Here is a 106,842-nt window from a genome sequence, read left to right as displayed (position 1 = left end):
TGGTGGAGGCGAACTTCACGCCCTCGTTCGCCGCGACCACCTTCTTGCCGGCCTCGATGAAGTCGTCCCAGGTCTCGATCGTCACCGGGTCGACGCCGGCCTTCTCGTACATGTCGCGCCGGTAGAACACCGCGGCCGGGCCGGAGTCCCACGGCACGGCGTAGACCTTGTCGCCGACGGTGAGGTCGGTCAACTTGAAGGCTGGATACTTCGACAGAAGCGCCGGCTCGCCCGCGCTCATCGTCTTCACGTCGCGGAAGCAGTCCGGGAAGCGCGCCCAGAACACCTCCGACTCGTGGTTCTCCACGGTGTAGACGTCCGGCATACCGGAGCCGCCGGCCGCGCAGGCCGCGAGCCCGCGGTCGTAGACCGGCTGGTTGCCGAGGTCCTCGACCGTCACCTTGACGTTCGGATACTTCTTGTTGAAGTCCGGCACCACGGCCTTCAGCGCGTTCGCCGCGACGTTCCAGCTCCAGACCGTGATCTCGCCGGAGACGTCCTGCGCGGCGGCCGGGCCGGTGGCGGCAAGCGCCAGACCTGCCAGCGCCGCGCCGGCGAGGGCCGATCGCCGGAGGCGGTGCAGTCTCGATCGCTCCATATCGTTCTCCTCCCGTTGCTTCGTCACGCCCCGGCGCGTTCCTCCCGCCGGGGTCGTCGATGCATCCGATAGTAGCCTGCGCGCCTTGCCTGTCGTCGCGAGCCGCGCGATAGATATCGCAGATCCTAAGGTCGAAGCCGGCCATCGTAGGCCGGCAAAGGAAGAGGTCGATCCGTGTCGACGGCGAGCGAACCGGCTGCTGACACCATGAACGCGCCGCTGCTGCCGCTCGAAAGCTTCTTCGTGCCCGGCAACGACTTCATCGTCTCGACCTCGCAGACGGTCTGCGCCATGCCGGCCTCGCACACCCACAGCCAAGTCGAGCTGAACTACCTGCTCGAAGGCGAGATGACCTATCTCCACGGCGGGCGCGAGGCGACGCTGGCCATCGGCGACCTCGCGCTGTTCTGGGGCGCGATCGCGCACCGGACGGTCCGGGTCTCGCCCGGCGCGCGCTACGTCTGCATCTACCTGCCGCTCGAGATGTTCCTGAACGCCAAGCTGACGGAGCCCTTCCGCTCCGGGGTGCTCGCCGGCGGCATGCTCGTCGGCGCCGACCCCGCGCAGTTCGACGCGGCGCGCTTCCAGCGGCTGGTGGAGGACGCGAAGGGCCTGCCCGACGACGCGCGCGTCGCCGAGCTCCTCGTCGCGGAGGTGTTGCTGATCCTGCGGCGGCTCGACGTCACCGGCTGGCGCGACCTCCTCGCCGGCCAGCATCCGGCGGGCCGGATGGCGGAAGGCGTGATGCCGGAAACGGTGATCGAGATGGCGCGCTTCATCGCCGAGAACGGCCACCGGGCGATCTCGGTCGCCGACGTCGCGAAGGCGGCGAAGCTGCATCCGAACTACGCGATGACGCGCTTCCGGAACGCGCTCGGGCTGACGGTCGGCAGCTATATCCTGCGCCACCGCCTGATGGCGGCGCAGAGCCTCCTCGTCTCGACCAAGAAGGACCTCGCGGCGCTGGCCTTCGAGACCGGCTTCGGCTCGGTCAGCCAGTTCCACCGCTCGTTCCGGGCGCATTTCGGCACGACGCCGGCCGAATACCGCCGCCGCATGCGCCTCCCCACCGGCGCGGCGATCCCGAGCGGGACCTGAGCGCCGCGCCGGGCTTGCCCCGCCTCAGGCGGGGCGGTCCTTTTTCTTCTTCACCACCAGTTCCGGCTGCGGCGTCGCGAACTTCGAGCCGGAGGCGGCGGCGGGCGAGGCGGCGCTCGCGGCCGCGGCGGCCTTCTTGTCCTTCTTCGGTTTGCGCACTTCCTTGTTCGGGCGCATCTGACCCTTGGCCATGTCCATTCTCCCTTGAGATCGACGCCCGTCCGGCACGGGCGGACTGTGGCTCAGTGCCGGAAATGCCGCATGCCGGTCAGCACCATGGCGATGCCATGCGCGTCGGCCGCGGCGATCACTTCCGTGTCGCGCATCGAGCCGCCCGGCTGGATCACCGCCGTCGCGCCGGCCTCGACCGCCGAGAGAAGGCCGTCGGCGAAGGGGAAGAAGGCGTCGGAGGCGACCACCGAGCCGACCGTCAGCGGCCGGATCTCGCCGGCCGCGCCTTGCCCGGCCGCCATCTCGCGCCCTTGCGCTTCCGCGACGAGGGCCCGCGCCGCGTCCTCGGCCTTCCGCGCCGCGATCCGCGCCGAGTCGACGCGGCTCATCTGCCCGGCCCCGATCCCGACCGTCGCGCGGTCCTTCGCGTAGACGATGGCGTTCGATTTCACGTGCTTGGCGACGCGGAAGGCGAATTTCAGGTCGCTCATCTCCGCCGCCGTCGGCTCGCGCTTCGTCACGACCTTGAGGTCGAGGTCGTCGACGACGCCGTTGTCGCGCCCCTGCACGAGGAGGCCGCCCGCGACCGAGCGCACCGTCGCGCCCAGCGCGCGCGGGTCCGGCAGGCCGCCGGTGAGGAGGAGGCGTAGGTTCTTCTTCGCCTTGACGATCTCCATTGCCTCGTCATCCGCGCCCGGCGCGACGATGACCTCGGTGAAGACCTCGACGATCGCCCGCGCCGCGGCCGCATCGAGCACACGGTTCACCGCGACGATGCCGCCGAAGGCCGAGACCGGGTCGCAGGCGAGCGCCTTGGCGTAAGCATCGAGGAGGTCCGTCCCTTCCGCCACGCCACAGGGGTTGGCGTGCTTGATGATCGCCACCGCCGCGGTCCGGTTCGGGTCGAACTCGGCGACGCACTCGAAAGCGGCGTCGGTGTCGTTGATGTTGTTGTAGGAGAGCGCTTTGCCCTGCACCTGCCGCGCCGTCGCGACGCCGGGGCGCTTCTCGCCGGTCGCAAAGAAGGCGGCGTCCTGGTGCGGGTTCTCGCCGTACCGCAGCCGCTCCACCAGTTTGCCGGCAAAGCTTGCCTGGCGGGCGGAGGTTTCGCCGGCCTCGGTGCCCAGCCATTCGGCGACGCCCGCGTCGTAGGCGGCGGTCGCCGCGAAGGCCCGCGCGCCAAGCCGGCGACGGAGCGCGAGGCCGGTCTCGGCCGCGCCGCCGTTCGCGCGGAGGGCTTCGAGGATCTCGGCGTAGTCCGCCGGGTCGGTCGCGACCGCGAGATAGCTGTGGTTCTTCGCCGCCGCACGGATCATCGCCGGGCCGCCGATGTCGATGTTCTCGAGGACGCTGCCGAAAGGTGCGCCGGACGCCCGCACCTCGGCGAAAGGGTAGAGGCTGACGACGAGGATGTCGATCGGCCGGATGCCGTGCGCCTCCATCGCCGCCGCGTGCGCCGGATCGTCGCGCACGCCGAGAAGGCCGCCGTGGATGAGCGGATGCAGCGTCTTCACCCGTCCGTCCATGATCTCGGGAAAGCCGGTGAGATCGGAGACGTCCGCGACGCGAAGGCCGGCTTCGGCGAGCGCCCGCTTCGTGCCGCCGGTCGAGACGAGCTCGATGCCGAGGTCCGCGAGGCCCCTGGCGAAGTCGACGAGGCCGGTCTTGTCGAACACGGAGAGGAGCGCGCGGCGCGCGGTGACGCGGTCCGGTACGGGGGCCTCGTTCGCGGCGACGGCCATAGGTCACATCCTCGGATTCGGCTTGCGATCCGGGCTCCTTAGACGAGGACGGCCGCCCTCACAATCCAAGCTTCGGCGGCTCCACACGCGGGCCGCCCGGCGCCGGCTCCCGGCCGCGGCGGAAGCCTTCGGTCTTCGCGGCGAGATCGTCCATCGTGTTCGGCACGACGGTGACGGCCTCGTTCATCCCGGCGCAGCCGGCAAGGACGAGAAGGGCGGCGAGCAGAGGGGTGCGGGGGCTCATCGCCCTCCAGCATGCCGGGAAAGTGCGTCCGCAGTCGGGCAGGCGCCGCGCCGGCGCCGGAAGCTCCAGGCGACTGCGCGTGCGTGCGCCAAGTCGAACTCCACGACGATCTGGTGGCTGCGGCGCGGCCCGGCCGCGTCGGCGAGAAACAGGCTGTCCTCGATCTGCGCGGTGCGGTCGGCGCGGAACAGCCAGCATTCGCCGGTGGCGCCGAGAAGCGCGATGTCCTCGCCCTCGCGCGTCGCCGCGACGTCGGGATGGAGATGGAAACGGATCGCGGCGGTGGGCCGCACGCGCCCGAACCCCTTCGGCGAGCCCGACAGGCGGTCGACGCCCTCGATCGAAGCGCCGTCGCGGGCGAGGAACAGCGTGCGCTCGTGCCGGATGCCGAAGCGCGCTTCGTAGCCGTCGTGCGAGGCGACGATCCGCGTGCCGCCGGCCTCGCCCTCGATCGTCGCCGGCACGACCGCCGGCCCCGCGACCAGCGGGCTGCCGAGGAAGCGGCGCATCGGCCCCGGCGTCTCGAACCGCGCGGAGGAAGCATCGGCGAGCGTCAGGGTGGAATGGGCGGCGGTGGCGCGCGCCATCTGCCGCAACCGCTCGTCGCCGGAGACGCCGCAGTTCACCACGAAGCGCTGGCCGCGGCCGGAGAACTCGAAGGACAGGGTGCCGGCATGCGCCTCGCCGGCGAGAGCGGGCGCAGGCGGCGCGCCGATATCGGCGACGAGCACCGTGCCGCCGGCCGACAGCCGTCCGTAGCCGCCTTGGCGCGCGAAGCTCAAGGGTTCGCCGAGCGTTTCGTCGTGCCGCATCAGCCGCGTCACGAGGCGCGGATCGGCAGCGCCCGCGCCGTTGAACGAGGCGAGCGCTCCGTCGCCGTGCCGGAAGAAGCGCAGCATCGGCAGCATGCGGTCGAGGGCGGTAACGAGGCCCTTCGGCGCGGCGTGGTTCTCGGCGTCGAAGAGCTTCGCCAGCGGCAGGAGATCGGCGAGAACATCGACGATCGCGGCCGGGTCGCGCGACAGGTGGACGCCGTCGGCGAAGACCTGCCGGTCGAGTTCCTCGCCGAGGTTGCGGGCGGCGAGCCGGATCGCCGTCCCGCCCATGTCGAGCGCCAGCGCGCCGTAGGCGAGCGCGATGCGGGTGCGAAGGCGCGGCAGGCCGTCCGGCGCGTCGGGCGCGCCCTGCCTCAGCGTGCGAAGCTGGCCGGCGAGGCTGCGGCCGAACCGTTTCGCGAAGGCCGGCGGGGCGTCGCACAGGAGGAAATTCGCGGCGCCGATCCAGCCGATCGCGCGCCGCGCCGCGACGCCGGGCGCTTGCGCGACCGGGCTCGCGGCGTGGCCGGCATCCGCGATCCAGTCGGACACGAGCGCGCGGGCGTTCGCGCCGGCGAGCGCGTCGCCGGCCGCCTCGAGGTGGCGGAGCCAGCCGAAGCCGTGCAGCGCCGCTGCGAAGCGCGGCGAGGGCATCGGCAGCGCGAAGGGCGACAGGCCGCCGGTCTCGATCAGGCGGTTCTCGAAGCGGAAAGCGCCGGCATAGATGTCGAGAGCCGCCGCGAGATCGCCCTCGCGCAAGGGTTCGCGCGGCCCGAGGATCGCCTGCGGCGCGCCGGCCGCGAGATGCCGGCCGGCGAGCGGCGCGAGGCGCAGCGAGCGGCGAAGACGCCGCGAGGCCTCGGACAGGGCGAGCGCCAGGAGACGCTGGTTTTCGGCAAGGCCCGCCGCCACCATCTCCACAGCCGTACTCCGCTCCTTCGCCGCCCATCCCCGATCGGGACGGTTCGAGAAGGATCATGCACCGGCCATGGTAAACGAAGGTTGAAGGCGAAAGGTCTGCGTCGACGGCGTGCCTTCCGCCTGTCCGACCCCTCCCCGTTGCAGAAAAGGCGAAGGCAGGGAAGCTGCCTTCTCCCCTGCGGGGAGAAGGTCGGCAGGGGATGAGGGGTCCTGTCTCGAAGGCCGAGCCCGACAGCGACTTGCCACCGTCGCAAGGCCCTCATCTGTCCGGTGCTGCGCGCCGGCCTTCGGGGCGAGCCACTCGTCTCGCCCGTCCTTCGGACACCTCTCCCCGCCGGGAGAGGAAGGGTGCTCGCCCGCCGATGGTGGCGGGCGATGCGCTCGTGTAAGACCGACGACGTTTTCGCCGGTATCAGGCCTGAACGGGAGCCACCTTCAGGCCGGGTTCTCGAACGTGCCGGGGCTGGCGTCCGTCCCGCGCCATTCGGGTTTGCGCTCCGGCGAGGCGTCCTTCAAGGCCTTCTCCACTCCGGCCCGGTCGAAGTCCTGCGTGTAGACCGGCGTCGCCGGCTGCTGGCGCCAGGACTCGTCGATCGTGCCGGCGTCCACCGGATCGAAGCCGATCGCCTCGACGAGGTCCATCACGGTGCGCTTGGCGGCGGGGTCGTCGCCCGCGACCGGCAGGGCGATCCGCCCGGCCGTTCCGGCGGGCTGGCCGTTCTCCAGCAGGTGCTGGGCGTAGATGTTGTTGAACGCCTTCACCACCGGGCGCTTGAGCTGCGTTTCCACCCAGCGGCTTTCGGTAATGCCATCCTCGATGTCGGCGATCCGCCCGTCGCGCTGGCGCGGATAATAGTTGTTCGTGTCGACCACGACGACGCCGTCCGGCACGCCGTCGAAGAGCTTCGCCAGGCCCTCGACCTTGCGAAGCGGGATCGTCACGACCACCACGTCGCCCGCCTTCGCCGCTTCCGCCGCCGTCACCGCCTTCGCGCCGCTTTCCCGCGCCAGGTCCTGCAGCGTTTCCGGCCCACGGGAATTCGCCACAGAGACTTCATGCCCCAGCGCCGCGAAGCGCTTCGCCAGAGCGCCGCCGATATTGCCGGCGCCGATGATGCCGATCCGCATGGGAACCTCCTGTTCCTGATCGTCCTCAGAGACGGCGGCAGGTGGGACGGCGGGACGCCCGCGTCGAGTCCCGCTTCGCGAACGCGGCGTTCAGGAATGCCGGACGAAGCGGGCGGCGAAGAAGCCGTCGAGGCCGGCGAGGCGCGGGTCGGCCTCGTTCGGCAGCATCGAGGGGAGGGTGCGCAGGAAACCTTCCGCGCTCACCGCCCCGCCGAGCCCCGGTACTTCCCCATCGCCGATCGGTTGGAGCCGGAACTCCGGGTGCCGCTGCAGAAACTCCGCCGCCACCGCCTCGCCCTCTTCCGGCAGGACGGAGCAGTTCGAGAAGACGAGCCTGCCGCCCGGCGCCACCATGCGGCTCGCGGCCTTGAGGAGCCGCGCCTGCACCTCGGCGAGCTTCGCCACCTCGGCCGCGTCCTTGGTGTAGGGCACGTCCGGATGCCGGCGGATCGTGCCGGTGGAGGAGCAGGGCGCGTCGAGGAGCACCGCATCGAACGGCTCGGCCGGCGCGTAGCTCGCGGCGTCGGCGACCAGCGTTTCCACGTCGAGCCTGAGACGCGCGAGGTTCTCGCGCAGGCGCGTCATGCGGCGCTCGCTCGCGTCCAGCGCGGTCACGCGTGCGCCGGCGAGCGCCAGTTGCGCAGTCTTGCCGCCCGGCGCGGCGCAAAGGTCTAGGGCGCGCTTGTTCCGCAGATCGCCGAAGAGCAGCGCCGGCAGGGCCGCGCCCGCATCCTGCACCCACCATTCGCCGTCCGCGAAGCCGGGCAGTTCCGGCAGCGGCCCGTCGAGGGCGGCGAGACGTACGGTGCCGGTCGCGAGCTTCGTCCCGCCCAGACGCGACGCCCAGCCGTCCGGGTCGGACTTCACGGTGAGGTCGAGCGGCGGCGGAACGCCATGCGCCCGCGCGATCGCGTCCGCGGCGGCCGCGCCGTAGGCGGCGGCGAGACGCTCCCGCAGCCAGGGCGGCAGGTTCTCCGAAGGCTTCGGGGCGATCTTCGCCTTCTCGCGCGACAGCCGCCGGAGGAGCGCGTTGACGAGGCCCTTGAAGCGGCGGTTGCGCGGATCGGCCTCGGCCGCCGCGACGGCGAGATCGACCGCGGCCGAATCCGGCACGTCGAGGAACAGCACCTGCGCCGCCGCGGCATGGAGGAGGTGTCTGAGGGCCGCGGCGTTGCCGGGGAGCGGGCGCTCCAGCCGCCCGGCCAGCGCTCGTTCGATCGTGCCGCGATGGCGCAGGGATGCGAGCAGGATCGCCCGCACCAACCCCTGATCGCGGGGCTCGAGGGCCCGGTAGCCGGGATGGCCGCCGCGCAGGTCGAGCAGGCCGTCGAGCGAGGTGCGGCCGTCCACCACCGCGGCGAGGAGCTTGGCCGCGACCTGCCGGGACAGGAGCCCCGGCCGCTCGACGGCAGGCGACCGCTGCGGCGACTTCCCGGCGGCGCTCAACCCCAGGGACCGCGGCGCGGCGCTTCGTCAGCGGCGGCACGCTGCCGGTCGAGGCCGCGCGACCACGGACCGCCCGCCGCATCCGCCGGAGCGGCTTCGTACCGCTCGTAGCGTTCCGCGGGAACGGGCCGCGTATCGGCTTCGCCGCCCATCGCCACGAGCGCGTCGATGCGGTTCTGCGTGTCGGGGTGGGTCGAGAACAGGTTGTCCATGCGCTGGCCGCTGAGCGGGTTGACGATGAACATGTGCGCCGTCGCGGGATTCCTCTCGGCGTCGTAGTTCACCGTGCGCCCCGCGCTCTGCGCCAGCTTCGCCAACGCCGAGGCCAGCCAGCGCGGATTGCCGCAGATTTCCGCGCCGCGTCGGTCGGCCGAATATTCCCGGGTGCGCGAGATCGCCATCTGCACCACCGCCGCGGCGAGCGGCGCGACGATGACGCCGAGCAGCACGCCGACCACGCCGAGCGGGTTATTGTTCTCGCGGTTGCCTGAGAAGAAGAAGGCGAAGTTGCCGAGCATCGAGATCGCGCCGGCGAGCGTCGCGGTGACGGTCATCGTCAGCGTGTCGCGGTTCTGGACGTGGGCGAGCTCGTGCGCCATCACGCCGGCGACCTCCTCCGCGGTCATCCGTTCGAGGAGGCCGGTGGTCGCCGCGACCGCCGCGTTCTCGGGATTGCGCCCGGTCGCGAAGGCGTTCGGCTGATCTTCCTGGATGACGTAGACGCGCGGCATCGGCAGGCCGGCGCGTCCCGCCAGCCCTTCGACGATGCGGTAGTATTCGGGTGCGGTTCGCACGTCGACCTCCACTGCATGATGCATGCGGAGCACCATCTTGTCGGCGTTCCAGTAGCCGAAGAGGTTCATCGCGGCCGCCACGGCGAAGGCCACCAGCATGCCGCGCGGACCGCCGACCAGAAAGCCGAGCCCCATGAACAGCGCGGTCATCGCCGCGATCAGCATAGCCGTCTTGACGTTGTTCATGGGCCTCCGGTCAGCCTTTCCCTTGGGTGAAATGTTTCACGTGAAACATGGGAGGGAGGGACCGGCGCTTCAATCGCGCCGCGACGAAGCCCCGATCACGGCGGTGAGACTGCCCGTCGCCGGATAGAGCGGGATCAGCAGCGCCTGCAGCGAATGGTAGATGTCGGGGATGCCGTGGAACAGCGTCTCCTCGGGCCGGAGATCTTCGGAAAGCTGCGGGTGCCAGCCGCCGGTCGCGGGGTCGATCAGGTAGCGGTCGGCGAACTCGTAGGTCTTCCGGTACCATTCCTCGTGGAATTCGCTCGGCCGGTGCTCAGCGAGGAAATGCGCCGCGCCGATAGCCTCCGCCACCGGCCACCAGAGCTTGTAGCGGGTGCGCGGATTGTTCTCGAAATCGGTGGTGTAGAAGAAGCCGCCGCCGCCCGCCTCGTCCCAGCCCCAGCGCACGGCGTTGGCGAAGAGCCGCTCCGCACCGTCCGGCATCCAGTCGGCCTTCCTGCCGCCGAGCACCCAGAGTTGCAGGAGGAGCCGCGCCCATTCCAGCCAGTGGCCGGGCGTCATGCCGGCCGGGCGGAACATCTCGTCGCCCTGATAGTCGCGGTCGAGCTGCCAGTCGGCATCGAAATGCTCCGGCACCCGCCAGGCGAGGCTCGCGGCATGGCGCTCGATGATAAGACCGGCGATGCGCGTCGCGCGTTCCAGGAACTTCGCGTTGCCCGTCGCTTCGAAGGCGGCCATCAGCGCTTCGGTCAGGTGCATGTTGGCGTTCTGGCCGCGATAGGGACCGAGCGGCGTCCAGTCGCGTTGGAACCCGTCCACCACCGCGCCGCGGTCCTCTTCCCAGAAATGCGCGTCGATGACGCGGTCGACCTCGCCGAGCAGCGCCTCGGCCCCATCGTGGCCGGTGGCGAGCGCGCCGGACGCGGCCAGGAGCACGAAGGCATGGCCGTAGGCCTGCTTCGTATCGTCGGCCGGGCCGGTCTCGCCGACGCTCCAGAACCAGCCGCCCTGCTCGGCGTCGCGGTGCCAGTCCGCCAGGAAGGCGAGGCCGTGGTCGACCATGCGCCGCGCGGCCGGCCGGCCAAGCTTCTCGCCGATCGCGAAGCAATGGATCATGCGCGTCGCGTCGTGGATGCCGCGCGGCCAGCCGACCGCGCCCTCCACGGGGCGACCATCGCCGTCGAGCGGCCGGAAGCCGCCGGCGGGATCGAGCGCGCCGGCCTCGAAGGTCGCGAACAACTTGTCGGCCTGCGCTTCCAGCCGCCGCCGATGCTCGGCCGACTTGCGGAACGGCACCGCATCCCTCGTTTCGCTCATCCGATCCTCCTCGGGGAACTTCGCGTTTCCGCCTTGCAATCCGACGCGGGGACGCCGATGTCCAGCCTCATGAGCGACGAGACCACCGGAACCCTCGCACACACCCCCGAAACGCGCGTCCTCTCGCCCACCGCCGAACGCGCCCTTGCCGAGGCCGCGGCGCGCCGCGCCGCCGCCGCGCAAACGACCCGGCCGCCCGAGGTGAACGGCCGCGCGGGACCGGAACCGACGCGCTTCGGCGACTGGGAAAAGAACGGCATCCTGTCGGACTTCTGACGGCAGCAATATCGCATAAGTTGTAGGACTTCTGTCCCGCGGAACCGAATAGGCTCCGTGCAGATTCCTTGCGCGCGGTCGCCGGGCTTCGACCGCCCGAAGCTGAGCAACGTGTTCCTCCAGCGGGAGAACGGTCAGCTTCTATTAGGATTTCAGGCCTAGCTTGCGGAAGGAACGACAAGGAACCTCACATGGTGCGCAGAACGGTGGTTGCGCTTCTCGGTTGCATCCTCGCAGTGACCGGTTCGGCTGGCTCCGTCGCCGCAGCGGGCGAGGAGCCCGGCCGTACCGTGGCGGGACCCGTGGCCGCCTCCGTCACCAAAGTGCGCGATGGCGATACGGTCGAGGTCGAGGCCTATATCTGGCCGGGTCAGGTGGTCCGCACGGCGGTTCGCCTGCGCGGCATCGACGCGCCCGAGCTGAAGGGCCGCTGCGATGGCGAACGTGCGGCGGCGGAGGTGGCGCGCGACCGGCTTACCGCGCTGGTCGCCAGCCGCATCGTACAGCTCGGCGAAATCTCCGGCGACAAGTATTTCGGCCGCGTCCTCGCGCGGGTCGCGAGCGACGACGTGCCCGATGTCGGGGCCAAGCTCCTCGCCGAGGGCCTCGTCGCCCCCTATCGCGGCGAGAAGCGTCGCGACTGGTGCGCGAACGATCCGAAACTCTCCGGCTTCCGCCCGGCGGACTAACGCAGCGAAGCGTTGTCGAAGTTGATGCGCAGTTCGCGCCATTCCTCGTAGCGCTCCGGCGGCAGCCGGTAGGGCGCGCAACGCCGGACGGCGCGGATCGCCGACTGCGTCAGTTGCGAGACCGCCATGCCCGGCGGCTCCACCGTCACCGCCGGCGTGCCGTCGATCTCGCCGTCGCGCGTCAGGCGCACGGTGACGCCGATTCGCGTCGCCGTTTCCGTCACCGGCAGCGACCAGCACGCCGCGAGAGCTTGGCGCAGCCGCACCCCGAGATCGGCCTCGTCGACCGAGACGCGTGGCCGGCCGGTGTTGCTGAGCGCCCGAAGGATTTCGTCGCGGCGCTGAGTGTCCGCGCTCCCGTCCTCGGCGCGCACCGCGCAGGTCGACAAGAGAACCAGCGTAGCGGCGACGGCCGCCCCGCCCCTCACTGCGGCCGCGCCGGCTCGCCCGCACCGAGACCGTCGTCCGGCGCGGGCACGCTGGGCACGTAGCCGTCGGGCGAGGAGGCGACCGGCGGCGCAGCCCCGTCGAGCCCGCTGCCGTCCGGCACCGGCGCGACCGCAGGAGCCGGCGGCGGGGGCGGCGGATTGTCCGGGTCGATCGTGTCGAACTTCATCTCGATCTGCTTCCACTCGGCGTAGCGCTCCGGCGGCAGCGCATAGGGCTGGCAGCGCTCGATCGCCTTCGCGGCGCTTTCGGCGAACTTCGTGCCGATAGGCCCAAGCGGCTTGTCGATGATCATCGGCGCGCCGTCGAGCGCGCCGTTCGGCTGAAACTTCAGCCGGATGCGCGCGACGCCGCCCTGCGCCTCGGTGCCGTAGACGCGCGGGATCGCGGTCCAGCACTTCTTCACCCCGTCCATCACCCGGTCGACGTCGAGCGGCGGCCCGCCGAGCGTCGTGGTGGTCGGCGGCGTCTCGCCGCCGGGCGGCAGGCCTTGAATGGCGGAATTGGTCGAATAGCCGTTCGCGTCGCCGCTGGGGCGCGCGAGGTTCGGGTCGGAACCGGCATAGGGATCGGAGTCGCGCAACGGCTCCACCATCGGCGGCGCGCCGACGCCTTGCGCGCAGGCGCTCGTGCCGGCGGCGATGCCGAGTGCGGTGATCAGGATGCCGAGCCGCATCGGGCGAACTCCGTTCCGGATGAAACACGTTGCGCTCGCGCCGGAAACGAGCCCAATCTCACGTGGGGTGGGGAAACAGCGCTCGGGCGCGATCCGTCAAGCGACGGAAAACGCTAGCGCGCCGCGGCTGTTCCCGCACGGCCCCGCACCGGAGGAGCCCGTGACGGTTTTCGTCTGCATTGCCTGCGGCACGCTCTACCCCGACGACGACGTGCCGCCGCCGGCCTGCCCGATCTGCCGGGACGAGCGGCAGTTCGTGCCGCCGGGCGGTCAGGAATGGACGACCCGCGAGAAGCTCGCGGCCCGTCACAAGCCGACCTTCGCGGCGGAAGGCGAGCTTCTCGGCATCGGCATCGCGCCGGATTTCGCGATCGGCCAGCGGACGCTGCTCGTCCGGACGCCGGCCGGCAACGTCCTCTGGGATTGCGTGCCGCTGCTGACCCCGGCGACGGTCGACCTCATCGGCGGGATCGGCGGCCTCGCGGCGATCGCGATCTCGCACCCGCACTACTACTCGGCGATGGCCGACTGGGCCGAGGCCTTCGACTGCCCCGTCCTCCTCCACGCCGCCGACCGCGAATGGGTGATGCGGCCGAGCCGGCGGATCGAGTTCTGGGAAGGCGAGCGTCGCCCGCTGCTGCCTGGTCTGACGCTGGTGCGCTGCGGCGGTCACTTCGCCGGCGGCACCGTCCTGCATGTGGACGCCGCAGCCAGGCGGAAGCCGGCGCTGCTCGTCGGCGACATCCTGCAGGTGACGCCGGGCTGCGACCGGCTCGGCTTCATGCGGAGCTATCCGAACTACCTGCCGCTCGGACCCCGCGCCGTCGAGGCTGTCGCAGCGGCGCTGCACGGCCTCGACTTCGAGGCGATCTACGGCGCGTTCTGGGGGCGGGTCGTGCCCGAAGGTGGGCGTGCGGTGCTCGAGGCCTCCGTCGCGCGGCACGTCGCCTGGGCGAGCGACCGCGCCGCGGAGATTTGAGCCAAGATCAGCGGAGGCGGATCACCACGCCGTTGTCGCGGTAGCGGTGGTGGCGGCCGTAGAACCGGTCGCCGCGCCAGTGATGGCGACGCCCGTAGTAGCCGCGATCGCGATAGTAGCCGCCGTGGCGGTAATAGCGTGGTCCGCCGCGATAATACCGGCGGTCGCCGAGGAAACCGTGCCGGCGGTAGTAGCCGCCGCGGTCGCGGTAGCCGTGCCCGTGGTCGCGCACCACGACGATGCCGTCGCCGCCGCCGTAGAAGGCCGTCCGCGCCTCGCCGGGCGTGGCGAAGACCGTCAGGCCCATCATCACGGCGAGCGCCGCGATGAAACTCTTGAAGGGAACTCGCATACTCGATCTCCGAACGCAGTCGGCAGGAACACCGGGACCGGCGGTTCCGTTCCGGCCGCAGCCGAGCGCTCCGGAGCGCGGACAATCAAAAGGCCGCTTCCCTGTTCGGAAAGCGGCCCCGTGAAGTCCGATTGTGCCGGCGGGTCAGCGAACCCGCTGGCGGATCGGCATACCTTTACGCAACGATCGAGGGCTGCCCCTTCGTGGCGCTGAGATACATGGACCCGGCCGGCATCAGGAAATCACTCGACATCGGATCACCTCCTTTCGTTGCGTTGAACACGGGGAGGAGTATGGGATGCGAAAAGCGGCAGGACAAGGGCCCTGCCGAACGTTTCGCCAGTTTCGGGCAAGCTGTCGCAGCCGAAGGGCGTCAGCCCGTGCCTTCCGCCCGCCGGTTCTGCCGGTTAGACACGAGGTCGTCCACCACCGCGGGGTCGGCCAGCGTCGAGGTGTCGCCGAGCGCGCCCGGCTCGTCCTCGGCGATCTTCCGGAGGATGCGGCGCATGATCTTGCCGGAACGGGTCTTCGGCAGGCCCGGCGCGAACTGGATCTTGTCCGGCGCGGCGAAAGGCCCGATCTCGGCGCGGACGTGGCCGACCAGTTCCTTCCGCAACTCCTCCGAGCCTTCCTCGCCCTGCATCAGCGTGACGTAGCAGTAGATGCCCTGCCCCTTCACGTCGTGCGGATAGCCGACGACGGCGGCTTCCGAGACGGCCTTGTGCGAGACGAGGGCCGACTCCACCTCGGCCGTCCCCATGCGATGGCCGGAGACGTTGATCACGTCGTCGACGCGGCCGGTGATCCACCAGTAGCCGTCCGCGTCGCGCCGCGCCCCGTCGCCGGTGAAGTACTTGCCCTTGTAGGTCGAGAAATAGGTCTGTTCGAACCGCTCGTGGTCGCCGTAGACCGTGCGCATCTGGCCCGGCCACGAGTCCGCGATGCAGAGGTTCCCCTCCGCCGCGCGGTCCAGAACCTGCCCTTCCGCGTCGACCAGTTCCGGCCGGACGCCGAAGAAGGGCCGCGTCGCCGAACCGGGTTTCAGCGCCGTCGCGCCCGGTAGCGGCGCGATCAGGATGCCGCCGGTCTCGGTCTGCCACCAGGTGTCGACCACCGGGCAGCGCTCCTCGCCGACGACCCGCCAGTACCAGAGCCAGGCCTCCGGGTTGATCGGCTCGCCGACCGTGCCGAGGATGCGGAGCGACCGGCGCGAGGCACGCTTCACCGGTTCGTCGCCCTGCCCCATCAGGGCGCGGATCGCGGTCGGCGCGGTGTAGAAGATGTTGACCTCGTGCTTGTCGACCACCTGCCAGAGGCGGCCGGCATCGGGATATGTCGGCACGCCCTCGAACATCAGCGTCGTCGCGCCGTTCGCGAGCGGCCCGTAGACGATGTAGCTGTGGCCCGTGACCCAGCCGACGTCGGCGGTGCACCAGTAGACCTCGCCCGGCCGGTAGTCGAAGACGTGGGCATGCGTCAGCGAGGCGTAGACGAGGTAGCCGCCGGTCGTGTGGAGGACGCCCTTCGGTTTGCCGGTCGAGCCGGACGTGTAGAGGATGAACAGCGGGTCCTCCGCGCCCATCGGCTCCGGGTCGCAAGTTGCGGCGGCTTTGTCGCGCGCCTCGTGCCACCAGACGTCGCGCGCCGGATCGACCGCGACCTCGCCGCCGGTGCGCTTCACCAGGAGAACGCGGGACACGTCCTGCCCGCCCTTCGCGGCGATGGCGATCGCCTTGTCGACATTGCTCTTCAACGGCACCTTCCGTCCGCCGCGCACCCCCTCGTCGGCGGTGACGACGAAACCGGACTGCGCGTCGACGATGCGGCCCGCCAGCGAGTCCGGCGAGAAGCCGCCGAACACGACGGAATGGACGGCCCCGATCCGCGCGCAGGCGAGCATCGCATAGGCCGCCTCCGGGATCATCGGCAGGTAGATCGTGACGCGGTCGCCCTTCTTCACCCCATCCGCCCTGAGGACGTTCGCCATGCGGCAGGTCTCCTCCAGCGCCTCGGCGTAGGAGATGCGCCGCGACTCGGCCGGGTCGTCGCCCTCGAAGATGATCGCGGTGTCCTCGCCCCGTCCCGCTGCGACATGCCGGTCGAGGCAGTTGGCGCTGGCGTTGAGGACCCCGTCCTCGAACCATCTGATCGAGACGTCGCCCGGCGCGAAGGAGGTGTTCTTCACGCGGGTGAAGGGCCGGATCCAGTCGATGCGGCCCCCGTGCTCGCGCCAGAAGCCTTCCGGGTCGGCGAGGCTCCGCTCGTAGCCCGCGCGGTAGTCGGCATCCGACAGCGTGGCGCCATCCGCCCATTCGCGCTTCACCGCGATCGTGTCCGCCATCTGCCGCCTCCCGCACCGCGCCGGCCTCCCGCGCCGGCTTTCCCGAAGCGTTCTAGGCGGGAGGTCCGGAGCGGTCCAGCCGGAAAAGCGGCGCGGCGCTGTTGCGCGGGCGCGCTAGGGACGGCGCCATCGGTCGCGTAAGGGAAGCCGCATGGAAAGCCTCCTCGCGCCGCTCGTCTCCGCCGTCCTCGCCCTCATCTCCTTCGGAGGGCATGCGGGCGTCGCGCTGCTGATGGCGCTGGAATCGGCCTGCATCCCGATTCCCTCCGAGATCATCATGCCGTTCGCCGGCTACCTCGTCTCGACCGGACGGTTCGAACTCTGGAGCGTCGCGCTCGCCGGCGCGGTGGGCTGCAACATCGGCAGCCACGTCGCCTACGTCATCGGCGCGAAGGGCGGCCGGCCGCTCGCCGAGCGCTGGAGCCGCCACTCGATGTTCGGCAAGCGCGAGCTGCAGCTCGCCGACTGGTTCTTCGAGCGCTACGGCCTCTGGGCGATGTTCTTCGGCCGGCTCCTCCCGGTGGTGCGGACCTTCATCGCCCTGCCGGCCGGCATCGCGCGGATGAACCTCGTCGTGTTCCACGCCACCACCTTCGTCAGCTCGCTGATCTGGTGCTACGCGCTGGCCTATGTCGGCATGCGGCTCGGGGCCGGCTGGCACGACAGCCCGATCATGAAGACCGCGTTCCACGTCGCCGACGCGGTGATCGTCGTCGCGCTCGTCGCCGGTGCGATCTGGCTCTGGGTCGACTTCCGCAAGAAGCGCCGTGCCCGTCAGTTGTAGTCTCTGGCCCCGAAGATCGCCGAGCCGACACGGACCGAGGTCGCGCCGAAGCCGACCGCGGTCTCGTAGTCGCCGCTCATTCCCATCGACAGCTTCGCGACGCCCGCTTCCCCGGCGATCTTGCGCAGCAGCGCGAAATGCGGTCCCGGTGCCTCCTCCGCCGGCGGGATGCACATCAGGCCCTCGATCGCGAGGCCGAACTCGCTCCGGCAGCGTGCCACGAAGGCGGCGGCCTCCTGCGGCGGGATGCCGGCCTTCTGCGGCTCCTCGCCGGTGTTGACCTGCACGTAGAGGCGCGGCGCCTTCCCCTGCTTCGCGATCTCCTTGGCGAGCTCGCGCGCGAGCTTCTCGCGGTCCACCGTCTCGATCACGTCGAAGAGGGCGACGGCGTCGGCCGCCTTGTTCGACTGGAGCGGGCCGATGAGATGCAGTTCGATGTCGGGAAAGCGGGTCCGGAGCGCCGGCCACTTTCCCTTCGCCTCCTGCACCTTGTTCTCGCCGAAGACGCGCTGGCCGCGTTCGAGCACCGGCAGGATGGCGTCGGCATCGTAGGTCTTCGACACGGCGACGAGTTCCACCGAGCCGGCTGGGCGACGATGCTCGCCCTCAGCCTTGGCGATCGCGGCACGAACGGAAGCGAGGCGGTCGACAGCGCTCATCGGCGGCTCCTTGGACTCTGTGAGAAAATCGCATATCTTGGCGGAGCGGGTGCCGGCCTTTCGACCGACACCCGCTTGCTACGAAAAGAACGAGACCCGGAGAGTAGCTCGCCAGCCGCTCCGGGTCTTTTCTATTTCGAGCGTGATGCTTAGTGGCAAAAACCACATATCCATCACCTCCGTTCGAGAGCGAGGCCGTCGCCGCGGCCGGGGCGGCCGATCCTCCCCGGTGACGTCGCTGGCTCGACGTCCGCTGCTTTCGCCCTCGAAATCGCTGCCGTCCGCTTAAGCGGATATGCTTGCGCTTGCCTAGCCGCCTTCGACGTGCTGAACCGCGGGCGACCATTTGTCTTCGAAGCTTCGATCCGTCCGCCCATGTCCGCCGTCACCTCCCGCTACAATCCGCGCGAAAGCGAGCCCCGCTGGCAGAAGGCCTGGGAGGACGCGAAGCTGTTCGAGGCGAAGACCGACGCCTCGGCCCCGACCTACTACGTCCTCGAGATGTTCCCCTACCCGTCGGGGCGCATCCATATGGGGCACGTCCGGAACTACACGCTCGGCGACGTCGTCGCGCGCTACAAGCGCGCCCGCGGTTTCGACGTCATGCACCCGATGGGCTGGGACGCCTTCGGCATGCCGGCCGAGAACGCCGCGATGCAGAACAAGGTGCATCCGCGCGAATGGACCTACGCCAACATCGCTTCGATGAAGCGTCAGTTGAAGTCGATGGGCCTGTCGCTCGACTGGTCGCGCGAGTTCGCGACCTGCGACCCCGAATACTACGCGCAACAGCAGCGCCTCTTCCTCGACATGCTGGACAAGGACCTCGCCTATCGGAAGAGCGCCAAGGTCAACTGGGACCCGGTCGACATGACCGTGCTCGCCAACGAGCAGGTGATCGACGGGCGCGGCTGGCGCTCCGGCGCGCCGGTCGAGCAGCGCGACCTGACGCAATGGTTCTTCCGCATCACCGACTACGCCGAGGACCTGCTGGAAGCGCTGGACCACCGCTTGCCGGAATGGCCGGAAAAGGTGCGCCTGATGCAGCGCAACTGGATCGGCCGCTCGGAGGGGCTCCACTTCGAGTTCGGCGTGAAGGGCGCGCCGCAGGGCTTCGAGAAGCTCCCCGTCTTCACGACGCGCCCCGATACGATGTTCGGGCCGACCTTCGCGGCGATCGCCGCCGACCATCCGCTGGCGAAGGCGCTGGCCGAGACGAACCCGGCCGTCGCCGACTTCGCCGCCGAGTGCCGCCGCATGGGCACTTCGCAGGAGGAGATCGATACGGCGGAGAAGCTCGGCTTCGACACCGGGCTGAAGGTGACGCATCCAGCCGATCCCGCATGGGAGCTGCCGCTTTACATCGCGAACTTCGTCCTGATGGACTACGGCACCGGCGCGATCATCGGCTGCCCGGCGCACGACCAGCGCGACCTCGACTTCGCTCGCAAGTACGGCCTGCCGGTGATCGACGTCTTCGTGCCGGAGGACACGGGCGAGCGCGTGATGGACACCGCCTTCGTGCCGCCGAAGACGCAAGTCGTGCGCTACGTGCAATGGGCCGGGGCGCCGGACACGGTGCAGACCTGTGAGGCCGCGATGGACCGGTCGCTGCAGAAGTTCGTCGCCGACGGCTGGGGCCGGCGCGAGGTGAACTTCCGCCTGCGCGACTGGGGCCTGTCGCGCCAGCGCTACTGGGGCTGCCCGATCCCGGTCCTCCATTGCGAGGCCTGCGGCATCGTGCCGGAGCGGCGCGAAAACCTGCCGGTGACGTTGCCCGACGACGTCGATTTCGCGACGCCCGGCAACCCGCTCGACCGGCATCCGACCTGGCGCAAGGCCACCTGCTCGCAATGCGGCGGCCCGGCCCTGCGCGAGACCGACACGATGGACACGTTCGTCGACAGTTCCTGGTATTTCGCGCGCTTCACGAGCCCGCGCGCCGCGGAGCCGACGCTTCCCGCTGTCGCCGACGCCTGGCTGCCGGTCGACCAGTATATCGGCGGCATCGAGCACGCGATCCTGCACCTCCTCTATTCGCGCTTCTTCGTCCGCGCGATGCGCGACACCGGCCATCTCGGCATCGACGAGCCGTTCCGGGGCCTGTTCACGCAAGGCATGGTCGTGCACGAGACCTACCGGCAGGACGGGAAATGGATCGAGCCGGCCGAGGTGAGGATTCTCGGCGAGGGCGCGGGCCGCCGCGCCGTCCGCCTCTCCGACGACTCGCCGGTCGAGATCGGCGGCATCGAGAAGATGTCGAAGTCGAAGAAGAACGTCGTCGACCCGGACGACATCATCGCCTCCTACGGCGCCGACACCGCGCGCTGGTTCGTGCTCTCCGATTCGCCGCCCGACCGCGACGTGATCTGGACGGAGGCCGGCGCGGAAGGCGCGCACCGCTTCGTGCAGCGCCTGTGGCGGCTGGTGTCGGAGGCGGCGGCGAAGCTGGAAGGGGCCGCGGACGGGGCGGCCGGCGACGATCCGGCGGCGGCCGCCATCCGCCGCGCCGCGCACCGCACCGCGGCGGGCGTCACCGACGACATCGAGCGCCTCGCCTTCAACAAGGCCGTCGCCCGGCTCTACGAGCTGGTGAACGCGCTGTCGGCGGCCTTCGGCGATGCCGCCTTCCCGGCCTCGCCCGCGGTCGCCGCGGCGGCGCGCGAGGCGGCGACGATCCTCGTGCGGCTCGTCGCGCCGATGATGCCGCACCTCGCCGAGGAATGCTGGCGGGCGCTGGGCGAAGCCGGCCTTTGCGCCGCGGCCCGCTGGCCGGAGGCCGACCCGGCCTTCTTGCGTGACGACGAGGTCACGTTGCCGGTCCAGATCAACGGGAAGAAGCGCGGTGACTTGACCGTTCCGGCCGGCGCAAGCAAACCTGAAATCGAGGCGGCCGTCCTCCGGCTCGACTTCGTGACGGGCGCGCTGGACGGGGCCGAGCCCAAGCGCGTCGTGGTGGTGCCGGGAAGGATCGTGAATGTCGTCGTCTGACCGCCGCCGCCGCGGCCCGCATGCCGCCGCGCTCGCCGGCCTTGCGCTTCTCGCGGCGGCGAGTTCGGCCTGCACGGTGCGCCCGCTCTACGGCAGCGGCGGCGCGCTCGTCGGCGGCCAGACCGCCCCGGCGCTCGCCGACCTGAAGGGCCGCGTCGAGGTCGCGCCGGTCGGCGACCGCACCTCGCAGATCGTCCGCAACGGCCTCCTCTTCGGCTTCAACGGCGGCGAGAAGCCGGTCGCGCCCTTCTACAAGATCTCGGTCGCGGTCACGGCGCTGGAAAGCGTCGTCTCGATCCAGTCGGGCTCCGGCGTTCCGGCCGCGAGCATCCTGAAGGTGACGGCGACCTATTCGGTGGCGCGCACCACCGACGGCAAGATCGTCGCCAGCGGCACGCGCTTCTCCGATGCGCCCTTCGACCGCTCGCGCCAGCTCTTCGCCGCGAGCCGTGCCTATCGCGACGCGCAGGAGCGCGCCGGCCAGGACGTCGCCCAGCAGATCCGCCTTGGCGTTCTCGGCGCGCTGGAGCGCGACCTGCCTAACCTCCTCGCCTCGGTGCCGCCGGGCAAGACCTGATGGCGCAGCGGAAGGCCGGCGAGGTCGAGGCCTTCCTGTCGCGGCCCGACACCAGCTTTCCGGTCGTGCTCGTCTACGGCCCGGATGCCGGCCTCGTGTCGGAACGCGCCGCCAAGGTGGCGGCCCTGTCGGGCGCCGACCTCGCCGATCCCTTTTCTTCCGTGACGCTCCAGGCCGACGAGGTGGAGAAGGATGCCGGCCGGCTCCACGACGAGGCGCGCACCGTTTCGCTGTTCGGCGGGCGGCGGCTGGTGCGGGTCAAGGGTGCCGGCACCGGCTCCGGCCGCGGCCTCGCGGGGGCGATCGCCGCGCTGGGGCAGGAACCGCCGGCGGACGTGACCGTGGTGGTCGAGGCCGGCGACTGCAAGCCGACCGCCCCCGTCCGCGCCGCGGCCGAGAAGGCGCGGGCCGCGATCGCTCTCCCCTGCTACCCCGACGAGGGCCGGGCGCTGGACGCGACCATCGACGCCGAACTGAAGGCGATGAACCTCAGGATCGGCCGCGAGGCGCGGGAAGCGCTGCGCGAGCGGCTCGGCGCGAACCGCCTCGCCTCGCGCGGCGAGATCGCCAAGCTCGCGCTCTACTGCATGGGCCAGGACGAGGTGACGGAGGCCGATATCGAGGCGGTGGTCGGCGATGTCTCGCTCGATACGGTGGACGAGGCGGTGGACGCCTGCGCCACCGGCGCGGTGAAGCGCCTGCCGGAGCTGATCGAGCGGCTGACGGGCGCCGGCACCGCCACCTTCGCCATCCAGCAGGCGGTGCTGCGGCATTTCCAGGCGCTGCTGCTGATGCGGGACCGCGTGGAGCGGCACGGCGAATCGGCGACGCGCGTCGTCGAGGCGCGCCGCGCGCCCTTCCGCCGCAAGCCGGCCTTCGAGACGGCGCTCGGCACCTGGACGCTCGCCGCCCTCGCGCCGGCGCTCGGCACGATCGAACGGACGATCCTCGCCGCCCGGAAGGAAGCGGGATTGAGCGACGCGATCACCGCGAAGCTTCTGATGGACCTCGCGGTCGAAGCCGCCCGGCTGCGCGCCGGACGCGGCGCGAAGCGCTGAGCTAGCGCGCGAAGTCTTCCATCGCCTGCCAGTGCGAGACCGTAACCGTCTCGCCGAACTCCGCGACGATCACGTTGCCGCCGCCGGTTCCCGGCTGGTCGTGACGGGCGATCGGCAGACCGGCGAGGTGGCAATAGAGCAGCGTTCCGACCCCGCCGTGACCGACGAGGGCGATCGTCTCGTGTTCCGCCGATTCGGCAAGGGCTCGCTCGGTCGCCGCGACGATCCGGCCTTGCGCGTCCACCGCCCGCTCCCAGCCGCGCACCGAGACGGTCGGCTCGGCGAAGAAGCGCTCGACCACGGGCCAGAACTCCGGCGGCGCGAGGAAGCCGGTGGCGCTCCGGTCGTTCTCGTGCATCGCCTCGCGGATCGCGAGGGTGCTGGCCAGCCGAGGGAAGCTCGCCCGCGCCGCTTCGACCGCCTTCGTCTCGGCGCTGCTGAACACCTTCGTGACGCTCCGCGCCAGCGCGGTCTCGCCGAAGGCCACGTGCCGTCGCCGCCCTTCGTCGGACAGCGACCAGAGCGGCACGGGCTTGTCCGGCTCGACCACGACGTTCGCGTGACTGACGTAGACGAGCCGGCGCATGCGAATGCGAGCCCTCGTCAGAGCTGCCGGACGCGCGGGCCGGAGCGATGCTCGCCCGCGAGCTTCAGGAGGCGCACGAGTTCCGCCAGCTTTTCCGGCGTGCCGTAGCTGATGCGCAAGGTCGCGCCCTCGTTCGGGGGCTCCACCGCGACCGGCATGCCGAGCGTCTCGGAGAGGAAGCTCTCGATATACTCGACCTCGGCGCGCTTCGGCTCGGCCGGGGCGGGCCCGGCCGCCGGAGCGGGCGTCGCCGGCCTGTTCGCGCGTCGCGGCGCCGGCTTGGCGTTCTCCTTGCGCGACAGTTGCTCGGTCTCGCGCACGGTGAGGCCTTGGCGCGCGACGTCGCGGGCGAACGCCTCCGGGTCTTCCGCGGTGACGGCGGCGCGGGCGTGGCCGGGCGACAGCTCGCCGCTCGATACCATCCGCCGGACGCTTTCCGGCAGCTTCAGGAGGCGGAGCGTGTTCGCGACATGGCTGCGGCTCTTGCCGAGCGCGTCGGCGAGGTCGACCTGCCGGTAGCCGTGCTCCACCATCAGCATCTCGTAGGCCTGCGCCTCTTCGAGCGGGTCGAGGTCGGCGCGCTGGACGTTCTCGATGATCGCGATCTCGAGCGTCTCGCGGTCGGTCAGCGTGCGCACCACCACCGGCACCTGCGCCAGCTCGGCGAGCTGCGCCGCGCGCCAGCGCCGCTCGCCGGCGACGATCTCGAAGCCCGCTCCCTCACCGGCCGCCGGCCGCACGAGGATCGGCTGCACGACGCCGTGCGTGCGGATCGAGGCGGCGAGGTCGGCGAGGTCGGCCTCGTCGAAATGGCGGCGCGGATTGTTCGGGTTCGCCCGGAGCATCGCCGTCGCGACGCTCCGCTCGCCGCCGCTACCCCCGCCCGTCGCCGCCGGGCGGAGGGCCGCACCCGTCGCGCCGCCGCCGCCGATCAGGGCGGCGAGGCCGCGCCCGAGCCGCTGGCGCGACTTGTCCTCGGCCCCCGTACCCGCCGGCTTCTCCTTGGCGTTCATCGTCATGCGACCTCCAGATGCTGGCGTTCGCGCTGGATGATCTCCGAGGCGAGGCGGATATAGGCTTGGCTGCCGGAACACTTCATGTCGTAGAGGATCGCCGGCTTGCCGAAGCTCGGCGCTTCCGAGACGCGGACGTTGCGCGGGATCACCGTGTCGTAGACCTGGTCGCCCATCACCTGTCGCACGTCGCTGACCACCTGGCTCGCGAGGTTGTTGCGGCCGTCGAACATGGTCAGGACGATGCCGTGAAGGTCGAGCGTCGGGTTCAGCGTGTCGCGCACCTGCTCCACGGTCTGGAGCAACTGGCTGAGGCCTTCCAGCGCGAAGAACTCGCACTGGAGCGGCACGAGGATCGAGTCGGCCGCCGCCATCGCGTTGATCGTCAGGAGGTTCAGCGACGGCGGGCAGTCGACCAGCACGAAGTCGAAGCGCGCACCCTCCTCGTTATGGAAATGCAGCGCGTCGCGCAGGCGATAGGCCCGGCCCGTCGCGCCGGCGATCTCCATCTCGAGGCCGAGGAGGTCGAGCGTCGAGGGCACGATCGACAGGTTCGGCACGGCGGTCGGCATCGCGGCTTGCGTCACCGAGGCATTCTCGACGAGGACGTCGTAGGACGAGACCTCGCGGTCCTGCCGGTCGATGCCGAGGCCGGTGGAGGCGTTGCCCTGCGGGTCGAGGTCGATCAGGAGCACGCGCCGCCCGACCGCCGAGAGCGCCGTCGCGAGGTTGATCGCGGTGGTGGTCTTGCCGACGCCGCCCTTCTGGTTGGCGACGGTGATGACGCGCATGCGCTTCCGGACCGCGAGGCCGGTGCCGTCCGGCCCCCGCGCGGGGCGCGCGCTCGAAGCGGGCGTATCGATGGAGGCGGTTCCGGTCATGGGACGACGATGCTCATTCCTCGCTTGCCCGGGTCTCGCTCGTCCCAGGTTCGCCGGTCCGGGGCCGGATATCGGCGACTTCCAGGATCGCGGCCTCCGCCGCGACGCGCGAGGGGTGTTCCCGCAACGTGAACCGCCAACGCCGCGACGCGTCAACGATTTCTTCACCATGGCTCCGCCCCTTGGCGAAAAAGCACGGCACCTGTGGCCCGATCCGCCCGGCCACCATGCCGAGGAGCGCACCCAGCGAGGCGAGCGCCCGGGCGCTGACGGCATCCGCCCAGGCGAGCACCTCGCCCGCCGCCTCGATGCGGATCGCATGGACCGTCGCGGGGAGCCCCAGTTCGCGGATGACGGTGCGCAGGAACGCCGCTTTCTTGCCGTTGCTTTCCACGAGATCGACATGGGCGTCGCCTTCGTCCGCGACGAGGATCGCGGTGACGAGGCCGGGAAAGCCGCCGCCGGAGCCGAGATCGACCCAGCGCTTCGCCGGCTGGCAGAGCGGCCGGAACTGCAGCGAATCGGCGACGTGCCGCTCCCAGACCTCCGGCATCGTCGCATCGGCGACGAGGTTGGTCGTCCGCTGCCATTGCCCGAGCAGCCGAACGTAAGCATCGAGCCGCGCTCGTGTTTCACGTGAAACATCGAACGCCGCGAGGACGACGTCGCGCCCTTCAGGCGGCATCGGGAACGGCGGCCTTCGCCTGCCGGCGGATCGCCAGGAGCACCAGCGCCAACGCCGCCGGCGTCATGCCGTCGATCGCCTCCGCCTCGGCGAGCGTCCGCGGCCGGCGGGCGCGGAGCTTCGCCTGCAGTTCCGCCGAGAGGCCCGGCAGCGCGTCGAGGTCGAGCGTAGCGGGGATCGGCGTCGCCTCGCCCTGCTTGAGCCGTGCCTGGTCGAGGCGCTGCCGATCGAGATAGACGTCGTAGGCCGCCTCGATCGCGATGCGCTCGGCGAGCTTCGCGTCGATCGTCGCAAGCTCCGGCCAGATGCCTGCAAGGCGGGACAGCGTCACGTCCGGTTGCGAGAGCAGCGTCCAGGCGGAGCGCGGCCGGCCGTCGCGGTTGAGCTGCAAGTCGAAATCGGCGGCGCGGTTCGGGGTGATCCGCAGCGCCTCCAGCCGCGCGCGCGTCCCGTCCAGCGCCGCCTCGGAAGCTTCGAACGCGGCGCGGCGCCCGGCATCGACGAGGCCGAGCGCGATCCCGACCGGCGTCAAGCGTCGGTCGGCGTTGTCGGCGCGAAGGCTCAGGCGGAACTCGGCCCGGCTGGTGAACATGCGGTAGGGTTCGGAGACGCCGGTGCGCGTCAGGTCGTCCAGCATCACGCCGATATAGGCTTCCGCCCGCGACAGGGTGACGGGCTCCTGCCCGCCGGCCCGGCGCGCGGCGTTGAGCCCGGCCCAGAGCCCCTGCGCCGCCGCCTCCTCGTAGCCGGTGGTGCCGTTGATCTGGCCGGCGAGGAACAGGCCGGGCTGGCTGCGCACCTCCAGCGTCGCGAACAGCTCGCGCGGATCGACATGGTCGTATTCGATCGCGTAGCCGGGCTTCAGGATCGCGACCCGCTCCAGTCCGGGGATCGAGCGGAGGAACGCTTCCTGCACGTCCTCCGGCAGCGAGGTCGACAACCCGTTCGGATAGACGGTCGGATCGTCGAGGCCTTCCGGTTCGAGGAAGATCTGGTGGCCGTCGCGCTCGCCGAACTTGACGATCTTGTCCTCGATCGAGGGACAGTAGCGCGGCCCGACGCCCTCGATCGCGCCGGAATAGAGCGCCGAGCGGGCGAGGTTGTCGCGGATGATCCGGTGGGTTTCCGGAGTCGTCCGCGTGATGCCGCAGTCGATCTGCGGGACAGTGATGCGCTCGGTCAGGAACGAGAACGGATACGGCTCCTCATCCGGCCGCTGCATCTCCAGCCCGTCCCAGTCGATGGTCCGGCCGTCGAGGCGGGCGGGCGTGCCGGTCTTCAGCCGCCCGAGCTGCAGCCCGAGCCGGCGGAGCGTGCCCGAAAGGCCGAGCGAGGGGTCCTCGCCCATCCGGCCGGCTGGAATGCGCCGGTCCCCGATATGAATGACGCCACCAAGGAAAGTGCCGGTGGTCAGCACCACCGCCCGCGCCCCGATCCGCTGCCCGTCCGCCATCGCGACGCCGGCGACCCGGCCCTCGCCGTCGAACACCAGGTCGAAGGCGTCGCCCTCCAACACGGTGAGCCCGGAGTGGTCGCGGATCGCGGCCTGCATCGCGGCGCGGTAGAGCTTGCGGTCGGCCTGCGTCCGGGGGCCGCGCACCGCCGGCCCTTTCGAGCGGTTGAGCAGGCGGAATTGGATGCCGCTCGCGTCGGCGACGCGGCCCATCAGGCCGCCGAGCGCGTCGATCTCGCGGACCAGATGCCCCTTGCCGATGCCACCGATCGCCGGGTTGCAGCTCATCGCGCCGACCGTGTCGAAGCGGTGGGTGAGGAGCACGGTCCGCGCGCCCGCGCGGGCGCTGGCCGAGGCCGCCTCGCAGCCGGCATGGCCGCCGCCGATCACCGCGACGTCGAAGGACAGGTCGAAATCCATCGCCGCGATAAGCCGTTTCCGCTTCGTTCCGTCAAGGGGTTGGGCGGTTGCGGCTGCCGTTCGTGACTCTGAGCCGAAGCTCAACCGAAATCCTCTCACTTCCCGATGCAGAACTCGGAGAAGATCACGTCGAGGAGGTCCTCGACGTCGGTGCGGCCGGTGAGGCGGCCGAGTTTGTCGCCCGCAAGGCGCAGCAGCTCCGCGCCGATTTCGGCGGGCGCGGCGCTCGCGGCGAACTCGTCCAGCTGGCGCAGCGCCGCAGCCACCGCCTCGCGGTGGCGGGCCCGAGCCGGCACGAGGGCGGCCGGGTCCGGCACGGCCCGCGCGGCCTCCGTCGCGATCCGATCCGCGAGTGCCGCCATGCCTTCGCCTGTCCGCGCCGAGACCGAAATGTTTGCCGGCGTAGTTTCTTGCCCGCTTTCCACATCCGCTTTCGTTCGGATGCGAAGGCGTGGCACGTCCCTAGCCGCATCCCGAAGCTCGGCGGGCAGCAGCGCATCCGGACTTTCCAGTTCGAGGACGAGGTCGGCCGCCGCCATCGCGCCCTTCGCCCGCTCGACGCCGATCCGCTCCACCGGGTCGGCCGTTTCGCGCAGGCCCGCCGTGTCGCTGAGCCGGACCGCGAAGCCTCCCAGGTCCAGCATCACCTCGATCACGTCGCGCGTCGTGCCGGGAACGTCGGTGACGATCGCCGCTTCCCGTTGCGCCAGCGCGTTCAGCAGCGTCGACTTGCCGGCGTTCGGCGCGCCGACGATTGCGACCCGGAAACCCTCGCGCAAAATCTCCCCCCGGCGCGCGCCGGCAAGGTGCTCCCGCATCTCTTCGGCAAGACCGGCCGCGATCCGGCGGACGGGGGCGGCGACGTCCGCCGCCACGTCGCCTTCGTCGGCGAAATCGAACGAGGCTTCGAGGAGCGCGCGCGCCCGCACGAGCCGCGCCGCCCAGCCTTCGTAGAGCGCGCGCAGGTCCCCACCCGCGTTCGCCAGCGCGTGGGCCCGCTGCGCGGCGGTCTCGGCGGCGAGGAGGTCGGCGAGCCCTTCCGCCTCCGTCAGGTCGATCGTGCCGTTCTCGAAGGCGCGGCGGGTGAACTCGCCGGCCTCGGCAAGGCGGATGCCGGAAATCGCCGTCAGCGCTTCGAGCACGCCTGCCACCACGGCGCGCCCGCCGTGCAGGTGGAATTCCGCGATGTCCTCGCCGGTCGCCGTCCCTGGCGCCTCGAAGAACAGCGCGAGGCCGCGGTCGAGCGGCGTCCCCTCCCCGTCCCTGAGCAGGCGGAGCGACGCGCGGCGCGCTTCCGGCACGGAGCCGGCAATGCGTGAGAGCGCCTTGCGCGCCAGGGTGCCGCTGACCCGCACCACCGCGACCCCGGACGGCAGCGAACCGGAGGACAGTGCGGCGATCGTGTCCGGGCGGCGGATAGGGGGCAAAGCGGTTCGGCGGTCGATTAAATCCGCGCCCGCCTTAGCCTAATCGGCATGAGCGAACAAACCGCGTCCTCCCCCGCCGCCGGCAACCGCCTCGGCGCGTCCGTGAGCCCCTACCTGCAGCAGCACCGCGACAATCCGGTGCACTGGCGCGAATGGTCGGCCGAGACGCTGGCGGAAGCGCGGGCGCTCGACCGGCCGATCCTGCTCTCGATCGGCTACGCCGCCTGCCACTGGTGCCACGTCATGGCGCACGAGAGCTTCGAGGATGCGGAAACCGCGGACCTGATGAACCGCCGCTTCGTCAACGTGAAGGTCGACCGCGAGGAGCGGCCCGACATCGACACCATCTACATGACGGCGCTGCAGGCGATGGGCGAGCAGGGCGGCTGGCCGATGACGATGTTCCTCACCCCCGACGGCGCGCCGTTCTTCGGCGGCACCTACTATCCTCCCCGCCCCGCGCACGGCCGGCCGAGCTTCCGGCAATTGCTGGAGGCGGTGGGAACCGCCTGGCAGAACCGCCGGGCCGAGCTCGACCGGAGCGCCGCCGAGACGCGGGCGCGCCTGACAGCCTTCCTCTCGGCCGTCTCGCCGGAAGGAACGGGCGACGAGGCGCTCGCGCCCGACATCCCGGGCGCGAGCGCCAAGGTCGGATCGATGCTCGACATGCGGCTCGGCGGCATGCGCGGCGCGCCGAAGTTCCCGAACGCGCCGTACATGGAACTCGTCGCGCGCGGCGCTTTCCCGAACGGCCCACAGGCGCTGCGCGAGGGCTTCCTCCTCACGCTCCGGCAGATGTGCCTAGGCGGCATCTACGACCATCTCGGCGGCGGCCTCGCGCGTTATTCCACCGACGAGCGCTGGCTGGTGCCGCATTTCGAGAAGATGCTCTACGACAACGCGCAGTTCCTCCGCCATCTCGTCTGGGGCTGGCGGGCGACGGGCTCCGCCCTCTTCCGCCGGCGGATCGAGGAAACGGTGGCATGGCTCGGCCGCGAGATGCGGGTCGGCGCCGGGGCGCTCGCCGCCTCGCTCGACGCCGACAGCCTCGATGAGCACGGCCATGCCCACGAAGGCGCGTTCTACGTCTGGCGCGCGGACGAGATCGATGCGGTGCTCGGCGAGCGTGGCGCCGATTTTCGCCAAGCCTACGGCGTCTCGGCGGACGGAAACTTCGAGGGTCGGAACATCCTGCACCGTCTCGGCAGCGCCGACGCGGAGGCGGATCATTTCGCGGCCGAGCGGGCGGCGCTCTTGGCGGCGCGCGACGGCCGGCCGCGCCCGGGCCGCGACGACAAGATGCTCGCCGACTGGAACGGCCTCGCGATCCGGGCGCTGGCCGAGGTCGCGACCGTCTTCGGCGATACGGAGGCGCTGCCGATGGCCAAAGCCGCCTTCGCGGACGTCAAGGCAGCGCTCACCCTCGACGGCCGGCTGCGCCATGCGGGGCGTGACGGCCGCGCCGCGCGGGGCTTCGCGCTGTCGTCGGACTACGGCGCGCTGATCGCCGCGGCGGTGCAGCTCTTCGCGGCGACGGGCGACGGCTCCTATCTCGCCGAAGCTCGGCGGCTCGCGGCCGAGCTCGAGCGCTGGCACGGCGACGGGGCGGGCGGCCACGCCCTCACCGCCGCCGACGGCGCCGACGTGATCCTCCGGCCCCGCGGCGACGGCGACGACGCGATCCCGGGCGGCACCGCGCTGGTGCTGGAAGGGCTGGCGCTGCTCGCCGAGGCGACGGGCGACCCGGCGCTGCTGGATCGGGCGGAAACGGCGGCCCGCGCCGCCCTGGCGCGGACGAGGGAACAGGGCGGCCTGTCGCCCGCGATCCTCTCCGCCTGCGACACGCTGGAGCGGGCGAGCCAGCTCGTGATGCTCGGGGAGCGCTCGGACGAAACATTCGCCGCGATGCGGGGGGCGGCGAACGGCGTCCTCGACCTCGCGCGGCTCGACGTCGTGCCGGGACCGGGCGCCGCGCTTCCCCCCGAACTGCCGCTAGCGGCCGTCCGACCGGAGCGGCGGCCGGCCGCCTATCTCTGCGCGGAGCGGGCCTGCCGGCCGCCGGTCTTCGACGCGGCGAGCCTCGCGGAACTGCTCCGCCCGGCTGCCGAAAACGCTTAGGAAAGTTTCAATCGTTTCAGGTCGCGGCGGCGAACTTGCCGCCTATTGAAGCCGCGCGATGGCCCGCCAAAATCCCGCATCGAACCGCGACAGGCGCGGGAGCCGATCCAAGTGGAGAGTGCCGTGGAATACGATCGTTTCGAGGAACCGGTCTGGGTCTATGTCGGCCTGAACGTGCCGCGCATGCTGGAAACCGTGACGCAGGCCTACGTCTTCCTCGACGACTGCCCGTCGACGCTGCGCGGTCCCGGCTACGTCGCCGCCAAGGAGCTGTGCCGCCGCGCCATGCACCGCCGGACCGGCGCCGAGAAGGCGCGCCGCGCGCTCGCCATCTTCGCGGACCGGCGCGGCATCCTCGCCCCCGCGATCGGCGACCTCGTCGCCGCGCAGAGCGCCGGAATCCTGGCAAGCCGCGCGGCGGCCTGAGCGGACGCGAAGGTGCTCGGCTACCGGCGGTGGCCGAGCCAGTCAGGCAGCGATGAATCCTGCCGGAGAGGAACGACGTTGCTGTCGGTCTGCGCCGAATGCCGCGGTCGTCCCGCTGCCCACGCCTCCCGCACGACCATCCAGTTCATCGAGAAACTGGGCGGCAGCCACAACGCGAAGCCGGCCAATGCGGACACGACGAAGAAGAGCGTGCTGATGGTGGCGAAGACGAGACCGAGCGAGCCGACCACGAGCATCGCGAACCGCTCGCTTCGCCAGCGCTCGAGCCATTCCGCGAGGATGGTCCCGCCGTCCAACGGGAAGGCCGGCAGGAGATTGATGACGCCGAGCGCGACGTTGAATCAACCGACATAGCGACAGGCCTCGCTCAGGAGGCTCGGCGGCACGGGCGGCGGGATCGTGAAACGAGGATCCGGTTGTGGAAGCGGTTCGGGCAGCGCCGCATGGAGCAGCAGCAGTGCCGCGCCGACAGCGAGGTTGGCGAGCGGTCCGGCAAGGGCGATTCGCCAACCCACCGCGCTATTGCCGGGAAGTTCGATCAGGGCGAGGCCGCCGGCGTCGAAGATCAGGATTTCGCTGGTGGCCAAGCCCTGCCGGTGCGCGACCGCCATGTGAGCCGTCTCATGGACGAGCATCGACAGGAACAGCACCGGCGCGACGAGCAGCGCGAGCATCCGGCCGACCGACCCGCCATGCAGAAGGAAAGCGATTCCCATGATGACCACGGGCAGGGCGAAGGTCGCGTAGAGATAGACCGGAACATCGTTCGGCAGTCGAAAGCCGATCGCTCCGCGGTCGCCGTCGAACCAGATCGCCCGTTTCCGCATCCGTACCAAACCCTTCCGCGATCCGGTTCGGACCGGCAGCAGGCCCGAGCTTACGAAGCCGTCGAAGACCGGCGCAAGTCGTCAACCTGCTTCGGAGGGTTCAGCCGTCGAGATCCGTCCAGCGCGAGAAGGTGGCGGCCTGGCCGCGGCGTTGGCCGCTCGCGTCGACGAGCTGCCAGACCACGCCGTCCTCCATGCGGAAATGCCGGCCGAACTTCGTCACGCGGACGCCCCGGTAGTCGGCGATGAAGCCGTCGCGCGATACGGCATCCAGGAGTCGCTGGCGCTCGGCACGGTCCATCGGCTCGGCCGACAGGCGCGAGGGCAGCGTCGTGAACTCGTCCCAGCCGTATCCGAAGCGCGCCTCGGCGGCGCGGTTGGCGTAGACGAAGACCGGGTCGGCAGCCGTGTCGTGTGCCAGCACCACGAAGGCTGCTTCCTCGTAGAGCCAGCGCGGCCCCCTGCCCGGCTCGCAGAGCGGCCGGCCGACCAGCCGCTCGAAGCTTCCCGTCAGAAGCTCGAAGAAACTTCGGTCGGCGGCGAGCGTGGGAACCAACGGCATAGGCCTGCCCTTCGACCGGCCGGCTTACGTGTTCATCGAGTCGAAGAAGTCGCCGTTGGTCTTCGTCTGCTTCAGCTTGTCGATCAGGAACTCGATCGCATCGGTCGTGCCCATCGGCGACAGGATGCGGCGGAGCACGAAGATCTTCTGCAGGTCCGAGCGCTGGATCAGGAGGTCCTCCTTGCGCGTGCCGGATTTCAGGATGTCCATCGCCGGGTAGATGCGCTTGTCGGCGACCTTCCGATCGAGATGGATTTCCGAGTTGCCGGTGCCCTTGAACTCCTCGAAGATCACCTCGTCCATGCGCGAGCCCGTGTCGATCAGCGCCGTCGCGATGATGGTGAGCGAGCCGCCCTCCTCGATGTTGCGCGCCGCGCCGAAGAAGCGCTTCGGGCGCTGCAGGGCGTTGGCGTCGACGCCGCCGGTCAGCACCTTGCCGGACGACGGCACGACCGTGTTGTAGGCGCGCCCGAGGCGTGTGATCGAATCGAGCAGGATCACCACGTCGCGGCCGTGCTCGACGAGGCGTTTGGCCTTCTCGATCACCATCTCGGCGACGGCGACGTGGCGCGTCGCCGGCTCGTCGAAGGTGGAGGAGATCACCTCGCCCTTCACCGAGCGCTGCATGTCGGTGACCTCCTCCGGCCGCTCGTCGATGAGAAGGACGATCAGGTAGCATTCCGGATGGTTGGCGGTGATCGCGTGGGCGACGTTCTGGAGGAGCACCGTCTTGCCGGTGCGGGGCGGCGCGACGATCAGGGCGCGCTGGCCCTTGCCGAGCGGCGCGACGAGGTCGATCACGCGCGGGCTGAGGTCCTTCGAGCCCGGATTGTCGAATTCCATCTTGATCCGCTCGTTCGGATAGAGCGGCGTCAGGTTGTCGAAATGGCTCTTGTGCTTGATCCGCTCGGGATCGTCGAAGTTGATCGTGTTGACCTTGAGGAGAGCGAAATAGCGCTCGCCGTCCTTCGGGGAGCGGATCTGGCCTTCCACCGTGTCGCCGGTCTTCAGGGAGAAGCGGCGGAGCTGGGAGGGCGAGATGTAAATGTCGTCGGGGCCGGGCAGGTAGTTCGCTTCCGGCGAGCGCAGGAAGCCGAAGCCGTCCTGCAGGATCTCGACGACGCCTTCGCCGATGATCTCGGTGCCGCCGGCGGCGAGGTTTTTCAGGATCGCGAACATCAGCTCCTGCTTGCGCAGGACGGAGGCGTTCTCGACGCCGTTCTCCTCGGCGAAGGCGATGAGTTCAGGGGCTTTCTTGTTCTTCAGGTCCTGAAGCTTCATTTCGGGCATGGGCGGAAAATCTCGGGGGATGGACGGTTCCCGCGCGTTCGTCGGCAGGTCGGCCGGAAAGCGGGAACGGGTCGGGAGAGGGGTGCCGATGATCGTCGGGTGAACGAAAAGGCGGGGGAGGAATGCGTCTCGATGCGCGAAAAGCTGCGGCGGACGCGCCCGATGCCTATAGACGAGGGCGCGGCGGCGCGCAAGGTGGGTTACGTCCGGGTTCAAGGACTGGCGCGCGGAACCAGCGGGTCGGAGGATCGAGAGAGGATGGAGACGCGATACGAACCGGTCGGCAGGGAGCGGTTCACGGTCGAGACGACGGCGAGCGGCGAGCGGGTCAGGATCAGGCCGTCTCGCCCGATCCTGGTGATGCTGTTCCTCGCGGTCTGGCTGGCCATCTGGACGGTCGGCGGCGGCGCAGCGATGCTGAAGCTCGAAACCGGCTTCCAGCTCTTCCTCGCGGTCTGGCTCTGCTTCTGGGCCGCCGGATGGCTCGGCGCGGCGGCAACGCTTCTCTGGATGATCGCCGGCTCGGAAACGATCGGCATGGATGGCGCAGACGTCGAGATCGCTCAGCATGCGCTGGGCTTCACCCGACGACGGCTCTATCGCGGTTCCGAAATCTCGAACCTGCGGACAGCCCCGCCGCTCGACGAATGGTCCGGCTTCCACCGGCGGATGCCGTTCCTCGGCACGAAGAAGAACGGCACGATCCGGTTCGACTACGGCGCAAGGACGATCCATGCCGCACCGGGTCTCGACGAGGCCGAGGCCCGGTTGATCGTCGGCCGCCTGGCGAAGCGGTTGCCGCGAGCGGCACTCGGCCGCTCGGCGGCGGAAACGGTCTAGCGCCCGTAGCGCGGGCCGCCGAAACGGCCGCGGCTGATCTCGCGCTCGCGCTGTTCGAGATCGACCAGCGAGGTCGCCTCCGAGAGGTAGCGCTCGGCCGGATCGACGCGAACGGAGCGGAACGCGTTTCTGAAGGTGCGGGTGAGGTTCATGTCCCAGTCTCCTTTCCTTGGATGAGGAGAAGCTAAGACCGGGCCGCTATTGCTGCAATGCAGCATAACGCATGCCACCCATGCGAATGCGCGCGGTCGCGCTAGGATCTTCTCAAGCTTCCCGTGCCGTCGCCGGTGAGAGCCCGAGCTTGCCGAGGGCGTCGCGGACGATCTCGTCCGGCGTGCCGGCGACGTCGACGCGCACCCCCGGCTCGTCCTCCCCCAAAGCCTCGAGGTCGGCGAGCTGGCTCGCGAGCAGCGAGGGCGGCATGTAGTGGCCCTCGCGCGCGCCGATCCGCTGCGCGATGAGCGCCGGATCGCCGGTGAGGAACACGAAGCGGACGTCCGCCTTCGCCTCCCGCAGGATGTCGCGATAGGCGCGCTTCAGCGCCGAGCAGGTGAGGACGGTGCTGCGGCCGGCCTCGGCCTCCGCCGTGATCCAGTCGCGGATGCGGGCGAGCCAGGGCCAGCGGTCGGCGTCGGTCAGGGGCGTGCCGCCGCGCATCTTGGCGACGGCCTCCGCCGAGTGGAACTCGTCGGCCTCGGCGAAGCGCCGGCCGAGCGCCGCCGCGATCCCTTCCGCGACCGTGGTCTTGCCGACGCCCGACGGCCCCATGACCACGATCGCGCTCGGTTGTTCCTCGCTCGGCTTCATCCCGTCCACCCTCAAAACGGCTTCACCACCACCAGCACCACGATGATGACGAGGATCAGCGCCGGCACCTCGTTCATAATCCGCCAGTGCCGCGCCGACTTCGCGTTGCGGTCCTCGGCGAACTTGCGGCGCGCCCCGGCATAGTAGCCGTGCAGGGCCGACATCACCACGACGAGCCCGATCTTGGCGTGCAGCCAGCCGCCCTGGAAGCCGTAGACGTGCCAGGCGAGATAGAGGCCGAGGATCCAGGTCGCGATCATCGCCGGGTTCATGATGCCGCGCAGCAGGCGCCGCTCCATGATCTTGAAGGTCTCCGACTGCGGCGTGCCGGGCCCGGCTTCCGCGTGGTAGACGTAGAGGCGCGGCAGATACAGCATCGCCGCCATCCAGGCGATGACGCTGAGGATGTGCAGGGCCTTCGCCCAGAGATCGATGTCCATGCCTATGCCTTGAAGTCGCGCACGCGGCGCACCAGCGCCTCGACATGCGCGATCGGCGCGTCCGGCGTGATGCCGTGGCCGAGGTTGAAGACCAGCGGCCCGTTGCCGAGCTCGCCGAGGATCGCGTCGACCCCCTCCTCCAGCGCCCGGCCGCCGGCGACGAGCCGGAGCGGGTCGAGGTTGCCCTGCACCGGGCCCTCCTCCTGCAGGCGCTTGGCGACGTCGGTCGGCACCGTCCAGTCGAGCCCGAGCGCGTCGACGCCGGTCTCGCGCCGGTAGGCGTCGAGCATCGCGCCGGCCCCCTTGGCGAAGCCGACGACCTTCGCATCCGGGATCGCGGCGCGGAGCTTCGCCACGATCCGCGCGACCGGCCGGATCGCGAAACGGCGGAAGGCCGCCTCGTCGAGGACGCCGCCCCAGGATTCGAAGATCTGCACGCAGTCCGCCCCGGCGCGAAGCTGACGGAGGAGATAGTCGGCCGACATGTCGGCGAGGAGTTCGAGGAGCCGGTCCATCGCTTCCGGATCGCGGAAGGCGAAGAGGCGGCTCGGCGCCTGGTCGGGCGTGCCGCGCCCGGCGATCATGTAGGTCGCGACGGTCCAGGGCGCGCCGCAGAAGCCGATCAGCGCGGTTTCCGCCGGCAGTCCGGCCCGGATGCGCCGCACCGCCTCGATCACCGGCTGGAGATGCGCCTCCGCGCGCGAAGGGTCGAGCCGGGGAATGTCCTCGACGGCGAGAGGATTGAGGCGCGGTCCCTCACCCTCGACGAAGCGAAGGGAGCGGCCGAGCGCGTCCGGGATGACGAGGATGTCGGAGAACAGGATCGCGGCGTCGAAGCCGAAGCGGCGGATCGGCTGCAGCGTCACCTCGGCCGCCAGTTCCGGGTCGTAGCAGAGATCAAGAAAGGAGCCGGCTTTCGCCCGCGTTTCCCGGTACTCCGGCAGGTAGCGGCCGGCCTGGCGCATCAGCCAGAGGGGCGGGGGGCTTAGCGTCTCGCCGTCGAGAACCCGAAGGAGCTTCGCTCTGGCCATGGCGGGTCCGGCATTCCTTCCTTCAAAGAAATCCTTCTCTGGAAGGATTCTCTTTCTATGACTCGGTGGATAGCCGGAATCCACAGCCGCGCAAGGCCGGAGCGTTTTCGAGCATCGAGCGGAATGCCGCAATCGCCGAGGAAGGAGGGCATTCGGTGCCCGCAATTCACAAGCGGCGCTCCACGGCCGGCCGCGACGCGCCGATGTGGACAGATCGGCGGTTTTCCCGTGCCCGCCGCGGGGCGCAGGGTTTTCCCGTTCGCCGTCCCGCCGCTGTCAACAGGGGGCGGAGAATCGCGAGGGAATCGCGCCGCTCCGCTTGCCTTTTCGGCCCGCCGGAGTCCGTGCCGCTGTTCGCGGTTCGGAACATGCCCATTTCGCACGCTGAGTTTGAATAAAGCTTTAACGACAGGAAGCCCGTCATGCGGATCGTCCTCGCCTCCGGCAGCGTCCATCGCCGCAAGCTCCTCGCCGATGCCGGCATCCGCTTCGACGCGGTACCTTCGACGCTGGACGAGCGCGCGCTCGAAGCGCCGCTCCGCGATTCGGGCGCCACCCCCGAGGATGTCGCGCTGGTGCTGGCGGAGGCGAAGGCGAGCGAAGTGGCGGAGCGCGAGCCCGGCGCGCTGGTGATCGGCGCCGACCAGACGCTGTCGCTCGGCACGCAAGTCTTCCACAAGCCGGTCGACATGGAGGAGGCCCGCCGCGCGCTGCTGCAGCTTTCCGGCCGGACGCACCGCCTGAACAGCGCCGTGGTGCTGGCCGAGAACGGCACGGCGGTCTGGCGGCACGTTTCGGTGGCGAGCCTCACGATGCGCGAGCTCACCCCCGCCGCGGTCGGCCGCTATCTCGCCGAGGTCGGCCCGGCGGCGCTGACCAGCGTCGGCTGTTACCAGATCGAGGGCGCGGGCGTCCGCCTGATGGACCGGGTCGAGGGCGATTTCTGGACCATCGTCGGCCTGCCCCTGCTGCCGCTCCTCGCCGAACTCCGCCGCCGCGGCGCGGTCGAGGATTGAGGCTTCAGAACGCCGGCTCGAACCGGAGCGTTCCCACGACGTCCGGGCCGCTTCCGCCATCGGAGGGATGCGAGCGGCCGTTGTTCACCGGCACCTCGCGGAAGTCGAACGGACTGACGCCTTCGAGGCAGGCGGCGTTGATCCCGAGCTGGTCGGGGTTCGAGCGCCGCCGGTGGTGGGTGTAGATGCCGCAGCGCGAACAGAAGAAGTGTTGCGCGACGCCGGTGTTGAACCGGTAGAGCGTCAGGACTTCCTCGCCTTCGAGGATTTCGAGGTCGCCTGCGCCGGCCGTCACCGCCACCGCGCCGCGCATCCGGCAGAGCGAGCAGTCGCAGCGCCGCGCCGTGCCGAGCCCTACCGTCAGCCTCACGCGAAAGCGCACCGCGCCGCAATGGCAGGCGCCGTTCCGCCATTCCCGTCCGTCGTCCATCCTGTCGCCTCCGCGATCGTCATGCGCTCTTGGCGCGGCCGGCGGGAAGCGTATACCCGGCGGATGAGCGACGCGACCCACCCGAGCCCCGATGCCGCCGGCCCGAAAGCCTTCGTCTGCGGCTGGCCGATCGCGCATTCCCGCTCGCCGCTGATCCACGGCACCTGGCTCGCCGACTTCCGCCTCGCCGGCTCCTACGAGCGAATCGCCGTTCCGCCGGAGGAGACGGAGCGCTTCTTCGCCACCCTGGAGGCGCAAGGCTTCACCGGGGGCAACGTCACGATCCCGCACAAGGAGGCGGCGTTCCGCGCGGCGGAAGTCCGCGACGCGGCGGCGGAGGCGACGGGGGCGGTCAACACGCTCTGGTTCGAAGCCGGTCGGCTCCACGGCGGCAACACCGACCCCTACGGCTTCGCCGCGAACCTCGACGAACGCCTCGCCGGCTGGGGGGAGGGCGAGGAAGCCGTGGTGCTCGGGGCCGGCGGCGCGGCGCGCGGCGTCGTCCACGCGCTCCTCGCCCGCGGCATCCGGCGCGTGCGCGTCGCGAACCGCACAAAGGCGCGCGCCGAAGCGCTGGCGCGCGACTTCGGCCTGCGCGTCTCGGCGCACGGGATCGACGCGGTGCCGGGGCTGCTCCTCCGCGCCGACCTCCTCGTCAACACAGTGCCCGCGTCGAGCGGCGAGGTGCCCGACCTCGGCGCCATGCGGGCCGGCGCGATGGTCACCGACATCGTCTACGTGCCGCTGGAAACGCCGCTGCTCCTTGCGGCGAAGGCGAGGGGGCTGCGCACGGCGGACGGGCTCGGCATGCTGCTCCACCAGGCGGTGCCGGGCTTCGAGCGCTGGTTCGGCCGGCGCCCGCCGGTGACGGAACGGCTGCGCGCGCTCGTCCTCGCCGACATCGCCGGCGCCGCCCGTTGATCGTCCTCGGCCTCACCGGCTCGATCGGCATGGGGAAATCCACCACCGCCGCGATGTTCCGGGCGCTCGGCGTTCGGGTCCATTCGGCCGACGAGGTCGTGCACCGGCTCTACGAGGGCGGCCCGCTCGCCGCCGAGATCGAAGCGGCGTTTCCGGGCGCCACGGACACGGCGGGCCGCGTCGACCGTGCCACGCTCTCGGCGCAAGTGGTGGACGATCCGGCGGCGCTCGGGCGGCTCGAAGCCATCGTCCACCCGCATGTCCGCGCCGCGGAAGCCGCGTTCCTGGACGAGGCGCGGGCGGCGGGCGCGCCGCTCGCCGTCCTCGACATCCCGCTCCTCTTCGAGACCGGCGCGGAGGGCCGCGTCGACAAGGTGCTCGTCGTCACCGCGCCGCCGGATGTCCAGCGCGCCCGCGTCCTCGCCCGGCCCGGCATGACGCCGGAGAAGCTGGAGGCGATCCTTGCCCGCCAGCTGCCGGACGCCGAGAAGCGCCGCCGCGCCGACCTCGTGCTCGACACGTCCGGCGGCCTCGCCGCGGCGCGTTCGCTGGTCGAAAGCCTGCTCCGGTCGCTGGCGGGCGGCCCGAAATAGGCGGGGAGGGGCCGGCGCCGCCCTTGCGCGCTTGCCCGTGAAGGACGAAATTCGCCCGCATGCGCGAGATCGTCTTCGACACCGAAACCACCGGCCTCGACTTCGAGAACGACCGGGTCATCGAGATCGGCGGCATCGAGCTGTGGAACCACATCCCGACCGGCCGGAGCTTCCACCGCTTCATCCGGCCGGGGGGCGGACGCAAGGTCCATCCGGAGGCGCTCGCGATCCACGGCATCTCCGACGAGATGCTGGCCGACAAGCCGCTGTTCGAGGAGGTCGTTGCCGAGATCCGCGAGTTCTTCGGCGACGCGCGGCTGATCGCCCACAACGCCACCTTCGACATCCGCTTCATCAACGCCGAATATGCACGTGCCGGGATCGGGCCGATCTCGATGGACGGGGTGGTGGACACGCTGCAGATGGCGCGGCGGAAGTTCCCGATGGCGCCGGCGACGCTCGACGCGCTCTGCTCGCGCTTCTCGATCGACACGACGAAGCGCGACAAGCACGGCGCGCTGGTCGACTCCGAACTCCTCGCCTCCGTCTATATCGAGCTGATCGGCGGCCGGCAGTCGACGCTCGGCCTCGTGTCCGCCGCCGACGGCCGCGACCGCGACGGGGCCGAGGCGAACGGCGGGCCGGTGCGCCTCAAGCGCCGCCCCGCGCCGCTGCCCGCTCGCCTCACCGCGGCGGAAGCTGCCCGCCATCGCGCCTTCGTGGAATCGCTCGGGGCCGACGCCCTCTGGCTCGGCTATCTCGAGCCGGCGGAGGAGCGGGCCGCGGCTTCCTGAAAGGGGTCGCGGAACATCGGAGCCACCTTCGGGATTTCAGGCTGCAAGGACGCCAGCGTCGAAGGAGAGTTCCGATGTGGAACACCGAGCACAAGAACAAGCCCGAGAGCACCAAGCCGGAAGTTCCGGACGAGCTGAAGGAGCGGCCGGTCGCGGAGGGCGATCTTCTCGGCAACTTCGTGCGCCGCACCGACAACGATTTCCGCGGCGTGAAGGAGCAGAGCCTCATCGGCGAGGATATCGGCGACGACGAGGACGAGGAAGCCGAGGAGGAGCAGCGCTGAGCGCCCGTTTCCCAGCCACGAAAAAGGGCGCCGCGAGGCGCCCTTTCCATGTTCGCGCGAGCCCGATCCGGTCAGGCCGTCGTCGTGGTGACCTCGGCCTTCGCCCGCTCTTCGGCCATGCGCTGCTGGAACAGCGCGGCGAAGTCGATCGGGTCGATCATCAGCGGCGGGAAGCCGGCATTGCGCGTCACGTCCGCGATGATCTGGCGGGCGAACGGGAACAGGAGCCGTGGGCACTCGATGAAGAGCAGCGGCAGGAGGTGCTCCTGCGGGAAATGCTGGAGGCGGAACACGCCGCCGTATTCAAGCTCGACATGGAACAGCGTGTCGCTGCCGTCGGCCGCCTTCGCGTCGAGCGACAGCTTGACGTCGTAGTCGCCTGCCTGCCCGTTGATCGGGTTCGCGCCGACATTGACGCCGATGTTGATCGTCGGGCTCTTGCCGGCGCTGCGCAACGAGTTCGGCGCGCTGGGGCTCTCGAACGAGAAGTCCTTGATGTATTGCGCGAGGATGTTCAGCGTCGGCGACGGCCCTTCGGCGGAAGCGCCGTTGGTGTGCGGGGTGGCGTCTGACATGCGGAAGACCTCGTGGCGGAACGGGAAGGAGACACGGCCCGGCGGCCGCCGAAGCGCGAGCGCCGCGAAGCGGGGCCGCCCGGCAAAATCGGCGGCAAGCGCTAGCATCTCGGCCGGAGCGTGGCAAGGCGAGGGCCTTCGAGGGACGCGCGCTCCCTCGACCCTCAGTGCAGCGTCCGGTTGCCTTCGTGCGAGCCGTTCCAGGGCGAGTTCGGATCGGGCCGGCGCTCGTAGTCCTCTTCCGACAGGTCCACCACGTCGGGCCGGGCCGGCCGCTTCCCGCCGCCGCCGTCGCCGCTCCCGCCCGGGCGGGATCCCGCCATCGTGGCCGTCACCACGACCCGGCGCGCGAGGAAACGCCGGATGAAAGCGCGCACCGCCGGCACGAACAGAAGGTAGCCGACGACGTCGGTCACGAGGCCGGGGGTGAGGAGTAGGATGCCGGCGGCGACGATCAGCACCCCGTCCGCCAGTTCGCGCCCCGGCACCCGGCCGGCGGCGATCTCGCCTTGGATGCGCCGGAGCGCCCCGAGGCCCTGGCGGCGCAGGAGCAGCGCCCCGACAACGGCGCTGACCACCACGATCCCCAGCGTCGGCAGGAGGCCGATCTCCCGGCCGACCAGGATGAAGGCGGCGATTTCCAGGATCGGCACGACGAGGAGCAGGATCGGCACGAGGGCGAGAGGCATGGGGCGGGGCTTTCCGGCGGTTCTCGGCAGCGGGCACCCTTCGGTTCAAGGTGCGACCGCGAGGACATGAAACGCGGCGGCCGGCGGATCGTTGTGTTCAACATTTCGAAAGCGGGCGCGTGGGCGAGGCCACAAGCGGTTTGAATGCCGCCCCGCGCCGCTTATATGCAGATCGGATAGGCTCGGGCCGGAGAGTGCCGGCCCGCAACGCTTGAGGAAACGCCGCGAGACATGAGCTTCGGGACGATAGTCATCATCGTCGTGGCCCTGATCGTTCTGTACCAGCTCCGCAGCGTGCTGGGGCGGCGCACAGGCAACGAGCGTCCGCCCTTCGATCCCTATGCCCGGCCCGAGAAGGTCGAGACGAAGAGTGCGCAAGCTCCCGCCGCGCGCAACGGCGAGGGCGGCAAGGTGATCGCGCTGCCCGGCCGCCGCGAGCCCGTCGTGGTGGATGCCGTCGCCGAGGACCGCTACGCGGTGATCGACAAGGTCGTGCCGCCAGGGGAGCCGGCGAACGCCGATCTCCGCCGCATCCGCGACGCCGACCGGACCTTCGACCCGGCCGAGTTCCTGCAGGGCATGCAGGTCGCCTACGAGATGGTGCTGACCGCCTTCGCCGATGGCGACCGCAAGACGCTGAAGAACCTCCTGTCGCAGGAAGCCTATGCCGGCTTCGAGCAGGCGATCACGGAGCGCGAGAAGCTGGGGCAGACGATGAAGTCCGCCTTCGTCGGCATCAACGAGGCGACGATCGTCTCCGGCGCGGTGAAGGATCGCGAGGTGCTGCTGACGGTCAGGATCGTCTCGCAGCTCATCTCCTCCGTCACCGACCGTTCCGGCGCAGTGATCGATGGCGACCCGGAAGCCGTAGTCGAGGTACGCGACCTCTGGACCTTCGCCCGCGACATCCGCTCGCGCGACCCGAACTGGAAGGTCGTCGAAACCCAGTCCGCCGACGCCTGAGGGCCGCCCCCGTCAGGATATCCATGGCGTGAAGCGGGCGGAGCCCTCGGCGGCTGTTCCGACCGCGTCGCCCGGCCGCCGGCAACGCTCAGGCTGGCAGACCTCGCCCGTTCGCAGGTGCCAGCCGAGGTGTCGCCGGCAGACTCCCATATCCGCCAGCAGCCTGTCGTCCAGCGCGTAGAGCCCGATCTCCGTCCGGCTCCTGCGCCACCATGTTCCGATCCGTCCGAACATCCGTTTGCTCCATCGCGAGGTTCGCTGGAGGGAAGATGCGGCGCGCGGCGTTTCGTGATAATCCCGAAGGATCCGAAGAGGTCTTTCGATAGCGCCCAAGAATGAGGCAGGCCGATTACGGCGAGTTCCGCGCTTTCGCCGCCGTTGCGCGCCACGGCGGCTTCACCCGCGCCGCGGCGCATCTCGGCGTCTCGGTCTCGACGCTGAGCCAGACGATCCGCAAGCTGGAGGAACGGCTCGGCACCCGCCTTCTCAACCGCACGACGCGCAGCGTCTCGCCGACCGAAGCGGGCGCCCGGCTCGCCGAGCGGCTCCTGCCGGCGCTGGACGAGCTCGACGCGGCCGCTGCCGGCTTCGGCTTGGCCGAGGGCGCGCCGTCCGGGCGCCTCCGCCTCAACGCCAACCGGTTCGCGGCCGTCCACATCGTCGCGCCGCTGGCGGCCTCGTTCCTCCGGCGCCATCCGGCGGTGAGCTTCGAACTGGTGGTGGACGACGCGCTGGTCGACATCGTGTCGGGCGGCTTCGACGCCGGTGTCCGGCTCGGCGAGCGGCTGGAGAACGACATGGTGGCGGTGCGGCTCGGCGGCCCGGTGCGGATGATCGTCGTCGCCTCGCCCGGCTATCTGGCGGCGCGCGGCGTGCCGGCGGTGCCGGACGACCTCGCCGGCCACCACTGCATCAACATGCGCCGGCCGACGGACCGGAGCCCCTACCGCTGGGAGTTCGAGCGGGACGGCGAGGAGATCCACGCGGCTGTCGAAGGCTCCTTCGTCTGCGACGATCCAGCCGTCCGGCTGCGCGCCGCCGTCGACGGTTTGGGCCTCGCCTGCGTCTTCGAGGCGGAGGCGGCGGCTCACCTGCGCTCCGGCGAGCTGGTGCGGGTGCTGGACGACTGGACGCCGCCCTTTCCCGGCTGCTTCCTGTATTATCCCGGCCGCCGCCATGTCGGTCCGGCGCTGCGCGCCTTCATCGACCACGCGAAGGCCGAACTCCGGCACGAGGCTTGATCGCGCCGGGCCGTCCCGCCACAAGAGGCGCAACCGCCGCCGCCGCTCCCACCCGAACGACCGTCCGATGCTCAGCCCTCTCTTCTCCCGCCGCAGCTTTTCCGATCTTCCCGGCTGGGAGGCGGCCGGCCACGCGCTCGCCTTCGCGGCCTTCCGCCGCTCGGCGGCCCGGTTTCTCGACGGCGAGGCGAAGACCGGCACGCTGGGGATCGAAGCGGCGGCGTTCCGTCCGGCCGCGGAAAGCGCATTGGCGGGGCAGGGGGAAGGCGATCCGCGCGGCTTCTTCGAGCGGCATTTCCGCCCTGCCTCGGTCCAGGCGAACGCCGACGACGCGGACAGACGCGGCTTCTGCACCGCCTATTACGAGCCGGAGGTCGAGGCGCAACTCGCGCCCGACGAGCGCTTCCGCTTTCCGCTCTACCGGCAACCCGCCGACCTCGTGAAGGTCGACGACGTGTCGCGGCCTGCCGGGCTCGACCCCTACTTCCGCTTCGCGCAGCGCCGCCCTGACGGTCTCCTCGGCGAATACCCGGACCGCGCCGCGATCGAGCGCGGCTACCTTGCCGGCCGGAACCTCGAGATCGCCTGGCTCGCCGACCCGGTGGAAGCGTTCTTCATCCATGTCCAGGGCTCGGCGCGGCTCGCGCTGTCGGACGGGCGGCGCATTCGCGTCACCTACGCCGCGAAGACCGGCCATCCGTTCACCGCGGTCGGGCGGGTCCTCGTGCAGGAAGGTGAGCTGACGCTGGAGGCCGCCGACATGGACGGCATCCGCGGCTGGCTCGCCCGCCACCCGGAGCGCCTGCGCGCGCTGTTCGACCGCAACCGCTCCTTCATCTTCTTCCGCGAGGCGGCGGTGGAGGACGAGAGCCTCGGGCCGGTCGCCGCCGCCAAGGTGCCGCTGACGCCGCTCGCCTCGATCGCCGTCGACCGCGAACTCCACACCTTCGGCACGCCGTTCTTCATCGACGCCCCGACGCTGGAAATGGCCGGCGCGCCGTTCCGCCGCCTGACAGTCGCGCAGGACACCGGTTCGGCGATCCTCGGTCCGGCGCGCGCTGACATCTTCGTCGGCTCGGGGGCCGCGGCGGGCGGCGTCGCGGGGCGCGTGCGCCATCCGGGCGACTTCTTCGCCCTCCTGCCCGCCGCGCTGGCCGACCAACTCGCCCGATGAGGAACCGGGGACGGCGAGGTGGCCTCGACGAGGAGGAGGCGCGGCTGTGGGCCGGGGTGCTGGCGAGCGTCCGCCCGCTGCCCGGCCGCCGCATCCCCACCGTCGCACCGCTGCCCGCCGCCGCAAGCGAGCCGCCGCTGGCCGCGGCGTCACCCACCGCTCCTCTGCCGTCGGCGAAGGCCGGACATCCGCGTACCACCGCCGTTCCGAAGCCCGCCCTCCATCCGATCGAGCGGCCGGTCCGGCGCAAGCTCGCCAAGGGGCGGCTCGCGATCGATGATCGCATCGACCTCCACGACAAGACCGAGGCCGTCGCGCACTACGCGCTTCTCGGCTTCCTGCGCCATGCACGCGCCACCGGCTCGCGGCACGTCCTGGTGATCACCGGGCGCGGCTCGTCGCCGGGTTCGGTCGGCGCGCTGAAGCGCGCCCTGCCGCACTGGTTCGACACGCCGGATTTCCGCGCGCTCGTCGCCGGCTTCGAGCCGGCGGCGCGCGGCCACGGCGGGGAGGGGGCCTTCTATGTCAGGCTCCGGCGGCGATGACGCCGTTCGGCGAGCGGGTGCGCGAGCTTCGCCGCCAGCGCGGGGTGACGCAGCGCGCCATGGCGGCGGCGCTCAACGTCTCCTCGTCCTATCTCTCGGCGCTGGAGCACGGCAAGCGCGGCCGCCCGACCTGGGACATGCTGCAGCGGATCATCGGCTATCTGAACGTCATCTGGGACGACGCGGAGGAGCTGGAGCGTCTCGCCGAGCTGTCGCATCCGCGCATCGCGATCGACACGGCCGGCCTCGCGCCCGCCGCGACGCGGCTCGCCAATCGCTTGGCCGAAACGGTGGCGATGCTCGACGCCGACGAGGCGAACCGCCTGCTCGCCGCGCTGGAGGACATCCTGGCGGCGGCCGAGAAACGCCGGGCAGCGCGTCGGCGCTGACGGGGGCGGCGCACCACCGGCGCCGCGCCCGCCTGGTTCTCACTTCTTCTTCGTGGCCTTCGCGGCGGTCTCGCCGGTCTTGTGGCGCTCGGCCTCGTTCGCGGCCGACTTGGCGGTCGCGGTGGCCTTGTCCTTGCCCGCGGCCGTCTTCGGTTTCAGCGGCTTGCCCTTGTCCATGTGCCTCTCCTCCCGTCGGGGCGCGATCGTCGGCCCCGGCAGGACAAGCGCGAACCGGTCCGTCCGCGTTCCCATGCCGGGAACGGCGATGCGAAATTTCCCCGTTTCAGCCGTCGTCGCGGCTTTCGGCTTCGCCGCCTTCGCGGATCGTTTCCGAGCGTTTCTCGGCCTTGGTGGTCGGGTGCCGGCTGTCTTCCGTCGGCGTCGGCTCCACCGGCTTGCCGCCGCGCAGCGGTCCGCTTTCCTGCGCCGCGCCGGGAGGAACCGCCTCGTCGTCCGCCGCGGGTTTTCCGCCTGTCTTGCTCATGGTCCCACTCCCGTTGCTTCGGGAAGGAAGGACGGCGAGAGGCGGGGGTTCCTCAGCCCCAAGTTTGCCGGCTGCGTTTACCGGCGATTCAGCGGAATCGTGTGAGGCTGTCCGGCGTCTTCCCGCGTATCGGGAGAAGGTCGGCCGGAGTTGTAGCCGCATGGAGTTCGCGGAGGTCCTGCAGAATATCGGCCGGCGGGTGCCGGACGGCGGCGACGTGCCCGCGGCGCGGGGCGCCGGCGCGGACTTCTGGCGCGTGCTCGACGGGCTGGAGCGGGATGCGGGCGTCGGCGGCAGCGAATCGCGTGCCGCCTACCGCTCGAACGGCGCGGCCGATGCGCCCGAGAAGGAGGCGGCCCAGCCCTCCGCCCTCAGCCTCGATCCGGACGACATCGCCTTCGAGCTGGCGCTTGGTGCCGCGACGTCGCTGGAAGACCTGAAGACCGCGCGCCGGCTGTTCGCCCGGGCCAACCATCCGGACCGCGTGTCGCCGGAGATGCGCGAGCGCGCCAACCGGCGGATGACCATCGCCAACGCACTCGTCGACGAGGCCACCCGGCGCTTCGCGCGCTGATTTTCAGACGGAGTGCGAGAAAATGTCCTCCTCGTCCCAGCCGAGGAGGTCGAGCCGGGCGCGGGTCGGCAGATAGTCGAACGAGGCCTTCGCGAGGTCCATCCGGTCGTCGCGCTCCAGCCGCTTCAACAAGACGGCCATGATGTCGTGAAGGTGCAGGACATCGGAGGCGGCGTATTCCACCTGCGCCGGGGTCAGCGTCTCGGCCGCCCAGTCTGAGGACTGCTGCTGCTTCGACAGGTCGACGCCGATCAGTTCGCGTGCCAGGTCCTTCAGCCCGTGCCGGTCGGTATAGGTCCGGGTCAGCCGCGAGGCGATCTTGGTGCAGAACACCGGCGCCGTCATCACCCCGAAGGCGTGGAACAGCGCCGCGATGTCGAACCGCGCGTAGTGGAAAATCTTCGTCTTCGAGGCATCGCGGAGGAGGGCGCAGAGGTTCGGAGCCTCGCGCTGCCCCTTGCCGATCTGCACGACGTCCGCGGTGCCGTCGCCCGGCGAGAGCTGTACGACGCAGAGCCGGTCGCGCCGCGTATCGAGCCCGAGCGTCTCGGTGTCGATGGCGACCGAGCCGGAATAGCGCGACAGGTCCGGCAGGTCGCCCTTGTGGACGCGGATGGTCATGACGGCGGAGCTTTCGGGCTGGAGGGGACGGCTGCCGCCCTCGAACACGGGAAAGCGCCGCCCGTCAACCGGGCTGGATGTCGGTTTCGGCGAAGACGGGGTCGGCGAAGAGCAGCGGCACGCGGTAATAGCGCGCCGCGGCATAGGCGAGGCACTGGTTCGGGGTGAGACCCGTGCTCCGGCCGAAACGCGCGAAGGCTTCGGCGGCTGGCGCGGCGAGGCTGGCCGGCAGCGACACGGTGCGGATCGCCATCGCATCGAGGAAGCGGTCGAAGAGCGGCATGATGCGTGCGGCGTCGAGACCTCGTGCCGCCGACAGGGTCGCGAGGGTGTCGAGCAGGCACGGAACGGCGGTGAAGCGGTTGGCGGCGGCCTGCAACCGGCCGGCGAGAAGCCGGGCCTGCCGCTCGTCGAGGAGCATTGCGGCGAGTGCCGACGCGTCGACGAACATCAGGCGGCTTCCGTGTCGAGCGCCCGCAGCTCGCGCGCGAAGGCGACGGCGACGTCCGGCAGCGAGGCCTTCGCCTTTTCCGCCTCGACGCTGGCGCGCAGCGCGTGCAGCACGGCCTCGGTCAGCCCGGAGCGGCGCAGCCGCATCAGCTCGCGGGCGAGGGCGTCGGCCTCGGCATGTTTCACGTGAAACGCCATGACCGCCGAGGATACACCAAACGGGATATCCGTCTATCCCTTTGAGTGTATCCCGCGGATGCTTGCCCGTTTGTCTAACATGCACCGTACCGCGTCGCCAGTCGCGCTGCGGCTTGGCGCATCGGCTGCCGCGGTCTATGCGTCGGCGAAACCGAGGAGACCGCCATGGACGAAACCCTGCCCGACCGCCTGTCGGCCGATCCGGAAAGCCCCTTCTTCGACCCCGACCTCCTCCAGCGCGGCGTCGGCGTCCGCTTCAAGGGCGTCGAGAAGACCAATGTCGAGGAATACTGCGTCTCCGAAGGCTGGATCCGCGTGCCGGCCGGCAACTCGAAGGACCGCCGTGGCCGGCCGATGACGCTGAAGCTGAAAGGTCCGGTCGAGGTCTGGCTGAAAGCTGAAAGCGAAGCGTGACGGCAGGCTGTCGCGCCGCTATGTTCCGCCCATGAACATCCAGCTTCCCCAATCCCGAAACTGGACGGCCGACGAGTTCCTGCACTGGGCGCAGGCGCAGGAGGGCAAGCTTGAACTCGTGGACGGCCGGATCGTCGACGTCATGATCAACGTGACGCGTAGCCATGTCCGTCTGGCGAGCCGCCTGATGCTGTTGCTGGGCACCCGGCTCGACCCGGCGGTCTACGATATCGGATCGGCGGACTTCGGCATCCGCGTCTCCGACAAGGGCGTTCGCTTTCCGGACGTCTTCGTCGACCGCGCCGAGGGTGGGGACGGGAGGGACCTCGCCGCCCGTGCTCCCGTCCTTCTCGCGGAAGTCCTGTCGCCATCCTCCTATGCGCGCGACTTCGGGCCGAAGGTCGCGGAATATATCGCGCTCCCGACGTTGCTCCATTACCTTGTGCTCTCGCCGGACGAGCCCCGCGTATGGGTGTGGAGCCGGAACGAAAACGGTGCCTTCGGCGAACCCGGCATGATCGAAGGCACGGAGGCGGTGCTGGAGCTTTCCGGGCTCGGCCTCGCGCTGCCCCTTGCCGATCTCTATCGCGGCATCGCATAAGGCGGGGGTTTCCCGCCGGTCTTTCCCATGACCCTGAAGTGCCGCATCATCCCCTGCCTCGACGTGAAGGACGGCCGCGTCGTGAAGGGCGTCAACTTCGAGGGCCTGCGTGACGCCGGCGATCCGGTGGAAGCGGCGACCGCCTACGATGCGGCGGGAGCGGACGAGCTCTGCTTCCTCGACATCACGGCGTCTTCCGAGGATCGGGGCACCCTCCTCGACATCGTGGCGCGGACGGCCGAGCGCTGCTTCATGCCGCTCACCGTTGGCGGCGGGGTGCGCGAGGTCGCGGACTTCCGCCGCCTGCTCGTCGCCGGGGCCGACAAGGTCTCGGTCAACACGGCGGCGGTGCGGCGGCCGGAACTCGTGGCGGAGGCCGCCGACAAGTTCGGCAACCAGTGCGTCGTGGTGGCGATCGACGCCAAGAATGTTTCACGTGAAACATCGGCGGAACCCCGCTGGGAGATCTTTACTCACGGCGGGCGCACCGCCACCGGCATCGACGCCGTGGAGTTCGCGCGCCGCGTCGTGGCGCTGGGAGCCGGCGAGATCCTGCTCACCTCGATGGATCGCGACGGCACGAAGCGAGGCTTCGATCTTGCCCTCACCCGCGCCGTGGCCGACGCAGTATCCGTGCCGGTGATCGCGTCGGGCGGCGTCGGCACGCTCGACCATCTGGTGGAGGGCGTGCGCGACGGCGGGGCGGGGGCGGTGCTCGCCGCCTCTATCTTCCATTTCGGCACCCACACGGTCGCCGAGGCCAAGGCGCACATGGCGGCGGCGGGCCTCGCCGTCCGCCAGGACGGGCTCGGCGCATGAGCGGCAGCTTCACCCTCGCCGACCTCGAGGCGATCGTGGCGGCGCGCGCCGCTTCCGGCGACCCGAAGTCCTATACGGCGAAGCTCGCCGCGAAGGGGTTGCCGAAGACCGCCAAGAAGCTCGGCGAGGAAGCGGTCGAGACGGTGATCGCCGCACTCGCCGAGGACGACGCGGCGCTCGCCGGCGAGGCGGCGGACCTCCTCTACCATCTCCTCGTTGTGCTGCGGTTGAGGGGCGTGCCGCTCGACGCCGTCATGGCTGAGCTGCAGCGCCGCACGGCCGAGACGGGCCTCGAGGAGAAGGCCCGTCGGCCGACGCCGGACGCGGGGACCTGACGCCGTGGACCAGATGGTCCCGTCGCGCTTCTCGCCCTACCGCTTCTTCTCGGCGGAGGAATGGGGGCATTTCCGCGCCGGCCAGCCGCTGAACCTCTCCGAAGCCGAAGTGGAGCGCCTCCGCTCGCTGAACGATCCGGTCGACCTCGGCGAGGTCGGGCGCATCCTCCTGCCGATCTCGCGGCTGCTCAGCGCCCATGTCGAGGCGTCGCAGCTCCTGTTCCGCCAGCGCCGCCGCTTCCTCGGCGACGGCGCAGCCGAGAAGACGCCTTTCGTCATCGGCATCGCCGGCTCGGTCGCGGTCGGCAAGTCCACCACCGCCCGCATCCTGAAGGAACTCCTCGCCCGCTGGCCGTCGAGCCCCAAGGTCGATCTCGTGACGACCGACGGCTTCCTTTATCCGAACGCCGTCCTCGAAGCCGAAGGCCTGATGCGGCGGAAGGGTTTTCCGGAAAGCTACGACGTCGGCCGCATCCTGCGCTTCCTGTCGGACCTGAAGGCCGGGGTGCGGCACGTCGAGGCGCCGGTCTATTCGCACCTCGTCTACGACGTGGTGAAGGGGGCGAGCGTCACCGTCGATCAGCCGGACATCCTGATCTTCGAAGGGCTGAACGTCCTCCAGGCGCGCGACATCCCGCCGGACGGCAAGGCGGTGCCCTTCGTCTCGGACTTCTTCGACTACGCGATCTACATCGACGCGGAGGAAGCCGACATCCGCCGCTGGTATCTCGACCGCTTCATGCGGCTGCGCGACACCGCCTTCCGCGACCAGCGATCGTTCTTCCATCGCTACGCCTCGATCGGGGAGGAGGAGGCGCTCGCCATCGCCGAGGGGCTGTGGCGCGACATCAACGCGGTGAACCTCCGGGAGAACATCCTGCCGACCCGACCGCGCGCCGACCTGATCCTCGCGAAGGGCCCGAGCCACCGGGTGGAGCGGGTGGCGCTGCGGAAATTGTAGGATTAGGCGAGTGGACGTTGGATGAATTTGAACCTAATCGATTCTAAGCTAAGCGATATGGCTTATCAATTTTGAGAAGTGAGCTTTTTGGAGGAAAAATGCTCGTCGTTTTGGCGGTAAGCATCTGGATTATTTGTGGTGTAGTGACCGCCATTATAGCTGCATCGAGGAATCGCAGCGCTTTAGGTTGGTTTTTTGTCGGATCGGTCCTTGGGCTCTTTGGTCTGATTTTGGTCGTTGTTCTACCACCCAACACGGCAAGCAAGCCGGTCGATTACGCAAGCTCAGGCCCGTCGGGCGGTATGCTCCGGCGAATGAACTATGGGGATATGATGCAGTGCCCCGATTGCAGAAATCTAACCAGTACAGCCAACGACAAGTGTGCATATTGTGGATTTGATCTGCCGTAGGCATACGAGTTTCCTATGAGCCATCGCGTGCAGACCGGCGGATGCCTTTGCGGCGCCGTCCGATACGAGGTCCGGGGCGAGCCGACGGTGTCGGGACTCTGCCACTGCGCGACCTGCCGGAAGCTGACCGGCTCCATCGTCTCGGCGACCGCGAATTGGCCGCTCGACCGGTTCCGGATGGAGGGGGAACTGCGGACGTTTGCGCGCCGGTCGTTCTGTCCGACCTGCGGCTCGCGGCTGTTCTTCCTGACGGACGAGGATGTCGAGGTGTTTCTCGGCACGCTCGACGCCGCGCCGAACGGCATCGGGCCGGCGGTCGAGGGCTGGGCGGTCCGCCGGGAACACTGGCTGCCGCCGGTGAACGGCACGGTGCGCTACGACGAAAACCCGCCGGCGGGTTCGGATTGATCCCGAGGCGAGGGGGTGAACGTCAGGCTTTCCGGGCGAGGCGCAGCGGCCGCGCGCCGGAGGACTGCGCTGCGATCATCGCCAACATGTTGTCGAGTTCGGAGCGCTGCGACAGGGTGTGGCGCGCCGCCCGCGCCCGGCTCTCGGCCGCCGCCCGTTCGGCTTCCTCCATCCGGTCGCTGCGCAGCCGCAGCAGCCGGCCGGCCGCGAGAGCGCTGAGGAACGCGGACACGATCAGGGCGAGCAGCCAGAGCCCAGTCTCGGCCGGCGCCATGAACGGCTGCCTCGCCTCGCCGTCGGGTCGGGCGACCTTGGCGCTCGCGTCGATGCTGTCATGCGCCCGGTCGACCTCGAAGGTCGCGAGGCGCAACTCGCTCTGGACGGCGCGGTAGGTCGTCGGCCCGCTCGCCTGGCGCAGGTTGGAAACCCGCGCCGAGGCCGAATCGAGGAGGTCGTCGGCATCGTCCGGCACGCCGGCGCGGTCGATGCTCTCCAGCTTTGCGAGGACGTCGTCGAGCCCACCGTGGAGCTGCCGGGCATGGTCCGCCGACAGCGGACGAAGCAGGTCGCGGCCGCCCCATTTCCGGAACGCGGTGGACAGATCGGTCAAGCTGCCCGACACGAGTCCCGCCGTGTATCGGGCGAGATCGGCCTGCTCCGTGCCGAGCGACCGCAGGGTCACGCATGTCGCAAGCACGAGAACGCAGGCGAATGCCGCGCCCCGACCCAATCGCGCCCTGAAAATCTTCATGCGCGCACTCACCGGCGGGCGACCATCCAAAGCCGAAGCCTAGCCGGCCGCAGCTAGGATCGCGCTAACGAATCACGCGGGATTTTACGCATCGCCAGCCGTCGTCGAAGAGACCGCCGCGTCGCGCCGTTCCGCCCGGCTCTCGCGTCGCGGGGCTTGGCGAGCGGGGCGCGGCTCGCTATCCAGAGCCGCGACGCATGAAGGGCGTGCGGCGTTCCGCTCCGGTCGCGACGGGCCGGAACGCACCGCCCCCTGGTGGATGTGACGGAGTAGCAGCCGATGACCGAGCTTTCTCGCCGCGAGCTTGTGACCTTCCTCGCCTCGCTGGGGATCGCCCTGCCGCTGGGGCGCGCCGCCTTCGCGCAAGGGACGGGCGGCGGCGGCGATCCCGCGCCCGGCGCCGTCGCGGCGGATGCGGCCGCCGGCACGCTGATCCGCTTCAAGGAGCCAGTGCCCTATTCCTTCGAGCGCCTCGTCGAGGAAACGCGCGAGGCCGCCGCCAAGCCCTACGATCCGGTCGACGTGCGCTTCGCCGACACGCTGGAACGGATCGACTTCGACCAGCACAACCGCATCAAGTACCGCGCCGACGAGACGCTCGACCTCAACGACGGCAAGGCGCCGATCCGCTTCTTCTATCTCGGCCGCTACTTCAAGCTGCCGGTCGGCATCAACGTCGTCGACGGCGACACCTCGCGGCAACTGATCTTCGACCCGAAGCTGTTCCAGATCCCGGCCGATTCGCCGGCCACGGAACTGCCCGACGACATCGGCTTCGCCGGCTTCCGCATCCTGGAGCCGAACTCGGAGCGCGACTGGATCGCCTTCCTCGGCGCCGCCTATTTCCGCACCAGCGGCGAGCTCGACCAGTTCGGCCTGTCCGCCCGCGCCCTCGCCATCGACGTCGCCATGCCGACGCCGGAGGAGTTCCCGCGCTTCACCGACTTCTATGTCGGCCCGTCCGCGGTCGGCGGCCGGGTGAAGATCGCCTGCCGGATGGACTCGCCCCGCATCGCCGGCGTCCTCGAGATGGACGTGAAGAAGGACGGGCCGATCGTGATGGAGATCCGCTCGCGCTACTTCGCGCGGGAAGCCATCGGGCGCGTCGGCATCGCGCCGCTGACCTCGATGTTCTGGTATTCGGAGACCGATCGCGGCCGGCGGGTCGACTGGCGGCCGGAGGTGCACGATTCGGATGGCCTCGCCGTCGTCACCGAAACCGGCGAGCGGCTGTGGCGGCCGCTGAACAACCCGGCCAACGTCATGACCTCGACCTTCGGCACCGGCTCCCCGCGCGGCTTCGGCCTCCTCCAGCGCGATCGGAACTTCTCGAACTACGAGGACGACGGCGTCTTCTACGAGAAGCGCGCCAGCGTCTGGATCGAGCCGAAGGGCGGCTGGCCGAAAGGCTCGGTGCAGCTCGTCGAGATCCCGACCGACGACGAGATCCACGACAACATCGTCTGCTACTTCCTGTCGGAGAAGCCGGTCGCGAAGGGCGACGCCATCGCCTACGACTACCGGCTCACCTGGGCGAAGGATCAGCCGGATCGCGGCCGGGTCGGCGAGGTGGTCGCGACGCGCATCGGCCGCGGCGGCATTCCCGGCCAGCCGCGCCCGCCCGGCGTCGTCAAGTTCGCGGTCGACTTCGACGGCGGCATGGTGGCGAGCCTGCCGCGCGACGCGGAGGGCGTCGAGGCGGTCGCCTCGGCCTCGCGTGGCGAGCTCGGCAAGGTCGATGCATACTCGGTGAAGGTCGATACGGCCTGGCGTGTCACCTTCGACCTGAAGGCGACCGGCCCCGAGCCGGTGGAGCTCCGCCTCTACCTCAAGCGCGGTGACGAGACGCTGACCGAGACCTGGAGCTACCAGTTCCTGCCGCTAGCGCAGACGGGCTGAGCCGCGGTTTCAGCACCGGGGAGCGGCGCAACCTTTTGCCGGCTCCGGACTTTCGTCGCCATGACGACACGGTTCGGACATGCGGTCGCCCTCGTCGCCGAGGACGAACCCCTCCTGCGGATGGACGCCGCCGACACGCTGCAGGAGGCGGGCTTCACCGTGCTGGAAGCGGCGAACACCGTCGAGGCGCTGCGCCATCTGGAAGCGGTCGAGACGATCGAGCTCCTGTTCACCGATATCGAGATGCCGGGGCCGATCGACGGCGTCCAACTGGCGCATGAAGTCGTGCGGCGCTGGCCGCACGTGTCGATCGTCGTCTGCTCGGGACGGATCAAGGTCGGCCCGGGCGATCTGCCCGATCAGGCGCGCTTCATCGCCAAGCCGTTCAGCCCCGAACTGATGATCCGCGCCATCGAGACCGCGATGCACTGACGGCCGGGCGCCGGCGTCAGCTCAGATACCCCATCTGCGCCGCGATCGCGACGGCGTGGGTGCGGTTCGAGGCGTTCACCTTGCGCGTCGCCGAGGCGAGGTACTGCGAGACGGTGTATTCGGACAGGGACAGGATGATGCCGATCTCGGAGGAGGTCTTGCCGAGCATCGCGAGCTTCAGGCAGTCGCGCTCGCGGCCCGTCAGCGGGTTGGAGCGGCGGTTCTCCTCCAGCCGGCAGGCGGCGAGCACCCCGAAGGCACCGAAGCCGGCGAACTGCAACTGCGTCGCCTCGGCTTCCGAGAGGTCGGTGCGATCCCCGAAGAAGGCGAGCGCTCCGGCGAAGGCCGTCATGCCGTGGACGGGCACGTAGACGCCGCCGCGGATCTCGTTGGTGGCGAGGAAGCGCGCCGCCGGGTTCGGCTCGCCCGGCTCCTCCGTGCCGTAGAGGAGGTCGGCGTCCCAGGCGAAGGGCGTCGGCCCCGCCTTCAGGGCGCGGATCACGATCGTGTTGCGGCCGAGCCCGAGCTTCTCGAAGCCCTTCTGGAAGGCCGGCTCCCAGTTCGAGAAGATCAGCTTCAGCTCCGCCCGCGCATCGTCGGCGGACGGGATCGTCATCACCGCATAGCGCGCATAGCCGTAGTCCCGGGCGATGGCTCCGAGCGCCTGGCCCAGGAGGCTCTCGTCCCAAGGTGTCGGCATCGCCGCCAGGATTGCTGCCGCGGACATTCCCGTTCCCCGCCACGCCTTCGCTCACGCGCGCTCGCCGCCGCTTGCCGCGGGGCCGACGCCGGTGCGCCGCGAGCCGATCCCGAGCGGGAACGCCTCGCCTTCCGATGATCGTTGTTGACGGCCGCCGGCACTTGCGCACGCTTCCCGGATACCGAATCGCATCATAACGCAACACCGCCCGGCGCAACGGAAAAACTTGGCGCTCGTACACGCGGACGGTGCGGTCTTCGTGGGGAGTGGCGCTTCTGCATCTGTCTCCCCATCTCACTCTCCGGCGGCCCTTGCCGGCCGCGACCGTTCCCGGCCCGCTCCTTTCCGGCGGACCGATCCATCTTGGACAGGCGATGACCGACTTTTCCCCCCGCGAGATCGTTTCCGAACTCGACCGCCACATCATCGGCCAGAAGGACGCCAAGCGGGCCGTCGCGGTGGCGCTGCGCAACCGCTGGCGCCGCCAGCAGCTCGAAGGCTCGCTCCGCGAGGAGGTGATGCCGAAGAACATCCTGATGATTGGCCCGACCGGCGTCGGCAAGACCGAGATCTCGCGCCGCCTCGCCAAGCTCGCCGGCGCGCCGTTCATCAAGGTCGAGGCGACGAAGTTCACCGAGGTCGGCTATGTCGGCCGCGACGTCGAGCAGATCGTCCGCGACCTCGTCGAGGTCGGCATCGGGCTGGTGAAGGAGAAGAAGCGCGAGGAGGTGAAGGCGAAGGCCCACCAGGGTGCCGAGGACCGCGTACTCGACGCGCTGGTCGGCAAGACCGCCTCGCCCGCGACGCGCGACAGTTTCCGCAAGCGCCTGCGCTCCGGCGAACTCGACGACAAGGAGATCGACGTCGAGGTGACGGACACCGCGAACCCGATGGGCGGCATGGAGATTCCCGGCATGCCGGGCGCCAATATCGGCGTGCTCAATCTTTCCGAGATGTTCGGCAAGGCGATGGGCGGGCGCACCAAGCAGCGCCGCACCACTGTGCGCGACAGCTACGCGCTGCTGATCACCGAGGAGTCCGACAAGCTGCTCGATCAGGAGCAGGTCGTCGCCGAGGCGATCAGGGCGGTCGAGAACAACGGCATCGTCTTCCTCGATGAGATCGACAAGGTGGCGAACAAGGAGGGCTACGGCGGCGCGGGCGTCTCCCGCGAGGGCGTGCAGCGCGACCTCCTGCCGCTGGTCGAAGGCACCACGGTCGCGACGAAGTACGGGCCGGTGAAGACCGACCACGTCCTGTTCATCGCGAGCGGCGCGTTCCATGTGGCGAAGCCCTCCGACCTCCTGCCGGAGCTGCAGGGCCGCCTGCCGATCCGCGTCGAGTTGCGGGCGCTGACGGTGGACGACTTCCGGCGCATCCTCACCGAGACCGAGGCGTCGCTGATCAAGCAGTACGTCGCCTTGATGAAGACCGAGAACGTCACGCTGGAGGTGACCGACGATGCGATCGATGCGATCGCCCGCCTCGCGGTCGACCTCAACGGCACCGTCGAGAACATCGGCGCGCGGCGGCTGCAGACGGTGATGGAGCGGGTGCTCGACGAAATCTCGTTCGAGGCGCCGGACAAGGGCGGCGAGACCTTCCGGGTCGATGCGGAATACGTCCGGAAGGCGCTGGACGGCATCGCCGGCAACGTCGACCTGTCGCGCTACGTGCTCTGACGCGTGGTGCCCGGATGGCGGGCGGTGCGCTTTCCGGGGAAAGCCGCCGCCCGCCTTGTGAGGCAAGCCCTCGAAGGTCCGGTGCGCCCGCAGGGCGGGTGGGACGCCGGGCAGCGCCCGGACCCGATGACTTGGGACGGGTTCTAGGCGGAGCGCAAAACAATTCGATGACGCCCGCCCGGATTCTTCTTTGCCGGGCGACGAACCCCGCTCAGCCGGGGGCCGGACCGTAGCCGCCGGCGGTGGGCGTTTCCACGATCACCGCCTCACCGGCCGCCAGCGCCGTCTGGTCGCTGAAGGCGAGGATCTCGGTGCTGCCGTCCAGCCGGCGGACCAGGGTTCGCCCGCACCGCCCCGGCTCGCCGCCCTCCAGGCCGTGCGGCCGGATCGTGCGGTGCGACGACAGGATCGCGAGGTCCATCGCTTCGAGGAAGCGGATGGTGCGCCGCGTGCCGTCGCCGGCGGGATATGCGCCGCGGCCGCCGGAACCGCGGTCGATGCGGAACTCCTCCAGCAGCACTGGATAGCGAAGCTCCAGGATCTCAGGGTCGGTCAGCCGCGAGTTCGTCATGTGAACGTGGACCGCGTCGGTGCCGGCGAAGCCGCTGCCGTCGTTCATGCGGCCGGCGGGCGAGCCGGAGCAGAGCGTCTCGTAGTACTGGTAGCGCGCATTGCCGAAGGTCAGGTTGTTCATCGAGCCCTGGCTCGCCGCCATGGCGCCGAGCGCGCCGAAGAGGGCGTTCGTCACGTGCTGCGAGGTCTCGACATTGCCGGCCACCACCGCCGCCGGATAGCGGGGTTTGAGCATCGAGCCGTCCGGCACGAGGATGCGGATCGGCCGGAGGCAGCCGGCATTCATCGGGATCGGCTTCTCCACCATGACACGGAAGGCGTAGAGCACTGCGGCGCGGGTCACCGGCTCCGGCGCGTTGAAGTTGTTCGCCTGCATCGCCGATGTGCCGGCGAAGTCGACCGTCGCCTCGCGCTTCTCGCGGTCGACGGTGATCCGCACCCGGATCGTCTGGCCGGTGTCGGTCGGGTACTCGAACTCCGAGTCGCTCAACCGCTCGACGACGCGGCGGACGCTCTCCTCGGCGTTGTCCTGCACGTGGCCCATATAGGCCTCGACCGTTTCCAGCCCGAAGCTCGCGATCATCCGGCGCATCTCGTGGATGCCCTTCTCGTTCGCGGCGATCTGCGCCTTCAGGTCGGCGATGTTGTTGTCCGGGTTGCGCGCCGGGTAGGGATGCTCGGCGAGAAGCCGGCGCAGCGCCTCCTCTCGAAAGACGCCTCGATCGACCAGAAGGAAATTGTCGATGAGGACGCCTTCCTCGTCGACCGTCGTCGCGCGCGGCGTCATCGAGCCGGGAGCGAGACCGCCGATATCGGCATGGTGGCCGCGCGAGGCGACGTAGAACAGAATATCGCGGTTCCCGTCATCGAAGACCGGCGTCACCACCGTGATGTCGGGGAGGTGGGTGCCGCCGTTGTAGGGGGCGTTCAGCGCGAAGACGTCGCCGGGCCGGATCGAGCCCCGGTTCGCCGCGATCACCGTCTGCACCGAGCGGTCCATCGACCCTAAGTGCACCGGCATGTGCGGCGCGTTGGCGACGAGCTCGCCGTTCCGGTCGAAGACCGCGCAGGAGAAGTCGAGCCGTTCCTTGATGTTGACCGACGATGCGGTGTTCTGCAGCGTCACCCCCATCTGCTCGGCGATCGCCATGAAGAGGTTGTTGAACACCTCCAGCATCACCGGGTCGGCCTCGGTGCCGACCGCCCGTTCGCGCACGGCGGTTTCGTCGCGAGTGAGGAGCACGTGGTCGCGCGCCGTCAGCTCGAAGCGCCAGCCCGCCTCCACGACGATCGTCTGGTGCGGCTCGACGAGGAGCGCCGGTCCTTGCGCGCCCTGTCCGGGCCGGAGCGCCTCGCGGCGGAAGACCCGCGCCTCGCGCCATTCGCCGCTCGCGAAGATGCGCACGGATTCGGACGCGACCGGCGGCTCGGCGGTGGTCGGGTGCTCGGTTTCCGGCAGCGGTTCGCCGGGGCTGACGGCTTCCACCTCCAGCGCCTCGGCGACGAGGGCGCGGCCGGCGAAGCGGAAGCCGAACTGTTGTCGATGCGCCGCGTCGAAAGCCTCGGCCATCGTCTCGACCGGTCCTAGATCGACGGGCAGCGCCGTGTCGGTGCCGTCGTAGCGCAGATGCGCCCGCGCCTCGATCCGCACAAGGGCGGGCTCGATTCCCTGGCTCCGCATCTCGGCGAGGACGGCCTCGGCGAGCTCCGCCCGCAGCGCGTCCAGCGCCTCGCCCGCGCCGGCGAGCGGCAGGCCGAGCGTCTGCTGGCGAACGCTGCGCGTATCGGCGAGCCCCATGCCGTAGGCCGAGAGCACGCCGGAGAACGGGTGGAGGAGGACGCGGCGCATGCCGAGGGCGTCGGCGATCAGGCAGGCGTGCTGGCCGCCCGCGCCGCCGAACGAGGCGAGAACGTAGTCCGTGACGTCGTAGCCGCGCTGGACGCTGATCGTCTTCACCGCGTTCGCCATGTTCTCGACCGCGACGCGCAGGAAGCCGTCCGCCACCGCTTCCGGCGAGCGCCCGTCGCCGATCGCCTCGCCGAGTTCCGCAAAACCGGCACGGACGCCCTCCGCGTCGAGCGGCCGGTCGCCGTCCGGCCCGAAGATCGCCGGAAAAAGGTCCGGCCGGAGCTTGCCGACCATGACGTTGGCGTCGGTGACGGTGAGCGGGCCGCCGCGCCGGTAGGCCCGCGGCCCCGGATCGGCCCCGGCCGAGTCCGGCCCGACCGCGAAGCGGCCGTTCTCGAAGTGCAGGATCGAGCCACCGCCGGCCGCGACCGTGTGGATGCGCATCATTGGGGTGCGCATGCGGACGCCCGCGACCTCGGTCTCGAAGGAGCGCTCGAACGCGCCGTCGTAATGCGTGACGTCGGTCGAGGTGCCGCCCATGTCGAAGCCGATCAGCCGCTCGAAGCCGGCCGCCTCGCTTGTGCGTACCGCGCCGACGACGCCGCCGGCCGGGCCGGACAGGATCGCGTCGCGGCCCTGGAAGCGGTGCGCTTCGGTGAGGCCGCCGGAGGACTGCATGAACATCAGCCGCGGGCCAGCGCCCGCCGCTTCCGTCGCGCCGAGTTCGCCGGCGACCTCGCCGACGTAGCGCCGGAGGATCGGCGAGAGATAGGCGTCCACCACAGCGGTGTCGCCGCGCCCGACGAGCTTCACCAGCGGCGACACGTCGTGGCTCGCGGAGACCTGGGCGAAGCCGACCTCGCGCGCGATCACCGCGACCAGCGCCTCGTGCTCCGGGTAGCGATAGGCGTGCATGAACACCACCGCGACGGCGTCGAAGCCCTCGGCGCGTTTCGCCGAAAGCGCGGCGCGCACTGCGGCTTCGTCCGGCGCGGCCTCCACCGTGCCGTCGGCCCGCACCCGCTCGTCGATCTCGAGGACGTCGGAATGAAGCAGCGACGGCTTCACGATCCGTTTGGCGAAGATGTCGGGGCGCGCCTGATAACCGATGGCGAGCGCGTCGCGGAAGCCGCTCGTGGTGACGAGAAGGGTGCGCTCGCCCTTGCGCTCAAGGAGCGCGTTGGTCGCGACGGTGGTGCCCATCTTTACCGCCGCGATCTGGCCGGCCGGGATCGGCGCGCCGGGCGGCACATCCAGGAACTCGCGGATGCCTTCCACGGCGGCGTCGCGATAGCGCTCCGGATTGTCCGACAGGAGCTTCTTCGCCGCCAGGCTGCCGTCCGGGCGGCGCGCGACGACGTCGGTGAAGGTGCCGCCACGGTCGATCCAGAACTCCCAAGACCCGTCCGCCAAATCCGCCCGCCCGCGCGCCGTTTCCGTCATGCGGACGGTCTAGCACGGCGATACGGGAACCGGCGCCGATGTTTCACGTGAAACATCGGCGACGGTTCGTTTCAGACCCGCCGTCCGTCCGCGCCGAAGAGATGGGCCTGGGCGGGGTCGAAGGCGAGGGGGATACGCTCGCCGACGCGGATCGGCCGCTGGCCGTCGAGGAGCACGGTGGTCGGCTGGCCGTCGGCGGTCGAGGCGTAGACCACCGTCGCGCCGCCGAGCTGTTCCACGAGCTGCACCGAGGCCTCGCCGAGGCCGGCGCGGCTCGTCCCGGCCTGCAGATGCTCCGGCCGGACGCCGAAGGAGAGCTCCTCGCCGTCGCGCGCTTCCACCGGCCGCTCCAGGTCGAGCCGCAGGCCCGCGACGTCGATGGTGCGGCGCGACGGGTCGTTCGCCGCGAGGCGGGCCTTCAGGAAATTCATCTTCGGCGAGCCGATGAAGCCCGCGACGAACTGGTTGGCGGGGGCGTTGTAGAGGTCGAGCGGCCGGCCGGCCTGCATGACGCGGCCTTCCTTCAGGACGACGATCTTGCTGGCCATCGTCATCGCCTCGACCTGATCGTGCGTCACGTAGATCATCGTGTTGCCGAGCGTCTGGTGGAGGCGCGCGATCTCGACCCGCATCTGGACGCGAAGCTCGGCGTCGAGGTTGGAGAGCGGCTCGTCGAACAGGAAGATCTTCGGTTCCCGCACGATGGCGCGGCCGATCGCGACGCGCTGGCGCTGGCCGCCGGACAATTGCTTCGGCCGGCGCTGGAGCAGCGGCTCGATCTGCAGCACCTCCGCCGCGCCCTGCACGCGCTGCTTGATCTCGGCTTTCTTGTAGCCGGCGGTTTCCAGTCCGAAGGCGAGGTTCTTGTAGACGCTCATATGCGGGTAGAGCGCGTAGCTCTGGAACACCATCGCGATGCCGCGCTTCGAGGCCGGCACCTCGTTCATCCGCTCGCCGTCGATCCGCAGCTCGCCGCCGGAAATCTCCTCCAGCCCCGCGATCATCCGGAGCAGCGTGGACTTGCCGCAGCCGGACGGGCCGACGAAGACGGTGAACTCGCCGGGATCGATGGCGAGATCGATGCCGTGGACCACCTCGTGCGAGCCGAAGCGCTTGACGATCTTCTCGAGCTGGATGCTGGTCGCCATGGGAAAGGCTCCGTGATCTAGGGCCGCCAGCCGGCATATTTCGGATGGTCGGGGCCGAGCGGCAGCGAAACGTCCGCGCCGGTCGCGGCGGAATGGTAGAAGGCGGTCGCGAGCTCCAGCGCCCGGCGCGCGTCGGCGCTGGTGACGGGCGGCGGCGAGCCGGCGGCGAGCGCTTCGCGGAAGGCGCGCATCTGCCCGTCGTAGCGCCGGCCGACCGGCGGCACCGCCGCCAGCGCCGCGGCGATCCGCTCACCCGCCTCCTCGGAGGCCGGCAGGAAGCGCCAGGGCCCGTCGCCCGGCGAATAGGCGGCGTGGGTACTTTCCATCGTGATGTGCTCGAAGTGGAGGCGCAGACGGCTGATCTCCTCTTCGGAGCCGAGCGTCGCGGTAGAGGTGAACAGCGCGCCACTTTCCATCGCCCAGGACGACGACACGCAGTCCTCGACCTCGATCGCGTTCACCCGCGTCGCCGTGCGGGCGAAGAGCTTCGACACGGGGCCGAGGAGGAAGCAGACGATGTCGTGCATGTGGATGGCGTGGGTCATCAGGACGCCGCCGAGCTCGGTCTTCCAGCGCCCGCGCCACGGATTGTCGTAATAGGCGGCGGTGCGCTTCCAGAAGGTCTCGGCCGCGCCCGCATAGGGCTTGCCGGCGATGCCGGATTCGATGAGGTGCTTTGCCTGCATCGCGCCGTCGCCGTAGCGGTACTGGAAGATCGGCATCAGCTGGCCCTTCGCGCCCTTTTCGGCGGCGATGATCTCGTCGGCTTCCGCGAGGGACCCGACCAGCGGCTTCTCGCAGACGACGTGCTTGCCCGCCGCGAGGGCCTTCAGGATCATCTCGCGGTGGAGTGCGGGGGGCGTGCAGATGTCGATGACGTCGATCTCCGGCATCGCGAGGACGGCATCGAAGTCGCGGATTCGGCGCTCGATCCCGAACTCGTCGGCGAGCGCCGCCATCCGCGCCGCGTCGAGGTCGCAGACCGCCAGGACCCGGTAGCCGTCCAGGTTGCGCGCATAGCCCTCCTCGATATGGGAGCGGCCGATGCCGCAGCCGATCACCGCGACGTTGAGGATGCCTTGGGTCATGCGGATGATTTCAACGCTTCATGCCGGTGGTGGCGATGCCTTCGATGAGAAGGCGCTGGAAGAACAGGAAGAACAGGAAGACCGGCAGCAGCGACAGGTTCGACATAGCGAAGAGCGACGACCAGTCGGATGCGCCGGTGGAATCGACGAAGGAGCGAAGCCCGAGCTGCACCGTGTAGGTGTTGATGTCGTTGAGGTAGATCAGCGGCCCGAAGAAGTCGTCCCAGGTCCAGATGAAGGAGAAGATGGCGGCGGTCGCCAGCACGGGCACGGACAGCGGCAGCATGATCCGCCAGTAGATCCGCCAGGGCGAGCAGCCGTCCATCACCGCCGCCTCGTCGAGCTCGCGCGGGATGCCCCGGAAGAACTGCACCATCAGGAAGATGAAGAAGGCGTCGGTGGCGAGGTATTTCGGCACGATCAGCGGCAGGAAGGTGTTCACCCAGCCGACATGCAGGAACAGGATGTACTGCGGGATCAGGACGACGTGGTACGGCAGCATCAGCGTGCCGAGCATCAGCGCGAACCAGAAGTTTCGGCCGCGGAAGTCGAGCCGCGCGAAGGCGAAGGCGGCGAGCGAGCAGCCGACGACGTTGCCGATCGTGGCGAGGACCGCGATCACCAGCGAGTTCCAGAAGAAGCGGCCGAAACTCACCTGCAGGCTCGTCCAGCCCCGGACATAGGCGCCGAAGTCGGCCGAGGACGGGATCAGGGAGGAGGTGCCGAAAATCTCGTCGGAGGGACGCACCGAGCCCGACACCATCCAGAGGATCGGGTAGAGCATCAGCAGCGAGGCGAGGATCAGCGCCAGGTGGATCAGCGTGGACGCGGCGGGCGAGCGCCGGCCGGCGGGCTTGGGCGGCGGGAGAGCGGAGGCGGCTACGTCAGTCATCGTAGTGCACCCAGTAGCGGGCCGTCAGGAACGAGAAGGCCGTAAAACTCGCGATGATTACCACGAGGATCCAGGCCAGCGCCGAGGCGTAGCCCATGCGGAAGAAGCCGAAGGCCTCCTGGTAGAGGTAGAGGGTGTAGAACAGCGTCGAGTTGATCGGGCCGCCGGTGCCGTCCGAGATGATGAAGGCCGGCGTGAAGGCCTTGAAGGCGTCAATCGTCTGGATCACCGCGTTGAAGAAGATCACCGGGGTGAGCAGCGGCAGGGTGATCTTCCAGAACTGCCGGGTCTTCGACGCGCCGTCGATCTCGGCCGCCTCGTACATGTCGGCCGGAATCTGCCGGAGCCCTGCGAGGAAGATGATCATCGGCGAGCCGAACTGCCAGACCGACAGGACCACCAGCGTGTAGAGCGAGTATTTCGGGTTGGAGATCCAGCTCGGCCCCTCGACGCCGAAGAGCTGCCAGAGCGCCATGTTGACGAGGCCGTCCGAGGCGAAGAGCTGGCGCCACAGAACGGCGATGGCGACGGACGCGCCGAGGAGCGAGGGCAGGTAGAAGATCGCGCGATAGATCGGCAGACCCCGGAGGCCGCGGTTGAAGGCCATCGCGACGAGGAGCGCGAAGGCGAGCTTCAGCGGCACCGACAGGAGGACGTAGGTGAAGGTCACCTTCATCGCCGCCGCGAATTTCGGATCGGCGGTGGCGATGCGGACGTAGTTCGCCGCGCCCACCCAGTCCGGCGCGCGGATGAGGTCGTAGTTGGTGAAAGAAAGATACAGCGAGGCCAGCGCCGGCCCGAGCGTCAAGGCGAAGAAGCCGACGAGCCAGGGCAAGAGGAACAGGTAGGCCGGGCCGTTGCGCGTCCACGCCCGGCGCGCGGCCCCCGGCGCGACGGCGGCTGCGGCCCGCGGCGCCTTCGGGCTCGGGACCTCGACCGCGGCCGTCGTCTCGATCGCCATCCGCCGGAACCCCGCCGCTAGCCGCGCTTCAGAAGCGCGTTCGCCTCGTCCACGAGCCGCGTTCCGGCGTCTTCCGGCGCGGTCTGGTCGAAGCCGACTTCCTCGTTGAAGCGCTTCAGGACGTTCTGGAACTCGCCCGCTCCGGTCGGCGGCGAGGGCGGCAACGGCCCGACCGTCGGCGTCAACTGGTCCAGGAATTCCACGATCGCCTTGTCGACGTCGTTCAGTTCCGGCGTGATCAGATCGCGCATCGCCGGCGAGGCGGGGACGCCGCGCTCGATGCCGAGCGCCTTGACGCCGGGGCCTTCCGCGACGAGGAAGTTGGTGAAGCGGAGCGCGGCCGCCGGATCCTTGAGCGTCGCCGACAGGCTGAGCTGCATCGACGGCTTCAGGTAGTGGCCGGAGGGGCCGCCCGCCTTGAGGAGCGGAAACCCGCCGACCCCCAGCTTCGACTTGTTGAGCTTCTGGAACCCGACGAACTGGTTGGAATTGGCGTAGGCGGCCGCGGCCTTGCCGGTGGTGAGCGGGCTCGCATCGATGTTGGCGTTGTCGAGGGCCTGGATGTCGGCGGGAACGCAGGCGCCGTTGTCGCGCATCCCGGCCCAGAGCTTGAACCAGGCGGTCGCGTCCGCCGCCTCGTAGCCGAGCGCTCCGTCCGGCGTATAGAGCGCCTTGCCGTTCTGCCGCAGCCAGTTCTCGAAAGCCGGTTCGCTGCCGCCCCAGTCGGTCGTGGCGTAGTAGCCGGGCTTCGGCTTGTTCTCGCCGAACTTGACGCAGTTCGCCGCGAACTGTTCCCAGGTGGTCCCGAGCTTCGGCGGCTCGACCCCCGCCTTTTCCCAGGCCGCCGCGTCGTAGATGACGGCGCTGGAGTTCACCCCGAGATTGACGGCATAGAGCTTGCCGTCGACGCGGCCGGAATCGATGTTGGCCGCGCCGAAATCCTCGATCTTCAGCGCCTTGCCGATCTGATCGTCGAGCGGCATCAGCGCGCCGCGCCGGGCGTATTCGAACAGGTAGCGGTAGTCCATCTGGATGACGTCGGGCGCGTTGCGGCCGGCGACCTGGGTCGCGAGGCGCGGCCAGTAGTCCTGCCAGCCGGCGAACTCGCCGACGATCTCGGCGTCCGGCATCTCGGTCTTGAAGGCGGCGATCGCCTTCATCGTGCGGTCGGCGCGTTCCTGGCTGCCCCACCAGATGAAACGGAGGCGCTGCGCCTGCGCGAAGGCCGGGCCGCCGAGCGTGCCGAGCGACAAGGCCGCCGCGCCGCCGAGACCGCCGAGAAGCATGCTCCGCCGGTTCATCCGCATCGTCATCGCCTCGCCTCCTCCGTGGCGCGGTCCGAATCTCCCGTTCGAGCCGCCTCGGCTTGTTGCCGAATTATAACCGTTTAGTTACAAAGGGTGCGCACCGATCATCAAACTTGTCAAGCGGGGCCGGCATGGACGACGCGGCGGCGCGGATTTCCGGATCTTCCGGCGAGGAAGCAGATACGGCGCGCGCGGCCGACGCCAAGGCCCGCCCCGCGCGGCCCGGCCGCAACCCCGAGCGCACCCGCGCCGCGATCCTGGAGGCGGCGCGGCGCGAGATCGCCGAGAAGGGTCTCGCCGGCGCGCGCGTCGACGTCGTGGCGCGCCGCGCCGGCACCAACAAGCGGATGATCTACCACTATTTCGGCGACAAGGACGCGCTCTACCTCGCCGTCCTCGAGGATGCCTACGCCCGCATCCGCTTCGCCGAGCACCGGCTGGATCTCGGCCGTCGCGACCCGGAGGACGGATTGCGCGAGCTGTCGCTGTTCACCTGGCACTACTATCTCGACCATCCGGAATTCCTCTCGATCCTCGGCACCGAGAACCTCAACGGCGCGCGCTACCTCCGGCAGTCGGGGCACGTCGCCGCGATGCATTCGAACTTCATCGCCGAACTGTCCGACGTGCTCGCCCGCGGCGCGGCGACGGGCGCGTTCCGCGAGGGGCTCGACCCCGTCACCGTCTATCTCACCATCGCCTCGATGAGCTGGTTCTGCATCTCGAACCGCCACACGCTGTCGACGATCTTCCGCCGCGACCTCCAGTCGCCGGCCGAGATCGACCGCTGGGGCGAGCACGTCGTCGCGACGGTACTGGCGAGCGTACGCCGCGAAGCGTAGCCGCCCACCGCTCCGGCCGAGGATCGTTCCCGACGCCGCGGTTGACAAACCCGCCCGTTCCGCCGCACAAATAACCAAACGGTTACAAATCCGGCCGGAGGGTACGGGAGAACCTGGCGGCGCTCGCAGGAGGAGAAACGGCGATGGCCAAGCGCATCGGCGTGATCATGCACGGCATCACCGGCCGCATGGGCTACAACCAGCATCTCGTGCGCTCGGTGCTCGCCATCCGCGACGCCGGCGGCGTCACCCTCAGATCCGGCGAGCGGGTCGAGCTCGACCCGATCCTCGTCGGGCGGAACGAGGCGAAGGTGCGCGAGATCGCCGAGCGGCACGGGGTGAAGCGCTGGACCGGCGACATCGATGCGGCGCTCGCCGACCCGAACGACACGCTGTTCTTCGACGCCGGCACGACGCAGATGCGCGCCGGCCTGCTGACCCGGGCGATCGAAGCCGGCAAGAACGTCTACTGCGAGAAGCCGATCGCCGACACGCTGGACGAGGCGCTCAGCGTTGCGCGGCTCGCGGAGCGCTCGGGCGTCAAGCATGGCGTCGTGCAGGACAAGCTGTTCCTGCCGGGCCTGCAGAAGCTCGCGATGCTGCGCGACTCGGGCTTCTTCGGCCGCATCCTCTCGGTCCGGGCTGAGTTCGGCTACTGGGTGTTCGAGGGCGACTGGCAGGCGGCGCAGCGCCCGTCCTGGAACTACCGCACGAAGGACGGCGGCGGCATCATCCTCGATATGCTCTGCCACTGGCGCTACGTCATGGACAACCTGTTCGGGGCGGTGAAGGCGGTCTCCTGCCTCGGCGCGACGCATATTCCGCGCCGGGTGGACGAGCGGGGCGAGCCCTACGAGGCCGATGCCGACGACGCGGCCTACGCCACCTTCGAGCTGGAAGGCGGCGTCGTCGCCCACATCAACTCGTCCTGGGCGGTGAGGGTCAGGCGCGACGACCTCGTCACCTTCCAGGTCGACGGCACGCACGGCTCGGCGGTGGCGGGCCTGACGAAGTGCTGGACGCAGCACCGCGTCAACACGCCGAAGCCGGTCTGGAACCCCGACCAGCCGCAGACGATCGACTTCTACCGGACCTGGGACGAGGTGCCGGACAACAACCCGGGCGGCAACGGCTTCCGGGCACAGTGGGAGATGTTCATCCGCCACCTCGCGGAGGACGGTCCCTGGCCCTACGGGCTGATCGAGGGCGCGAAGGGCGTGCAACTCGCGGAACTGGGCCTCCGCTCCTGGCGCGAGCGGCGCTGGCTCGACGTGCCGGCGCTGGCTTGAGGAGGCGCTTGCCGTGACCGAGATCCGCCTGCCGACCGAAGGGCGCGCCGTCGAGACCTACCGCATGGCGGGCCGGGCCCTGCCGCTGGAGCGCCGCCGCGCCGCGGACTTCGACCGCATCGCCTATGCCGCGGCGCATGTCGTGGCCGACCCGCTGGCCGCGTCCGATCCGTGGCTGGAGCCGGCGATCGACTGGGACGCGACGCTGCGCTTCCGCCACCGCCTCTGGGACCTCGGCCTCGGCGTCGCGGAGGCGATGGACACGGCGCAGCGCGGCATGGGCCTCTCCTGGGCGGACGCGCAGGAGCTGATCCGCCGCTCGCTGAAGGAGGCAAAGACGCGCGATGACGCGCTCGTCGCCTGCGGCGCGGGCACCGACCATCTCGCTCCCGCGCCCGGCCTGTCGCTGGACCGGATCGTCGAGGCCTACCACGAACAGCTCGGCTTCGTCGAAGGCGAAGGCGGCCGGGTCATCCTGATGGCGAGCCGGGCGCTGGCAGCGAGCGCCCGCTCGCCGGACGACTATCTGGAGGTCTATTCGCGCGTGCTGGGGCAAGCGCAACAGCCGGTGATCATCCACTGGCTGGGCGAGATGTTCGACCCGGCGCTGGAAGGCTACTGGGGAGACAAGGACCATCTCGCTGCGATGAACACCTGCCTCGCGATGATCGAGGCGAACGCCTCGAAGATCGACGGCATCAAGATTTCGCTCCTCTCCGCCGAGAAGGAGATCGCCATGCGCCGCCGGCTCCCCGCGGCGGTGCGGATGTATACCGGCGACGACTTCAACTATGCCGAGCTCATCGCCGGCGACGAACACGGTCATTCCGACGCGCTGCTCGGCATCTTCGACGCCATCGCCCCGGCGGCCTCCGTCGCGCTGGCGCATCTGAAGCGCGGCAGCCTCAACGAGTTCCACGACGTGCTGGAGCCGACCGTCGCCCTGTCGCGGCACATCTTCCGCGCGCCCACCCGCTTCTACAAGACCGGCGTCGTGTTCCTCGCCTGGCTGAACGGGCTGCAGGATCACTTCACCATGGTCGGCGGGCAGGAAAGCGCCCGCTCGACGCTGCATTTCGCCGAACTGTTCCGCCTCGCCGACAAGGCGCATGTCCTCGGCGAGCCGGACCTCGCCGCGCGGCGGATGCGCAGCTTTCTCGAACTTCGCGGCGTCGCGGCATGAGCGCCGACCTCGCCGGCCTGTCGATCAACGTCGCGACGATCCGGCAGGGCGAAACGTTCGGTGCGATGGTGGACGCGTGCCTGAAGCACGGCATCACCGCGATCGCCCCGTGGCGCGAATACGTGACGGACCTTCCCGAGGCCGCGCGGATCGTGCGGGAGAACGGGCTCCGCGTCACCGGCCACTGCCGCGGCGGCTTCTTTCCCGCCGCCGACGAAGCCGGCCGGCGCGCCGCGATCGAGGAGAACCGCCGCGCAGTCGACGAGGCGCAGGCGCTCGGGGCCGACTGCCTCGTCCTCGTGGTCGGCGGCCTGCCGCCCGGCTCGCGCGACCTGCCCGGCGCGAGGCAGATGGTGGCGGACGGCATGGCCGAACTGCTTCCCTATGCACGCCAAGCGAAGGTGCCGCTGGCGATCGAGCCGCTGCACCCGAGCTACGCGGCCGACCGCGCCTGCATCAACACGCTGAAGCAGTCGCTCGACCTCTGCGACGCGCTCGGGGACGGCGTCGGCGTCGCGATCGACGTCTACCATTGTTGGTGGGACCCGGAGCTGGAAGCGCAGATCATGCGCGCCGGCCGGGAAGGGCGCATCCTCGCGCACCACATCTGCGACTGGCTGGTGCCGACCACCGATATTCTGAACGACCGCGGCATGATGGGCGACGGGGTGATCGACCTCAAGGCGTTTCGTCGCATGATCGAGGCGGCGGGTTTCCACGGGGCGCAGGAGGTCGAGATCTTCTCGAACCGATGGCGGGCGCGGCCGGTCGACGAGGTGCTGCGAACCTGCGTCGAGCGGTTCCGCACCGCCTGCTGAAAAGGTGGCCGCGCGCGAAAAGCGCGGCCGGAGGACATGACATGACCCGAATCCGCTACGTGCTCGTCGGCACCGGCAACCGCGGCACCACCATGTGGGGGCAGGGGCTGCTGGCCGGCTGGAGCGACTATGTCGAGCTGGTCGGCATCTGCGACCTGAACCTGATGCGCGCCGAACGGGCGCGCACGATGATCGGCTCCGGCGCGCCGCTCTTCGACGATGTCGACCGGATGCTGGCGGAATTGAAGCCCGACCTCGCCATCGTCTGCACGCCGGACGCGACGCACGACGACATCATCGTCAAGGCGCTGGAGGCCGGCGCGAACGTCATCAGCGAGAAGCCGATGGCGACGACAAAGGCGAAGGTCGAGCGCATCCGCGACGCGGAGGCGCGCACCGGCAAGCGCGTCGACGTCTCGTTCAACTACCGCTTCTCGCCGACCGCCGCGCGGATCAAGGAACTGATCGAGGAGGGCGCGATCGGGACGGTCACCTCGGTCGACTTCCACTGGTACTTGGACAACCAGCACGGGGCCGACTACTTCCGCCGCTGGCACGCCTTCACCGAGCATTCCGGCTCGCTCTTCGTCCACAAGGCGACGCACCATTTCGACCTCCTGAACTGGTTCCTCGATTCCGACCCGGAGGAGGTGAAGGGCTTCGGGCAGCTCCTCCACTACGGGCGGCAGGGGCCGTTCCGGGGCCCGCGCTGCCGGACCTGCGAATATGCCGAGGTCTGCGACTACCACATGGACCTCGGCGCCGACCCGTTCCTCGACACGCTCTACGAGGAGCCGTCCGCCGTCGACGGCTACTTTCGCGACGCCTGCGTGTTCCGCGAGGAGATCGACGTCCCGGACACGATGACCGCCTCGATCCGCTACCGGAGCGGCGTGCAGGTCTCCTACTCGCTCAACACCTACATGCCGATCGAGGGGCACCACATCGCCTTCAACGGCCACAAGGGCCGGATCGAGATGCGGCAATACGAGAAGCAGCCTTGGAGCGAGCCGCCGGCCGACGAGATCCTCTTGGTCAAGAGCTTCGGCGGCGGGGTGGAGCGCATCTGGGTGCCGCACGAGCCGGGCGGCCACTACGGCGGCGACAACCGCATGCGCGACATGATCTTCAAGCCGGGCTCGAACGACCGTCTGCGCCAGCGCGCCGGCTCTCGGGCAGGGGCGATGTCGGTGCTGGTCGGCGTCGCGGCGCTGCAGAGCTCGCGCGCCGGCGGCTCGGTCGCGATCGACCCGCTGCCGCCCGAATTCGTGCGGTAGCCGCGTGTCCGGCGCTACTCGCCGCCGGACTTGCGCTTGAATTTCGGCTTCGGCTTGCCGCCGGGTCCCTTCGGCACCCCTTCGCCACGCTTTTCGAACGGACGCTTCGCCGGCTTATCTGCGCGGAACGGCCGGCCTTCGGACGGGGGACGGCCTTCGCCGAACGGCTTGTTGTCGCGGAACGGCTTGCCCTTCCCCTTCGCGAACGGACGACCGCCGCCGCCGCCCCGCGCCTCGATATTCCCCTCGGCCTGGGTGATGGCGATGCCGTCCTCGTCCGAGCCGCCCCGCGTTTCGCGCGCGGCCTCGGCGAAGCGCTGCGCCGCGCCGGCGGCGACCTCGAACTTCGTCTCGCGGTCGTAGATCTTGATCGCGCCGATCTCGTCGCGCGACACCCGGCCGCGCCGGCAAAGGAGCGGCAGCAGCCATTTCGGGTCGGCCTCGTTGCGCCGGCCGATGTCGAGACGGAACCAGACCGCCGGGCCGATCGCGCCCTGCCGGCCGGGCTTGGCGCGGGGCGTCCGGCCGCCCTCGCCGTCCGCCTCGTGGCGGGGCGGGCGGACCGGGCGCTCGTCCTGTCGGAAGCCGGGATCGAACACCTCCTCCGGCGCCGGCAGGCGGTCGCGGTAGAGCCTGACCAGCGCGGCGGCGACGGCTTCCGGCGAGCGGTTCGCGAGGAGCGCGCGGGCCGCGGCGGCCTCCTCCTCGCTCGGCTCCGCGGCGATCAGCGGATCGGCCGCGAGGCGCGCGTCGTCGCGCTCGCGGATCGCGTCCGCGGTCGGCGCGCCCTCCCATTTCGCCCGAAGGCCCGCTTCGGCGAGGAGGCGCTCGGCCTTGCGCCGCCGCGACATCGGCACGAGCAGCACCGAGACGCCCTTGCGGCCCGCGCGGCCGGTGCGGCCCGAGCGGTGCTGCAGCACTTCCGCGTCGTTCGGCAGGTCGGCGTGGATCACCAGGCCGAGGCGCGGCAGGTCGATGCCGCGCGCCGCGACGTCGGTCGCGACGCAGACCCGCGCCCGCCCGTCGCGCAGCGCCTGCATGGTGCCGTTGCGCTCCGACTGCGTGAGCTCGCCCGACAGCGCGACGGCGGTGAAGCCGCGCTCCACGAGGTTGGAATGGAGGTGGCGCACCGCCTCGCGGGTGCGGCAGAACACGATGGCGCTGGCCGAGTCCTCGAAGCGCAGGACGTTGACGACGGCGTGCTCCATCTCGTTCGGCACGATCCGCACCGCCCGGTACTCGATGTCGGCGTGGCCGCTCGCCTCGCCCTTCACCTCGATCCGCAGGGCATTGCGCTGGTAGCGCTCGGCCATCGACTGGATGGCTTTCGGCAGCGTCGCGGAGAACAGCAGCGTGCGACGCTCAGCCGGCGTCGCCTCCAGGATGAATTCGAGGTCCTCGCGGAAGCCGAGGTTCAGCATCTCGTCCGCCTCGTCGAGAACCAGAGCGCGCAAGGAACCGATCCGGAGCGCCCGGCGCTCCAGGTGGTCGCGCAGCCGCCCGGGCGTCCCGACCACGACATGCGCCCCATCGTCGAGCCGCCGCTTCTCGGCGCGCGGGTCCATGCCGCCGACGCAGGTGACAATCCGCGCGCCGGCCTGCCCGTAGAGCCAGCCGAGCTCGGCCGCCACCTGCAGCGCCAGCTCGCGCGTCGGCGCGACGACGAGCACGGCGGGATCGCCGGCCGGCCCCAGCGTCTCCGCTTCGCCGAACAGCGCGCCGGCAACGGCGATGCCGTAGGCGACGGTCTTGCCGGAGCCGGTCTGGGCGGAGACGAGGAGGTCGCGCGCCTCGGTGCCGCCTTCCGTCACGCGGTCCTGCACCGGCGTCGGCTCGGCGAAGCCGCGCTCGGCGAGAGCACGGGCGAGCGGCGGGAACATCGGGCGGAAGGGCATCTGGCGAATCCTGAGACGGCGGCGGCGCCGGCCGTCGTTTCCCGCATCGAGCGGGGACAGGCGCGCGGCGTCCCGCCGCTCTGTCGCACGGCAAGCCACCCGTCGCAACCGCGAGGGCGGCAGGGCAGCTATGCCGGACGCGACCCTCAGGCGGCGCGGAGATCCTTCTGCCGGTACATCGCCGCGTCGGCGGCCGCCATCACGTCGTCGGTGGACATCGCCGGCGCCCAGAGCGCGCTGCCGAGGCTGACGCCGACGATGAGGTCGAGCGCGCCGATGCGCAAGGGGCCGGCGAGCTTGCCGCGCAGCCGGTCGAGCGCGACGGCGATCGCCCCCTCGCTTCCCGCCGAAAGGATCGCCGCGAACTCGTCGCCGCCGATCCGCGCCAGCCGGTCGGTGTCGCGGATGCCGGCGGCGAGCCGCCAGGCGATGGCTTTCAGCACCGCGTCGCCGACGCCGTGGCCGTGCGTGTCGTTGATCGGCTTGAAGCGGTCGACGTCGGCGAGCACCACGGTGAACGGCCGCCCGGTATCCCGGGCCTTGGCCACGGCGTTTTCGAGGTCGCGCTCGAAGCGGCGGCGGTTGCAGATGCCGGTCAACGGATCCTTGAACGCGGCGGAGCGTAGTTCGATCTCCGCCTGCTTCTTCTCGGTGATGTCGATCACGAGGCCGAGGATCTGGACGATGCGCCCTTCGCAGCCGACCACCGGCGAGAGCGTGGTGCGCCACCACTTGTGGCCGCCCGGCAGGTCCAGCTCCTCCTCGTATTCCTGCATCAGGCGCGCTTCGACGCAGCGCCGGTAGTTCGCGACGAGGCGGTCGGCGACCGCGGCGGGAACGTAGTCGTGGGGCGTGCGGCCGACGACCATCGCCTTGGTCAGGCCGCTCACCGCCGTGTTCGCGGCGTTCAGCCCGTCGTAGCGGAAGCTGCCGTCCTCGCCGACCGCCACCGTGAAGGCGGGGACGCCGAGAAGGTCGATATCGATGAGGGGCATGGGCGGCGGCACCGGCGGTGGTGGTGGTGTGGCGGAAGTCTGCCGGCGATCTTAGGCTGCTCCGCGTGAACAGGAAGCAAACGGCGGAGCCATACGAAAAAGCCCCGCGGTCGGGCGGGGCTTTCTGAGGATAGCGGGGATGCCGCCGGTCAGCGGACCGACAGCACGTTGCCGCTGAACTTGTCGACGTCGACCGTGATGTCGCGGCCGCGGCGGTCGGCACCTTCGACGCGGAAGGAGCGGCGACGCTCGCTGACCGAATCGACGTCGCGCAGGCCTTCCGAGCGGGCGATGCGGACCGCCTCGCGCTGCGAGATGCCGTCGTCGTCGTCGTTGCGGTTGTTGCGGCCCTGGTCGCGGCCGTCGTTGAGGCGCACGCCGTTCGGTCCGAACTCGATGCCTTGAGCGAAGGTCGGGGCGGAAATGCTGACGAGGCCGAGAGCGATGGCACCGGCTGCGATCAACTTCTTCATGACAGTCTCCTCGGTTTCGGAACGGCGGCGGAGCGGTCCCCGACGCCGGAGTCGGTTCATCAAAGAGTTCGACGGCGCGTTTGGTTCCGATCCGCAAGCAAATGCCGGGATATGCTGGGCCGCGCCCCGCCGTTTCATGGTCGTGGCCGCAAAGGACTTGGCGTGGCGCAGCACATGGCGTAGAGCGCTTGCCGCGCGGTCCGGTTAACCGAAAGCGAAAAACAAGTTGAGTTCGACCATGGTCGCGACCGACATCGCCACGCGGGTCTGGAACCACACGTTCAAGCTGGACCCGATCGTCCGCTCGCTCCTGGATACCGACTTCTACAAGCTGCTGATGCTCCAGATGATCTGGGGCCTCCACCGCGACACCGACGTCACCTTCTCGCTGATCAACCGGACGAGAAGCGTCCGGATCGCCGACGAGATCGACGAGAACGAGCTGGGCGCCCAGCTCGACCACGCCCGCACCGTGCGCCTGACGAAGCGCGAGATGATCTGGCTCGCCGGCAACACCTTCTACGGCTCGGACCAGATCTTCCGCCCGGCCTTCCTCGATTGGCTGGCGGATTTCCAGCTTCCCCCGTACGAGCTGCGGCGCGTCGACGGGCAGTTCGAGCTCCTGTTCCACGGGCGCTGGACCGACACGACGATGTGGGAGATCCCGGCGCTCGCCGTGATCAACGAGCTGCGCTCGCGCGCGGCGCTGCGCGACTACGGCCGCTTCGAGCTCGACGTCCTCTATGCGCGGGCGAAGGCCAAGATGTGGGAGAAGGTCGAGCGGCTGCGCCAGCTCCCGGACCTCCGCATCACCGATTTCGGCACGCGCCGCCGCCACTCGTTCCTCTGGCAGCGCTGGTGCGTCGAGGCGCTGAAGGAGGGGCTCGGCCCGAACTTCATCGGCTCCTCCAACGTGCTCCTCGCGATGGACACCGACGTCGAGGCGATCGGCACGAACGCGCACGAACTGCCGATGGTGATGGCGGCGCTGGCGCGGAGCGACGCCGAGCTGCGCGACGCGCCCTACCGCATCCTGAAGGACTGGCAGAGCTACTACGGCGGCAACCTCCTCGTCGTCCTGCCGGACGCCTTCGGCACGGACTCGTTCCTGAAATGCGCGCCGGCCTGGCTGACGGACTGGACGGGCTTCCGCCCCGATTCCGCCCCGCCGATCGAGGGCGGCGAGAAGATCATCGAGTGGTGGAAGCGGCACGGCGTCGACCCGCGCGAGAAGCTCTTGGTCTTCTCCGACGGCATGGACGTCGACGGCATCGAGGCGACCTACCGGCACTTCGCCGGGCGCTCGCGCATGAGCTTCGGCTGGGGCACCAACCTCACCAACGACTTCCGGGACATCGAGCCGCACGGCGGCTCGGGGCTCGAAGCCATCTCGCTGGTCTGCAAGGTCGTTTCCGCCAACGGCCGGCCGGCGGTGAAGCTGTCCGACAACCCGGCGAAGGCGACCGGCGACCCCGCCGAGATCGAGCGCTACCGCCGCGTCTTCGCCGCCCCGCAGAATATTCCCCGTCCGGTGCTGGTTTGAGAAAACCAGTCCTCGCGGGCGCCGGCGATTTCGGGCATGCGAACGGCACGTGACGGGACCGCCTTCCGCGACAGGCGAGAATCCCTATCTTCCGCCCCGACTTCCCGCCCGACCAGAACGGAACCGAACTGCCGATGACCGTGTCCGCCACCGCGACGATCGATGCCGCCGCGCCAGCCTTCCCTATTCCCGCCGGGGTCTTCGCGCAGGAAGTGACGGAGGTGCAGCACTATACCGACCGGCTGTTCCGCTTCCGCATGACCCGGCCGGACGGTTTCCGCTTCCGCTCCGGCGAGTTCGTGATGATCGGCCTGCCGAACGCCGAGAAGCCGGTCTACCGCGCCTATTCGATCGCGAGCCCGGCCTGGGACGAGGAACTCGAGTTCTTCTCGATCAAGGTGCCGGACGGCCCGCTGACCGAGCACCTGCAGAAGGTGCAGCCCGGCGACACGGTGCTGATGCGCAAGAAATCGACCGGCACGCTCGTCGCCGACGCGCTCCTGCCCGGCAAGCGCCTCTACCTGTTCTCGACGGGCACCGGCATCGCGCCCTTCGCCTCGGTCGCCCGCGACCCGGACATCTACGAGAAGTTCGAGACGGTGGTGATCACCCACACCTGCCGCACCGAGGCCGAGCTCGCCTACGGGCGCGAGCTGGTCGACAACATCCTTTCCGACGAGCTGATGCGCGAGTTCGCCGGCGGCAAGCTCCTCCTCCATTCCACCGCGACCCGCGAGGGCGCGGCGAAGGGCGAGCGCGTCACGACTCTCATTGAGACCGGCAAGCTCTTCGAGGACCTGGGGCTGCCGCCGCTCGATCCCGAGACCGACCGGGCGATGATCTGCGGCTCGATGGACATGCTGAAGGAGACCGCTAGCCTGATGGAGCGCTTCGGCCTCGTGGAGGGCTCGAACTCCAGCCCCGGCACCTACGTCGTGGAGCGCGCCTTCGTCGACTGAAGCGGGCCGCCTCGCCTTCTACCCCTGCCCGAACGCCTTGAAGGCGACGGTGGTGAAGGTGTCGGCGATGCCGTCGGCGGTCTGCAGCCGCTCGGTGACGAAGTGGCCGATGTCCTGGTCGTCGGCGAGGTAGAACTTCGCGATCAGGTCGTAATGGCCGGAGGTCGAATAGACTTCCGAAATCTCCTCCACCTCCTGCACCAGCCGGTCGGCGACCTCGTAGGCCCGGCCCGGCCGGCACTTGAACTGGACGAAGATCGTCTGCATCGCGGCATTCCCATTGGTTCGCGGCAGGTGCGCCGACCTCCTCGCCCAAGTCAATCGCCGAGCGCGACGCCGTCGCGGCGCGGGTCCGCTCCGCCTTCCAGTCCCTCCGGCGTGATCCGGATCGCGTGGAGGCCGGAATTGAGGTCGACCACCTTCGTCGCGAAGCCAAGGCCCTTCAGCGCCGGCTCCAGCGTCTCGGCCTCCGTGCCCTTCTCGATCTCGAAAGCCGTGCCGCGGTGGAGGAGGTGCGGCAGCGACACCGCGGCTTGGACGTCCATGTTCCAGTCGAGCACGGCGACGAGCGCCTCCGCGACGAAGCCGATGATCGAGGAGCCGCCGGGCGAGCCGATCGCCAGCACCGGCGCGCCGTCCCGCATCACGATCGTCGGGGCCATCGAGGAGCGCGGCCGCTTGCCGGGCTCGACGCGGTTGGCGATCGGCGCTCCCTTTTCCTGCGTCGCGAAGGAGAAGTCGGTCAGCTCGTTGTTCAGGAGGAAGCCGCTGACGAAGAGCCGCGAGCCGAAGCCGTTCTCGATCGTCGTCGTCATCGAGACGAGGTTGCCGTCCCGGTCGCGGATGGCGAAATGGCTGGTGGAGGGGAGTTCGAGGCTCGCGTCGTCGCCTCGCTCCAGCTTCGCGTGGTCGAAGGCCGGGTCGCCGGGCTTCACCTCGTCGTCCGGCAGCGCGCGGGTCGTGCCGTCGAGCAGCTTCGCACGGTCCGCCAGATAGCCGGGATCGAGCAGCCCGCGCACCGGCACGGCCATGAAGTCCGCGTCGGCGAGGTAGCGGCCGCGGTCGGCGAAGGCGAGGCGCGAGGCGTCGCCGATCCGCCGCCAGCTCTCGACGCTCTTCGGTCCGAGCGCCGCGATGTCGGTCGGCTGGAGGACGCCGAGGATCTGCCCGACCGCCACCGCGCCGGAGGACGGCGGGCCCATGCCGCAGATCTGGTAGACGCGGTAGGGCGCGCAGACCGGCGGGCGCTCCTTCACCTCGTAGCCTTTCAGGTCGTCCAGCGACAGCGTGCCGGGGTTCGGCTGCCCGTCGATACCCTTCGCCGCCGCCACCGCGCCGACGATCGCCGCCGCCGTCTCGCCCTCGTAGAAGCCGGCGGGGCCGTCTCGCGCGATCCGCTCCAGGACGGCGGCGTAGTCGGGATTGCGCACCATTGCGCCGGCGGCGAGCGGCTGGCCGTCCGGGAAGAAATACGGGCGCATCGACTCGGATTTCAGGAGGTCCGGGTCCTCGGCGAGGAGCGAATGCAGCCGCTCCGACACCGGGAAGCCCTCGCGCGCGAGCTTCATCGCCGGCTCCACCACCCGCCGCCAGGCGAGCCTGCCGTAGCGGGCGTGGACGGTGGCGAGAAGCCTGACGGTGCCGGGCGTCCCGACCGAGCGCCCGCCGACCACGGCGGGGACGAACTTCAGCGGCTGGCCGTCCTCCCCGAGGAACAGCTTCGGCGTCGCGTGCGCCGGGGCCGTCTCGCGCCCGTCGAAGGTGGTGAGGCGCTTCGCGCCGGCGTCCCACCAGACGAGGAACGAGCCGCCGCCGAGCCCGGAGGACTGCGGCTCGACGAGGCCGAGCACGAGCTGCACCGCGACCAGCGCGTCGGCGGCGTTGCCGCCTTCCCGCAGGATCGCCCGCCCCGCTTCCGCCGCCAGCGGATGCGCCGCGACCACCATCTGCTCCTTCGCGCGGACGAGGGGTTTGGCGACCGTGCCCGTCGCGGCTTCCGGCATCGCCGGCGCGGCGGCGGGCGGGGACGCCTCCTGCGCGCCGGCCCGGAGGACGAGGAACCCGGCGAGAAGGGCCCCGGCGAATTTCGACACCCGCATCCCGCGACTCCCGGTTTGACGCCTCGGCAAGCTTAGGGGAAGAGGGAAGCGAAGCAACGGCGAGAGGCGTCAGATGGATCTCGGATTGAAAGGCAAGGTCGCGGTGATCACCGGCGGCTCGGTCGGCATCGGCCTCGCGATCGCGGAAGGGCTGGCGGCGGAGGGCGCCGAGGTCGTCCTCGCGGCGCGGCACGGCGAGCGCGCGGAAAACGAGGCGCGGCGCATCTCGGACCGGTTCGGCACCCGCGCGATCGGCGTCGCGGCCGACGTCGCGACGGTGGAGGGCACCGCCGCGCTGGTCGGCGCGGTGGCGGAGGAATTCGGCGGCGCCGACATCCTCGTCAACAATGCCGGCACCGGCTCGAACGAGACGGTGATGGAGGCGCCGGACGAGAAGTGGCAGCAGTACTGGGACCTCCACGTCATGGCGGCGGTGCGGCTCGCGCGGGGCTTCGCGCCGCAGATGAAGGCGCGCGGCGGCGGCGTCATCCTCCACAACGCCTCGATCTGCGCTGTGCAGCCGCTCTGGTACGAACCGATCTACAACGTCACCAAGTCGGCGCTGATGATGTTCTCGAAATGCCTCGCGACCGAGCTCGTGACGGACAACATCCGCGTCAACTGCGTCAATCCGGGCCTCGTGCTGACCCCCGACTGGCAGAAGACGGCGAAGCAGTTGACGGCGGACACGGGCGGCGATTGGGAAGGCTACCTGCAGGGCGTCGCCGACGAGCACGCGCCGATCAAGCGCTTCGCCTCGCCGGCCGAGGTCGCGCACTTCTTCGTGTTCCTCTGCTCCGACAAGGCGACCTATTCGATCGGCTCCGAATACGGCGTCGACGGCGGCATGCGGAAAGGGCTCTGAGCATGGAGGCAGGCACCCGCATCGACCGCGTCTTCGTGCGCGATCTCGTTCTCGAACTGGAGATCGGCGTCTTCGCGCACGAGCACGGGCGGCGGCAGCGGGTGCGCTTCTCGGCCGAGGCGGAGATTCCGGTCGGCGCGGGGGCGCGGGGGCCGGAAGGCTACTATTCCTACGACCTCATGATCGAGGCGATTCGGGCAAGCGAAAAGCGCGGCCACGTGGAGCTGGTGGAAAGCCATGCCGAAGCGATCGCGGCGCGGATTCTCGCCGACGAGCGTGTCGCCGCCGTGACCGTGCGGGTGGAAAAGCTCGATCTCGGACCCGGCGCGGCGGGTATCGAAATCCGGCGAAGCCGATAGGATCGCTCGGGTTTTTTGCATTGCAGCGACGATTCACGATGCATAGTCAGGAACCGACCGGCCGTGTTGCGGCTTGCCCCTTTACCGCCTTAAGGTAGCCGGACGTTCGACCGGATCTCCTGGACGGAAAGGAGAGACGACCGTTCTGGGATCGTCCGAATCAACAGGAGGCGCCGCATCGCGGCGCTTTGCGCTCATGGATAACGTCCTCGTCGTCAAGCTCGGTGGCTCCTCGGCATCCTCGCCCGATTTCGTGCGCTGGATCGAGGCCGTGGAGACGGCGAAGGGGAAGGTGGTGGTGATGCCGGGCGGCGGGCCCTTCGCCAACACGGTGCGGCGCTACCAGCACCGCATCGGCTACGACGAGGAAGCCGTGCAGGCGATGAACATCCTCGCCATGGAGCAGTTCGGCTTCGCCCTGAAGAGCCTCGGCACGCGGATGGTGACGGCCTCCGACACGGCGGCGCTGGAGGCCGCCTTCGCGGCCGACAAGATCCCGGTCTGGCTGCCCGCCGTGCCGGCCTTCCGGGAAGCCGCCATCCGCACCAATCCGGACGTGACCTCCGATTCCATCGCCGCCTGGTTCGCGGGCCAGTACGCCAATGCGCGGCTGCTCCTCGTCAAGCAGCTCGACGTGCCGGCCAACGCCACCGTCGAGACGCTCGTCCATGCCGAGATGGTCGATCCCGCCTTCCTGACCTTCCTGAAGCCGCAGACCCGGGTCTTCCTCGCCGGGCCGAACGACATCGCGCTCGCCGGCAAGCGGTTCTCGGAGGGCGCCGTCCCCGGCCGCGAGCTGCGCCGGGCCGGCGACCTTCTCAACGCCGCGGAGTAGCGCTTTCCGTCAGCCGCGCCCGGCGATGATCGCCAGCGCCGCGGCGGCGGCCGCCTCGCCGACATCGTCGCGCAGCGCCGAGCGGCATTCCACCAGATCGGCGAAGTCGACGACGCCGCGGTCGAGGCGCGTCGCGAGGCGCTTCAGCACCGAGCGCCCGACCCCGGCCACCACGGCCGGCGCGTCCGGCTCGAGGTCGCCGCGCGACAGGACCAGTTCGGCCGCGTCGTGAAGGCGGCGAAGCTGCACCTCGGCGAAGGCGTGCGCCACCGTCCGGAAATCGTGGTCGCGCATCTCGGCGGCGTCGCGCCCGATCATCCGCGCGATCCGCGCCCGCGCGTCGGCCGGCTCGTCCTCGTCGGCGACAGCCGCCAGTACCTGCCGCACGTCCGCCATCGTCGCCAGCGGCTCGGCGATCACCGGTACGCGGGCTCCGGCGACGGGCACCCGCTCGGCCACCGCCATCAGGGCGGTGCGCGAGAAGCCCTGGTAGACGAGCTCGCCGAAGCGGAGGCGCTCGGCGTCGCCGAACCCCTCGGCCCGGATCGCGCCACCCGCGACGGGCGTGATGTCGGTGGTGGTGGACCCCATCGCGAGGAACAGCGCGGCGTCGATCCGCTCCGCGACGATCCGCGCCGCCGCGTGCCAGTTCGCCGAGGCGACAGCCTCGCTCGCTTCCGGGTCGGGGACGAGACCGGCCGGTCCCGCATAGAAGACGACGCCCTCGCCGAGCCGGCCGCGCGCCGCGCGCGCCAGCGCCGCGACGCCTTCGCGCCGGTCGGGAAAGACGTCCGAGAGTTCGCCCGTCATCGTGACCGCGTGGCGGTCGGCGGGTCCCGCTTCGGCGGCGATCCGCGCCAGCGCCGCCTCGAAGCCGGCGAGGTCGCGGTCCGGCGGCGCCGGCACCCGCCAGACGCCCACCACCTCGCCATCCTCGGCCAGCGCCGCCTTCAGATGCGCGCCGCCGACATCCCACCCAAGCACCCGAGCCATGGACTCGTTTTCGCGTTCCCGTCCCCTGCTTCCCGTTCTATAGCGGCGGGCGGCGCGAAAACCAAACGCGGATGGTGCTGATGCTGGAACCGGATCGAGCGGGCGGAGGGGGGCGGGTCGTCGGGCTCGCCGCCGATGGGACGCACCGCTTCTCGAAACGGCCGGTGGAACGGCTGCGGCTCCTCGAAGGGCTCGGCGTCGAGGGCGACGCGCATGCGGGGCGCACCGTCCAGCACCTGTCGCGCGTCCGGCGCGACCCGACGCAGCCGAACCTCCGGCAGGTGCACCTGATCCATACCGAACTGTTCAAGGAGCTGGAATCGCTCGGGTTTCACGTGAAACACGGCGATCTCGGCGAGAACGTCGCGACGGGCGGCGTCGATCTTCTCGCCCTGCCGCGCGGCACCAGGCTGCGGCTGGGCGCGGAGGCGGTGGTGGAGATCACCGGTCTGCGCAACCCCTGCGCCCAGATCGACCGCTTCCGCTCCGGGCTGATGCACGCGGTGCTGGACCGGGACGCGGCCGGCGGGCTCGTGCGGAAAGCCGGCGTGATGGCGGTGGTGCTGCGCGGCGGCGAGGTCGCGGCGGGGGATCCGATCGCGGTGGAACTGCCGGCGGAACCGCACCAGAAGCTCGAACCGGTTTGAGCGTCGTCGAAGCGTCCCCGGCGCTGCAGCGCGCCGCGGGCCGCGCCGCCGTTTCCGTGCGGGCGGCAGCGGACGGGCCGACGCGGCTCGAGCGCCTCCACCAGGCGGGCTGCCTGAAGCTGCGCTTCCCCCGGCTGCCGGGCGGGCGGCTGGAGGGCGTCCTGATCAACACGGCGGGCGGCCTCACCGGCGGCGACCGGCTGCAACTGGACGCCGCGGTCGTGGGGCAGGGCGCGGCGTTGACGCTGACGACGCAGGCCGCCGAGCGCGTCTATCGCGCCGCCGCCGGCGAGGCGGAGGTCGCGGTCCGGCTCCATGTCGGCGCTGAGACCGCGCTCGCCTACCTGCCGCAGGAGACGATCCTCTTCGACGGCGGCCGGCTGCGCCGCCGGCTCGACGTCGACCTCGCCGCGTCGAGCCGGCTCCTCCTCTGCGAAAGCGTCATCCTCGGCCGGACGCTGATGGGCGAGACGGTGCGCACCGGCCTCTTCCGCGATTCGTGGCGGGTGCGGCGCGAGGGGCGGCTCGTCTTCGCCGAGGAAGCGCGGCTCGACGGCGACATCGAGAGCTGCCGCATCGCGAAGGCCGGGCTCGGCGGCGCCCGGGCCTTCGCGAGCCTCCTCGTGCAGGACGAGCGAGCGGAAAGCCTCGTCGCGCCGCTGCGCGAGCAACTCGGAGAGCACGGCGGCGCAAGCCTCGTCGACGGGCTTCTCGTGGCGCGGCTAGCGGCCGCCGACGGTTTCTCGCTGCGCAAACGCCTCGTTCCCGCGCTCGCCACTCTCGCCAAGGGCGGGCTGCCGCGCGTATGGTCGCTTTGACGAGAAGGACGAGCCGCCGATGCAACTGACGCCGCGCGAGAAGGACAAGCTTTTGATCGCCATGGCGGCGGAAGTCGCGCGGAAGCGCCTAGCGCGCGGCGTCAAGCTGAACCACCCGGAAGCGATCGCGCTCATCTCCGACTTCGTGGTGGAGGGCGCGCGCGACGGCCGCACCGTCGCCGACCTGATGGAGGCCGGCGCGCACGTCGTCGGGCGCGCGCAGGTGATGGAGGGCATCGCCGAGATGATCCACGACGTCCAAGTCGAGGCGACCTTTCCGGACGGCACCAAGCTCGTGACGGTGCACCAGCCGATCCGCTAGCGGCATCCGATGGCCGACCTGCCGATCTGGCTCGCCCGCGCGGTGGAGAGCGAGCTGGAGGGCCGTGCCCGCCGCGATCTCGCCGAGCGCTCCGCCAGGATTACCTCGACCTACCGCGCCGGGCGCGGTTCGCGCGAAGCCGTGGCGGGCGAGGCGGACGCGCTGGCCTACGCCGTCGCCCGGATGCCGGCGACCTTCGCGAGCGCTTCCCGCGTCCTCGCCGAGATCCGAGACCTCCTGCCGGAATTCGCGCCGCGCTCGGTGCTGGACGCGGGCTGCGGGCCGGGCACCGCCGGCTTCGCGGCGCTGGACGCCTGGGGCGACGAGCTCGCCGTTCTCGCGCAGGAGGACCGCAACGCCGCCTTCCTCGCGCAGGCCGGACGCTTCGCCGCCGCCGCCGGCGGGGCGTTCCGGTTGCGGCAGGCGAGCGTGGAACTCGGCCGCTCCGCCGCGCCGGCGGACACGGCGGAGCGCTTCGACCTCGTGCTCCTCGGCTACGTCCTCGCCGAGTTCGACCTCGACGCGGCGGCGACGCTGGCGGAGCGGATGTGGGGGCGGACGGCGGAGGCGCTCGCGATCGTCGAGCCCGGCACGCCGGACGGCTACCGCCGCATCCTCGCCGCGCGACGCCGGCTTCTCGCGGCGGGCGCGCATATCCTCGCGCCCTGCCCGCACGCGAAACCCTGTCCGCTGGTTCCGCCGGACTGGTGCCACTTCTCCGAGCGCCTGCCGCGCCGCCGCGCCCATATCGCGGCGAAGGGCGCGACGCTGCCCTTCGAGGACGAGCGCTTCGCGTATCTCGTCGCGCTGCGGGGAGCCCCGCCCGAGGAGTCCCGGGCGGCGCGGATCGTCGCACCTCCCGCGATCTCGAAGCCGGCGATCGCCCTGAAGCTCTGCCGGCCGGACGGCACCGCGTCCGTCGAGACCGTCGCGAAGCGCGACAAGACCCGTTTCGCCGTTGCGCGCCGTCTCGACTGGGGCGACCGGTTCGAGGCCTGAAGCGGTCCCGCACACGAAAATTCGGCCCGCCCGCTTTTGACAGCCGGGACGAAGCCGCGCATGGTCGCCCTATAACCGGTGCGACCCAAGCCGGGGCACCGCTGTTCGACTTGATCCGAGGAACATCCATGCCGAAACGTCTCGCCGCCGCCACCGCCGCCGCCGCCTTTCTCGCCGGCGCGGCGCCCGCCTTCGCCCACCTGAACCCGGCCGAGCACGGCTCGCTGCTCGCCGGCGTCTCGCATCCGCTGACCGGCCTCGACCATATCCTGGCGATGGTGGCGGTCGGCCTCTGGGCGGCGCAACGCGGCGGCCGGGCGGTCTACGCGGTGCCGGCCGCCTTCGTCGGCACGATGATCGTCGGCTTCGGGCTCGGCCTCGCCGGCGTCACCCTGCCCTTCGTCGAGCCGATGATCGCGGCCTCCGTCCTCGCGCTCGGCGTCCTGGTGGCGAGCGCCGCGCGGTTGCCGGTGGCCGCGAGCGCCGGGCTCGTCGGCCTCTTCGCGCTGTTCCACGGCGTCGCGCACGCCTCCGAGCTCGGCGGCGCCGGCGCGCTGTCCTTCGGCTTCGGCTTCGTCCTCTCGACCGCGGCGCTCCACGCGGCCGGCATCGGGCTCGGCCTCACGCTCGGCCGCGGCGGTTGGGCGGGCTCCGCGCTCGGACGGCTCCTCGGCGCCGGCACGGCCGCGGCCGGCCTCGCCCTGATGCTCGGCTGACCCGCATGATTCCCGGCGAGATTCTCACCGCCGACGGCGAGCTCGTCCTGAACGAGGGTCTTGCCGTCACGGTGCTGGAAGTCGCGAACACCGGCGACCGGCCGGTGCAGGTGGGCTCGCACTACCATTTCGCCGAAACCAACCCGGCGCTCGCCTTCGATCGCGAGGCGGCGCAGGGCCAGCGGCTCGACATCCCGGCCGGCACGGCGGTGCGCTTCGAGCCGGGCCAGACCCGCGAAGTCCAGCTCGTGCCCTTCCGCGGCAGCCGCGAGGTCTACGGCTTCAACGCCCGGGTGATGGGCGCGCTCTGATCGCGCGCCCTTTCCGCTCCAACCCTCAGTCGCCGTTCGGGCGGGGCGTCGCGCTCGGCTCGGACCCCAGCGCGCCCCGGATGCCGCCGATGTCGACCGCGACCGGCGGCTTCGGGATGCGGTAGTCCTCCGGCCGCCCGGCACCGGCCGCGCCGCCTTCGGTCGCGGTGCCGGTGCCGCTGCTGCCGAGCCCGCCGTTGCCGGTGCCCCCGCCGATCGTCGTCGCGCCGCTGGCGGAGGCGGTGTTCGGGCTGCCGGAGGTCGCGACCGAACCCGCATTCACCGAGTTGAGGTTGGTCTGGCCGGCGGTCGCGGTGGACTGCGTCGAGAGCGACGTGTCGCCGCCGGACGCTCCCGTATCGCCAGTGTTGGAACTGGCGGGCGAACTGGTGGAGATGTCGCCGCCGCTGGTGGGACCGGTGCCGGCCGCAGCTCCCGTCCCCGTTCCGCTCGCCGTCCCGGAGGTCGTGCCGGTGCCTCCTGCCGCTCCGGTCCCGGTCGTGCCGGCGCCGGGCGAGGCGCCGCCGACGCCCCCCGCCGAGCCGGACGTGGTGCTGCCCGACGTCGCGCCGGTGCCGCTCGTGGTGCCGGGCGAAACGGGCGAGGGCGAGGTGGGCGTCGTGCTGGAGCCGCCGATGCCGCTCCCGCCGATTCCCGTACCGCCGCCGCCGACGCCGCCAGCTCCCGTCCCACCGCCGATGCCGCTCGCGCCGCCGCTGCCGATGCCGCCACCCCCGGCCGAGCCCCCGCCGACCCCGCCACCGCCGGCGCCGCCACCGCCGCCCGCCGATTGGGCGAAGGCGGGGGCCGCTGCGGCGAGCATGAGGATCGAGGCGGCGATGATGCGTGTCTTCGTCATGATGGGTGACTCCCGGATCCTGATCGTCCGCGCCGAACCGGGCGGCGCGGGCATGGCTGCTGTCGGCGTAACGCGCGAGGGACGCGTTGTTTCATTCCGCGCCGTGTTCGGCGTTCGTGCGTTTACCTAGCCGGCGCGACGATGCGCGCCCGGCCGCCCCGACTGAAGCTCGAGCCGCGCGTGACGCTGGAGGCGCCGATCGCGTTCGGGCCGCCGGTCGCGAATTCGCCGGCATTCACGGGGTTGAGGTCGGCGCGACCCTGCGTCGCCACCGCCTCATTCGAGCGCTCCCCGTCCGGCCGCGGTACGCGGGGGCGGAGGTAGCTGTTGTCGTACTCGCGGCCGTAGGCGCGCTCTTCCACCGTGTCGCCGAAGATCGGCGCGTCCTTGATCCGCGGCCCGGCACGGGTCGGCGGCGCGCCGTCGATTCGCGCGCCCGCCATCGACGAGCCGGGCACGCTGGAGGTCGGGCCGGGCTCGAAGGGCTGCGCGAGGGCGGGCAGGGGAAGCATCGCCGCCAACAGAAGGAGGGTCGCGCCCTCGGGAATTCGCATGGAGTCCGCCTCCGGTATGTCGCGGGGCCTTTCCCGGCAGATAGGGACGCCGGTCGGCTTTGACAAAGCCGGCGCGATCGGCTCGGATCGCCGCGCCCGCTCAGCAAGGTCGCCCGATGCCAGCCAGAATCAGCCGTTCCGCCTATGCCGCGATGTTCGGACCGACGGTCGGCGACCGGGTGCGGCTCGCCGATACGGAACTCTTCATCGAGGTGGAGCGCGACCTCACCACCTATGGCGAGGAGGTGAAGTTCGGCGGCGGCAAGGTGATCCGCGACGGCATGGGCCAGTCGCAACTCAGCCGAGCCGAGGGCGCGGTCGATACCGTGATCACCAACGCGCTGATCCTCGACCATACCGGCATCTACAAGGCGGATGTGGGCCTGCGCGACGGGCGCATCGCCGCCATCGGCAAGGCCGGCAACCCCGATACGCAGCCGGACGTCACCGTGGTGGTCGGCCCCGGCACGGAGGCGATCGCCGGCGAGGGCAAGATCCTCACCGCCGGCGGCTTCGACAGCCACATCCACTTCATCTGCCCGCAACAGGTCGAGGAGGCGCTCTTTTCCGGCGTCACCACGATGCTCGGCGGCGGCACCGGGCCGGCGCACGGCACGCTCGCCACCACCTGCACGCCGGGGCCGTGGCACCTCGCGCGGATGCTCCAGGCCGTCGACGCGCTGCCGATCAACATCGGCTTTTCCGGCAAGGGCAACGCCTCGCGGCCGGGCGCGCTCGTCGAGATGGTGAAGGCCGGCGCCTGCGCGCTGAAGCTCCACGAGGACTGGGGCACGACGCCGGCCGCGATCGACTGCTGTCTGGGTGTTGCGGACGACCACGACGTGCAGGTGATGATCCACACCGACACGCTGAACGAGAGCGGCTTCGTCGAGAACACGGTGGAGGCGTTCAAGGGCCGCACCATCCACGCCTTCCATACCGAAGGCGCCGGCGGCGGCCACGCGCCGGACATCATCAAGGTCTGCGGCCTGCCGAACGTCTTGCCGTCCTCCACCAACCCGACGCGGCCCTACACGGTGAACACGCTGGAGGAGCATCTCGACATGCTCATGGTGTGCCACCACCTCGACAGCGCCATCCCCGAGGACATCGCCTTCGCGGAGTCCCGCATCCGGAAGGAGACGATCGCCGCGGAGGACATCCTCCACGACCTCGGCGCCTTCTCGATCATCGCCTCCGATTCGCAGGCCATGGGCCGGGTCGGCGAGGGGGTGATCCGGACCTGGCAGACCGCCGACAAGATGAAGCGCCAGCGCGGGCGGCTGCCGGAAGAGACCGGCGACAACGACAATTTCCGTGCCCGGCGCTACGTCGCGAAATACACGATCAACCCGGCGATCGCGCACGGCATGTCGAGGGAGATCGGCTCGGTGGAGGTGGGCAAGCGCGCCGACCTCGTCCTCTGGGACCCGGCCTTCTTCGGCGTGAAGCCGGGACTCGTGCTGCTCGGCGGTATGATCGCGGCGGCCCCGATGGGCGACCCGAACGCCTCGATCCCGACGCCGCAGCCGGTGCACTACCGGCCGATGTTCGGGGCCTACGGCAAGGCGGTCGGCGCGATCGGCGCGACCTTCGTCTCGCGAGCCGGACTGGACGAGGGGCTGCGCGGGAAGCTCGGCTGCGAGAAAGCGTTCCTCGCCGTCGAGAACACCCGCGGCGGCATCTCGAAGGCATCGATGGTGCTGAACTCGGCGACGCCGAAGGTGGAGGTCGATCCCGAGACCTACGAGGTCCGAGCCGATGGCGAGCTCCTCACCTGCGAGCCCGCCACCGTGCTGCCGATGGCGCAGCGCTACTTCCTGTTCTAGATTTCAGCCCATGGCCGAGTCCCAGAAGAAGCCGGTGCCCTACGAGGAGGACTTCTACGCCTGGACCGTAGACCAGGCGGCGCGCTTGAGGGCGCGCGCTTCGTTCGACAACCGCGGCGATATCGACTGGGACAACGCGGCGGAGGAACTGACGAGCTTGGGCAATTCGGAAGAAAGCGAGATCGAAAGCCGCCTGAACGTTCTCGTCATCCGTCTCCTGAAATGGGCCTACCAGCCGGACGGCCGATCCAGCGGCTGGAAGGGAACCATCGTCGAGCAACGCCGTCGATTGCACCGACGCCTTCGTCGCAGCCCCAGCCTCCACCGCCATCCAGGCGAGGTCCTGGCCGAAGAGTACGACTCGGCCCGTCTGCTGGCGGCCGGCGAGACCCAACTTCCGGAGAACGTCTTCCCGCTCGCCTGTCCTTTCACGATCGAGGACATCCTCAATGCCGACTTCTATCCCGAGGTCGACTGACCATGGCCGAACCCCAGAAGAAGCCGGTGCCCTACGAGGAGGACTTCTACGCCTGGACCGTAGACCAGGCGGCGCGGCTGCGCGCCCGGGCGCACAACGGCATCGACTGGGAGAACGCGGCGGAGGAAATCGAGAGCTTGGGCAAGAGTGATCGGCGCGAACTGCACAGCCGGCTTCGGGTACTGCTTCACCATCTGCTGAAATGGAAGTTCCAGTCGATCAAGCGCAAGAGCGGCTGGCGCCGGACTATTCGCGAGCAGCGCCGCCAAGTCCTGTTGCTCTTGCGCGACAGCCCCAGTCTGCGTTCTACCCTTCGGAGTGTTACGGAGGAAGAATATCCGCATGCGGTCGAGGAGGCCGTCGACGAGACGCGGATACCGACGTCGGCCTTTCCGAAAGCCTGCCCCTTCACGGTCGAGGACATCCTCGATCCCGACTTCTATCCGGAGGCCGCCGCATGATCCGCGCCGAGACGATCCGCGAACGCGGCGAGGGGTTCCAGGCGGCCGACACGATCACGCTCGACGAGACGCAGCGCCATCGCCGCCGCATGGCGATGGTGAGCGACGGCGGCATCGCCTTTCTGCTCGACCTCGCCGATGCCCGGCTCTTGCGCGAGGGCGACGCGATCGTGCTCGACGACGGCCGCCTCGTCAGGGTGATCGCCAAGCCGGAGCCGCTCTACGCGGTGCGCGGCCGCAACGCCGCGCATCTCCTCAGCCTCGCCTGGCACCTCGGCAACCGCCACACGCCCGCGGCGATCATGGCCGACCACCTGCTCGTCCGGCGCGATCCGGTGCTGCGCGAGATGGCCGTCGGCCTCGGGGGAAGCGTCGAGGAGGTCGAGGCACCCTTCGATCCGGAGGGCGGCGCCTATGGCGGCCACCACGCCCATGGCGACGAGAGCCGGCCGCTGACCGGCGGCTCGCATCTCTGACGCCCGCATGCTCGAGACCGCCGCCGCGGCGCCGCTGCGGCTCCAGCTCTGGCTGTCGCCGGGCTTCCCGACCGGCGCCTTCGCCTGGTCGCACGGGCTGGAAGCGGCGGTCGCGGAAGGGCGGCTCGGCTCGGCGGCGGAGACCCGCGACTGGCTCGCCTTCCTTCTTGCGCGCGGCAGCGGCTGGAACGACCTCGTGCTCTTCGCCGAAGGCTATCGTGCGGCCGCGGACCCGGCGCGGCTCGTCGAGACCGTCGATCTCGCCCGGGCGCTCGCCGGCTCGCGGGAGCGCCGGGCGGAGATCCTCGCGCTGGGCGAGGCCTTCGCGCTCGCCGTCGCGCCGTGGGACGCGGCGATCCCCGGCGACGCCCCCTATCCGATCGCCGTCGCGCTCGCCGCGGCGCGAAGCGGCATCCCACTCGGGCAAGCGCTCGTCGCCTTCGCCGGGGCCTTCGCGGCGAACCTCGTCTCGGCGGCGGTGCGCCTCGTGCCGCTCGGGCAGACCGGCGCGACGCTGATCCTTCGCGAACTGGAGCCGGCGATCCTCGCCGCCGCGGCCCGCGCGGCCGCGTCCTCGCCGTACGATCTCGGTTCCGCCGCCACCCTTTCCGACATCGCCGCGATGCGGCACGAAACCCTGAGGACGAGGCTCTTCCGCTCATGACTAAGTTTCGCGTCAATCAAGATCGCGGCTCTTGGATCGCGAGGGTCGAGAACGGGCGTGCGGAATTGCGCATGGATGACGAGGATCCGTACGTCGCCGTCGTTATCGTTGAGGATGGAGTCAACGTGAACTGGAAGTCCCTGAAATATCGGGACACGAAGAAGGGGAGCGAAACGCCGTGGTGGGCACGTGATACGAGCGGGCGCTGGCGAACTTTGATTTCGTCCGGCAAGCCTGTCCTCTTGAGACGAGGCATGGACGAGATTTCGAGAACCGCTGGGCCGAAGATCGGCCTTTTCATGATCAATGCTTTGGCGATGAATGAGGAGTCACTTGAGTTTAGCCTCGTCGCCCGCGTTGGGGAATGCGCATGACATCGAACCACGGCCCCTTGCGCGTCGGCATCGGCGGCCCGGTCGGCTCGGGCAAGACGACGCTGGTCGAGAAGCTCTGCAAGGCAGCGCGCGAGCGCTGGTCGATCGCCGTCGTCACCAACGACATCTACACGGCGGAAGACGCCGAGGCGCTGGTGCGGCGGCAGGCGCTCAGCTCCGACCGCATCCTCGGCGTCGAGACCGGTGGCTGCCCGCACACCGCGATCCGCGAGGACGCCTCGCTGAACCTCGCCGCGATCCGGGAGCTTCGCGCCCGCCACGCGGATCTCGACCTGATCTTGGTGGAGTCCGGCGGCGACAACCTCGCCGCGACCTTCTCGCCCGATCTCGTCGACCTGCAGATCTACGTGATCTCCGTCTGCCAGGGCGACGATATTCCGCGGAAGGGCGGTCCGGCGATCACCCGCTCCGATCTCCTCGTGGTCAACAAGACCGATCTCGCGCCCTATGTCGGCGCGGACCTCGACCGGATGCGGGCCGATGCCGCGAAGGGGCGTGGGCCACTGCCGACCGTCTTCACCGACCTGTCGCGCGGGGCCGGTCTCGGCGAGATCCTCGCCTTCCTCAGCCGCGCAGGCGGACTGCCGGACCTCGCATCCGCCGCCTGACGGAAGCCGTCGCCGAACCGGCTCCGCATCCGGCGCTTGCTCGCTGCGCCGCTTGGCGTCTAGAACGACACCGATGGGGATGGGGTCCCCCGACAACCGCCCGCGCCTGCGGGCTGATGACTCCTGTCAACCGATCGGCGTCGCGCCGTCCGGATGGGCCGGGCGGGAACGATGCCGTCTTGATGGGAGCCATGGATGTCTTTCACCACCTGCCTCGTCGTGATGCTCGGCGGCGCGCTCGGCACGCTCCTGCGCTATCTCGTGTCGCTCGCCGCCCTGCCGATCAGCGGCAACCTTCCGTGGGGAACGATCGTCATCAACATCGCCGGCTCGTTCCTGATCGGGCTGTTCGGCACGCTGACGCTCGCCTCCGGCCGGTATCCGGCCTCCGAAACCTGGCGGCTGTTCGTGATGATCGGCATCTGCGGCGGCTTCACCACCTTCTCGTCCTTCAGCCTCCAGACGCTCGACCTGATGCGGAGCGGGGCGACGGGCCGGGCGCTGCTGAACGTCGCGCTCTCGGTCGTGCTCTGCGTCGCGGCCGTGGCGCTCGGCCACGCGACCGCGTCGCGTCTCAACGGCGGCGCGTCGGCAGTGGCGCAGGTCGAGATCGAGGAAGAGGCGTGAGGCTCAGGCAGGGCCGGCGATGGTGAACGGCTCGGCGTAGTCCGCTTCCTCGAGGTTGTTTCCCTCACCGCCACGGTCGATCACCAGGAAATCCGCGACCGCTTCCAGCGCGATCAGCGGATGGTGCCAGGTGTTGCGGGCGTAGGAAACGCCGCGACGATCCGTGACGAGGAAGGCGCGCGGCGCGCCCGGCCGGCCGTTCGCATCGGGCGCGACCACCGCGAGGAACGGCCGGTCCGACAGGGGCACGAAGGCCTGGCTGCCGAGCGGATGGCGCTCCATCATGCGGATCGCCACCGGAAAGGCGAAGGGCTTGCCGCGGAAGATCGAGATCAGCGGCCGGCCGCCGGCGGCGGAAACGTCGACGTCGGCGATGTCGTGGAAGCGGGTGGTCGTGCCGCCGTTGATCAGCCGGATCTCCCGCGCCGCATCCGGTTCGATCACGTGGCCGAACGGCTCGAAGGCCTCGATGGCGAGGGGTTCGACGGGCAGCGCCCTCATGCTGCAATCCCGAAGATGGCGGCGATGCGAAGCCGGGCGATCCGCTCCACCTCACGGGCGGCCGTAACCAGTTCGGCTTCGGGATCGTGGCCGACCCGCTCCTCGAAACTGGACAGGATGTCCGTCTTCGAGCGCCCGCGCACCGCGACGATGAACGGAAAGCCGAACTTCGCCGTATAGGCGTGGTTCAGTTCGGTGAAGCGGGCGAGCTCGGCTTCGCTCAAGGCGTCGAGGCCGGCGGAGGCCTGCTCGGCGGTGGATTGCGGGGTGAGGCCGCTCGCGAGGGCGAGGCGGCCGGCGAGATCGGGATGGGCGCGAAGGACGCCGAGCCGTTCCTCCGGACCGGCGCGGCGGAAGGCGGCGACGAGCGCGCCCGCGAGGCCCTCGGCGCAATCGTGCGCCGCGTGGAGGCCGGCGTCGAAGGCGCGCTCGGCGAGAAAGGGCGAGTGCTCGAACACGCCGCCGAAAGTCTCGACGAAACTTTGCCGGCTCATCTGCGAGGGGCGGAGGCGGGTCGGGTCGTAGGGGAAGCGCTCCCGCCAGTGGCGGGCGATGTCGATCCGCCGCGCCACCCAGACGTCCGGTCTGCCCTTCACGTAATCGAGGAAGCGGGCGAGCGCCCGCGCCCGGCCCGGTCGGCCGACGAGCCGGCAGTGGAGGCCGACGTTCAGCAGCTTCGGTGCGCCCTTTTCCCCTTCTTCGTAGAGGCAGTCGAAGGCATCCTTGAGATAGTCGAAGAAGTGGTCGCCCGTGTTGAAGCCCTGCGGCGTCGCGAAGCGCATGTCGTTGGAGTCGAGCGTGTAGGGCAGGATCAGCAAGGGCCCATGCACCGTGTCCTGCCAGTAGGGCAGGTCGTCGGCATAGGCGTCGGAGGAGTAGAGGAAGCCGCCCTCTTCGGCGACGAGATCGATCGAGTGGAGGCCGGAGCGCCCGGTATACCAGCCGAGCGGCCGCTCGCCCGTCACGGCCGCGTGGATCTCGATGGCGCGGGCCATGTGCTCGCGCTCGGCGGCCTTGTCGTAGTCGCGGTAGTCGATCCATTTCAGGCCGTGGGATGCGATCTCCCAGCCGGCCTCCTGCATCGCGGCGACCGCTTCCGGATGCTTTTCGATCGCGGTGGCGACCGCGTAGACCGTGACCGGCATGTCGCGCTCGGTGAACATCCGCCAGAGCCGCCAGAAACCGGCTCTGCTGCCGTATTCGTAGATCGACTCCATGTTCATGTGCCGCTGGCCGGGCCAGGCCTGCGCGCCGACGATCTCGGACAGGAAGGCTTCCGAGGCCGCGTCGCCGTGCAGCACCGAGTTCTCGCCGCCCTCCTCGTAGTTGACGACGAACTGCACGCAAATCTTCGCGCCGCCCGGCCACTGCGGGTCTGGGGCGTTACGGCCGTAACCGCGCATGTCGCGGGGATAGCGGTTCGGCGAAAGGTCGGTCGTCACCGGCGATGATCCTCGGGTCTGCCGCATGCATACGGCTTCGCGGGCTAGGTTTGAAGCGTTTCGCTTTACCTTTGCCGCGATCGGGGTGCAGACTCCGGCGGTTGACAGGAGACGGGGCGCGGATGGCGGAGAACGGGCAGGCGAGGCTGACGACGCACGTGCTGGACACCGCGCTGGGCCGCCCGGCGGCGGGGCTGGCGTTGGCGCTGTTCCGGCTGGATGGAGCCGGGCGCGAGGAACTCGCGCAAGCCGTCACCAATGCCGATGGCCGCTGCGACGCGCCGCTGCTCGCCGGGGAGGCGTTCCGGCCGGGGACCTACGAGATCGTCTTCCGGGCCGGCGACTACCTGCGCCGGCACCACCGCGAACTGCCGGAGCCGCCGTTCCTCGACGAGGTGCCGATCCGGTTCGGGATGGTGGAAGGCGCGCACTACCACGTGCCGCTGCTCCTCTCGCCCTTCGGCTATTCGACCTATCGCGGGAGCTGAGGCATGGGCGATCCAATCCGCTTCGTGCTGAACGATGTTTCACGTGAAACATTCGCGCCGAAGGCCACCACGACCATTCTCGACTGGCTGCGCAACGCCGAGCGCCTTACCGGCACGAAGGAAGGCTGCGCGGAAGGCGACTGCGGCGCCTGCACGGTAGTGATCGCGGAACCGGACGGGGTCGGCGGCATCCGGCGGCGGGCGGTGAATAGCTGCATCCAGTTCCTGCCCTCGCTGCACGGCCGGGCGCTGGAGACGGTGGAGCATCTCGGGACGAACGGCGGCCTGCACCCGGTGCAGGCGGCGATGGTGGAGCACCACGGGAGCCAGTGCGGCTTCTGCACGCCGGGCTTCGTCATGCAGCTCTATTCCGGCTGGGTGAACGGCGCGCTCGGTAGCCGGCAAGAGGTGAAGGACCTCGTCGCCGGCAACCTCTGCCGCTGCACCGGCTACGGGCCGATCGTCGAGGCCGGGCTGGAAGCCGCGAAGACGCCCGTTCCCGATATCGCCCAAGCGGATGCGGCGCTGGCGGAGCGGCTGGAAGCCTTGCGCGGCGAGGGGACGTTCGAGCACGAAGCCGCGGACGGCAGCCGCTGGTTCGGCCCCCGCGACGTCGACGCGCTCGCCGACCTCTACGCCGCCCATCCGGATGCGACCCTCGTCGCCGGCGCGACCGACGTCGGGCTCTGGGTGACGAAGCAGCACCGCCGGCTGCCGCTCGTCATCGACGTCAGCCGCGTCGAGGATCTGAGGCTGATGGAGGAGGGGCCGGGCTCGCTGTTCGTCGGCGCGGCGGTGACGCACGACGAAGCCGCCGGTCGACTCGCCGAAATCCATCCGAGCCTCGGCGAACTGCTGCGCCGCTTCGCCGGGCACCAGATCCGGAACGCCGGCACGGTCGGCGGCAACATCGCCAACGGCTCGCCGATCGGCGACCTCGCGCCGGCGCTGATCGCGCTGGGCGGCGGCTTGTTCCTGCGCCGGGGCGAGAAGCTCCGGCGTGTCGCGCTGGAGGACTTCTTCATCGAATACGGCCGGCAGGACCGGGCGGAGGGCGAGTTCGTCGCCGCGGTGGCGGTGCCGGTGCTCGGGGCCAACCAGCGCTTCTTTTGCCACAAGCTGTCGAAGCGCTTCGATTCCGACATCTCGGCGGTGATGGCCGCGATGCGCCTGACCTTCGACGGCGACGCGGTGGCGGAAGCGCGGATCGCCTTCGGCGGCATGGCGGGCACGCCGAAACGGGCGAGCGCGGCGGAAGCCACGCTGACGGGCCGGCGGTTCGATGCGGCGGCGGCGCAGGACGCGGCGGAAGCCTTGTCGCAAGATTTCGCGCCGCTCTCCGACATGCGCGCCGGGGCCGGGTACCGGCTGAAGGCGGCGGGCAACCTCATCCGCCGCTTCCAGATCGAAGACGAGGGCGGCGAGGCGACGCGCGTCCTGGAGGTCGCGTGATGGAGGAGACGGTCGGCGGCGAGACCCGCATCCAGGACCGGGGCGTCGCGGAGACGGTCGACCCCGCTGCGCTGAAGGGCAAGCGGCCACGCCACGAGAAGCGGATCCGCGGCGGGGTTTCCGCCGAGCTTCGCCACGACAGCGCCGAGAAGCACGTCACCGGCGCGGCGCGCTACACCGACGACGAGCCGGAACTGCCGGGCACGCTGCAGGTCTATCTCGCCATGTCGACAAAGGCGCATGCGCGGCTTGTCGACTTGGATCTGGATAAGGTGCGCGATGCGCCGGGCGTCGTCGCGGTGCTGGCGGCAGCCGATATCCCGGGAAAGAACGACTATTCGCCGGTCTTCGGCGACGACCCGATCTTCGCCGACGGGGTGGTGCAATATGTCGGCCAGCCGCTCTTCGTGGTCGCGGCGGAAACGCTGGATGCGGCGCGCGAGGCGGCGAAGCTGGTGCGGGTCGAATACGCGGACCTGCCGGCCGCGATCACCATTGAGGAGGCCATCGCCCACGCGGACGAGGCCGGCCGCGACCTGATGGACCCATACGAGATGCGGCTCGGCGATGCCGATGGCGCGCTGGCCGGCGCACCGCACCGGATCGCCGGGCAGATCGAGATCGGCGGGCAGGACCATTTCTACCTCGAAGGCCAGATCGCCGTGGCGATCCCGGGGGAGGACGGCGATATGCTGGTGCGCTCCTCCACCCAGCACCCGTCGGAAGTGCAGCACAACGTCGCGAAGGCGCTCGGGCTCGCCGACAACCAGGTGACGGTCGAGATGCGGCGGATGGGCGGCGGCTTCGGCGGCAAGGAATCGCAGCCGGCGCTGTTCGCGAGCGTCTGCGCGCTGGTGGCCCAAGCGACGGGCCGGCCGGCGAAATGCCGGCTCGACCGCGACGACGACATGGAGATGACCGGCAAGCGGCACGAGGCTCTGGTCGACTACGCGTTCGGCACCGATGCGGAAGGGCGCATCCTCGGGGCCGACATCCGGCATTTCATCCGCTGCGGCTATAGCTGCGACCTTTCCGGCGCGATCGCCGACCGGGCGATGTTCCACGCCGACAACGCCTACGACCTCCGGGCCGCGCGCATCCGCTCGCGGCGGCTGAAGACGCACACCGTCTCGAACACCGCCTTCCGCGGCTTCGGAGGCCCGCAGGGCATGCTCGGCACCGAGCGCGCGATGGACCGGATCGCATTCGAGCTCGGCCTCGACCCGCTGGACGTCCGCAAGCGCAACTTCTACCCGGCCGAGGGAGGTGGGGTGACGCCCTACGGCATGGAGGTGACGGACTCGGTGATCGCCGAGATCGTCGAGGAACTGGAGGAGAGTTCCGACTACCGCCGGCGGCGCGAGGCGGTGCGGGAGTTCAACGCGGGCAATCCGATCCTGAAGAAGGGCTTAGCGCTGACGCCGGTGAAGTTCGGCATCTCCTTCACCACGACGCACCTCAACCAGGCCGGCGCGCTCGTCCACGTCTACAAGGACGGCTCGGTGATGCTGAACCACGGCGGCACCGAGATGGGGCAGGGGCTGTTCACCAAGGTGGCGCAGGTCGTGGCGGAGGAGTTCCGCATCGACGTCGACAACGTGAAGATCACCGCGACGACGACGGGCAAGGTGCCGAACACCTCGGCGACCGCGGCCTCGTCCGGCTCCGATCTCAACGGCATGGCGGCGCTGCTTGCCGCCCGCGCGATCAAGGAGCGGCTCGTCGCCTACGCTTCGGAGCGCTATGGCGTGCCGGCGGCGGAGATCGAGTTCCTGCCGAACCGGGTGCGGATCGGGCGCGTGGAGAAGCGCTTCGAGGACCTCGTCGGCGAAGCCTATCTGGCAAGGGTGCCGCTGTCTTCCACCGGCTTCTACGCGACGCCGGACATCACCTACGACCGGCCCTCGGCCTCGGGCCGGCCGTTCTACTACTTCGCCTATGGCGCGGCCTGCTCGGAAGTGGTGATCGACACGCTGACCGGCGAGAACCGGGTGTTGCGCGTCGACATCCTCCACGATGTCGGGCGCTCGCTGAACCCGGCGATCGACCGCGGCCAGATCGAGGGCGGCTTCGTGCAGGGCATGGGCTGGCTGACGACGGAAGAGCTCTGGTGGGACAGAGCCGGGCGGCTGCGCACCCACGCCCCCTCGACCTACAAGATCCCGACCGCGAACGACCGGCCGGACGATTTCCGCCTGGCGCTCTGGGCGAAGGGCGAGAACCGGTCGGAAACGGTCTATCGTTCCAAGGCGGTCGGCGAGCCGCCCTTCATGCTGGCGATCTCGGTGTTCTCGGCCCTGACGGATGCGGTATGTGCTGCCGGCGACGGCAAGCGGTTCCCCGACCTCGACGCGCCCGCGACCCCGGAGCGCGTGCTCGCCGCCGTCGAACATGTGCGGGGCGAAGCTTGAAATCGCTTTCTACCTTTATGCGCGACTGCCTCCTTTCCGGCACTCCCGCCGCGATCGTGCGTGTGGGCCAGGCGCTCGGCTCGACGCCGCGCGAGGAAGGCGCGGCGATGCTGGTGACGGCGAATGCCGTACAAGGCACGGTCGGCGGCGGACGGCTGGAATGGCACGGCATCGAGGCGGCGCGGGCGCTGATCGCCGGCGGTGAACGCGAGGCGAGGCTCGCCGTGCCGCTCGGCCCCCGCATCGGCCAGTGCTGCGGCGGGCACGTGACGCTGCACCTCCGAGCCGTGACCGAAGCCGCGCTCGCGGAGGAGGAGGAACAGGAGGCGAGGGAGCGGGCGAGCCTGCCGGTCGCCCTCCTGTTCGGGGCCGGGCACACCGGGCGCGCCGTCGCGGAAGCCCTCAGCCCGCTGCCGATCCGCCTCCGCGTCGTCGATTCCCGGCCGGAGGCGCTGGAAGGCCTGCCGCCCGGCGTCGAGCGGCTGGGGCTGGCGATCCCGGAAGCCGCGGTCGCGAGCGCCCCGCCGCGAAGCGCCTTCCTCGTCATGACCCACGACCACCCGCTCGACTTCCTCCTCGCCGCCGCGGCGCTGCGCCGGGGCGACGCGTCCTATGTCGGGATGATCGGCTCGGCGACGAAGCGCGAGACCTTCCGGCGCGCGCTCGCGGAGACCGGCGAGGAGGCGCTGGTCGCCGGCCTGACGCTGCCGGTCGGCGGCTCGGGCTTGCGCGACAAGCGCCCGGCGGTGATCGCCGCCCTCACCGCCGCCGAGGTCGCGGTCTGCCTGCTTTCCAACCAACAGGAATCGCTGCCCGATCGCTTGGCAGGAGCCGATCCGGGGTGCCATAGTGACGGCGTCCGACGAACCGGCTGATTTCCATCCGCATGGCGCCTCGCCTCCAGCTTTCCGGCATCACGAAACGCTTCCCCGGAGTGGTGGCCAACGATGCCGTGTCGTTCGCGGTGGGGCCGGGCGAGATCCACGCGCTGATCGGCGAGAACGGCGCCGGCAAGTCGACGCTGGTGAAGGTCATCTACGGCGTGCAGCGCGCCGACGAGGGCGAAATCCGCTGGGAGGGCGAGCCGGTCGCGCTTCGCTCGCCGCGCGAGGCGCGCCGCCTCGGGATCGGCATGGTGTTCCAGCACTTCTCGCTGTTCGAGGCGATGACGGTGCTGGAGAACGTCGCGCTCGGCCTCGACCACCCGCCGCCACGGCGCGAGCTGGAGCGCGAGGTGCGCGCCGTGCTGGAGACCTACGGCCTCGCGCTCGATCCGTACCGCCTCGTCCATACGCTCTCGGTCGGCGAGCGCCAGCGCATCGAGATCCTGCGCGCGCTGCTCGGACGCCCGAAGCTTCTCGTCATGGACGAGCCGACCTCGGTGCTGACGCCGCAGGAGGTCGAGAAGCTGTTCGAGACGCTCCGGCAGCTCGCGCGGGAGGGCTGCTCGATCCTCTACATCTCCCACAAGCTCGGCGAGATCAAAGCGCTCTGCTCGGCCGCGACGATCCTGCGCGGCGGGCGCGTCGTCGGCACCTGCGACCCGGCCGCCGAGACGCCGCGGCGGATGGCCGAGCTGATGATCGGCGGCTCGTTGAAGGACCTGTCGAACAAGCGCGCCGGCGCCTCGGGCGCGGACCGCTTCGCCGTCTCGGAACTCGTCGTTCCCGGCGAGCCGCCCTTCGGCACGAGCCTCCGCGACATCGGCTTCCGGGTGCGCGCCGGCGAGATCCTCGGCATCGCGGGCGTCGCGGGCAACGGGCAGAACGAACTCGTCGCCGCGCTCTCCGGCGAGCGCGTCGGGACGAGCGGTCGGATCGCGATCGACGGCGAGGACATCGGCCGGCTCTCCGTCGCCGAGCGCCGCCGGCGCGGGCTGTGCGTCGTGCCGGAGGAGCGGAACGGCCATGCCGCCGTGCCGGCGATGACGCTCGCCGAGAACGCCGTCCTGTCGGCGCGCGGGCGCAAGGGGCTGGCGGCGGGCGGCATCGTCAGGTCCGGCGCCGCGCGGCGCTTCGCGGCCGAGGTGATCGGGCGCTTCTCGGTGAAAGCGACCGGGCCGCAGGCGCTGGGCGGCAGCCTCAGCGGCGGCAACCTGCAGAAGTTCATCATGGGCCGCGAGATCGAGCAGGCCCCGAGCGTCCTCGTCGTGTCGCAGCCGACCTGGGGGGTCGATGCGGGCGCGGCCGGCTTCATCCGGCAGGCGATGATCGACCTTGCCGCTCGCGGCGCGGCGATCGTGATCGTATCCCAGGACCTCGACGAACTCCTCGAACTCGCCGACCGCATCTCAGTCCTCAACGAGGGCCGCCTGTCGCGGGCGGTGGACGTGCGGGGCGCCTCGATCGAGGAGATCGGCCTCCTGATGGGCGGCGTCCACGGCGCCGGTCCCGGCGAGGCCGTGCCGGTTCCCTCCGTGCCGCACGTGCTGGGAGCCGCGTGAGGATGGCGATGCGGCTGGAGAAGCGCCTCGAACCGAGCCGCGCGATGAGCCTCGGCGCGCCGGTGCTGGCGGTCGTCCTGACGCTCCTCCTCGGCGCCGTCGCCTTCACGCTTCTCGGCTACGACGGGTTCGGCGCGATCCGGGAAATCTTCGTCCTGCCGCTGTTCGACAGCTACCGCTGGCAGGACATTCTGGTGAAGGCCGCGCCCTTGGCGCTGATCGCCACCGGCCTCTCGATCGGCTTCCGGGCGAACGTCTGGAACATCGGCGCGGAAGGGCAGTACGTCCTCGGCGGGCTCGGCGGCACGGCGGTGGCGCTCGCGACGATGGGAGGCGAGGGAAGCTGGATCCTGCCGGCGATGATCCTCTGCGGCATCGGCGGCGGCATGCTCTGGGCGCTGGTGCCGGCGCTGCTCCGCACCGCGCTCGGCGTCAGCGAGATCCTGTCCAGCCTGATGCTGAACTACGTCGCGATCCAACTCCTCTACTACCTGATGCGCGGGCCCTGGAAGGACCCGGAAGGCTTCAACTTCCCGCAGACGGCGCTGTTCACCGAGTGGCAGATCCTGCCCATGGCGGTGCCGGACACGCTGATCCATATCGGCATTCCGATCGCGGCGCTCGCCGCGCTCCTGGTCTGGTTCGTGCTCGCCCGCACCGTCGCCGGCTTCGGGGTGCGCGTCGTGGGTCTGGCTCCCAACGCCGCACGCTATGGCGGCTTTCGCGAGAACCGGGTGGTCTGGGGCACGCTTCTCGCCGGCGGCGGCTTCGCCGGGCTCGCCGGCGTCCTGGAAGCGGCCGGGCCGTTCGGGCAGATGGTGCCGGCCTTTCCGACCGGCTACGGCTACACCGCGATCATCGTCGCCTTCCTCGGCCGGCTGCATCCGCTCGGCATCCTCCTCGCCAGCCTCGTCCTGGCGCTGACCTATGTCGGCGGCGAGTCGGCCCAGACCACGATCGGCCTGCCGGCGGCGGCGATCGGCGTGTTCCAGGCGACGATGCTGTTCATGCTGCTCGGCGTCGACATCCTGGTGCGCTACCGGATCGCGACAGACCGGCCGAAACCCGTGTCCGTCGCACCCGCCGTCGCGAAGCGCGAGGCCGCGGCGTGAACGCCGTGTTCCTCGTCTCCGTGATCATGACGGTCGCCGCCAGCGCGACGCCGATCCTCCTCGCCGCGCTCGGCGAACTGGTGGCTGAGAAGTCGGGCGTCCTCAATCTCGGCGTCGAGGGCATGATGCTGATCGGCGCGGTGACGGGCTTCGCCGTCGCGGTCTCGACCGGCCACCCTTACGCCGGCGTCCTCGCCGCGATGCTGGCGGCCGCCGCGGCCTCGATGATCTTCGCCGTCCTCGTCCTCCATCTCGCCGCGAACCAGGTCGCGACGGGCCTCGCGCTCGCGATCTTCGGCACCGGCGTCTCGGCGCTGGCGGGCGCGCCCTTCGTCGGCATCACCACCGAGACCTTGCCGCCGCTGTTTCCGCCGAGCCTCGCGGCCGATCCGATCCTCCGGGTCGTCTTCGGCCATTCGCCGCTGGTCTATGCGGGGATCGCGCTCACCGTCGCCGTCTGGTGGTTCCTCAAAGCCTCGCGCGCCGGGCTGATCCTGCGCGCGGTCGGCGAGGGCGACGCCGCCGCCCATTCCATCGGCTATCCGGTGCTGCGCGTCCGCACCCTCGCCGTCCTCTTCGGCGGCGCGATGGCCGGGCTCGCCGGCTCCTGCTACTCGCTGGTGCTGACGCCGATGTGGGCCGAGCGGCTGACGGCGGGGCGCGGCTGGATCGCCATCGCGCTCGTCGTCTTCGCCGCGTGGAAGCCGGGGCGGCTGCTGTTCGGCGCCTATCTCTTCGGCCTCGTGATCACGCTGGAACTGCAGGCGAAGGCGGCCGGCTGGAGCTTCTTCGCGCCGGAGTTCCTCTCGGCGCTGCCGTATCTGGCGACGATCCTCGTCCTTGCCCTCATCTCCGCCGGCCGGGGCCGCACCGCCGCCGCCGCGCCGGCCTGCCTCGGCAAACCCTTTCGGGCGAACGCCTGAACCCCGCCCAACCCTCCCAAGGAGAATCCCGCATGATCCAGTTCAGCCGCCGCCGCCTGCTCCAGTCCGGCGCAGCGCTCGGCCTCACCACCGTCCTGCCGGGCATGGCGCTCGCCGCGAAGAAGGACAAGGTCAAGGCCGCCTTCGTCTATGTCGGGCCGGTCGGCGACTTCGGCTATTCCTTCGCCCACGACCAGGGCCGCAAGTTCCTGGCCGAGAAGCTCGGCGACAAGGTCGAGACCACCTATGTCGAGAGCGTCTCGGAGGGACCGGACGCCGAGCGCGTCATCCGCAAGCTCGCGCAGGACGGCAACGACATCGTCTTCGCCACCTCCTTCGGCTTCATGGAGCCGACCGTGAAGGTGGCGAGGGCGTTCCCGAAGGTCGCCTTCGAGCACGCCACCGGCTTCAAGACGGGCAAGAATCTCGGCATCTACAACTCGCGCTTCTACGAGGGGCGCGCCGTGCTCGGCACCATCGCCGGCATGATGTCGAAGTCCGGCAAAGGCGGCTACGTCGCCTCCTTCCCGATCCCGGAAGTGGTGATGGGCATCAACGCCTTCACGCTGGCGGCGCGTAAGGTGAAGCCGGACTTCCAGACCAGCGTCGTCTGGGTGAACTCGTGGTACGACCCGGCGAAGGAGTCGGACGCCGCGAAGGCGCTGATGGACCAAGGTGCGGACGTCATCACCCAGCATACGGATTCGCCGGGGCCGCTGCAGGCTGCCGAGAGCCGAGGCGCGATCGCCTTCGGGCAGGCCTGGGACATGTCGAAGTTCGCGCCGAACGCGCACATGACGGCGATCGTCGACCATTGGGGGCCGCATTACGTCGCGTCGGTGCAGGCGCTGCTCGACGGCACCTGGAAGCCCGGCGACGTCTGGGGCGGGATGAAGGAGGACTTCGTCGAGATGGCGCCGTGGAACCCGAAGATGCCCGACGACGTGAAGGCCGCCGCGCAGAAGATCGTCGACGGCACGGTGGACGGCTCGTACAAGGTGTTCACCGGCCCGATCAAGGACCAGTCCGGCAAGGACAAGATCGCGGCCGAGACGGTGATTCCGGACGGGGATCTCCTGAAGATGGACTGGTACGTGGAAGGGGTCCGCAGCTAGCTGGAACGGCTCGCGCCGGCGGCCAGCCAGCGCGAG

118 protein-coding genes, 2 pseudogenes and 1 riboswitch (1 of these 121 running past the window's edge) are annotated in these 106,842 nt (G+C 70.3%); of the genes and pseudogenes, 64 read left to right on the top strand and 56 right to left on the bottom strand.

The window, feature by feature from the left end; all coding sequences use genetic code 11:
• Positions 1–598, bottom strand: partial view of an ABC transporter substrate-binding protein gene (locus F6X38_RS13675; RefSeq protein WP_150970432.1) — the start only. Its footprint begins 707 nt before the window's first position; only the first 598 of its 1,305 coding nucleotides appear in the window; it begins with the start codon at positions 596–598; its stop codon lies off the left edge, out of view.
• A 174-nt stretch (positions 599–772) separates the two neighbouring features.
• Here F6X38_RS13675 and F6X38_RS13670 point away from each other — a divergent pair, with 174 nt between their 5' ends.
• Positions 773–1,696 carry a helix-turn-helix domain-containing protein gene (locus tag F6X38_RS13670; RefSeq protein WP_150970430.1) on the top strand — a complete coding sequence of 308 codons (924 nt, stop codon included), beginning with the start codon at positions 773–775 and terminating at the stop codon, positions 1,694–1,696.
• 24 nt (positions 1,697–1,720) lie between these two features.
• On the opposite strand, the gene F6X38_RS23415 is transcribed toward F6X38_RS13670, so the two are convergent.
• The 8 genes and pseudogenes from F6X38_RS23415 to F6X38_RS13635 all read right to left on the bottom strand — a co-directional run bounded on the left by F6X38_RS23415 (position 1,721) and on the right by F6X38_RS13635 (position 10,460).
• Positions 1,721–1,888 carry a hypothetical protein gene (locus F6X38_RS23415; protein WP_161992752.1) on the bottom strand — a complete coding sequence of 56 codons (168 nt, stop codon included), beginning with the start codon at positions 1,886–1,888 and terminating at the stop codon, positions 1,721–1,723.
• Between the two features lie 50 nt (positions 1,889–1,938).
• Positions 1,939–3,609, bottom strand: coding sequence for a bifunctional phosphoribosylaminoimidazolecarboxamide formyltransferase/IMP cyclohydrolase (gene purH / locus F6X38_RS13665; RefSeq protein ID WP_150970428.1), 1,671 nt, complete (start codon positions 3,607–3,609; stop codon positions 1,939–1,941).
• Positions 3,610–3,667: 58 nt separating this feature from the next.
• Positions 3,668–3,853 carry a hypothetical protein gene (locus tag F6X38_RS13660; RefSeq protein WP_150970426.1) on the bottom strand — a complete coding sequence of 62 codons (186 nt, stop codon included), beginning with the start codon at positions 3,851–3,853 and terminating at the stop codon, positions 3,668–3,670.
• Positions 3,850–5,583, bottom strand: coding sequence for a heparinase II/III family protein (locus F6X38_RS13655; RefSeq protein ID WP_150970425.1), 1,734 nt, complete (start codon positions 5,581–5,583; stop codon positions 3,850–3,852). Before F6X38_RS13655 ends, F6X38_RS13660 begins: the two co-directional genes overlap by 4 nt.
• A 441-nt stretch (positions 5,584–6,024) precedes the next feature.
• Positions 6,025–6,720: pseudogene (locus tag F6X38_RS13650) on the bottom strand (NADPH-dependent F420 reductase); the annotation flags it as partial.
• Between the two features lie 87 nt (positions 6,721–6,807).
• Complete coding sequence (locus F6X38_RS13645; protein ID WP_150970421.1) at positions 6,808–8,163, bottom strand: RsmB/NOP family class I SAM-dependent RNA methyltransferase; 1,356 nt, start codon at positions 8,161–8,163, stop codon at positions 6,808–6,810.
• On the bottom strand, positions 8,160–9,143 hold the full coding sequence (gene htpX / locus F6X38_RS13640) for a zinc metalloprotease HtpX (protein ID WP_150970419.1): 984 nt from the start codon (positions 9,141–9,143) through the stop codon (positions 8,160–8,162). Before htpX ends, F6X38_RS13645 begins: the two co-directional genes overlap by 4 nt.
• Before the next feature lie 69 nt (positions 9,144–9,212).
• Positions 9,213–10,460 (bottom strand): AGE family epimerase/isomerase, encoded by a 1,248-nt coding sequence (locus F6X38_RS13635; protein WP_150970417.1) that lies wholly within the window; start codon positions 10,458–10,460, stop codon positions 9,213–9,215.
• A 57-nt stretch (positions 10,461–10,517) separates the two neighbouring features.
• On the opposite strand from F6X38_RS13635, the gene F6X38_RS13630 reads away from it, so the two are divergent.
• Positions 10,518–10,736 carry a DUF1674 domain-containing protein gene (locus F6X38_RS13630; RefSeq protein WP_246191342.1) on the top strand — a complete coding sequence of 73 codons (219 nt, stop codon included), beginning with the start codon at positions 10,518–10,520 and terminating at the stop codon, positions 10,734–10,736.
• A 191-nt stretch (positions 10,737–10,927) separates the two neighbouring features.
• Positions 10,928–11,425 carry a thermonuclease family protein gene (locus F6X38_RS13625; RefSeq protein WP_150970413.1) on the top strand — a complete coding sequence of 166 codons (498 nt, stop codon included), beginning with the start codon at positions 10,928–10,930 and terminating at the stop codon, positions 11,423–11,425.
• Here the strand turns inward: F6X38_RS13625 and F6X38_RS13620 are convergent.
• Both F6X38_RS13620 and F6X38_RS13615 read right to left on the bottom strand, forming a co-directional pair.
• Positions 11,422–11,853 (bottom strand): cell envelope integrity TolA family protein, encoded by a 432-nt coding sequence (locus F6X38_RS13620; protein WP_150970411.1) that lies wholly within the window; start codon positions 11,851–11,853, stop codon positions 11,422–11,424. The two genes, F6X38_RS13625 and F6X38_RS13620, sit on opposite strands and share 4 nt — an antisense overlap.
• Positions 11,850–12,548, bottom strand: coding sequence for a hypothetical protein (locus F6X38_RS13615; RefSeq protein ID WP_150970409.1), 699 nt, complete (start codon positions 12,546–12,548; stop codon positions 11,850–11,852). The genes F6X38_RS13620 and F6X38_RS13615 overlap by 4 nt, the downstream gene beginning before the upstream one ends.
• A gap of 160 nt (positions 12,549–12,708) precedes the next feature.
• Here F6X38_RS13615 and F6X38_RS13610 point away from each other — a divergent pair, with 160 nt between their 5' ends.
• Positions 12,709–13,527, top strand: coding sequence for an MBL fold metallo-hydrolase (locus tag F6X38_RS13610; protein ID WP_150970407.1), 819 nt, complete (start codon positions 12,709–12,711; stop codon positions 13,525–13,527).
• 7 nt (positions 13,528–13,534) lie between these two features.
• Here F6X38_RS13610 and F6X38_RS13605 read toward each other — a convergent pair whose 3' ends face one another.
• Together F6X38_RS13605 and acs are read right to left on the bottom strand one after the other, a co-directional pair.
• Positions 13,535–13,879, bottom strand: a complete 345-nt coding sequence (locus F6X38_RS13605) for a hypothetical protein (RefSeq protein WP_150970405.1) — start codon at positions 13,877–13,879, stop codon at positions 13,535–13,537.
• A gap of 373 nt (positions 13,880–14,252) precedes the next feature.
• On the bottom strand, positions 14,253–16,220 hold the full coding sequence (gene acs / locus F6X38_RS13600) for an acetate--CoA ligase (RefSeq protein ID WP_150970403.1): 1,968 nt from the start codon (positions 16,218–16,220) through the stop codon (positions 14,253–14,255).
• A 151-nt stretch (positions 16,221–16,371) separates the two neighbouring features.
• On the opposite strand from acs, the gene F6X38_RS13595 reads away from it, so the two are divergent.
• Positions 16,372–17,004, top strand: a complete 633-nt coding sequence (locus F6X38_RS13595; protein ID WP_150970401.1) for a DedA family protein — start codon at positions 16,372–16,374, stop codon at positions 17,002–17,004.
• On the opposite strand, the gene F6X38_RS13590 is transcribed toward F6X38_RS13595, so the two are convergent.
• Positions 16,995–17,663 carry a YggS family pyridoxal phosphate-dependent enzyme gene (locus tag F6X38_RS13590; RefSeq protein ID WP_150970398.1) on the bottom strand — a complete coding sequence of 223 codons (669 nt, stop codon included), beginning with the start codon at positions 17,661–17,663 and terminating at the stop codon, positions 16,995–16,997. The genes F6X38_RS13595 and F6X38_RS13590 overlap by 10 nt on opposite strands.
• 375 nt (positions 17,664–18,038) lie before the next feature.
• On the opposite strand from F6X38_RS13590, the gene leuS reads away from it, so the two are divergent.
• From leuS to holA, 3 genes are read left to right on the top strand one after another with little or no spacing between them, the layout of a single operon-like run.
• Positions 18,039–20,654 carry a leucine--tRNA ligase gene (gene leuS / locus F6X38_RS13585; protein WP_150970396.1) on the top strand — a complete coding sequence of 872 codons (2,616 nt, stop codon included), beginning with the start codon at positions 18,039–18,041 and terminating at the stop codon, positions 20,652–20,654.
• On the top strand, positions 20,641–21,231 hold the full coding sequence (locus F6X38_RS13580) for a hypothetical protein (RefSeq protein WP_150970394.1): 591 nt from the start codon (positions 20,641–20,643) through the stop codon (positions 21,229–21,231). Before leuS ends, F6X38_RS13580 begins: the two co-directional genes overlap by 14 nt.
• A complete protein-coding gene (holA, locus tag F6X38_RS13575; protein WP_150970392.1) occupies positions 21,231–22,289 on the top strand; it encodes a DNA polymerase III subunit delta in 1,059 nt (352 codons plus the stop codon). Before F6X38_RS13580 ends, holA begins: the two co-directional genes overlap by 1 nt.
• Position 22,290: 1 nt before the next feature.
• Here holA and F6X38_RS13570 read toward each other — a convergent pair whose 3' ends face one another.
• The 6 genes from F6X38_RS13570 to mnmE all read right to left on the bottom strand — a co-directional run bounded on the left by F6X38_RS13570 (position 22,291) and on the right by mnmE (position 28,754).
• The gene (locus F6X38_RS13570; protein WP_150970390.1) at positions 22,291–22,875 is read right to left on the bottom strand and encodes a histidine phosphatase family protein; all 585 of its coding nucleotides are present in this window, start codon (positions 22,873–22,875) and stop codon (positions 22,291–22,293) included.
• Positions 22,876–22,892: 17 nt separating this feature from the next.
• Entirely contained in the window at positions 22,893–23,894 is a 1,002-nt protein-coding gene (locus F6X38_RS13565; protein WP_246191341.1) for a ParB/RepB/Spo0J family partition protein, read from the bottom strand.
• Positions 23,891–24,679, bottom strand: a complete 789-nt coding sequence (locus F6X38_RS13560) for a ParA family protein (RefSeq protein WP_150970517.1) — start codon at positions 24,677–24,679, stop codon at positions 23,891–23,893. The genes F6X38_RS13565 and F6X38_RS13560 overlap by 4 nt, the downstream gene beginning before the upstream one ends.
• A gap of 103 nt (positions 24,680–24,782) precedes the next feature.
• The gene (gene rsmG, locus F6X38_RS13555; RefSeq protein WP_150970389.1) at positions 24,783–25,454 is read right to left on the bottom strand and encodes a 16S rRNA (guanine(527)-N(7))-methyltransferase RsmG; all 672 of its coding nucleotides are present in this window, start codon (positions 25,452–25,454) and stop codon (positions 24,783–24,785) included.
• Positions 25,444–27,327 (bottom strand): tRNA uridine-5-carboxymethylaminomethyl(34) synthesis enzyme MnmG, encoded by a 1,884-nt coding sequence (gene mnmG / locus F6X38_RS13550; RefSeq protein WP_150970387.1) that lies wholly within the window; start codon positions 27,325–27,327, stop codon positions 25,444–25,446. The genes rsmG and mnmG overlap by 11 nt, the downstream gene beginning before the upstream one ends.
• 95 nt (positions 27,328–27,422) lie before the next feature.
• Complete coding sequence (gene mnmE, locus F6X38_RS13545; RefSeq protein ID WP_343033223.1) at positions 27,423–28,754, bottom strand: tRNA uridine-5-carboxymethylaminomethyl(34) synthesis GTPase MnmE; 1,332 nt, start codon at positions 28,752–28,754, stop codon at positions 27,423–27,425.
• A gap of 48 nt (positions 28,755–28,802) precedes the next feature.
• On the opposite strand from mnmE, the gene F6X38_RS13540 reads away from it, so the two are divergent.
• Positions 28,803–30,872, top strand: a complete 2,070-nt coding sequence (locus F6X38_RS13540) for a thioredoxin domain-containing protein (RefSeq protein WP_150970385.1) — start codon at positions 28,803–28,805, stop codon at positions 30,870–30,872.
• Positions 30,873–30,995: 123 nt separating this feature from the next.
• Positions 30,996–31,298 (top strand): DUF982 domain-containing protein, encoded by a 303-nt coding sequence (locus F6X38_RS13535; protein WP_150970384.1) that lies wholly within the window; start codon positions 30,996–30,998, stop codon positions 31,296–31,298.
• Positions 31,299–31,318: 20 nt separating this feature from the next.
• Here the strand turns inward: F6X38_RS13535 and F6X38_RS13530 are convergent, their stop codons facing one another.
• From F6X38_RS13530 to rho, 5 genes and pseudogenes are all read right to left on the bottom strand, one after another.
• Positions 31,319–31,555, bottom strand: coding sequence for a hypothetical protein (locus F6X38_RS13530; protein ID WP_246191340.1), 237 nt, complete (start codon positions 31,553–31,555; stop codon positions 31,319–31,321).
• Positions 31,556–31,567: 12 nt separating this feature from the next.
• Positions 31,568–31,645 (bottom strand): annotated as a pseudogene (locus F6X38_RS24295) (hypothetical protein); the annotation flags it as partial.
• A 15-nt stretch (positions 31,646–31,660) separates the two neighbouring features.
• On the bottom strand, positions 31,661–32,146 hold the full coding sequence (locus F6X38_RS13525; protein ID WP_150970380.1) for a zinc metalloprotease: 486 nt from the start codon (positions 32,144–32,146) through the stop codon (positions 31,661–31,663).
• A gap of 100 nt (positions 32,147–32,246) precedes the next feature.
• The gene (locus F6X38_RS13520) at positions 32,247–32,708 is read right to left on the bottom strand and encodes an MEKHLA domain-containing protein (protein ID WP_150970379.1); all 462 of its coding nucleotides are present in this window, start codon (positions 32,706–32,708) and stop codon (positions 32,247–32,249) included.
• Between the two features lie 24 nt (positions 32,709–32,732).
• Complete coding sequence (rho, locus tag F6X38_RS13515) at positions 32,733–33,998, bottom strand: transcription termination factor Rho (RefSeq protein ID WP_150970377.1); 1,266 nt, start codon at positions 33,996–33,998, stop codon at positions 32,733–32,735.
• A gap of 258 nt (positions 33,999–34,256) precedes the next feature.
• Here rho and F6X38_RS13510 point away from each other — a divergent pair, with 258 nt between their 5' ends.
• Positions 34,257–34,838: a hypothetical protein gene (locus F6X38_RS13510; RefSeq protein ID WP_150970374.1), complete on the top strand. Its 582-nt coding sequence runs from the start codon at positions 34,257–34,259 to the stop codon at positions 34,836–34,838.
• Here F6X38_RS13510 and F6X38_RS13505 read toward each other — a convergent pair.
• From F6X38_RS13505 to hemE, 4 genes are all read right to left on the bottom strand, one after another.
• The gene (locus F6X38_RS13505; RefSeq protein WP_150970373.1) at positions 34,835–34,990 is read right to left on the bottom strand and encodes a DUF3563 domain-containing protein; all 156 of its coding nucleotides are present in this window, start codon (positions 34,988–34,990) and stop codon (positions 34,835–34,837) included. The two genes, F6X38_RS13510 and F6X38_RS13505, sit on opposite strands and share 4 nt — an antisense overlap.
• Positions 34,991–35,102: 112 nt before the next feature.
• A complete protein-coding gene (locus F6X38_RS13500; protein ID WP_246191339.1) occupies positions 35,103–35,645 on the bottom strand; it encodes a gluconokinase in 543 nt (180 codons plus the stop codon).
• A gap of 11 nt (positions 35,646–35,656) precedes the next feature.
• Positions 35,657–36,085: a protoporphyrinogen oxidase HemJ gene (gene hemJ, locus F6X38_RS13495; RefSeq protein ID WP_150970371.1), complete on the bottom strand. Its 429-nt coding sequence runs from the start codon at positions 36,083–36,085 to the stop codon at positions 35,657–35,659.
• A gap of 2 nt (positions 36,086–36,087) precedes the next feature.
• Entirely contained in the window at positions 36,088–37,116 is a 1,029-nt protein-coding gene (hemE, locus tag F6X38_RS13490; protein ID WP_150970369.1) for a uroporphyrinogen decarboxylase, read from the bottom strand.
• Positions 37,117–37,538: 422 nt separating this feature from the next.
• Between hemE and F6X38_RS13485 the strand changes: the two genes are divergently transcribed.
• Complete coding sequence (locus F6X38_RS13485; protein WP_150970367.1) at positions 37,539–38,132, top strand: Maf-like protein; 594 nt, start codon at positions 37,539–37,541, stop codon at positions 38,130–38,132.
• Between the two features lie 4 nt (positions 38,133–38,136).
• Here the strand turns inward: F6X38_RS13485 and F6X38_RS13480 are convergent, their stop codons facing one another.
• Positions 38,137–38,562, bottom strand: a complete 426-nt coding sequence (locus F6X38_RS13480) for a GFA family protein (RefSeq protein ID WP_150970365.1) — start codon at positions 38,560–38,562, stop codon at positions 38,137–38,139.
• A 63-nt stretch (positions 38,563–38,625) separates the two neighbouring features.
• Here F6X38_RS13480 and F6X38_RS13475 point away from each other — a divergent pair, with 63 nt between their 5' ends.
• From F6X38_RS13475 to F6X38_RS13460, 4 genes are all read left to right on the top strand, one after another.
• Positions 38,626–39,483 carry a shikimate dehydrogenase gene (locus F6X38_RS13475; protein WP_150970363.1) on the top strand — a complete coding sequence of 286 codons (858 nt, stop codon included), beginning with the start codon at positions 38,626–38,628 and terminating at the stop codon, positions 39,481–39,483.
• Complete coding sequence (gene coaE / locus F6X38_RS13470; RefSeq protein WP_150970360.1) at positions 39,480–40,076, top strand: dephospho-CoA kinase; 597 nt, start codon at positions 39,480–39,482, stop codon at positions 40,074–40,076. Before F6X38_RS13475 ends, coaE begins: the two co-directional genes overlap by 4 nt.
• A gap of 59 nt (positions 40,077–40,135) precedes the next feature.
• Positions 40,136–40,870 carry a DNA polymerase III subunit epsilon gene (gene dnaQ, locus F6X38_RS13465; protein ID WP_150970358.1) on the top strand — a complete coding sequence of 245 codons (735 nt, stop codon included), beginning with the start codon at positions 40,136–40,138 and terminating at the stop codon, positions 40,868–40,870.
• A gap of 74 nt (positions 40,871–40,944) precedes the next feature.
• On the top strand, positions 40,945–41,154 hold the full coding sequence (locus F6X38_RS13460; RefSeq protein WP_150970356.1) for a hypothetical protein: 210 nt from the start codon (positions 40,945–40,947) through the stop codon (positions 41,152–41,154).
• Between the two features lie 71 nt (positions 41,155–41,225).
• Here F6X38_RS13460 and secB read toward each other — a convergent pair whose 3' ends face one another.
• Both secB and F6X38_RS13450 read right to left on the bottom strand, forming a co-directional pair.
• Entirely contained in the window at positions 41,226–41,729 is a 504-nt protein-coding gene (gene secB / locus F6X38_RS13455) for a protein-export chaperone SecB (RefSeq protein ID WP_150970354.1), read from the bottom strand.
• 164 nt (positions 41,730–41,893) lie between these two features.
• On the bottom strand, positions 41,894–42,418 hold the full coding sequence (locus tag F6X38_RS13450; RefSeq protein ID WP_150970352.1) for an FxsA family protein: 525 nt from the start codon (positions 42,416–42,418) through the stop codon (positions 41,894–41,896).
• Positions 42,419–42,649: 231 nt separating this feature from the next.
• Here F6X38_RS13450 and F6X38_RS13445 point away from each other — a divergent pair, with 231 nt between their 5' ends.
• Positions 42,650–43,381, top strand: coding sequence for a Tim44/TimA family putative adaptor protein (locus tag F6X38_RS13445; RefSeq protein ID WP_150970350.1), 732 nt, complete (start codon positions 42,650–42,652; stop codon positions 43,379–43,381).
• Between the two features lie 12 nt (positions 43,382–43,393).
• Here F6X38_RS13445 and F6X38_RS13440 read toward each other — a convergent pair whose 3' ends face one another.
• The gene (locus F6X38_RS13440) at positions 43,394–43,615 is read right to left on the bottom strand and encodes a DUF1127 domain-containing protein (RefSeq protein WP_150970348.1); all 222 of its coding nucleotides are present in this window, start codon (positions 43,613–43,615) and stop codon (positions 43,394–43,396) included.
• Between the two features lie 101 nt (positions 43,616–43,716).
• Here F6X38_RS13440 and F6X38_RS13435 point away from each other — a divergent pair, with 101 nt between their 5' ends.
• The 4 genes from F6X38_RS13435 to F6X38_RS13420 all read left to right on the top strand — a co-directional run bounded on the left by F6X38_RS13435 (position 43,717) and on the right by F6X38_RS13420 (position 46,730).
• Positions 43,717–44,622 carry a LysR family transcriptional regulator gene (locus tag F6X38_RS13435; RefSeq protein ID WP_150970346.1) on the top strand — a complete coding sequence of 302 codons (906 nt, stop codon included), beginning with the start codon at positions 43,717–43,719 and terminating at the stop codon, positions 44,620–44,622.
• Positions 44,623–44,689: 67 nt separating this feature from the next.
• Complete coding sequence (mltA, locus tag F6X38_RS13430; protein WP_150970344.1) at positions 44,690–45,796, top strand: murein transglycosylase A; 1,107 nt, start codon at positions 44,690–44,692, stop codon at positions 45,794–45,796.
• Positions 45,793–46,341 carry a Smr/MutS family protein gene (locus F6X38_RS13425; protein WP_150970342.1) on the top strand — a complete coding sequence of 183 codons (549 nt, stop codon included), beginning with the start codon at positions 45,793–45,795 and terminating at the stop codon, positions 46,339–46,341. Before mltA ends, F6X38_RS13425 begins: the two co-directional genes overlap by 4 nt.
• Positions 46,338–46,730: a helix-turn-helix domain-containing protein gene (locus F6X38_RS13420; protein WP_150970341.1), complete on the top strand. Its 393-nt coding sequence runs from the start codon at positions 46,338–46,340 to the stop codon at positions 46,728–46,730. The genes F6X38_RS13425 and F6X38_RS13420 overlap by 4 nt, the downstream gene beginning before the upstream one ends.
• 39 nt (positions 46,731–46,769) lie before the next feature.
• Here the strand turns inward: F6X38_RS13420 and F6X38_RS23410 are convergent, their stop codons facing one another.
• Both F6X38_RS23410 and F6X38_RS13415 read right to left on the bottom strand, forming a co-directional pair.
• Positions 46,770–46,907: a hypothetical protein gene (locus tag F6X38_RS23410; protein ID WP_161992750.1), complete on the bottom strand. Its 138-nt coding sequence runs from the start codon at positions 46,905–46,907 to the stop codon at positions 46,770–46,772.
• 106 nt (positions 46,908–47,013) lie between these two features.
• Positions 47,014–47,214 (bottom strand): hypothetical protein, encoded by a 201-nt coding sequence (locus F6X38_RS13415; RefSeq protein ID WP_150970339.1) that lies wholly within the window; start codon positions 47,212–47,214, stop codon positions 47,014–47,016.
• A gap of 160 nt (positions 47,215–47,374) precedes the next feature.
• Here F6X38_RS13415 and F6X38_RS13410 point away from each other — a divergent pair, with 160 nt between their 5' ends.
• Positions 47,375–47,788, top strand: a complete 414-nt coding sequence (locus tag F6X38_RS13410) for a hypothetical protein (protein WP_150970337.1) — start codon at positions 47,375–47,377, stop codon at positions 47,786–47,788.
• A gap of 3 nt (positions 47,789–47,791) precedes the next feature.
• Here the strand turns inward: F6X38_RS13410 and F6X38_RS13405 are convergent, their stop codons facing one another.
• The 3 genes from F6X38_RS13405 to F6X38_RS13395 all read right to left on the bottom strand — a co-directional run bounded on the left by F6X38_RS13405 (position 47,792) and on the right by F6X38_RS13395 (position 49,045).
• Complete coding sequence (locus F6X38_RS13405; RefSeq protein ID WP_150970335.1) at positions 47,792–48,409, bottom strand: ribonuclease D; 618 nt, start codon at positions 48,407–48,409, stop codon at positions 47,792–47,794.
• Positions 48,410–48,473: 64 nt separating this feature from the next.
• Positions 48,474–48,860, bottom strand: coding sequence for a type II toxin-antitoxin system VapC family toxin (locus F6X38_RS13400; protein ID WP_150970333.1), 387 nt, complete (start codon positions 48,858–48,860; stop codon positions 48,474–48,476).
• Positions 48,860–49,045: a type II toxin-antitoxin system VapB family antitoxin gene (locus F6X38_RS13395; protein WP_161992749.1), complete on the bottom strand. Its 186-nt coding sequence runs from the start codon at positions 49,043–49,045 to the stop codon at positions 48,860–48,862. Before F6X38_RS13395 ends, F6X38_RS13400 begins: the two co-directional genes overlap by 1 nt.
• Before the next feature lie 177 nt (positions 49,046–49,222).
• Between F6X38_RS13395 and F6X38_RS13390 the strand changes: the two genes are divergently transcribed.
• The 6 genes from F6X38_RS13390 to F6X38_RS13365 all read left to right on the top strand — a co-directional run bounded on the left by F6X38_RS13390 (position 49,223) and on the right by F6X38_RS13365 (position 53,005).
• The gene (locus tag F6X38_RS13390; RefSeq protein WP_150970330.1) at positions 49,223–49,471 is read left to right on the top strand and encodes a DUF3297 family protein; all 249 of its coding nucleotides are present in this window, start codon (positions 49,223–49,225) and stop codon (positions 49,469–49,471) included.
• Between the two features lie 31 nt (positions 49,472–49,502).
• Positions 49,503–50,072, top strand: a complete 570-nt coding sequence (locus tag F6X38_RS13385; protein WP_150970329.1) for a Uma2 family endonuclease — start codon at positions 49,503–49,505, stop codon at positions 50,070–50,072.
• 27 nt (positions 50,073–50,099) lie between these two features.
• A complete protein-coding gene (gene hisF / locus F6X38_RS13380) occupies positions 50,100–50,891 on the top strand; it encodes an imidazole glycerol phosphate synthase subunit HisF (protein WP_150970328.1) in 792 nt (263 codons plus the stop codon).
• Complete coding sequence (locus tag F6X38_RS13375; RefSeq protein WP_150970327.1) at positions 50,888–51,226, top strand: phosphoribosyl-ATP diphosphatase; 339 nt, start codon at positions 50,888–50,890, stop codon at positions 51,224–51,226. The genes hisF and F6X38_RS13375 overlap by 4 nt, the downstream gene beginning before the upstream one ends.
• Before the next feature lie 13 nt (positions 51,227–51,239).
• The gene (coaA, locus tag F6X38_RS13370) at positions 51,240–52,187 is read left to right on the top strand and encodes a type I pantothenate kinase (protein WP_150970511.1); all 948 of its coding nucleotides are present in this window, start codon (positions 51,240–51,242) and stop codon (positions 52,185–52,187) included.
• Positions 52,188–52,612: 425 nt separating this feature from the next.
• A complete protein-coding gene (locus F6X38_RS13365; RefSeq protein ID WP_150970326.1) occupies positions 52,613–53,005 on the top strand; it encodes a GFA family protein in 393 nt (130 codons plus the stop codon).
• A 22-nt stretch (positions 53,006–53,027) separates the two neighbouring features.
• On the opposite strand, the gene F6X38_RS13360 is transcribed toward F6X38_RS13365, so the two are convergent.
• Positions 53,028–53,687, bottom strand: a complete 660-nt coding sequence (locus F6X38_RS13360; RefSeq protein WP_150970325.1) for a hypothetical protein — start codon at positions 53,685–53,687, stop codon at positions 53,028–53,030.
• 348 nt (positions 53,688–54,035) lie between these two features.
• On the opposite strand from F6X38_RS13360, the gene F6X38_RS13355 reads away from it, so the two are divergent.
• Positions 54,036–55,655: an OpgD/OpgG family glucan biosynthesis protein gene (locus F6X38_RS13355; protein ID WP_150970324.1), complete on the top strand. Its 1,620-nt coding sequence runs from the start codon at positions 54,036–54,038 to the stop codon at positions 55,653–55,655.
• A gap of 60 nt (positions 55,656–55,715) precedes the next feature.
• Positions 55,716–56,087 carry a response regulator gene (locus F6X38_RS13350; protein WP_150970323.1) on the top strand — a complete coding sequence of 124 codons (372 nt, stop codon included), beginning with the start codon at positions 55,716–55,718 and terminating at the stop codon, positions 56,085–56,087.
• A gap of 16 nt (positions 56,088–56,103) precedes the next feature.
• On the opposite strand, the gene F6X38_RS13345 is transcribed toward F6X38_RS13350, so the two are convergent.
• On the bottom strand, positions 56,104–56,814 hold the full coding sequence (locus F6X38_RS13345; RefSeq protein WP_246191338.1) for a helix-turn-helix transcriptional regulator: 711 nt from the start codon (positions 56,812–56,814) through the stop codon (positions 56,104–56,106).
• Between the two features lie 347 nt (positions 56,815–57,161).
• Here F6X38_RS13345 and hslU point away from each other — a divergent pair, with 347 nt between their 5' ends.
• Positions 57,162–58,469: an ATP-dependent protease ATPase subunit HslU gene (gene hslU, locus F6X38_RS13340; protein ID WP_150970322.1), complete on the top strand. Its 1,308-nt coding sequence runs from the start codon at positions 57,162–57,164 to the stop codon at positions 58,467–58,469.
• Positions 58,470–58,680: 211 nt separating this feature from the next.
• On the opposite strand, the gene F6X38_RS13335 is transcribed toward hslU, so the two are convergent.
• The 6 genes from F6X38_RS13335 to F6X38_RS13310 all read right to left on the bottom strand — a co-directional run bounded on the left by F6X38_RS13335 (position 58,681) and on the right by F6X38_RS13310 (position 67,736).
• Complete coding sequence (locus F6X38_RS13335; RefSeq protein WP_150970321.1) at positions 58,681–62,334, bottom strand: hydantoinase B/oxoprolinase family protein; 3,654 nt, start codon at positions 62,332–62,334, stop codon at positions 58,681–58,683.
• Positions 62,335–62,405: 71 nt separating this feature from the next.
• Complete coding sequence (locus F6X38_RS13330) at positions 62,406–63,482, bottom strand: ABC transporter ATP-binding protein (RefSeq protein ID WP_150970320.1); 1,077 nt, start codon at positions 63,480–63,482, stop codon at positions 62,406–62,408.
• Between the two features lie 17 nt (positions 63,483–63,499).
• A complete protein-coding gene (locus tag F6X38_RS13325) occupies positions 63,500–64,570 on the bottom strand; it encodes a Gfo/Idh/MocA family protein (RefSeq protein WP_150970319.1) in 1,071 nt (356 codons plus the stop codon).
• A gap of 10 nt (positions 64,571–64,580) precedes the next feature.
• Positions 64,581–65,462 (bottom strand): carbohydrate ABC transporter permease, encoded by an 882-nt coding sequence (locus tag F6X38_RS13320; protein ID WP_150970318.1) that lies wholly within the window; start codon positions 65,460–65,462, stop codon positions 64,581–64,583.
• Complete coding sequence (locus F6X38_RS13315) at positions 65,455–66,423, bottom strand: carbohydrate ABC transporter permease (RefSeq protein ID WP_246191337.1); 969 nt, start codon at positions 66,421–66,423, stop codon at positions 65,455–65,457. The genes F6X38_RS13320 and F6X38_RS13315 overlap by 8 nt, the downstream gene beginning before the upstream one ends.
• A 17-nt stretch (positions 66,424–66,440) precedes the next feature.
• Positions 66,441–67,736 carry an ABC transporter substrate-binding protein gene (locus F6X38_RS13310; protein ID WP_150970317.1) on the bottom strand — a complete coding sequence of 432 codons (1,296 nt, stop codon included), beginning with the start codon at positions 67,734–67,736 and terminating at the stop codon, positions 66,441–66,443.
• Positions 67,737–67,861: 125 nt separating this feature from the next.
• Here F6X38_RS13310 and F6X38_RS13305 point away from each other — a divergent pair, with 125 nt between their 5' ends.
• The 5 genes from F6X38_RS13305 (at position 67,862) to F6X38_RS13285 (ending at position 73,139) form a co-directional block, all read left to right on the top strand.
• Positions 67,862–68,572, top strand: a complete 711-nt coding sequence (locus F6X38_RS13305; RefSeq protein WP_150970316.1) for a TetR/AcrR family transcriptional regulator — start codon at positions 67,862–67,864, stop codon at positions 68,570–68,572.
• Positions 68,573–68,715: 143 nt separating this feature from the next.
• Positions 68,716–69,861: a Gfo/Idh/MocA family protein gene (locus tag F6X38_RS13300; RefSeq protein WP_161992748.1), complete on the top strand. Its 1,146-nt coding sequence runs from the start codon at positions 68,716–68,718 to the stop codon at positions 69,859–69,861.
• A gap of 13 nt (positions 69,862–69,874) precedes the next feature.
• Positions 69,875–71,044, top strand: coding sequence for a dihydrodipicolinate synthase family protein (locus F6X38_RS13295; protein ID WP_150970315.1), 1,170 nt, complete (start codon positions 69,875–69,877; stop codon positions 71,042–71,044).
• Positions 71,041–71,862 carry a sugar phosphate isomerase/epimerase family protein gene (locus tag F6X38_RS13290; protein WP_150970314.1) on the top strand — a complete coding sequence of 274 codons (822 nt, stop codon included), beginning with the start codon at positions 71,041–71,043 and terminating at the stop codon, positions 71,860–71,862. Before F6X38_RS13295 ends, F6X38_RS13290 begins: the two co-directional genes overlap by 4 nt.
• Positions 71,863–71,903: 41 nt before the next feature.
• Positions 71,904–73,139 carry a Gfo/Idh/MocA family protein gene (locus F6X38_RS13285; protein ID WP_150970313.1) on the top strand — a complete coding sequence of 412 codons (1,236 nt, stop codon included), beginning with the start codon at positions 71,904–71,906 and terminating at the stop codon, positions 73,137–73,139.
• Between the two features lie 14 nt (positions 73,140–73,153).
• Here the strand turns inward: F6X38_RS13285 and F6X38_RS13280 are convergent, their stop codons facing one another.
• The 3 genes from F6X38_RS13280 to F6X38_RS13270 all read right to left on the bottom strand — a co-directional run bounded on the left by F6X38_RS13280 (position 73,154) and on the right by F6X38_RS13270 (position 76,502).
• A complete protein-coding gene (locus F6X38_RS13280; protein ID WP_150970312.1) occupies positions 73,154–75,034 on the bottom strand; it encodes a DEAD/DEAH box helicase in 1,881 nt (626 codons plus the stop codon).
• Between the two features lie 146 nt (positions 75,035–75,180).
• Positions 75,181–76,029 (bottom strand): GGDEF domain-containing protein, encoded by an 849-nt coding sequence (locus F6X38_RS13275; RefSeq protein ID WP_150970311.1) that lies wholly within the window; start codon positions 76,027–76,029, stop codon positions 75,181–75,183.
• Positions 76,030–76,178: 149 nt separating this feature from the next.
• Positions 76,179–76,502 carry a PepSY domain-containing protein gene (locus F6X38_RS13270; RefSeq protein WP_161992747.1) on the bottom strand — a complete coding sequence of 108 codons (324 nt, stop codon included), beginning with the start codon at positions 76,500–76,502 and terminating at the stop codon, positions 76,179–76,181.
• A gap of 238 nt (positions 76,503–76,740) precedes the next feature.
• On the opposite strand from F6X38_RS13270, the gene pncB reads away from it, so the two are divergent.
• Complete coding sequence (gene pncB / locus F6X38_RS13265; protein ID WP_150970503.1) at positions 76,741–78,045, top strand: nicotinate phosphoribosyltransferase; 1,305 nt, start codon at positions 76,741–76,743, stop codon at positions 78,043–78,045.
• Positions 78,046–78,179: 134 nt separating this feature from the next.
• Positions 78,180–79,004, top strand: a complete 825-nt coding sequence (locus F6X38_RS13260) for a ferredoxin--NADP reductase (RefSeq protein WP_150970309.1) — start codon at positions 78,180–78,182, stop codon at positions 79,002–79,004.
• A gap of 18 nt (positions 79,005–79,022) precedes the next feature.
• Here F6X38_RS13260 and F6X38_RS13255 read toward each other — a convergent pair whose 3' ends face one another.
• Both F6X38_RS13255 and ggt read right to left on the bottom strand, forming a co-directional pair.
• Positions 79,023–79,271, bottom strand: a complete 249-nt coding sequence (locus F6X38_RS13255; protein ID WP_150970308.1) for an Lrp/AsnC family transcriptional regulator — start codon at positions 79,269–79,271, stop codon at positions 79,023–79,025.
• Between the two features lie 50 nt (positions 79,272–79,321).
• Entirely contained in the window at positions 79,322–81,103 is a 1,782-nt protein-coding gene (gene ggt / locus F6X38_RS13250) for a gamma-glutamyltransferase (RefSeq protein ID WP_150970307.1), read from the bottom strand.
• 73 nt (positions 81,104–81,176) lie between these two features.
• Here ggt and F6X38_RS13245 point away from each other — a divergent pair, with 73 nt between their 5' ends.
• The 3 genes from F6X38_RS13245 (at position 81,177) to F6X38_RS13235 (ending at position 83,162) form a co-directional block, all read left to right on the top strand.
• Positions 81,177–81,968 carry an SDR family NAD(P)-dependent oxidoreductase gene (locus tag F6X38_RS13245; protein WP_150970306.1) on the top strand — a complete coding sequence of 264 codons (792 nt, stop codon included), beginning with the start codon at positions 81,177–81,179 and terminating at the stop codon, positions 81,966–81,968.
• 2 nt (positions 81,969–81,970) lie between these two features.
• Positions 81,971–82,327: a dihydroneopterin aldolase gene (locus F6X38_RS13240; protein WP_150970305.1), complete on the top strand. Its 357-nt coding sequence runs from the start codon at positions 81,971–81,973 to the stop codon at positions 82,325–82,327.
• 196 nt (positions 82,328–82,523) lie between these two features.
• A complete protein-coding gene (locus F6X38_RS13235) occupies positions 82,524–83,162 on the top strand; it encodes an amino acid kinase family protein (protein ID WP_150970304.1) in 639 nt (212 codons plus the stop codon).
• A gap of 9 nt (positions 83,163–83,171) precedes the next feature.
• Here F6X38_RS13235 and F6X38_RS13230 read toward each other — a convergent pair whose 3' ends face one another.
• Entirely contained in the window at positions 83,172–84,155 is a 984-nt protein-coding gene (locus tag F6X38_RS13230; protein WP_150970303.1) for a hydantoinase/oxoprolinase family protein, read from the bottom strand.
• A gap of 80 nt (positions 84,156–84,235) precedes the next feature.
• On the opposite strand from F6X38_RS13230, the gene F6X38_RS13225 reads away from it, so the two are divergent.
• From F6X38_RS13225 to F6X38_RS13200, 6 genes are all read left to right on the top strand, one after another.
• Positions 84,236–84,802: an MOSC domain-containing protein gene (locus tag F6X38_RS13225; protein ID WP_150970302.1), complete on the top strand. Its 567-nt coding sequence runs from the start codon at positions 84,236–84,238 to the stop codon at positions 84,800–84,802.
• Positions 84,799–85,620, top strand: a complete 822-nt coding sequence (locus tag F6X38_RS13220) for an urease accessory protein UreD (RefSeq protein ID WP_150970301.1) — start codon at positions 84,799–84,801, stop codon at positions 85,618–85,620. The genes F6X38_RS13225 and F6X38_RS13220 overlap by 4 nt, the downstream gene beginning before the upstream one ends.
• Before the next feature lie 19 nt (positions 85,621–85,639).
• Entirely contained in the window at positions 85,640–85,942 is a 303-nt protein-coding gene (locus F6X38_RS13215; protein WP_150970300.1) for an urease subunit gamma, read from the top strand.
• A gap of 9 nt (positions 85,943–85,951) precedes the next feature.
• The gene (locus F6X38_RS13210) at positions 85,952–86,941 is read left to right on the top strand and encodes a small ribosomal subunit Rsm22 family protein (RefSeq protein WP_150970299.1); all 990 of its coding nucleotides are present in this window, start codon (positions 85,952–85,954) and stop codon (positions 86,939–86,941) included.
• 128 nt (positions 86,942–87,069) lie between these two features.
• Positions 87,070–87,657 (top strand): HupE/UreJ family protein, encoded by a 588-nt coding sequence (locus tag F6X38_RS13205; protein ID WP_150970298.1) that lies wholly within the window; start codon positions 87,070–87,072, stop codon positions 87,655–87,657.
• 5 nt (positions 87,658–87,662) lie between these two features.
• Complete coding sequence (locus F6X38_RS13200; RefSeq protein ID WP_150970297.1) at positions 87,663–87,968, top strand: urease subunit beta; 306 nt, start codon at positions 87,663–87,665, stop codon at positions 87,966–87,968.
• Between the two features lie 25 nt (positions 87,969–87,993).
• Here the strand turns inward: F6X38_RS13200 and F6X38_RS13195 are convergent, their stop codons facing one another.
• Positions 87,994–88,827 (bottom strand): hypothetical protein, encoded by an 834-nt coding sequence (locus F6X38_RS13195; protein WP_150970296.1) that lies wholly within the window; start codon positions 88,825–88,827, stop codon positions 87,994–87,996.
• Between F6X38_RS13195 and F6X38_RS23405 the strand changes: the two genes are divergently transcribed.
• Complete coding sequence (locus F6X38_RS23405) at positions 88,808–88,957, top strand: hypothetical protein (protein WP_161992746.1); 150 nt, start codon at positions 88,808–88,810, stop codon at positions 88,955–88,957. The genes F6X38_RS13195 and F6X38_RS23405 overlap by 20 nt on opposite strands.
• Here the strand turns inward: F6X38_RS23405 and F6X38_RS13190 are convergent.
• Positions 88,950–89,381 carry a hypothetical protein gene (locus tag F6X38_RS13190; RefSeq protein WP_150970295.1) on the bottom strand — a complete coding sequence of 144 codons (432 nt, stop codon included), beginning with the start codon at positions 89,379–89,381 and terminating at the stop codon, positions 88,950–88,952. The genes F6X38_RS23405 and F6X38_RS13190 overlap by 8 nt on opposite strands.
• Before the next feature lie 116 nt (positions 89,382–89,497).
• On the opposite strand from F6X38_RS13190, the gene ureC reads away from it, so the two are divergent.
• From ureC to crcB, 8 genes are all read left to right on the top strand, one after another.
• Positions 89,498–91,210, top strand: coding sequence for an urease subunit alpha (gene ureC / locus F6X38_RS13185; protein WP_150970294.1), 1,713 nt, complete (start codon positions 89,498–89,500; stop codon positions 91,208–91,210).
• 10 nt (positions 91,211–91,220) lie between these two features.
• Entirely contained in the window at positions 91,221–91,688 is a 468-nt protein-coding gene (locus tag F6X38_RS13180) for a DUF29 domain-containing protein (RefSeq protein WP_150970293.1), read from the top strand.
• A gap of 26 nt (positions 91,689–91,714) precedes the next feature.
• Positions 91,715–92,149, top strand: a complete 435-nt coding sequence (locus F6X38_RS13175; protein ID WP_246191335.1) for a DUF29 domain-containing protein — start codon at positions 91,715–91,717, stop codon at positions 92,147–92,149.
• Positions 92,146–92,625, top strand: coding sequence for an urease accessory protein UreE (locus F6X38_RS13170; RefSeq protein ID WP_150970291.1), 480 nt, complete (start codon positions 92,146–92,148; stop codon positions 92,623–92,625). Before F6X38_RS13175 ends, F6X38_RS13170 begins: the two co-directional genes overlap by 4 nt.
• Positions 92,626–92,632: 7 nt before the next feature.
• Positions 92,633–93,289 (top strand): urease accessory protein UreF, encoded by a 657-nt coding sequence (locus tag F6X38_RS13165; protein ID WP_150970290.1) that lies wholly within the window; start codon positions 92,633–92,635, stop codon positions 93,287–93,289.
• A 71-nt stretch (positions 93,290–93,360) separates the two neighbouring features.
• Positions 93,361–93,663: a hypothetical protein gene (locus F6X38_RS13160; protein ID WP_161992745.1), complete on the top strand. Its 303-nt coding sequence runs from the start codon at positions 93,361–93,363 to the stop codon at positions 93,661–93,663.
• Positions 93,660–94,292, top strand: a complete 633-nt coding sequence (gene ureG, locus F6X38_RS13155; RefSeq protein WP_150970288.1) for an urease accessory protein UreG — start codon at positions 93,660–93,662, stop codon at positions 94,290–94,292. Before F6X38_RS13160 ends, ureG begins: the two co-directional genes overlap by 4 nt.
• A gap of 66 nt (positions 94,293–94,358) precedes the next feature.
• A riboswitch (Fluoride riboswitch) is annotated at positions 94,359–94,425 on the top strand.
• Between the two features lie 62 nt (positions 94,426–94,487).
• Positions 94,488–94,919 carry a fluoride efflux transporter CrcB gene (crcB, locus tag F6X38_RS13150; RefSeq protein WP_150970287.1) on the top strand — a complete coding sequence of 144 codons (432 nt, stop codon included), beginning with the start codon at positions 94,488–94,490 and terminating at the stop codon, positions 94,917–94,919.
• A gap of 3 nt (positions 94,920–94,922) precedes the next feature.
• Here the strand turns inward: crcB and F6X38_RS13145 are convergent, their stop codons facing one another.
• Together F6X38_RS13145 and puuE are read right to left on the bottom strand one after the other, a co-directional pair.
• Positions 94,923–95,420, bottom strand: a complete 498-nt coding sequence (locus tag F6X38_RS13145) for an ureidoglycolate lyase (protein WP_150970286.1) — start codon at positions 95,418–95,420, stop codon at positions 94,923–94,925.
• Positions 95,417–96,823 carry an allantoinase PuuE gene (gene puuE / locus F6X38_RS13140; protein ID WP_246191346.1) on the bottom strand — a complete coding sequence of 469 codons (1,407 nt, stop codon included), beginning with the start codon at positions 96,821–96,823 and terminating at the stop codon, positions 95,417–95,419. The genes F6X38_RS13145 and puuE overlap by 4 nt, the downstream gene beginning before the upstream one ends.
• A gap of 161 nt (positions 96,824–96,984) precedes the next feature.
• Between puuE and uraH the strand changes: the two genes are divergently transcribed.
• From uraH to F6X38_RS13100, 8 genes are read left to right on the top strand one after another with little or no spacing between them, the layout of a single operon-like run.
• Entirely contained in the window at positions 96,985–97,350 is a 366-nt protein-coding gene (uraH, locus tag F6X38_RS13135; RefSeq protein WP_150970284.1) for a hydroxyisourate hydrolase, read from the top strand.
• Positions 97,351–97,353: 3 nt separating this feature from the next.
• Complete coding sequence (gene xdhA, locus F6X38_RS13130; protein ID WP_150970283.1) at positions 97,354–98,802, top strand: xanthine dehydrogenase small subunit; 1,449 nt, start codon at positions 97,354–97,356, stop codon at positions 98,800–98,802.
• Positions 98,802–101,213 (top strand): xanthine dehydrogenase molybdopterin binding subunit, encoded by a 2,412-nt coding sequence (gene xdhB, locus F6X38_RS13125; protein ID WP_150970282.1) that lies wholly within the window; start codon positions 98,802–98,804, stop codon positions 101,211–101,213. Before xdhA ends, xdhB begins: the two co-directional genes overlap by 1 nt.
• Positions 101,214–101,230: 17 nt before the next feature.
• Positions 101,231–102,088 carry a xanthine dehydrogenase accessory protein XdhC gene (xdhC, locus tag F6X38_RS13120; protein ID WP_150970501.1) on the top strand — a complete coding sequence of 286 codons (858 nt, stop codon included), beginning with the start codon at positions 101,231–101,233 and terminating at the stop codon, positions 102,086–102,088.
• 11 nt (positions 102,089–102,099) lie between these two features.
• Positions 102,100–103,656 carry an ABC transporter ATP-binding protein gene (locus F6X38_RS13115; protein ID WP_150970281.1) on the top strand — a complete coding sequence of 519 codons (1,557 nt, stop codon included), beginning with the start codon at positions 102,100–102,102 and terminating at the stop codon, positions 103,654–103,656.
• Between the two features lie 2 nt (positions 103,657–103,658).
• The gene (locus F6X38_RS13110; RefSeq protein WP_150970280.1) at positions 103,659–104,768 is read left to right on the top strand and encodes an ABC transporter permease; all 1,110 of its coding nucleotides are present in this window, start codon (positions 103,659–103,661) and stop codon (positions 104,766–104,768) included.
• Positions 104,769–104,794: 26 nt separating this feature from the next.
• Positions 104,795–105,691, top strand: coding sequence for an ABC transporter permease (locus F6X38_RS13105; RefSeq protein ID WP_150970499.1), 897 nt, complete (start codon positions 104,795–104,797; stop codon positions 105,689–105,691).
• Between the two features lie 32 nt (positions 105,692–105,723).
• The gene (locus tag F6X38_RS13100; RefSeq protein WP_150970279.1) at positions 105,724–106,806 is read left to right on the top strand and encodes a BMP family ABC transporter substrate-binding protein; all 1,083 of its coding nucleotides are present in this window, start codon (positions 105,724–105,726) and stop codon (positions 106,804–106,806) included.
• Positions 106,807–106,842 lie beyond the last annotated feature (36 nt).

This window comes from Plantimonas leprariae (genome assembly GCF_008802405.1).
Lineage (GTDB): Bacteria > Pseudomonadota > Alphaproteobacteria > Rhizobiales > Rhizobiaceae > Plantimonas > Plantimonas leprariae.
The sequence above is the reverse complement of the archived record's forward strand: the minus strand, read 5'-3'. Positions and strand labels throughout refer to the sequence as shown.

Excerpts from the sequence above, each read along its gene's own strand:
- F6X38_RS23415 (WP_161992752.1), bottom strand. The coding sequence starts at position 1,888 with ATGGCCAAGGGTCAGATGCGCCCGAACAAGGAAGTGCGCAAACCGAAG.
- purH (WP_150970428.1), bottom strand. The coding sequence starts at position 3,609 with ATGGCCGTCGCCGCGAACGAGGCCCCCGTACCGGACCGCGTCACCGCG.
- F6X38_RS13660 (WP_150970426.1), bottom strand. The coding sequence starts at position 3,853 with ATGAGCCCCCGCACCCCTCTGCTCGCCGCCCTTCTCGTCCTTGCCGGC.
- F6X38_RS13655 (WP_150970425.1), bottom strand. The coding sequence starts at position 5,583 with ATGGTGGCGGCGGGCCTTGCCGAAAACCAGCGTCTCCTGGCGCTCGCC.
- htpX (WP_150970419.1), bottom strand. The coding sequence starts at position 9,143 with ATGAACAACGTCAAGACGGCTATGCTGATCGCGGCGATGACCGCGCTG.
- F6X38_RS13635 (WP_150970417.1), bottom strand. The coding sequence starts at position 10,460 with ATGAGCGAAACGAGGGATGCGGTGCCGTTCCGCAAGTCGGCCGAGCAT.
- F6X38_RS13630 (WP_246191342.1), top strand. The coding sequence starts at position 10,518 with ATGTCCAGCCTCATGAGCGACGAGACCACCGGAACCCTCGCACACACC.
- F6X38_RS13625 (WP_150970413.1), top strand. The coding sequence starts at position 10,928 with ATGGTGCGCAGAACGGTGGTTGCGCTTCTCGGTTGCATCCTCGCAGTG.
- F6X38_RS13615 (WP_150970409.1), bottom strand. The coding sequence starts at position 12,548 with ATGCGGCTCGGCATCCTGATCACCGCACTCGGCATCGCCGCCGGCACG.
- F6X38_RS13605 (WP_150970405.1), bottom strand. The coding sequence starts at position 13,879 with ATGCGAGTTCCCTTCAAGAGTTTCATCGCGGCGCTCGCCGTGATGATG.
- acs (WP_150970403.1), bottom strand. The coding sequence starts at position 16,220 with ATGGCGGACACGATCGCGGTGAAGCGCGAATGGGCGGATGGCGCCACG.
- F6X38_RS13595 (WP_150970401.1), top strand. The coding sequence starts at position 16,372 with ATGGAAAGCCTCCTCGCGCCGCTCGTCTCCGCCGTCCTCGCCCTCATC.
- F6X38_RS13590 (WP_150970398.1), bottom strand. The coding sequence starts at position 17,663 with ATGAGCGCTGTCGACCGCCTCGCTTCCGTTCGTGCCGCGATCGCCAAG.
- leuS (WP_150970396.1), top strand. The coding sequence starts at position 18,039 with ATGTCCGCCGTCACCTCCCGCTACAATCCGCGCGAAAGCGAGCCCCGC.
- F6X38_RS13580 (WP_150970394.1), top strand. The coding sequence starts at position 20,641 with ATGTCGTCGTCTGACCGCCGCCGCCGCGGCCCGCATGCCGCCGCGCTC.
- holA (WP_150970392.1), top strand. The coding sequence starts at position 21,231 with ATGGCGCAGCGGAAGGCCGGCGAGGTCGAGGCCTTCCTGTCGCGGCCC.
- F6X38_RS13570 (WP_150970390.1), bottom strand. The coding sequence starts at position 22,875 with ATGCGCCGGCTCGTCTACGTCAGTCACGCGAACGTCGTGGTCGAGCCG.
- F6X38_RS13565 (WP_246191341.1), bottom strand. The coding sequence starts at position 23,894 with ATGACGATGAACGCCAAGGAGAAGCCGGCGGGTACGGGGGCCGAGGAC.
- F6X38_RS13560 (WP_150970517.1), bottom strand. The coding sequence starts at position 24,679 with ATGCGCGTCATCACCGTCGCCAACCAGAAGGGCGGCGTCGGCAAGACC.
- rsmG (WP_150970389.1), bottom strand. The coding sequence starts at position 25,454 with ATGCCGCCTGAAGGGCGCGACGTCGTCCTCGCGGCGTTCGATGTTTCA.
- mnmG (WP_150970387.1), bottom strand. The coding sequence starts at position 27,327 with ATGGATTTCGACCTGTCCTTCGACGTCGCGGTGATCGGCGGCGGCCAT.
- F6X38_RS13540 (WP_150970385.1), top strand. The coding sequence starts at position 28,803 with ATGAGCGAACAAACCGCGTCCTCCCCCGCCGCCGGCAACCGCCTCGGC.
- F6X38_RS13530 (WP_246191340.1), bottom strand. The coding sequence starts at position 31,555 with ATGCTCGTGGTCGGCTCGCTCGGTCTCGTCTTCGCCACCATCAGCACG.
- F6X38_RS13525 (WP_150970380.1), bottom strand. The coding sequence starts at position 32,146 with ATGCGGAAACGGGCGATCTGGTTCGACGGCGACCGCGGAGCGATCGGC.
- F6X38_RS13520 (WP_150970379.1), bottom strand. The coding sequence starts at position 32,708 with ATGCCGTTGGTTCCCACGCTCGCCGCCGACCGAAGTTTCTTCGAGCTT.
- rho (WP_150970377.1), bottom strand. The coding sequence starts at position 33,998 with ATGCCCGAAATGAAGCTTCAGGACCTGAAGAACAAGAAAGCCCCTGAA.
- F6X38_RS13510 (WP_150970374.1), top strand. The coding sequence starts at position 34,257 with ATGGAGACGCGATACGAACCGGTCGGCAGGGAGCGGTTCACGGTCGAG.
- F6X38_RS13505 (WP_150970373.1), bottom strand. The coding sequence starts at position 34,990 with ATGAACCTCACCCGCACCTTCAGAAACGCGTTCCGCTCCGTTCGCGTC.
- F6X38_RS13500 (WP_246191339.1), bottom strand. The coding sequence starts at position 35,645 with ATGAAGCCGAGCGAGGAACAACCGAGCGCGATCGTGGTCATGGGGCCG.
- hemJ (WP_150970371.1), bottom strand. The coding sequence starts at position 36,085 with ATGGACATCGATCTCTGGGCGAAGGCCCTGCACATCCTCAGCGTCATC.
- hemE (WP_150970369.1), bottom strand. The coding sequence starts at position 37,116 with ATGGCCAGAGCGAAGCTCCTTCGGGTTCTCGACGGCGAGACGCTAAGC.
- F6X38_RS13485 (WP_150970367.1), top strand. The coding sequence starts at position 37,539 with ATGCGGATCGTCCTCGCCTCCGGCAGCGTCCATCGCCGCAAGCTCCTC.
- F6X38_RS13480 (WP_150970365.1), bottom strand. The coding sequence starts at position 38,562 with ATGGACGACGGACGGGAATGGCGGAACGGCGCCTGCCATTGCGGCGCG.
- F6X38_RS13475 (WP_150970363.1), top strand. The coding sequence starts at position 38,626 with ATGAGCGACGCGACCCACCCGAGCCCCGATGCCGCCGGCCCGAAAGCC.
- dnaQ (WP_150970358.1), top strand. The coding sequence starts at position 40,136 with ATGCGCGAGATCGTCTTCGACACCGAAACCACCGGCCTCGACTTCGAG.
- F6X38_RS13460 (WP_150970356.1), top strand. The coding sequence starts at position 40,945 with ATGTGGAACACCGAGCACAAGAACAAGCCCGAGAGCACCAAGCCGGAA.
- secB (WP_150970354.1), bottom strand. The coding sequence starts at position 41,729 with ATGTCAGACGCCACCCCGCACACCAACGGCGCTTCCGCCGAAGGGCCG.
- F6X38_RS13450 (WP_150970352.1), bottom strand. The coding sequence starts at position 42,418 with ATGCCTCTCGCCCTCGTGCCGATCCTGCTCCTCGTCGTGCCGATCCTG.
- F6X38_RS13445 (WP_150970350.1), top strand. The coding sequence starts at position 42,650 with ATGAGCTTCGGGACGATAGTCATCATCGTCGTGGCCCTGATCGTTCTG.
- F6X38_RS13440 (WP_150970348.1), bottom strand. The coding sequence starts at position 43,615 with ATGTTCGGACGGATCGGAACATGGTGGCGCAGGAGCCGGACGGAGATC.
- F6X38_RS13435 (WP_150970346.1), top strand. The coding sequence starts at position 43,717 with ATGAGGCAGGCCGATTACGGCGAGTTCCGCGCTTTCGCCGCCGTTGCG.
- mltA (WP_150970344.1), top strand. The coding sequence starts at position 44,690 with ATGCTCAGCCCTCTCTTCTCCCGCCGCAGCTTTTCCGATCTTCCCGGC.
- F6X38_RS13425 (WP_150970342.1), top strand. The coding sequence starts at position 45,793 with ATGAGGAACCGGGGACGGCGAGGTGGCCTCGACGAGGAGGAGGCGCGG.
- F6X38_RS13420 (WP_150970341.1), top strand. The coding sequence starts at position 46,338 with ATGACGCCGTTCGGCGAGCGGGTGCGCGAGCTTCGCCGCCAGCGCGGG.
- F6X38_RS23410 (WP_161992750.1), bottom strand. The coding sequence starts at position 46,907 with ATGGACAAGGGCAAGCCGCTGAAACCGAAGACGGCCGCGGGCAAGGAC.
- F6X38_RS13415 (WP_150970339.1), bottom strand. The coding sequence starts at position 47,214 with ATGAGCAAGACAGGCGGAAAACCCGCGGCGGACGACGAGGCGGTTCCT.
- F6X38_RS13410 (WP_150970337.1), top strand. The coding sequence starts at position 47,375 with ATGGAGTTCGCGGAGGTCCTGCAGAATATCGGCCGGCGGGTGCCGGAC.
- F6X38_RS13405 (WP_150970335.1), bottom strand. The coding sequence starts at position 48,409 with ATGACCATCCGCGTCCACAAGGGCGACCTGCCGGACCTGTCGCGCTAT.
- F6X38_RS13400 (WP_150970333.1), bottom strand. The coding sequence starts at position 48,860 with ATGTTCGTCGACGCGTCGGCACTCGCCGCAATGCTCCTCGACGAGCGG.
- F6X38_RS13390 (WP_150970330.1), top strand. The coding sequence starts at position 49,223 with ATGGACGAAACCCTGCCCGACCGCCTGTCGGCCGATCCGGAAAGCCCC.
- F6X38_RS13385 (WP_150970329.1), top strand. The coding sequence starts at position 49,503 with ATGAACATCCAGCTTCCCCAATCCCGAAACTGGACGGCCGACGAGTTC.
- hisF (WP_150970328.1), top strand. The coding sequence starts at position 50,100 with ATGACCCTGAAGTGCCGCATCATCCCCTGCCTCGACGTGAAGGACGGC.
- F6X38_RS13375 (WP_150970327.1), top strand. The coding sequence starts at position 50,888 with ATGAGCGGCAGCTTCACCCTCGCCGACCTCGAGGCGATCGTGGCGGCG.
- coaA (WP_150970511.1), top strand. The coding sequence starts at position 51,240 with ATGGTCCCGTCGCGCTTCTCGCCCTACCGCTTCTTCTCGGCGGAGGAA.
- F6X38_RS13365 (WP_150970326.1), top strand. The coding sequence starts at position 52,613 with ATGAGCCATCGCGTGCAGACCGGCGGATGCCTTTGCGGCGCCGTCCGA.
- F6X38_RS13355 (WP_150970324.1), top strand. The coding sequence starts at position 54,036 with ATGACCGAGCTTTCTCGCCGCGAGCTTGTGACCTTCCTCGCCTCGCTG.
- F6X38_RS13350 (WP_150970323.1), top strand. The coding sequence starts at position 55,716 with ATGACGACACGGTTCGGACATGCGGTCGCCCTCGTCGCCGAGGACGAA.
- F6X38_RS13345 (WP_246191338.1), bottom strand. The coding sequence starts at position 56,814 with ATGTCCGCGGCAGCAATCCTGGCGGCGATGCCGACACCTTGGGACGAG.
- hslU (WP_150970322.1), top strand. The coding sequence starts at position 57,162 with ATGACCGACTTTTCCCCCCGCGAGATCGTTTCCGAACTCGACCGCCAC.
- F6X38_RS13335 (WP_150970321.1), bottom strand. The coding sequence starts at position 62,334 with ATGACGGAAACGGCGCGCGGGCGGGCGGATTTGGCGGACGGGTCTTGG.
- F6X38_RS13330 (WP_150970320.1), bottom strand. The coding sequence starts at position 63,482 with ATGGCGACCAGCATCCAGCTCGAGAAGATCGTCAAGCGCTTCGGCTCG.
- F6X38_RS13325 (WP_150970319.1), bottom strand. The coding sequence starts at position 64,570 with ATGACCCAAGGCATCCTCAACGTCGCGGTGATCGGCTGCGGCATCGGC.
- F6X38_RS13320 (WP_150970318.1), bottom strand. The coding sequence starts at position 65,462 with ATGACTGACGTAGCCGCCTCCGCTCTCCCGCCGCCCAAGCCCGCCGGC.
- F6X38_RS13315 (WP_246191337.1), bottom strand. The coding sequence starts at position 66,423 with ATGGCGATCGAGACGACGGCCGCGGTCGAGGTCCCGAGCCCGAAGGCG.
- F6X38_RS13310 (WP_150970317.1), bottom strand. The coding sequence starts at position 67,736 with ATGACGATGCGGATGAACCGGCGGAGCATGCTTCTCGGCGGTCTCGGC.
- F6X38_RS13305 (WP_150970316.1), top strand. The coding sequence starts at position 67,862 with ATGGACGACGCGGCGGCGCGGATTTCCGGATCTTCCGGCGAGGAAGCA.
- F6X38_RS13300 (WP_161992748.1), top strand. The coding sequence starts at position 68,716 with ATGGCCAAGCGCATCGGCGTGATCATGCACGGCATCACCGGCCGCATG.
- F6X38_RS13290 (WP_150970314.1), top strand. The coding sequence starts at position 71,041 with ATGAGCGCCGACCTCGCCGGCCTGTCGATCAACGTCGCGACGATCCGG.
- F6X38_RS13285 (WP_150970313.1), top strand. The coding sequence starts at position 71,904 with ATGACCCGAATCCGCTACGTGCTCGTCGGCACCGGCAACCGCGGCACC.
- F6X38_RS13280 (WP_150970312.1), bottom strand. The coding sequence starts at position 75,034 with ATGCCCTTCCGCCCGATGTTCCCGCCGCTCGCCCGTGCTCTCGCCGAG.
- F6X38_RS13275 (WP_150970311.1), bottom strand. The coding sequence starts at position 76,029 with ATGCCCCTCATCGATATCGACCTTCTCGGCGTCCCCGCCTTCACGGTG.
- F6X38_RS13270 (WP_161992747.1), bottom strand. The coding sequence starts at position 76,502 with ATGAAGAAGTTGATCGCAGCCGGTGCCATCGCTCTCGGCCTCGTCAGC.
- pncB (WP_150970503.1), top strand. The coding sequence starts at position 76,741 with ATGGTCGCGACCGACATCGCCACGCGGGTCTGGAACCACACGTTCAAG.
- F6X38_RS13260 (WP_150970309.1), top strand. The coding sequence starts at position 78,180 with ATGACCGTGTCCGCCACCGCGACGATCGATGCCGCCGCGCCAGCCTTC.
- F6X38_RS13255 (WP_150970308.1), bottom strand. The coding sequence starts at position 79,271 with ATGCAGACGATCTTCGTCCAGTTCAAGTGCCGGCCGGGCCGGGCCTAC.
- ggt (WP_150970307.1), bottom strand. The coding sequence starts at position 81,103 with ATGCGGGTGTCGAAATTCGCCGGGGCCCTTCTCGCCGGGTTCCTCGTC.
- F6X38_RS13245 (WP_150970306.1), top strand. The coding sequence starts at position 81,177 with ATGGATCTCGGATTGAAAGGCAAGGTCGCGGTGATCACCGGCGGCTCG.
- F6X38_RS13240 (WP_150970305.1), top strand. The coding sequence starts at position 81,971 with ATGGAGGCAGGCACCCGCATCGACCGCGTCTTCGTGCGCGATCTCGTT.
- F6X38_RS13235 (WP_150970304.1), top strand. The coding sequence starts at position 82,524 with ATGGATAACGTCCTCGTCGTCAAGCTCGGTGGCTCCTCGGCATCCTCG.
- F6X38_RS13230 (WP_150970303.1), bottom strand. The coding sequence starts at position 84,155 with ATGGCTCGGGTGCTTGGGTGGGATGTCGGCGGCGCGCATCTGAAGGCG.
- F6X38_RS13225 (WP_150970302.1), top strand. The coding sequence starts at position 84,236 with ATGCTGGAACCGGATCGAGCGGGCGGAGGGGGGCGGGTCGTCGGGCTC.
- F6X38_RS13215 (WP_150970300.1), top strand. The coding sequence starts at position 85,640 with ATGCAACTGACGCCGCGCGAGAAGGACAAGCTTTTGATCGCCATGGCG.
- F6X38_RS13210 (WP_150970299.1), top strand. The coding sequence starts at position 85,952 with ATGGCCGACCTGCCGATCTGGCTCGCCCGCGCGGTGGAGAGCGAGCTG.
- F6X38_RS13205 (WP_150970298.1), top strand. The coding sequence starts at position 87,070 with ATGCCGAAACGTCTCGCCGCCGCCACCGCCGCCGCCGCCTTTCTCGCC.
- F6X38_RS13200 (WP_150970297.1), top strand. The coding sequence starts at position 87,663 with ATGATTCCCGGCGAGATTCTCACCGCCGACGGCGAGCTCGTCCTGAAC.
- F6X38_RS23405 (WP_161992746.1), top strand. The coding sequence starts at position 88,808 with ATGATGCGTGTCTTCGTCATGATGGGTGACTCCCGGATCCTGATCGTC.
- F6X38_RS13195 (WP_150970296.1), bottom strand. The coding sequence starts at position 88,827 with ATGACGAAGACACGCATCATCGCCGCCTCGATCCTCATGCTCGCCGCA.
- F6X38_RS13190 (WP_150970295.1), bottom strand. The coding sequence starts at position 89,381 with ATGCGAATTCCCGAGGGCGCGACCCTCCTTCTGTTGGCGGCGATGCTT.
- ureC (WP_150970294.1), top strand. The coding sequence starts at position 89,498 with ATGCCAGCCAGAATCAGCCGTTCCGCCTATGCCGCGATGTTCGGACCG.
- F6X38_RS13180 (WP_150970293.1), top strand. The coding sequence starts at position 91,221 with ATGGCCGAGTCCCAGAAGAAGCCGGTGCCCTACGAGGAGGACTTCTAC.
- F6X38_RS13170 (WP_150970291.1), top strand. The coding sequence starts at position 92,146 with ATGATCCGCGCCGAGACGATCCGCGAACGCGGCGAGGGGTTCCAGGCG.
- F6X38_RS13165 (WP_150970290.1), top strand. The coding sequence starts at position 92,633 with ATGCTCGAGACCGCCGCCGCGGCGCCGCTGCGGCTCCAGCTCTGGCTG.
- F6X38_RS13160 (WP_161992745.1), top strand. The coding sequence starts at position 93,361 with ATGGATGACGAGGATCCGTACGTCGCCGTCGTTATCGTTGAGGATGGA.
- ureG (WP_150970288.1), top strand. The coding sequence starts at position 93,660 with ATGACATCGAACCACGGCCCCTTGCGCGTCGGCATCGGCGGCCCGGTC.
- crcB (WP_150970287.1), top strand. The coding sequence starts at position 94,488 with ATGTCTTTCACCACCTGCCTCGTCGTGATGCTCGGCGGCGCGCTCGGC.
- F6X38_RS13145 (WP_150970286.1), bottom strand. The coding sequence starts at position 95,420 with ATGAGGGCGCTGCCCGTCGAACCCCTCGCCATCGAGGCCTTCGAGCCG.
- puuE (WP_246191346.1), bottom strand. The coding sequence starts at position 96,823 with ATGCGCGGTTACGGCCGTAACGCCCCAGACCCGCAGTGGCCGGGCGGC.
- uraH (WP_150970284.1), top strand. The coding sequence starts at position 96,985 with ATGGCGGAGAACGGGCAGGCGAGGCTGACGACGCACGTGCTGGACACC.
- xdhA (WP_150970283.1), top strand. The coding sequence starts at position 97,354 with ATGGGCGATCCAATCCGCTTCGTGCTGAACGATGTTTCACGTGAAACA.
- xdhB (WP_150970282.1), top strand. The coding sequence starts at position 98,802 with ATGGAGGAGACGGTCGGCGGCGAGACCCGCATCCAGGACCGGGGCGTC.
- xdhC (WP_150970501.1), top strand. The coding sequence starts at position 101,231 with ATGCGCGACTGCCTCCTTTCCGGCACTCCCGCCGCGATCGTGCGTGTG.
- F6X38_RS13115 (WP_150970281.1), top strand. The coding sequence starts at position 102,100 with ATGGCGCCTCGCCTCCAGCTTTCCGGCATCACGAAACGCTTCCCCGGA.
- F6X38_RS13110 (WP_150970280.1), top strand. The coding sequence starts at position 103,659 with ATGGCGATGCGGCTGGAGAAGCGCCTCGAACCGAGCCGCGCGATGAGC.
- F6X38_RS13105 (WP_150970499.1), top strand. The coding sequence starts at position 104,795 with ATGACGGTCGCCGCCAGCGCGACGCCGATCCTCCTCGCCGCGCTCGGC.
- F6X38_RS13100 (WP_150970279.1), top strand. The coding sequence starts at position 105,724 with ATGATCCAGTTCAGCCGCCGCCGCCTGCTCCAGTCCGGCGCAGCGCTC.